The organism is Streptomyces sp. NPDC004667 (genome assembly GCF_040609475.1).
GTDB lineage: Bacteria > Actinomycetota > Actinomycetes > Streptomycetales > Streptomycetaceae > Streptomyces.
Genome location: NZ_JBEXKC010000017.1, coordinates 1,503 through 116,315, shown reverse-complemented (window position 1 = coordinate 116,315; position 114,813 = coordinate 1,503). Strand labels below are relative to the sequence as shown.

Annotated in this window: 96 protein-coding genes and 1 pseudogene; 38 read left to right on the top strand and 59 right to left on the bottom strand. The window is 74.2% G+C overall.

What is annotated here, in order from left to right:
• Positions 1-56 precede the first annotated feature (56 nt).
• The gene (locus ABZW32_RS12845) at positions 57-761 is read left to right on the top strand and encodes a TetR/AcrR family transcriptional regulator (RefSeq protein ID WP_356214752.1); all 705 of its coding nucleotides are present in this window, start codon (positions 57-59) and stop codon (positions 759-761) included.
• 69 nt (positions 762-830) lie between these two features.
• On the opposite strand, the gene ABZW32_RS12840 is transcribed toward ABZW32_RS12845, so the two are convergent.
• The 8 genes from ABZW32_RS12840 to ABZW32_RS12805 all read right to left on the bottom strand — a co-directional run bounded on the left by ABZW32_RS12840 (position 831) and on the right by ABZW32_RS12805 (position 13,211).
• A complete protein-coding gene (locus ABZW32_RS12840) occupies positions 831-1,910 on the bottom strand; it encodes a Zn-dependent alcohol dehydrogenase (protein WP_356214751.1) in 1,080 nt (359 codons plus the stop codon).
• A 53-nt stretch (positions 1,911-1,963) separates the two neighbouring features.
• Positions 1,964-3,376, bottom strand: a complete 1,413-nt coding sequence (locus ABZW32_RS12835) for an aldehyde dehydrogenase family protein (protein WP_356214749.1) — start codon at positions 3,374-3,376, stop codon at positions 1,964-1,966.
• 98 nt (positions 3,377-3,474) lie between these two features.
• Positions 3,475-4,968, bottom strand: coding sequence for a citrate:proton symporter (locus ABZW32_RS12830; RefSeq protein WP_356214747.1), 1,494 nt, complete (start codon positions 4,966-4,968; stop codon positions 3,475-3,477).
• Positions 4,969-5,041: 73 nt separating this feature from the next.
• Complete coding sequence (locus tag ABZW32_RS12825) at positions 5,042-7,360, bottom strand: molybdopterin oxidoreductase family protein (protein ID WP_356214745.1); 2,319 nt, start codon at positions 7,358-7,360, stop codon at positions 5,042-5,044.
• Positions 7,361-7,506: 146 nt separating this feature from the next.
• On the bottom strand, positions 7,507-8,127 hold the full coding sequence (locus tag ABZW32_RS12820) for a TetR/AcrR family transcriptional regulator (protein WP_356214794.1): 621 nt from the start codon (positions 8,125-8,127) through the stop codon (positions 7,507-7,509).
• A gap of 46 nt (positions 8,128-8,173) precedes the next feature.
• Positions 8,174-9,478: a hypothetical protein gene (locus tag ABZW32_RS12815; RefSeq protein WP_356214743.1), complete on the bottom strand. Its 1,305-nt coding sequence runs from the start codon at positions 9,476-9,478 to the stop codon at positions 8,174-8,176.
• A gap of 125 nt (positions 9,479-9,603) precedes the next feature.
• A complete protein-coding gene (locus ABZW32_RS12810; RefSeq protein WP_356214792.1) occupies positions 9,604-10,416 on the bottom strand; it encodes a hypothetical protein in 813 nt (270 codons plus the stop codon).
• Between the two features lie 722 nt (positions 10,417-11,138).
• Positions 11,139-13,211, bottom strand: coding sequence for a right-handed parallel beta-helix repeat-containing protein (locus ABZW32_RS12805; RefSeq protein ID WP_356214741.1), 2,073 nt, complete (start codon positions 13,209-13,211; stop codon positions 11,139-11,141).
• Between the two features lie 219 nt (positions 13,212-13,430).
• Between ABZW32_RS12805 and hmgA the strand changes: the two genes are divergently transcribed.
• The gene (hmgA, locus tag ABZW32_RS12800) at positions 13,431-14,783 is read left to right on the top strand and encodes a homogentisate 1,2-dioxygenase (protein WP_356214739.1); all 1,353 of its coding nucleotides are present in this window, start codon (positions 13,431-13,433) and stop codon (positions 14,781-14,783) included.
• Positions 14,784-14,865: 82 nt separating this feature from the next.
• Positions 14,866-15,615, top strand: coding sequence for a GntR family transcriptional regulator (locus ABZW32_RS12795; RefSeq protein WP_356214790.1), 750 nt, complete (start codon positions 14,866-14,868; stop codon positions 15,613-15,615).
• Between the two features lie 43 nt (positions 15,616-15,658).
• Here the strand turns inward: ABZW32_RS12795 and ABZW32_RS12790 are convergent, their stop codons facing one another.
• Positions 15,659-15,829 carry a hypothetical protein gene (locus ABZW32_RS12790; RefSeq protein ID WP_356214737.1) on the bottom strand — a complete coding sequence of 57 codons (171 nt, stop codon included), beginning with the start codon at positions 15,827-15,829 and terminating at the stop codon, positions 15,659-15,661.
• A gap of 140 nt (positions 15,830-15,969) precedes the next feature.
• On the opposite strand from ABZW32_RS12790, the gene ABZW32_RS12785 reads away from it, so the two are divergent.
• Positions 15,970-17,091: a type ISP restriction/modification enzyme gene (locus ABZW32_RS12785; protein WP_356214788.1), complete on the top strand. Its 1,122-nt coding sequence runs from the start codon at positions 15,970-15,972 to the stop codon at positions 17,089-17,091.
• A gap of 67 nt (positions 17,092-17,158) precedes the next feature.
• Here ABZW32_RS12785 and ABZW32_RS12780 read toward each other — a convergent pair whose 3' ends face one another.
• Positions 17,159-17,890, bottom strand: coding sequence for a TetR/AcrR family transcriptional regulator (locus ABZW32_RS12780; RefSeq protein WP_356214735.1), 732 nt, complete (start codon positions 17,888-17,890; stop codon positions 17,159-17,161).
• Positions 17,891-17,963: 73 nt separating this feature from the next.
• Here ABZW32_RS12780 and ABZW32_RS12775 point away from each other — a divergent pair, with 73 nt between their 5' ends.
• The 3 genes from ABZW32_RS12775 to ABZW32_RS12765 all read left to right on the top strand — a co-directional run bounded on the left by ABZW32_RS12775 (position 17,964) and on the right by ABZW32_RS12765 (position 21,256).
• Positions 17,964-18,932 (top strand): ATP-binding cassette domain-containing protein, encoded by a 969-nt coding sequence (locus ABZW32_RS12775; RefSeq protein WP_356214733.1) that lies wholly within the window; start codon positions 17,964-17,966, stop codon positions 18,930-18,932.
• The gene (locus ABZW32_RS12770) at positions 18,929-19,717 is read left to right on the top strand and encodes an ABC transporter permease (protein WP_356214732.1); all 789 of its coding nucleotides are present in this window, start codon (positions 18,929-18,931) and stop codon (positions 19,715-19,717) included. The genes ABZW32_RS12775 and ABZW32_RS12770 overlap by 4 nt, the downstream gene beginning before the upstream one ends.
• Positions 19,718-20,020: 303 nt before the next feature.
• Entirely contained in the window at positions 20,021-21,256 is a 1,236-nt protein-coding gene (locus ABZW32_RS12765; RefSeq protein WP_356214730.1) for a CaiB/BaiF CoA-transferase family protein, read from the top strand.
• Between the two features lie 88 nt (positions 21,257-21,344).
• Here ABZW32_RS12765 and ABZW32_RS12760 read toward each other — a convergent pair whose 3' ends face one another.
• Positions 21,345-21,614, bottom strand: coding sequence for a hypothetical protein (locus ABZW32_RS12760; protein WP_356214728.1), 270 nt, complete (start codon positions 21,612-21,614; stop codon positions 21,345-21,347).
• A gap of 270 nt (positions 21,615-21,884) precedes the next feature.
• Here ABZW32_RS12760 and ABZW32_RS12755 point away from each other — a divergent pair, with 270 nt between their 5' ends.
• Positions 21,885-23,588, top strand: a complete 1,704-nt coding sequence (locus ABZW32_RS12755) for a serine/threonine-protein kinase (RefSeq protein WP_356214726.1) — start codon at positions 21,885-21,887, stop codon at positions 23,586-23,588.
• Between the two features lie 44 nt (positions 23,589-23,632).
• Here the strand turns inward: ABZW32_RS12755 and ABZW32_RS12750 are convergent, their stop codons facing one another.
• Positions 23,633-24,433, bottom strand: coding sequence for an SGNH/GDSL hydrolase family protein (locus tag ABZW32_RS12750; RefSeq protein ID WP_356214786.1), 801 nt, complete (start codon positions 24,431-24,433; stop codon positions 23,633-23,635).
• 221 nt (positions 24,434-24,654) lie between these two features.
• Here ABZW32_RS12750 and ABZW32_RS12745 point away from each other — a divergent pair, with 221 nt between their 5' ends.
• On the top strand, positions 24,655-25,752 hold the full coding sequence (locus ABZW32_RS12745; protein WP_356214724.1) for a DUF5925 domain-containing protein: 1,098 nt from the start codon (positions 24,655-24,657) through the stop codon (positions 25,750-25,752).
• A 354-nt stretch (positions 25,753-26,106) separates the two neighbouring features.
• Here the strand turns inward: ABZW32_RS12745 and ABZW32_RS12740 are convergent, their stop codons facing one another.
• Positions 26,107-26,493 carry a GntR family transcriptional regulator gene (locus ABZW32_RS12740; protein WP_356214722.1) on the bottom strand — a complete coding sequence of 129 codons (387 nt, stop codon included), beginning with the start codon at positions 26,491-26,493 and terminating at the stop codon, positions 26,107-26,109.
• Positions 26,494-26,565: 72 nt separating this feature from the next.
• On the opposite strand from ABZW32_RS12740, the gene ABZW32_RS12735 reads away from it, so the two are divergent.
• From ABZW32_RS12735 to ABZW32_RS12725, 3 genes are all read left to right on the top strand, one after another.
• The gene (locus ABZW32_RS12735) at positions 26,566-27,510 is read left to right on the top strand and encodes a GNAT family N-acetyltransferase (RefSeq protein WP_356214720.1); all 945 of its coding nucleotides are present in this window, start codon (positions 26,566-26,568) and stop codon (positions 27,508-27,510) included.
• Entirely contained in the window at positions 27,507-27,989 is a 483-nt protein-coding gene (locus tag ABZW32_RS12730) for a DUF402 domain-containing protein (protein WP_356214719.1), read from the top strand. The genes ABZW32_RS12735 and ABZW32_RS12730 overlap by 4 nt, the downstream gene beginning before the upstream one ends.
• A 273-nt stretch (positions 27,990-28,262) precedes the next feature.
• Entirely contained in the window at positions 28,263-29,333 is a 1,071-nt protein-coding gene (locus ABZW32_RS12725) for a lytic polysaccharide monooxygenase (RefSeq protein WP_356214717.1), read from the top strand.
• Between the two features lie 29 nt (positions 29,334-29,362).
• On the opposite strand, the gene ABZW32_RS12720 is transcribed toward ABZW32_RS12725, so the two are convergent.
• Positions 29,363-30,223, bottom strand: a complete 861-nt coding sequence (locus tag ABZW32_RS12720) for an alpha/beta fold hydrolase (RefSeq protein WP_356214715.1) — start codon at positions 30,221-30,223, stop codon at positions 29,363-29,365.
• A 205-nt stretch (positions 30,224-30,428) separates the two neighbouring features.
• On the opposite strand from ABZW32_RS12720, the gene ABZW32_RS12715 reads away from it, so the two are divergent.
• On the top strand, positions 30,429-31,550 hold the full coding sequence (locus ABZW32_RS12715) for an acyl-CoA dehydrogenase family protein (RefSeq protein ID WP_356214713.1): 1,122 nt from the start codon (positions 30,429-30,431) through the stop codon (positions 31,548-31,550).
• A 102-nt stretch (positions 31,551-31,652) separates the two neighbouring features.
• On the opposite strand, the gene ABZW32_RS12710 is transcribed toward ABZW32_RS12715, so the two are convergent.
• Together ABZW32_RS12710 and ABZW32_RS12705 are read right to left on the bottom strand one after the other, a co-directional pair.
• Positions 31,653-32,681, bottom strand: a complete 1,029-nt coding sequence (locus ABZW32_RS12710) for a hypothetical protein (protein WP_356214711.1) — start codon at positions 32,679-32,681, stop codon at positions 31,653-31,655.
• A complete protein-coding gene (locus ABZW32_RS12705; protein ID WP_356214709.1) occupies positions 32,678-36,352 on the bottom strand; it encodes a DNA polymerase III subunit alpha in 3,675 nt (1,224 codons plus the stop codon). Before ABZW32_RS12705 ends, ABZW32_RS12710 begins: the two co-directional genes overlap by 4 nt.
• 144 nt (positions 36,353-36,496) lie before the next feature.
• On the opposite strand from ABZW32_RS12705, the gene ABZW32_RS12700 reads away from it, so the two are divergent.
• Positions 36,497-37,645 (top strand): DUF3533 domain-containing protein, encoded by a 1,149-nt coding sequence (locus ABZW32_RS12700; protein WP_356214707.1) that lies wholly within the window; start codon positions 36,497-36,499, stop codon positions 37,643-37,645.
• 134 nt (positions 37,646-37,779) lie between these two features.
• Here the strand turns inward: ABZW32_RS12700 and ABZW32_RS12695 are convergent, their stop codons facing one another.
• From ABZW32_RS12695 to ABZW32_RS12685, 3 genes are all read right to left on the bottom strand, one after another.
• Positions 37,780-38,196: a hypothetical protein gene (locus ABZW32_RS12695; protein ID WP_356214705.1), complete on the bottom strand. Its 417-nt coding sequence runs from the start codon at positions 38,194-38,196 to the stop codon at positions 37,780-37,782.
• A 65-nt stretch (positions 38,197-38,261) separates the two neighbouring features.
• Entirely contained in the window at positions 38,262-39,917 is a 1,656-nt protein-coding gene (locus ABZW32_RS12690; protein ID WP_356214703.1) for an amidohydrolase, read from the bottom strand.
• Between the two features lie 82 nt (positions 39,918-39,999).
• Complete coding sequence (locus ABZW32_RS12685) at positions 40,000-41,415, bottom strand: cytosine permease (RefSeq protein ID WP_356214701.1); 1,416 nt, start codon at positions 41,413-41,415, stop codon at positions 40,000-40,002.
• Positions 41,416-41,566: 151 nt separating this feature from the next.
• Between ABZW32_RS12685 and ABZW32_RS12680 the strand changes: the two genes are divergently transcribed.
• The 3 genes from ABZW32_RS12680 to ABZW32_RS12670 all read left to right on the top strand — a co-directional run bounded on the left by ABZW32_RS12680 (position 41,567) and on the right by ABZW32_RS12670 (position 43,901).
• Positions 41,567-42,187, top strand: a complete 621-nt coding sequence (locus ABZW32_RS12680; protein ID WP_356214699.1) for a TetR/AcrR family transcriptional regulator — start codon at positions 41,567-41,569, stop codon at positions 42,185-42,187.
• 116 nt (positions 42,188-42,303) lie between these two features.
• A complete protein-coding gene (locus ABZW32_RS12675) occupies positions 42,304-43,206 on the top strand; it encodes an alpha/beta hydrolase (protein WP_356214697.1) in 903 nt (300 codons plus the stop codon).
• 86 nt (positions 43,207-43,292) lie between these two features.
• Entirely contained in the window at positions 43,293-43,901 is a 609-nt protein-coding gene (locus tag ABZW32_RS12670; protein ID WP_356214695.1) for a GNAT family N-acetyltransferase, read from the top strand.
• A gap of 14 nt (positions 43,902-43,915) precedes the next feature.
• Here ABZW32_RS12670 and ABZW32_RS12665 read toward each other — a convergent pair whose 3' ends face one another.
• A complete protein-coding gene (locus ABZW32_RS12665; protein WP_356214784.1) occupies positions 43,916-46,492 on the bottom strand; it encodes an NACHT domain-containing protein in 2,577 nt (858 codons plus the stop codon).
• 380 nt (positions 46,493-46,872) lie between these two features.
• On the opposite strand from ABZW32_RS12665, the gene ABZW32_RS12660 reads away from it, so the two are divergent.
• A complete protein-coding gene (locus tag ABZW32_RS12660; protein ID WP_356214693.1) occupies positions 46,873-47,229 on the top strand; it encodes a hypothetical protein in 357 nt (118 codons plus the stop codon).
• Between the two features lie 144 nt (positions 47,230-47,373).
• Here ABZW32_RS12660 and ABZW32_RS12655 read toward each other — a convergent pair whose 3' ends face one another.
• Both ABZW32_RS12655 and ABZW32_RS12650 read right to left on the bottom strand, forming a co-directional pair.
• Positions 47,374-48,273 carry an aminoglycoside phosphotransferase family protein gene (locus ABZW32_RS12655; RefSeq protein WP_356214691.1) on the bottom strand — a complete coding sequence of 300 codons (900 nt, stop codon included), beginning with the start codon at positions 48,271-48,273 and terminating at the stop codon, positions 47,374-47,376.
• 103 nt (positions 48,274-48,376) lie between these two features.
• On the bottom strand, positions 48,377-48,940 hold the full coding sequence (locus tag ABZW32_RS12650; protein ID WP_356214689.1) for an NADPH-dependent FMN reductase: 564 nt from the start codon (positions 48,938-48,940) through the stop codon (positions 48,377-48,379).
• Between the two features lie 159 nt (positions 48,941-49,099).
• Between ABZW32_RS12650 and fxsA the strand changes: the two genes are divergently transcribed.
• From fxsA to ABZW32_RS12620, 6 genes are all read left to right on the top strand, one after another.
• Positions 49,100-49,372 (top strand): FxSxx-COOH cyclophane-containing RiPP peptide, encoded by a 273-nt coding sequence (fxsA, locus tag ABZW32_RS12645; protein ID WP_356214687.1) that lies wholly within the window; start codon positions 49,100-49,102, stop codon positions 49,370-49,372.
• Between the two features lie 29 nt (positions 49,373-49,401).
• Positions 49,402-51,654, top strand: coding sequence for a radical SAM/SPASM protein FxsB, inactivated metallohydrolase extension form (gene fxsB / locus ABZW32_RS12640; protein ID WP_356214685.1), 2,253 nt, complete (start codon positions 49,402-49,404; stop codon positions 51,652-51,654).
• Between the two features lie 191 nt (positions 51,655-51,845).
• Entirely contained in the window at positions 51,846-52,622 is a 777-nt protein-coding gene (locus tag ABZW32_RS12635; RefSeq protein ID WP_356214782.1) for an AAC(3) family N-acetyltransferase, read from the top strand.
• Between the two features lie 43 nt (positions 52,623-52,665).
• On the top strand, positions 52,666-54,132 hold the full coding sequence (locus ABZW32_RS12630) for a TIR-like protein FxsC (protein WP_356214780.1): 1,467 nt from the start codon (positions 52,666-52,668) through the stop codon (positions 54,130-54,132).
• Positions 54,116-58,102, top strand: coding sequence for an FxSxx-COOH system tetratricopeptide repeat protein (gene fxsT, locus ABZW32_RS12625; RefSeq protein WP_356214683.1), 3,987 nt, complete (start codon positions 54,116-54,118; stop codon positions 58,100-58,102). Before ABZW32_RS12630 ends, fxsT begins: the two co-directional genes overlap by 17 nt.
• Before the next feature lie 85 nt (positions 58,103-58,187).
• Complete coding sequence (locus tag ABZW32_RS12620) at positions 58,188-59,084, top strand: DUF4231 domain-containing protein (protein WP_356214778.1); 897 nt, start codon at positions 58,188-58,190, stop codon at positions 59,082-59,084.
• A 19-nt stretch (positions 59,085-59,103) separates the two neighbouring features.
• Here ABZW32_RS12620 and ABZW32_RS12615 read toward each other — a convergent pair whose 3' ends face one another.
• From ABZW32_RS12615 to ABZW32_RS12600, 4 genes are all read right to left on the bottom strand, one after another.
• The gene (locus ABZW32_RS12615; protein WP_356214681.1) at positions 59,104-59,583 is read right to left on the bottom strand and encodes a hypothetical protein; all 480 of its coding nucleotides are present in this window, start codon (positions 59,581-59,583) and stop codon (positions 59,104-59,106) included.
• A gap of 140 nt (positions 59,584-59,723) precedes the next feature.
• The gene (locus tag ABZW32_RS12610) at positions 59,724-60,593 is read right to left on the bottom strand and encodes a S1 family peptidase (RefSeq protein ID WP_356214680.1); all 870 of its coding nucleotides are present in this window, start codon (positions 60,591-60,593) and stop codon (positions 59,724-59,726) included.
• Positions 60,594-60,770: 177 nt separating this feature from the next.
• Positions 60,771-61,580, bottom strand: coding sequence for a DUF1684 domain-containing protein (locus ABZW32_RS12605; RefSeq protein ID WP_356214678.1), 810 nt, complete (start codon positions 61,578-61,580; stop codon positions 60,771-60,773).
• A gap of 92 nt (positions 61,581-61,672) precedes the next feature.
• Positions 61,673-63,019 carry a DUF5685 family protein gene (locus tag ABZW32_RS12600; RefSeq protein WP_356214676.1) on the bottom strand — a complete coding sequence of 449 codons (1,347 nt, stop codon included), beginning with the start codon at positions 63,017-63,019 and terminating at the stop codon, positions 61,673-61,675.
• Between the two features lie 286 nt (positions 63,020-63,305).
• Between ABZW32_RS12600 and sepF the strand changes: the two genes are divergently transcribed.
• Entirely contained in the window at positions 63,306-63,764 is a 459-nt protein-coding gene (gene sepF / locus ABZW32_RS12595; protein ID WP_280918095.1) for a cell division protein SepF, read from the top strand.
• Between the two features lie 36 nt (positions 63,765-63,800).
• Here sepF and ABZW32_RS12590 read toward each other — a convergent pair whose 3' ends face one another.
• Positions 63,801-64,985, bottom strand: coding sequence for an acyl-CoA dehydrogenase family protein (locus tag ABZW32_RS12590; RefSeq protein WP_356214673.1), 1,185 nt, complete (start codon positions 64,983-64,985; stop codon positions 63,801-63,803).
• A 119-nt stretch (positions 64,986-65,104) separates the two neighbouring features.
• On the bottom strand, positions 65,105-66,814 hold the full coding sequence (locus tag ABZW32_RS12585; protein ID WP_356214671.1) for an MFS transporter: 1,710 nt from the start codon (positions 66,812-66,814) through the stop codon (positions 65,105-65,107).
• Positions 66,815-67,100: 286 nt separating this feature from the next.
• Between ABZW32_RS12585 and ABZW32_RS12580 the strand changes: the two genes are divergently transcribed.
• The gene (locus ABZW32_RS12580; protein WP_356214669.1) at positions 67,101-68,240 is read left to right on the top strand and encodes a glycosyltransferase family 39 protein; all 1,140 of its coding nucleotides are present in this window, start codon (positions 67,101-67,103) and stop codon (positions 68,238-68,240) included.
• Between the two features lie 240 nt (positions 68,241-68,480).
• Entirely contained in the window at positions 68,481-69,527 is a 1,047-nt protein-coding gene (locus ABZW32_RS12575) for a phosphatase PAP2 family protein (RefSeq protein ID WP_356214667.1), read from the top strand.
• A gap of 287 nt (positions 69,528-69,814) precedes the next feature.
• Here ABZW32_RS12575 and ABZW32_RS12570 read toward each other — a convergent pair whose 3' ends face one another.
• Positions 69,815-70,786, bottom strand: coding sequence for a YafY family protein (locus tag ABZW32_RS12570; protein WP_356214665.1), 972 nt, complete (start codon positions 70,784-70,786; stop codon positions 69,815-69,817).
• A 365-nt stretch (positions 70,787-71,151) separates the two neighbouring features.
• Positions 71,152-71,715: pseudogene (locus ABZW32_RS12565) on the bottom strand (transglycosylase family protein); the annotation flags it as partial.
• A 293-nt stretch (positions 71,716-72,008) separates the two neighbouring features.
• Here ABZW32_RS12565 and ABZW32_RS12560 point away from each other — a divergent pair.
• The gene (locus ABZW32_RS12560) at positions 72,009-72,824 is read left to right on the top strand and encodes a hypothetical protein (protein ID WP_356214663.1); all 816 of its coding nucleotides are present in this window, start codon (positions 72,009-72,011) and stop codon (positions 72,822-72,824) included.
• A gap of 215 nt (positions 72,825-73,039) precedes the next feature.
• The gene (locus tag ABZW32_RS12555; protein ID WP_356214661.1) at positions 73,040-73,438 is read left to right on the top strand and encodes a hypothetical protein; all 399 of its coding nucleotides are present in this window, start codon (positions 73,040-73,042) and stop codon (positions 73,436-73,438) included.
• A 16-nt stretch (positions 73,439-73,454) separates the two neighbouring features.
• On the opposite strand, the gene der is transcribed toward ABZW32_RS12555, so the two are convergent.
• From der to ABZW32_RS12530, 5 genes are all read right to left on the bottom strand, one after another.
• Positions 73,455-74,918, bottom strand: a complete 1,464-nt coding sequence (gene der, locus ABZW32_RS12550; protein ID WP_356214659.1) for a ribosome biogenesis GTPase Der — start codon at positions 74,916-74,918, stop codon at positions 73,455-73,457.
• Between the two features lie 75 nt (positions 74,919-74,993).
• Positions 74,994-75,581 carry a lysophospholipid acyltransferase family protein gene (locus tag ABZW32_RS12545; RefSeq protein ID WP_356214776.1) on the bottom strand — a complete coding sequence of 196 codons (588 nt, stop codon included), beginning with the start codon at positions 75,579-75,581 and terminating at the stop codon, positions 74,994-74,996.
• 56 nt (positions 75,582-75,637) lie between these two features.
• Positions 75,638-76,366: a (d)CMP kinase gene (gene cmk / locus ABZW32_RS12540; RefSeq protein WP_356214657.1), complete on the bottom strand. Its 729-nt coding sequence runs from the start codon at positions 76,364-76,366 to the stop codon at positions 75,638-75,640.
• Positions 76,367-76,532: 166 nt separating this feature from the next.
• Entirely contained in the window at positions 76,533-77,621 is a 1,089-nt protein-coding gene (locus tag ABZW32_RS12535; protein WP_266838283.1) for a prephenate dehydrogenase, read from the bottom strand.
• Between the two features lie 116 nt (positions 77,622-77,737).
• Complete coding sequence (locus tag ABZW32_RS12530) at positions 77,738-78,184, bottom strand: YidB family protein (RefSeq protein WP_356214655.1); 447 nt, start codon at positions 78,182-78,184, stop codon at positions 77,738-77,740.
• Between the two features lie 140 nt (positions 78,185-78,324).
• Between ABZW32_RS12530 and ABZW32_RS12525 the strand changes: the two genes are divergently transcribed.
• The 3 genes from ABZW32_RS12525 (at position 78,325) to ABZW32_RS12515 (ending at position 79,970) form a co-directional block, all read left to right on the top strand.
• On the top strand, positions 78,325-78,666 hold the full coding sequence (locus ABZW32_RS12525; RefSeq protein WP_356214653.1) for a DUF952 domain-containing protein: 342 nt from the start codon (positions 78,325-78,327) through the stop codon (positions 78,664-78,666).
• A gap of 91 nt (positions 78,667-78,757) precedes the next feature.
• Positions 78,758-79,249, top strand: coding sequence for a Rieske (2Fe-2S) protein (locus tag ABZW32_RS12520; protein ID WP_356214651.1), 492 nt, complete (start codon positions 78,758-78,760; stop codon positions 79,247-79,249).
• A gap of 28 nt (positions 79,250-79,277) precedes the next feature.
• A complete protein-coding gene (locus tag ABZW32_RS12515) occupies positions 79,278-79,970 on the top strand; it encodes a nucleotidyltransferase domain-containing protein (RefSeq protein WP_356214649.1) in 693 nt (230 codons plus the stop codon).
• Between the two features lie 18 nt (positions 79,971-79,988).
• Here ABZW32_RS12515 and ABZW32_RS12510 read toward each other — a convergent pair whose 3' ends face one another.
• From ABZW32_RS12510 to ABZW32_RS12445, 14 genes are all read right to left on the bottom strand, one after another.
• Complete coding sequence (locus ABZW32_RS12510; RefSeq protein ID WP_356214647.1) at positions 79,989-80,840, bottom strand: LysR family transcriptional regulator; 852 nt, start codon at positions 80,838-80,840, stop codon at positions 79,989-79,991.
• Positions 80,841-80,958: 118 nt separating this feature from the next.
• Positions 80,959-81,999, bottom strand: a complete 1,041-nt coding sequence (locus ABZW32_RS12505) for an ADP-ribosylglycohydrolase family protein (protein ID WP_356214645.1) — start codon at positions 81,997-81,999, stop codon at positions 80,959-80,961.
• A complete protein-coding gene (locus ABZW32_RS12500) occupies positions 81,996-82,826 on the bottom strand; it encodes an NUDIX domain-containing protein (protein ID WP_356214643.1) in 831 nt (276 codons plus the stop codon). The genes ABZW32_RS12505 and ABZW32_RS12500 overlap by 4 nt, the downstream gene beginning before the upstream one ends.
• On the bottom strand, positions 82,823-83,911 hold the full coding sequence (locus ABZW32_RS12495; protein ID WP_356214641.1) for an AAA family ATPase: 1,089 nt from the start codon (positions 83,909-83,911) through the stop codon (positions 82,823-82,825). Before ABZW32_RS12495 ends, ABZW32_RS12500 begins: the two co-directional genes overlap by 4 nt.
• On the bottom strand, positions 83,908-84,516 hold the full coding sequence (gene pnuC / locus ABZW32_RS12490; protein ID WP_356214639.1) for a nicotinamide riboside transporter PnuC: 609 nt from the start codon (positions 84,514-84,516) through the stop codon (positions 83,908-83,910). Before pnuC ends, ABZW32_RS12495 begins: the two co-directional genes overlap by 4 nt.
• A 134-nt stretch (positions 84,517-84,650) precedes the next feature.
• A complete protein-coding gene (locus tag ABZW32_RS12485; protein ID WP_356214637.1) occupies positions 84,651-85,955 on the bottom strand; it encodes a pseudouridine synthase in 1,305 nt (434 codons plus the stop codon).
• Positions 85,955-86,575 (bottom strand): SMC-Scp complex subunit ScpB, encoded by a 621-nt coding sequence (scpB, locus tag ABZW32_RS12480; protein WP_266838292.1) that lies wholly within the window; start codon positions 86,573-86,575, stop codon positions 85,955-85,957. The genes ABZW32_RS12485 and scpB overlap by 1 nt, the downstream gene beginning before the upstream one ends.
• Entirely contained in the window at positions 86,572-87,603 is a 1,032-nt protein-coding gene (locus ABZW32_RS12475; protein ID WP_356214635.1) for a segregation/condensation protein A, read from the bottom strand. Before ABZW32_RS12475 ends, scpB begins: the two co-directional genes overlap by 4 nt.
• 715 nt (positions 87,604-88,318) lie before the next feature.
• Positions 88,319-88,831, bottom strand: a complete 513-nt coding sequence (locus ABZW32_RS12470; RefSeq protein WP_356214633.1) for a hypothetical protein — start codon at positions 88,829-88,831, stop codon at positions 88,319-88,321.
• Positions 88,816-89,934: a ParA family protein gene (locus tag ABZW32_RS12465; protein WP_266838295.1), complete on the bottom strand. Its 1,119-nt coding sequence runs from the start codon at positions 89,932-89,934 to the stop codon at positions 88,816-88,818. Before ABZW32_RS12465 ends, ABZW32_RS12470 begins: the two co-directional genes overlap by 16 nt.
• Before the next feature lie 368 nt (positions 89,935-90,302).
• Entirely contained in the window at positions 90,303-91,418 is a 1,116-nt protein-coding gene (gene ald / locus ABZW32_RS12460; protein WP_356214631.1) for an alanine dehydrogenase, read from the bottom strand.
• 152 nt (positions 91,419-91,570) lie between these two features.
• Positions 91,571-93,535 (bottom strand): tetratricopeptide repeat protein, encoded by a 1,965-nt coding sequence (locus ABZW32_RS12455; protein WP_356214629.1) that lies wholly within the window; start codon positions 93,533-93,535, stop codon positions 91,571-91,573.
• Between the two features lie 207 nt (positions 93,536-93,742).
• Positions 93,743-94,381: an NUDIX hydrolase gene (locus ABZW32_RS12450; protein ID WP_356214627.1), complete on the bottom strand. Its 639-nt coding sequence runs from the start codon at positions 94,379-94,381 to the stop codon at positions 93,743-93,745.
• 85 nt (positions 94,382-94,466) lie between these two features.
• Positions 94,467-96,116: a CTP synthase gene (locus ABZW32_RS12445; RefSeq protein ID WP_356214625.1), complete on the bottom strand. Its 1,650-nt coding sequence runs from the start codon at positions 96,114-96,116 to the stop codon at positions 94,467-94,469.
• Between the two features lie 462 nt (positions 96,117-96,578).
• On the opposite strand from ABZW32_RS12445, the gene ABZW32_RS12440 reads away from it, so the two are divergent.
• From ABZW32_RS12440 to ABZW32_RS12430, 3 genes are all read left to right on the top strand, one after another.
• Positions 96,579-98,408 carry a glycoside hydrolase family 15 protein gene (locus tag ABZW32_RS12440; protein ID WP_356214623.1) on the top strand — a complete coding sequence of 610 codons (1,830 nt, stop codon included), beginning with the start codon at positions 96,579-96,581 and terminating at the stop codon, positions 98,406-98,408.
• A gap of 69 nt (positions 98,409-98,477) precedes the next feature.
• The gene (locus ABZW32_RS12435) at positions 98,478-99,860 is read left to right on the top strand and encodes an FAD-binding oxidoreductase (RefSeq protein ID WP_356214621.1); all 1,383 of its coding nucleotides are present in this window, start codon (positions 98,478-98,480) and stop codon (positions 99,858-99,860) included.
• 21 nt (positions 99,861-99,881) lie between these two features.
• Positions 99,882-101,504: a PucR family transcriptional regulator gene (locus ABZW32_RS12430; RefSeq protein ID WP_356214619.1), complete on the top strand. Its 1,623-nt coding sequence runs from the start codon at positions 99,882-99,884 to the stop codon at positions 101,502-101,504.
• 520 nt (positions 101,505-102,024) lie between these two features.
• Here the strand turns inward: ABZW32_RS12430 and ABZW32_RS12425 are convergent.
• From ABZW32_RS12425 to ABZW32_RS12405, 5 genes are all read right to left on the bottom strand, one after another.
• Positions 102,025-103,167, bottom strand: a complete 1,143-nt coding sequence (locus tag ABZW32_RS12425) for a glycosyltransferase family 4 protein (RefSeq protein ID WP_356214617.1) — start codon at positions 103,165-103,167, stop codon at positions 102,025-102,027.
• Between the two features lie 237 nt (positions 103,168-103,404).
• Entirely contained in the window at positions 103,405-105,132 is a 1,728-nt protein-coding gene (recN, locus tag ABZW32_RS12420; protein WP_356214774.1) for a DNA repair protein RecN, read from the bottom strand.
• Positions 105,133-105,225: 93 nt separating this feature from the next.
• Positions 105,226-106,125 carry an NAD kinase gene (locus ABZW32_RS12415; RefSeq protein WP_356214615.1) on the bottom strand — a complete coding sequence of 300 codons (900 nt, stop codon included), beginning with the start codon at positions 106,123-106,125 and terminating at the stop codon, positions 105,226-105,228.
• Positions 106,126-106,190: 65 nt separating this feature from the next.
• Complete coding sequence (locus ABZW32_RS12410) at positions 106,191-107,006, bottom strand: TlyA family RNA methyltransferase (RefSeq protein ID WP_356214613.1); 816 nt, start codon at positions 107,004-107,006, stop codon at positions 106,191-106,193.
• A 7-nt stretch (positions 107,007-107,013) separates the two neighbouring features.
• Positions 107,014-107,289 (bottom strand): hypothetical protein, encoded by a 276-nt coding sequence (locus ABZW32_RS12405; RefSeq protein ID WP_356214611.1) that lies wholly within the window; start codon positions 107,287-107,289, stop codon positions 107,014-107,016.
• Positions 107,290-107,354: 65 nt separating this feature from the next.
• On the opposite strand from ABZW32_RS12405, the gene ABZW32_RS12400 reads away from it, so the two are divergent.
• Positions 107,355-107,702: an SCP2 sterol-binding domain-containing protein gene (locus ABZW32_RS12400; protein ID WP_356214609.1), complete on the top strand. Its 348-nt coding sequence runs from the start codon at positions 107,355-107,357 to the stop codon at positions 107,700-107,702.
• A 31-nt stretch (positions 107,703-107,733) separates the two neighbouring features.
• Here ABZW32_RS12400 and ABZW32_RS12395 read toward each other — a convergent pair whose 3' ends face one another.
• The 4 genes from ABZW32_RS12395 to ABZW32_RS12380 all read right to left on the bottom strand — a co-directional run bounded on the left by ABZW32_RS12395 (position 107,734) and on the right by ABZW32_RS12380 (position 111,944).
• Positions 107,734-108,651 (bottom strand): ABC transporter ATP-binding protein, encoded by a 918-nt coding sequence (locus ABZW32_RS12395; RefSeq protein ID WP_356214772.1) that lies wholly within the window; start codon positions 108,649-108,651, stop codon positions 107,734-107,736.
• Positions 108,612-109,640 carry an iron chelate uptake ABC transporter family permease subunit gene (locus tag ABZW32_RS12390; protein ID WP_356214770.1) on the bottom strand — a complete coding sequence of 343 codons (1,029 nt, stop codon included), beginning with the start codon at positions 109,638-109,640 and terminating at the stop codon, positions 108,612-108,614. The genes ABZW32_RS12395 and ABZW32_RS12390 overlap by 40 nt, the downstream gene beginning before the upstream one ends.
• A 59-nt stretch (positions 109,641-109,699) precedes the next feature.
• Complete coding sequence (locus ABZW32_RS12385) at positions 109,700-110,746, bottom strand: iron chelate uptake ABC transporter family permease subunit (protein ID WP_356214607.1); 1,047 nt, start codon at positions 110,744-110,746, stop codon at positions 109,700-109,702.
• Positions 110,747-110,885: 139 nt separating this feature from the next.
• Positions 110,886-111,944, bottom strand: a complete 1,059-nt coding sequence (locus ABZW32_RS12380; RefSeq protein ID WP_356214605.1) for an HAD hydrolase-like protein — start codon at positions 111,942-111,944, stop codon at positions 110,886-110,888.
• Between the two features lie 137 nt (positions 111,945-112,081).
• On the opposite strand from ABZW32_RS12380, the gene ABZW32_RS12375 reads away from it, so the two are divergent.
• On the top strand, positions 112,082-113,356 hold the full coding sequence (locus ABZW32_RS12375) for a DUF1015 domain-containing protein (protein ID WP_356214603.1): 1,275 nt from the start codon (positions 112,082-112,084) through the stop codon (positions 113,354-113,356).
• A 70-nt stretch (positions 113,357-113,426) separates the two neighbouring features.
• Here the strand turns inward: ABZW32_RS12375 and ABZW32_RS12370 are convergent, their stop codons facing one another.
• Entirely contained in the window at positions 113,427-114,272 is an 846-nt protein-coding gene (locus ABZW32_RS12370) for a hypothetical protein (RefSeq protein ID WP_356214601.1), read from the bottom strand.
• A 15-nt stretch (positions 114,273-114,287) separates the two neighbouring features.
• On the opposite strand from ABZW32_RS12370, the gene ABZW32_RS12365 reads away from it, so the two are divergent.
• Positions 114,288-114,813, top strand: a 526-nt coding sequence (locus tag ABZW32_RS12365) for a hypothetical protein (RefSeq protein ID WP_356214599.1), incomplete at its 3' end; no start/stop codon positions are given.

The following is a 114,813-nucleotide window of genomic DNA, read 5'->3' as shown; positions in this document are numbered from 1 at the left end:
CGGGGCCTTTAACTAGCACCGGTAGTTTATGGCGGGCAGGGCCTACTATGTGGCGCATGGCCAGACCGCGCAAGCCCCTCCTGAGCAGAGACCTCATCGTCGAGGCGGCCGGTGCGCTGGTGGACGCGGAGGGGCTGGAGGCGGTGTCGACGCGGCGGCTGGCCGCGGCGCTGGGGGTCAGCGGGCCGTCGCTCTACAACCACTTCCGGACCAAGGACGCAATCCTGGAGGCGGTGGCGGACGCGGTGAGCGCCCGGGTCGACCTGTCGATGTTCGACGCGGTCGGCCGCGACGACGAGAACGGCGACCGTGACGGCAACGGTGACCGTGACGGTGGGGCGCGCCCGGACTGGCGCGGGGCCCTGCACGCCTGGGCGCACTCGTACCGGGACGCCCTGGCGGACCATCCGAACATCGTGCCGGTACTGGCACGGGGGCCGGGCCGGCGCCCGGCCGGGCTGCGACTGGCGGACGCGGTGTTCGGGGCGATGACCGAGGCGGGGTGGCCACCGGCCCACGCGACGCGGATCGGCGCCCTGATGCGCTACTTCATCCTGGGCTCGGCGGTGGCCTCCTTCGCCCGGGGGTTCGTGGACGACGAGGCGGCGTACGACCCGGTGGACTACCCGCACCTGGGGCAGGCCCACCTGCTTGCGCAGCGCAGGCGCGAGGTGGACGAGGGCGCGTTCGAGACGGGCCTGACGGCTCTGCTGGACGGCCTGTCCCTCCAGTACGAGGCCCTGCGGGAGCCACGGGCCTGACCGACCCGGCCGACCCCGCCGACCGCACGGGGGGGGTGCGGCCGGTCGGTCGGACCGGGCCCGGCCGGATCAGAAGACGACCAGGGAGCGACCCCCCTTGCCCGCGAGCATCGCGTCGAAGGCGGCGGGGATGCCGTCGAGGGTGATCCGGTCGGTGACCAGGGCGCCGAGGTCGAGGCGGCCGGCCCGCACGTGGTCGGCGATCACCGGGAGGTCCCGGGCCGGATCGCTGTTGCCGTAGACGCAGCCGCTGAGGGTGCGGGCGTAGTGGAAGATCTCCAGTGCGTGGAAGGTGACCTGCTGCTCCTTGCCTCCGATGCCGACGACCGTGGTGCGCCCGCCCCGGCGGGTGGAGTCCCAGGCTCCGCGGATGGTCTCCGCGCGGCCCACGCACTCGATGGCCACGTCCGCGCCCTGACCGGCGGTGAGCGCGCGGATCTGCTTGGCGGTGGTCTCGGAGGCGAGCACGAAGTCGGTGGCCCCGGCGGCACGGGCCAGTTCCTCCTTCGCCGGGGAGACGTCCACGGCCACGACGGCCCCCGCCCCGGCGATCCGGGCCGCCTGGAGGGCGGCCAGGCCGACCCCGCCGACCCCGAACACGGCCACCGACTCGCCGGGACGGACCTGGGCGCTGTGGTGGACGGCCCCGTACCCGGTGAGGACGGCACAGCCGAGCAGGGCGGCTTCGGGCAGCGGGATCCCGGCGGGCGCGGGCAGCACGCAGTTCGCCGCGACGACGGTCTCCTCGGCGAAGGCCGCGACGTTGAGCCCGGGGTGCAGCTCGGTGCCCTCGGCGTCGTGGGCGTAGACCGCGCCGACCCCGGTCAGGGCCTTGACGCAGAGCCAGACCTCGCCGATCCGGCAGTGGTGGCACTCCCCGCAGGACGGGGCCCAGTTGAGCACCACACCGTCGCCGGGTGCGACGTGGGTGACGCCCTCGCCCACCGAGACGACCGTCCCCGCGCCCTCGTGGCCGAGGACGGCGGGGACGGGCACCCGCATGGTGCCGTTGGTGAGGGAGAGGTCGGAGTGACAGACCCCGGCTGCGGCGAGCCGCACCCGGACCTGCCCGGGGCCGGGTTCGGGCAGCACGATGTCCCGGATCTCCAGCGGGGCTCCGACGGCGGGCAGGATGGCGGCGCGGACCATGGTCTTCGTCTCCGTGTCTTCGGGGGCTGCGCGGTGTCTTCGGGGCTGCGCGGTCAGAACTGCAGGGACTTGGTCTGGAGGTACTCCCCCAGGCCGTGCGGGCCGAGCTCGCGGCCCACGCCCGACTGCTTGTAGCCGCCGAAGGGCGCGCGCACGTTGAAGCGGCCGCCGTTGATGTCCACCTGGCCGGTGTCCATGCGGCGAGCGAAGGCCACGGCCGTATCCGCGTCCGCGGCCCAGACTGCGCCGCCGAGGCCGTAGACGGTGCCGTTGGCGATGCGCAGGGCGTCCTCCTCGTCCTCGTAGGGGAGGATCGCCAGGACGGGACCGAAGATCTCCTCCTGGGCGATGGTCATCTCGGGGGTAACGTCCGCGAACACGGTCGGGGCGACGAAGTACCCGTGCTCGTGCGGTGCTTCGGAACCGCCCGCGACGAGGCGCGCGCCCTCCTCGACGCCCTTGTCGATGTACGCGCGCACGCGGGCGCGCTGCTTGGCATTGATCACCGGGCCGAGGCGGGTGCCCGGGTCGCGGGGGTCGCCGGTGGGGTACTTGGCGACGGCGGCGGCCGCGAGGGACACGGCCTCCTCGTACTGTTCCCGCTGGACGAGCATGCGGGTGAGGGCGTTGCAGCTCTGACCGGAGTTGCTCATGACATCGGCGACGCCCGCGGCGACGGCCTTGGGCAGATCGGCGCCGGGCAGGATGACGTTCGCCGACTTGCCGCCGAGTTCGAGGGCGACGCGCTTGACGGCGGCGCCGGCGATGGCACCGATCTTCTTGCCGACGGCGGTCGAGCCGGTGAAGGAGACGAGGTCGACCCCTTCGTGCTCGGCCAGCGCCTGTCCGGCGACCGGGCCGGTACCGGTCACCAGGTTGAAGACTCCGGCCGGGATGCCCGCCTCGTGCACGGCTTCGGCGAAGAGCTGTGCGGTCAGCGGGGTGTCCTCGGCCGGCTTGAGGACGAGGGTGCAGCCGGCGGCGAGAGCGGGTGCCACCTTGGCAACGACCTGGTGCAGGGGATAGTTCCAGGGCGTGATGGCCCCGACCACGCCGACCGGCTCCAGCAGCACGGTGGAGTTCCCGATCCGCTCCTCGAAGGCGTACTCGGCCGCCAGCTCGGCGTAGGAGGAGGCCACCGCGATCGGCGCCCCGACGTGGACGCTCTCCGAGAAGCCGGAGGTGGCGCCGAGTTCGGCGGTGATGGTCTCGGCGATCTCGCCCTTGCGGGCCGCCAGGACGTCGCGCAGCGCACCGATCAGGGCGGCCCGCTCGGCCGGAGCCGTGGCCGCCCAGCCGGGGAGGGCCGCGCGGGCCGCGCGTACGGCCGCGTCCACGTCCTCGGCGCCCCCGGCCGGGACGCTGGCGATGACCTGCTCGTCGGCCGGGTTGACGACCTCGATCCGGTCGGCCGCGGCGGCGGGCCGCCACTCCCCGCCGATGTACATCCCGTCGTGGGCCTTCATGGCATTCCTCCCGAGCACGCACGAGCGCGTAGAGCTGACGTCGTCGACACCCTACAAACTAGCGCCGGTAGTTTTCGGGGCACCAGGGGCCGCCCGGCTCAGATGATGCCGAAAAGCATCCCTGCCGCCAGCACCACGAGGGAGGTGAGGGCCGCCCATTTCACGGTGAAGCGGGTGTGGTCGCCGAACTCGACCCTCGCCATGCCGACCAGGACGTAGACGGCCGGAACCAGCGGGCTCGACATGTGCAGGGCCTGGCCGACCAGGGAGGCGCGGGCGATCTCCAGCGAGGAGACCCCGTGGGCGGCGCCGGCCTCGGCGAGGACCGGCAGGACACCGAAGTAGAAGCCGTCGTTGGACATGAAGTAGGTCAGCGGCAGGCTGAGCAGCCCCGTGACCAGGGCCATGTGCGGGCCCATGCCCTCGGGGACGGCACCGACGAGCCAGTCGGCCATGTGCTTGACCATGCCCGTTCCGCCGAGGACGCCCGTGAAGACGGCGGCGGCGAAGACCATGCCGGCGACGTTCAGGACGTTGTCGGCGTGGGCGGCGATGCGGGCCTTCTGGTCCGGCATGTGGGGGAAGTTCACGGTGAGCGCGAGGGCGGCGCCGAGCAGGAACAGCACCGGGATCGGCAGCAGCTCCATGATCATCGCGGTGAGCAGGGCGACGGTGAGGCCCGCGTTGAACCAGTAGAGGCGCGGGCGCAGCGTCGGACGGTCGGGGTCGAGCCCCTGGAAGCCGTCGTCCTCGGGCGCGGCGCCGGAGGCGGCGCCCGCACCGGCACCCGTACCGGCGGCGGAACCGGGGGCGGAGGCGGAACCCGTACCGGCGGCGGTACCCGAGGCGGAACCGGAGCTGCCGCCCCCGGGCGCCTTCGCGTCCGGCCGCGCGCCCGTGTCCGCCCTGCCGCCCGAGCCGACCGCGACCAGGGACTCCTCCTCCGTCTCGGCCTCCGCCTCCCCGGGCATCACCAGGGAGCCGACGCGGCGGCGCTCGCGCAGGCCCAGGACGTAGGCCAGGACGAAGACGCACAGGAGCCCGACCGCGAGCGCGGGGATCATCGGGACGAAGATGTCGGCCGCGTCCAGCTTGAGGGCGGTGGCGGCGCGGGCGGTGGGGCCGCCCCAGGGGAGGGTGTTCATCACGCCGTTGGCGGTCGCGGCGACGCCCGTCATGACCACCAGGCTCAGACCGAGCCGCTTGTAGAGCGGATACATGGCCGAAACGGTGATCATGAAGGTGGTCGAACCGTCCCCGTCGAGGGAGACGATCGCGGCCAGCACGGCCGTGCCGACCACGACCCGCATCGGATCGGCCTTGCAGAAGCGCAGGATGCCCCGGACGATCGGGTCGAAGAGGCCGACGTCGATCATCACGCCGAAGTAGACGATGGCGAACATCAGCATGGCGGCGGTCGGGGCGAGCTTGCCGACGCCGTCGATGACGTAGTCCCCCAGGTGCGCGCCCTTTCCGGCGAACACGCAGAAGAGCGCGGGAATGAGGACGAGCGCCGCGATGGGCGACATTTTCTTCAGCATGATCAGGACCAGGAAGGTCGCGATCATGGCGAAGCCGAGGAAGGTCAGCATGCAGGGAACCTAGGTGCCGCCTCCTTGTGCCAACAAGACGTCGCCGCGTGAGCAATACGAGCAAAACCCCAGCTCAGGGCAGGGGTGCGAGTTCGACGGGGAAGCCGTTCAGCACCGCCGTCCCGGAGAGCGGGTCGAGCCGGGTGCCGTCGAGGAGCTGGTTGACGTTCACTCCCGGTTCGGCGGCGGCGACCGCGAGGCGGGTGCCGTCCCGGTCGTGGCCCCAGCCGTGCGGCAGGCTGACCACGCCGGCGCGGACGGCGTCGGTGACCTCCACCGGGACCTCCAGGCTGCCGCCGTCGGCCGTGACCCGGGCCCGCCCCCCGTCGGCCAGTCCGATCCGCTCCGCATCCCGCGGGTGGACCTGGAGGGTGCAGCGGTTGGAACCTCCGGTGAGGGCCGGGACGTTGTGCAACCAGCTGTTGTTGGACCGCAGGTGGCGGCGGCCCACGAGCACCAGGGCGGCGGGGCGGCCGGTGAGCGCCGCGCGCAGTCGGGGGAGCTCGGCCGCGATCGGGTCCGGGAGCAGCTCGATCCTGCCGCTGCGGGTCCTGAGCAGGCCCGGGAGCCGGGGGCGCAGCGGCCCGAGGTCGATGCCGTGCGGGTGGGCGAGCAGCCGCTCCAGACTCAGCCCGCCCTGCGGCCGGTCCGGCCGCCCGTCCACGGATCCGTACGCAGACCGGTCCGGCAACCCGTCCGGTTGCCCCTCCGGCAACCCGTCCGGCAGTCCCGCGGCGCCGAACAGGTCTCCGTACGGGCCGAGTCGCAGCATCAGGTCGAGCCGCCGTTCGGGGCCGTTCCCGCCCGTGAGGAGCCCCGCGAGGCGGGCGGGGTCCGCACCGTGGAGGGGGGAGCGCCGGTCCGCGGTCTCCCGGGCGAGGGCGCTCTGGATCGCCGTCTCGTCGACGTCGGACGGTTCGGTGGCGCCGTACGTGCCGGAGACGGCCAGGACGAGGCGCGCGTGGATCTCGCACTCGTCGAGCCGTCCGGCTTCGAGGGGCACGGCGGGCCGGGTGTAGCGGACCTGGTTGCGGATGGCGAAGCCGTTGAAGGCGAAGTCGTGGTGTGCGCTCTGGGACGGGGGCGGCGGAGGCAGCACGACGTGGGCGTGGCGGGAGGTCTCGTTGAGGTACGGGTCGACGCTGACCATGAAGTCCAGGCCGGCCAGGGCCGCGTCGAGCCGGCGGCCGTCGGGGGCGGACAGCACCGGGTTGGCGGCGATGGCGATCAGGGCGCGGATCCGCCCCGGCCCCGGGGTCTCGATCTCCTCGGCGAGGGCGGCGATGGGCAGTTCGCTCTTGGCTTCGGGATGGCCGGAGACCCGGCTGTGCCAGCGGCCGAGCGCGAACCCGCGGCCGGGTCCGGCCGCCCGGGGACGCGGGCCGGTCGCCGGGAGCGGGAAGAGGGCTCCGCCCGGACGGTCGAGGTTGCCGGTGAGGATGTTCAGTACGTCGACCAGCCAGCTGGCGAGCGTCCCGTACTCGACGGTGCAGCTGCCTATCCGCCCGTAGACGGCGGCGGTGGGCGCGGCCGCGAGATCACGGGCCAGGGTACGGATCTCGGCGGCCTTGAGGTCGCAGGCGGGGGCCACGGCCTCAGGAGTGAAACTCCCGAGGGCGGCGGCGAGTTCCCGGAGCCCCTCGGTATGCCGCGCCAACGCCCCGGGAGCGGACAGCCCTTCGGCGAGCAGGGTGTGCGCGAGGGCGGCGAGCAGCAGGGCGTCGCTGCCGGGGCGGGGCGCGAGGTGCCGGTCGGCGAGCCGGGCGGTGCGCGTCCTGCGCGGGTCGACGACCACGAGGGTGCCGCCGCGCGCCCGCAGCGCCTTGAGCCGGCCGGGGAAGTCGGGGGCGGTGCACAGGGAGCCGTTGGACTCGACCGGGTTGGCACCGAGCAGGAGCAGGAAGTCGGTGCGGTCGAGGTCGGGCACGGGGATGGCGAAGGGGTCGCCGAACAGCAGTCCGCTGGAGACGTGTTTGGGCATCTGGTCGAGGGTGCTGGCGGTGAAGAGGTTGCGGGTGCCCAGGGCGCCCACGAGCAGCGGCGGGTAGAGGGCGCCGGCCATGGTGTGGACGTTCGGGTTGCCGAGGACGACGCCCACGGACTGCGCACCGTGTTCCCGGACCAGGGCGGGGACGGCCACGGCGATGGCGTCGTAGGCCTCCTCCCAGGTCGCCCGGCGCAGGCGGCCGTCGCGGCGGACGAGAGGGGTGCGCAGCCGGTCCGGGTCGGCGTCGAGCGCTCCGAAGGCGGCGCCCTTGGGGCAGATGAAGCCGCGGCTGAAGACGTCGTCGCGGTCACCCCGGGCACCGGTGACGGTGGTCCCCTCGATGGTCAGGGTGAGGCCGCAGGTGGCTTCACAGAGGGGGCAGATGCGCGGGGCGGTGCGGGGCATGGGCCCTCCAGGGGGCGGCAGGCCGCAGCACGGGCGCGGACCGTCGGCGGTCCGTCCCGGCGGCGCGGGCACACGGGCGCACCGAGCATACCGACCGGTAGGCACGTCGGGGAGGGGCTTGCGGCGACCGGTCGGCTCCGGGCCGCTCAGTCCAGGACCCGTGCCAGGTAGGCGTGCATCATCGCCCGCGTCTCGGCGACGATCGCCGGGTCCCCCGCCGGGTCGGACCGGAAGGCCAGCTGGACGAGCGCGTCGGTCGCCTCGACGGCGACCAGGACCGCGCGCTCCAGCCCGGCGTCGGGGACGAGCCGGAGATGCGCGCACAGCAGCCGGGTCAGGCGTGTGGCGACGAGGTGGTTCGGGTCCGCGGCGGGCCCCTCCGCGGGCGGCGCGGGCACGCCGAAGTCGACGAGGGCGAAGCCCGGGACGCTGCGCTTCATGGCCAGGTACTCGTCGAGGACGGCGTCCACGACGGGCCGCCAGTCCGTGACCGGCAGGACGGCGAGGCGCTTTTGGATGCCGTCGGCGTACCGGTCCAGGTTGCGGTGGGCGAGGGCGACGGCCATGGCCCGCTTGTTCCCGAAGAACCGGTAGACGGATCCGATGGGCACACCGGCGCGCAGGGCGACGGCACGGGTGCTGAGGTTCTCGTAGCCGGTCTCGTCGAGCAGCTCGGCGCAGGCGTCGAGGATCCGGGCGAGACGGTCGGCACTGCGCTGCTGGACCGGTGTCCGGCGCAGGGGGTGGGCGGGAGGCACGGGGTCCATCATGCCGCTCCTGGCGTGTGGTTCGGGTGAACGCGACGGCCGGCCCTCAGTTCAGCAGGAGGGTGAGCCCGCCGAGTGTGTACGTGACCATCAGCGCGAGCAGCGGGAGTTGGCCGGCCACGGCCCTGGCGGGCGGGAAGAGGCGTACGGAGCGGTCGTGGGCGGCGATCACTCCGAGTACGTGACCGCCCACCACGGCGATCACCTGGAGGGCGGCCAGACCTCCGGGACCCAAGGGGGGACTGGGCTCTGCGGCATTGTCAGTGCCCAGTGCCATGATTACTGTGCGTGGTCCTTCGGTGACGAGGAGGGAGAAGTAATGGGCGATGAGATAGCCGAGGGCGATCGGTACGAGTGAGTGCGCGAAGGCGGTCAGCGGGCGGGGGTGCGGGCCGCTGACGAGGCGGGTGGCGCCGGCGCACAGGCAGTAGAGGGTGGCGACGAGGGCGATGGAAGCGAGCAGTCCGAGGGTGGCCGCGGGGGTGCGGCCGAGGGGGGAGGTCTGAACGGCGTTGATCCAGGCGGGGTTGTCGGAGTAGCCGTCGTAGGCGGTGGACCCGAGCAGGACGCAGACGGTGGCGACGAGTCCGGGCCGCTCGGGCGTCGCGTCGAGTCCGTGGAGGGGGTTGCGCAGGGCCAGGCGGCCGTCGCCGCGGCGGCCGAGCGGTGAGAGCCGGGCCAGGAGGTCGGAGTAGGCCTCGAAGGCGTCGGCGTCGGCGAACCACCGCTCGCCGAAGCGGGCGGCGAGCAGCAGGTGGAGGGCGGCGTAGCCGGCAATGGCACAGAGGAGGGTGGTGGTGGATGCGGGATCGGGGGCGACGAGCTCCAGCCAGGTGAAGCCGAACAGGCCTGCGGCGGCGGGCCATTGACCGAGCCGGGCGGGCAGGGGGCGGCCCTCGCCGGGCGGGCGGTGGCGGGTCCGGCGGAGGAGCCGGTGCAGGGTGCGCAGCGGGTTGAGCAGGCGCCAGACGGGGCCGAGGAGGAGGGAGGCGGGGACGAGTCCGACCCAGAGCAGGACGTAGACGGCGCCGGGAGCGGGGTTGCGGGCGGGGTCGTCGGGACCGAGGAGGAGGTGGAGGAGTACGGCGAGGGCTGCGGCGAGGCCGAGTCCGCGCAGGGTGGTGCGGGTGGCCGGCGCGTCGGCCACCCGCTGGAACCCGGCGGGCAGGGCCAGGCCGGAGCGGTCGCCGCGGAAGCGGGAGACCGACCAGAGGAGACCGAGTGCGAGGAAGGAGACGAAGAGCGCGGTGAAGGCTCCGGCGAAGGCGTAGAAGGGAGAGATGGGCAGGTCGTGCTGGGAGCCGATCCCGTGCGCGAGCGGGACCTGTGGGTCGGCCGGGTGAAGGACCACGCTCCGGCCGGGCCCCGGCCCGAACGCCGCCACCGCTCCCGGCTCCGCCCCCGGTCCGGGCCGGACGCCGGACCACGCCCCGGGCGCTGACGCCGGGCCCGGGGCCGCCGCCCCGAGGCCGGGGGTCATCGGACCAGGAGCTGGGTCAGGACCAGCCCGGACTCGTGGGTCTCCACCTCGAAGAGGCCGGTGCGGTCGGCCGTCAGGACCAGGGTCGCCTCCTGGCCCGCGGGCAGGGCGAGTTCCTTGTCGTAGCCGTGGACGTGGAGGGTGTCGGCGCGGTCGCTGGTGACCCGCAGGGCGACGCGTTCGCCGCGCTTGACCTCGGTGCGGCCGGTGGCGGGGACCACCTTGCCGTCGCGGACGGCGAGGGTGACGGTCCGGTCGGCCCGTGGAGCCCCGGAGGGCGCCGCCGAGCCGGTCGGGGTGGACGGGGTGGACGCGGAGTGGCTGTGGGACGCCTCGCCCGGGGGGCCCGCGGTCAGTGGCACGGACGCCTCGACCGGTTTGCCGGCGACGGCCCAGGCCGTGTGGTCGTCGGCGTAGAGGCGGACGGTCAGGGTGTGCGCGCCCTCGGGCACCTGCGCCGCGGGCAGGTGGAACCAGGGACCGTACGCGCGGGCCAGCGTGTGGCCGTCGAGTTCGAGGTGGGCGTGGCCGGCGCCCGGGAGGGCGGCGCCACCGGTGCTGTCGGGGGTGAAGCGGAAGTCGGTGACGGCCAGTTGGAGGTTCCAGCCGTCCTCGGAGTCGGGGCGGGCGGTGAGCTCGACCTCCGGCGCGCCCCGGGCCGGGACCTCGCGCAGGCGGTGGCCGCCGCCGTCCTGGGTGTCGAGCAGGGTGCCCGTGCTGCCGGAGGCCTGCTCGTGGGTGGTGCCGGGTTTGTGGTGAGTGGTGGCCCTGCCCCCGCAGCCGGTCGCCGCGCCGCCCGCGAGGAGCAGGAGGAGGGCGACGAGCGCGGCCGTGCGGGTGCGGTGTCGGGGCGGCCGGCCCGTGCGGGCGGGTGGTCGGCATGCGTCGCACCGGATGCGGTCCTGTGCGGGGACGGTCACTTCGGGCCTCCGATGGAGGTTCGGGCCGACCGGCCCCCGCCCCCCCCTCCGCGGACCCGCCCCCGCACCGCCACGCTCCGCGGCGGGCCGGGCGTCGGCGGTGGGCCGGGCGTCGGCAGTGGGCCGGGCGTCGGCAGTGGGCTCGACGGGTCGTCAGTAGCGGGCGTCGGGGGCGCGGGGCGTCGGGGCGGGCGTCGGCGGGCGGTACGGAGCGGGCGTCGGCCGAGGGCCGGGGCGGGATGAGGTGGGTCCCCCTCCGGGCTGGGCTCCGGATCGGGGGTGGGGGTGGGGGTGAGGGGTGGAGGTCGGAGCCCGGGTCAGAGGGTGGAGGTCGAGGCCCAGGCCCGGCCAGGGGGTGGAGGTCGAGGCCCAGGCCAGAGGGTGAAGGCCGGAGCCCGGTTCAGAGGTGGGCGTCGGGGCCCGGGTCAGGGGGATAAGGTCCGAGCCCGGTCAGGAGTGGAAGTCGAAGCCCCGGTCGGGGGGGTGAAAGTCGGAGCCCGGTCAGGGGGTGGAGGTCGAGGCCCGGCCAGGGCGTGGAGGTCGGGGCCCGGCTCGGGGTGCGAGTCGAGGCCCGGCCAGGGGGTGGAGGTCGGGGCCCGGGTCGGGGTCGGTCAGGGGGTCAGGGATGGGGTGGGGGTGGGGGTGGGGGGGTGGGGGGTCGAGGGGGTGGGCGGGGTGGGGCGGGCTGCGGCGATGGCTGCCCACAGGACCCACACCAGCGCCGCCAGCGCCCTTATCCAGGCGGGGCTCAGGGGGATCCAGGGGATCATCAGCACGGCTTTGTCGAAGGCGTCCAGCAGGGTCAGCGCTCCCAGGAGCAGGGTCAGTCGGGCCAGCCAGGGGCGCCCGGGGCGCAGGGCCAGGCCGGCGCCGGTCCACCAGAGGCCGAGCAGCAGGAGGGCGAGGGCCGGGACGGAGGTGTCCTGGAGGGGCATCGTGGAGCCGGCCACGTCCAGGGCCAGCCCGGCAGCCCCGAGCAGGGAGGACACCGTGCCCAGCCGGGAGCGTCGCAGCCGGCGCCACCACAGCACCCCGCCGACCAGCAGCAGGACGGCCGCCACCGCCAGCGCGATCTGCGTCTCCACCCGCTCCGGGCCGCGGGCCCCGTACCAGTCGCAGCCGGCCGGGAGCCTGCGGGCCTGGACGTTGTAATCCGCGCAGACCAGCAGCTGGGTGAGCTTCACCGGTTCGCCCACCAGTCGCGCGGAGGCGCCGCTGACCTCGCCGCGCGTCTTGCCGCACTGCGGCAGGGTGCCCGGGGTGGAGCCGTCGGGGCCGTCCTGCCAGCAGTTGCCGCGGCCCTGGCCGTCCCACCACACGTCGGTGCCGTTGGGCCGGGAGGCCCCTGACCTGTCCTTGCCGAGGATGTTGCCGGCGTACCGGTTGTGGTGGGAGGTGTCGGTCTGCTTCGACCACTTCCCCTCGCCGCGGATGAAGGCCGGCACCGCGCTGAGGAAGAAGCCGGCCCGCCGGTGGCCATACACCCAGTTGTTCTCGTAGAGGTTCCAGTTGCCTCCGGCCGTGATGATGCCAGTGCCCGGCGGCATCGAGATCTGGGGGCAGACCACCCCCTGCTCGTAGCCGCGCTCGACGGGCGGCTTCGCGCAGGTGCCGTCGGCCACGTGGTGGTAGTAGTCGGCGTTGTTGTCGTGGATGAGGTTGCGTTCGAAGCGGGCGTGGTTCTGCGGGAGGCCGGGGTGTCCGGGGAAGGCGCTGTCCATCGAGGCGCCGCCCATGTTCTGGTCGAACTCGTTGTCGTGGACCCACACCGAGTCCCCGGCGGTACCGGAGTAGCCGACCATGTTGTGGTGGCTGCGGCAGCCGGTGATCTCGATCGAGTACCGGGGCACGTCGTAGCCGCGCCCGTCGTTGATGTCGGAGGCGCTGCCGGGGTAGATGCCGGAGTCTCCGTTGCCGTAGGACTCGCAGTTCTTGTACAGGCCGTGGTCGCTGGCGAAGGTCAGGAAGCCGTACTCGTCGTTCCAGCGGGTCAGTACGTCGTCGATGACGAAGCCGTCGCCGGCCAGGACGTACAGCGAGTTGAAGGTGGTGCGCTGGGCGGTGAAATTGCGGAAGTAGACGCCGTCGGACTTGTCGGCGCGGATCGCGTTCAGCTTCTGGTACTTGGCGTCGATGACGACGTCCGTGCGTGCGGCGCCGGTGCCTTCGATCTGGAGGCTCTTCTTGCCGAGGATCGCGACGAGGTTCTGGTTGTGCGGGCAGCCCGCCTGCTGTTCGTAGGACAGGATCTGGTAGCCCAGGGCGGAGTTCGGGGCCTTGAGGGCGGCGCACTCGCCCGTCGGCTTGGGGAGCGAGGGCTCCTCTTCGTAGAGGCCGGGCAGGACCGCGATGTTCATGCCGGGGCGGTCGACGGCGTCGACCGCCGCCTGGAGGTGGCGGTAGCCGGACTTCTCGCAGCGTTCGTAGAGGTCGAGGTTGCGGCGGCGCAGGTCGTCGGGGAATCCGGCGATGCGGCGCTCGAAGGCGGGCCGGTCGGTCTTGCAGACGATCAGGTCGGGCTCGGCCGCACGGTACGCGGGGACGGATCCGGTGCCGTCGGGCAGGGCGACGGGGCGCTCTTCGTGCGCGAGGGCGGCGGGCGCGGCGACGAAGAGGGACAGGAGGGCGAGCAGGGCGGCGAGGAGTGCCGCCGGCACTGCGGGGAACCTGCGGGTCCACGACATGCGCGTGAGAGTAGAGCAATGTTCATCTTTTCGGATCCCCTCCCGCACGGATCCGTCCGCACGAGTCCGTCCGCACCGCCCTCCGCACCGCCGTCCGCACCGCCGTCCGGAGGGAGGTCCGGGCGGGAATCGGCCACCCGCCCCTGGGTGGCGTTGACGAGCGGCGCGCGGAATCCTACTGTCTGGCATAGGATTCCTTCGACGGAGCGGGAGCAGCCCATGAGTGAGCAGGCCAGGAAGACGGCGGAGGCGCTGGAGTACCTCACCGGCTTCGGAAACGAGCACAGCTCGGAGGCCGTGCCGGGCGCACTCCCCCACGGCCGCAACTCGCCCCAGCGCGCCCCGCTCGGCCTCTACGCCGAGCAGCTCAGCGGCAGCGCCTTCACCGAGCCGCGCCGCCACAACCGCCGCTCCTGGCTCTACCGGATCCGCCCTTCGGCCGCGCACCCCGCCTTCACCCGGGTCGGCAACGGAGCGCTGCGCACGGCGCCCTTCACCGAGGCCGTCCCGGACCCCAACCGGCTGCGCTGGAACCCGCTGCCCGACCCGGCCCCGGGCACGGACTTCCTGGCCGGCCTGTGGACCCTGGGCGGCAACGGCGACGCCACCCAGCGCACCGGCATGGCCATCCACCTCTACGCCGCCAACGCCGACATGACGGACCGGGTGTTCAGCGACTCCGACGGTGAGCTGCTGATCGTCCCGGAGCGCGGTGGCCTGCTGCTGCGCACCGAGCTCGGCCTGCTCTCGGTCGGCCCCGGCGAGGTGGCCCTGATCCCGCGCGGCGTCCGTTTCCGCGTCGAGCTCCTCGACTTCGACGGCAACGGCAACGGCGGCAGCGAGGGCGGCGGCGCGCCCGCCCGCGGCTACGTCTGCGAGAACTACGGGCAGCCCTTCGACCTCCCCGACCTGGGCCCGATCGGCGCCAACGGCCTCGCCGCCGCCCGCGACTTCCGGGCGCCGGTCGCCGCGTACGAGGACGTCGAGCGCCCCACCGAGGTGGTCAACAAGTTCTGCGGGAACCTCTGGTCCGCGACCTACGACCACTCCCCGCTCGACGTCGTGGCCTGGCACGGCACGCACGTCCCGTACGTCTACGACCTGCGCCGCTTCAACGTCATCGGGTCGATCAGCTACGACCACCCCGACCCGTCGATCTTCACCGTGCTGACCTCGCCCTCCGACACCCCGGGCCTGGCGGGCGTGGACTTCGTGGTCTTCGCCCCGCGCTGGCTGGTCGGCGAGGACACCTTCCGCCCGCCGTACTTCCACCGCAACGTGATGAGCGAGTACATGGGCCTGATCGAGGGCGCCTACGACGCCAAGGCCGAGGGCTTCGTGCCCGGCGGCGGTTCGCTGCACAACATGATGTCGGCGCACGGCCCCGACCGCGAGACCTTCGACCGGGCCAGCGCCGCCGAGCTGAAGCCGCAGAAGATCGACGACGGTCTGGCCTTCATGTTCGAGACCCGCTGGCCGATCACCGCCACCCCCCAGGCGGCCGGAGCGGAGCACCTCCAGCGCGGATACGACGACGTCTGGGAGGGTCTCCAGCGCCACTTCCGCGCCTAACATGCGCATGCGTGCGCGCACGACCCCGTGCGCGCACGCCCGCCGCCTGCACTCCAGTCTGCCGCCGTTCGGAGAACCACCCGTGATCGCCTTCGCCCCCGACTCCCTCGTCCTGAACCGGAAACTGCCCCTCTGGTACCAGGTGTCCCAGTCCCTGCGCGCCTCGATACTGGGCCGCACCCCGGACGCCTCCTTGCGCCTGCCGACCGAGGAACAGCTGGCCGAGCACTACGGCGTGAGCGTCCTGACGATGCGCCAGGCGCTCAAGGAGCTGGAGGGCGAAGGCCTGATCAGCCGGCACCGGCGGCGCGGCACCTTCATCGAGCCGGGTGCGCGGCGCAGCGCCCCGGTGCGGCTGCTGGGGTCGGTCGACGCGATCGTGGCCCAGCAGTCGGGCGAGCGGACGACGGTCCTGGGGCGGGAGCGGACGCCGGTGGCCGGTGAGCTGCTGGAGCACTTCCCCGACACCGCCGAGGTGGTCACGTACCGCAGGCTCCGCCACGACGGGGAGAGCGGCGAGCCCACGAACTGGGCGGAGAACGCGGTCCGCCCGGAGTTCGCGGACGCCGTGGACCTGGACGACCTGGTGCGGTGGCCGATGACGAAGGTGCTGCGCGACGTGGTCGGGGTGCGGATCAGCCGGATCACCGACACCGTCGAGGCGCGCCTGGCGGACCCGGTCACGGCCGAGCTGCTCCAGGTCCCGCTGCTGAGCCCGATCCTGCACTACACGGGCGTGACGTACGACGAGGACGGGCGGGTGGCCGACGTGGCGCGGATCCGCTACCGGGGCGACCGGTTCTCCTTCACGGTGACGGTCGACGCACCCTGAAGGGCGCCGTGCTCCCAAGGCCCCGAGGGCGGGCGGGCGGGTCCTAGCGGTCCTCGCCCTTCTCCTCCCCGAGGCGTTCCCCTTCGGCCTGGGAGGGGGTGGTGCGCATCGTCTGGGGGTGCTGCCTCTGCTTGCGCTGCTGCTCGTCCATGTCCTCGTCGAGCCGCTCGCCCTCCGCCTGGGACGGCGTCGAATACTCGTCGTACTGACTCATGGCCGACTCCTAGGTCGGTACGGATGGTACGTATGCGTACATAAGGAGCGTAACGCTTCGGCCTGGACACGGCCCGGCCCCCGCGCCCCGTCGCTACCATCTGCCGGGTGAGCGAAGACGCACCGCTGCTGGACGATCTGATGCCCTGGTCCGTGGGCGGGCTGCGCCTGGGGCGGGACTGGGTGGCCGCGCCCGAGCCGGCCACGCTGCGCACCCGCTGGGCGGCCCTGACGCGCGCCGAAGGGCCGGAGCGGGAGCTGCTGTTCCGCCCGAGCCGGACCCGTACGCCCTCGGCCGGAGCGGCGGCGCTGCCGGGGCAGCGCTCCGCGACGGCCCGGTTCTCCGAGGCCCCCGGCCCGTTCCCCGATCCCGTACGGGTGCTCCGCGCGCCCTTCGACGAGCAGTGGCTGCTGCCCGACCAGCGGCTCATCGACTCGGCGCGCCCCGAGCTGTGGCGGGTCCTCGACGCGCAGCAGCTGTTCGTGGTGGAGACGCCGGAGCCGCTGGTCACCGCCCACCTGCCGGCGGGCCGGCTCGGCCGGATCCGGCCGCTGCACCGGCGTCCCGGCGGGGCCGAGCCGAATCTCGCGCCGGGCCTGCTGCCGCTGCTGGGGGCGCGCCACGGCGGCTGGGTCACCCCGGAGGACGTGCTGTGCTGGATCCTCGCCGCGGGCCGCCCCGGGCCGCGCGGGTACGAGGTCCCGCTCGCGGCGGACCCGGAGCGGTGGCGGGCCGGGCTGGAGCTGGGTCAGCGGCTGCTCACCGTACAGCTGCGCGGGGTGCGGGGCGGGGAGCCGCCCCGGCTGCCGGGCGGGCGGCGGCCGTACGTCCGCTCGGCGGTGACGGCCTGGCCGCAGGAGCTCGCGTACGACCCGGAGAGCGAGACGCTGACCCTCGGGGACGGTGCGGTCTCCCCGGTGCCGGCGGGCGCGTGGGAGTACGAGGCGCAGGGCGTGCGGGTGCTGGAGTCCTGGTTCGCCGCGCGCGGTGCGCACCGGGATCCGCGGGCGCGGGGGCTGGAGGCGTTCGGCCCCGCCGAGTGGCCGCAGTCCTGGACCTCGGAGTTGTCGGCCCTGGTGACGACCCTGGCGCTGCTGGCCGATCTGGCCCCGCTGCGGGCGGCGTTCACTCCCGGACCGCTGCTGGCTGCCGGGGAGCTGACGGCCGCCGGGGTGCTGCCGCCGCCGCGCTGGTCCCGGCGGCCCGCCTCGGTGCTGGACCACCAGGAGGAGGGTCCGGGCGGCCAGTTCGCCCTGCTGTAGCCCTGCGCGCCGCGACGCTCGCACCGGTCCGGGCCGCGCGAGCGCCGGGGCCGCGCGGTCGGCCGCGTCAGGCAGCGGGGTCCCAGGCGCCCAGCAGGCGGGACACCGAACGGTCGAAGACCGTCGCCATGTCGAGCGCCGGCGGGGATACCGGGCCGCCGGCCATGAGGGCCTCTGCGAGCCGCGGGTACTCCCCCGACGCCAGCCGGGAGCCGAGCCAGGCCGTCCGTACGCCCTGTTCGGCGGCCTCGCTCCAGGGCAGCGAGCGGGCCCGTTCGGCCAGGGCCAGCTCGCTGCCCACGAACGCCGCCACCGTGCCGTTCACCGCGGCGATCAGCTCCAGCTTCTCGCCGCCCGAAGCCTCCAGCGGCGCCAGGCAGTCCAGGCTGTGCTCCAGGTACCGCAGGGCGTGCGGGCCGAATCCGTAGACGGGGCTCAGCAGTCGCGGCAGCCACGGGTGGCGGTGCATCAGGGCCCGGGTCTGGCGGGCCAGCGCGAGCAGGTCGGCGCGCCAGTCGCCGGTCGGCGGGGTCAGTTCGTACTCCCCGCCGACGGTGTCGACCATCAGCTCGTGGAGGTCCTCCTTGCGGGGGACGTAGTTGTACAGGGACATGGTCCCGGCACCGATGCCCGCCGCCACGCGCCGCATGGAGACGGCCTCGATCCCCTCCTCGTCGGCGATCCGCACCGCCTCGGCGGCGATGGAGTCCCGGCTGTGCGCGGGGCGCGGTCCGCGCCCCGCGCGCACGGGGCGGGTCCAGATCACTTCGGGTTCAGCGGGTCGCCCGCCGGCTGTCATCGGTCACATCACCTCGTCGTCTCGCCCCCATCTTAGTTACGTACACCGTACGTAGTGCGGTACGGTGCCACGCATGACAACTACGTACGCTGTACTTAGTGAGGGTCTGGAGAAGCACTACGGTGAGGTGCGCGCGCTGCGCGGGCTCGATCTGGCCGTACCGGAAGGCACCGTCTGCGGATTGCTGGGCCCCAACGGCGCGGGCAAGACCACCGCCGTCCGGATCCTCACCACCCTCACGGCGCCCACCGGGGGCTGCGCCCTGGTCGCCGGCCACGACGTCACCCGCGACCCCGGTGCCGTCCGCCGCGCCATCGGGGTCACCGGGCAGTACGCCTCCGTCGACGGGGACCTCACCGGCCGCGAGAACCTCCGGCTCTTCGCCCGACTCGCCGGGCTGCGCGGCCGGGCCGGGCGGGAGCGCGCCGACGCGCTGCTGGAACGGTTCGGGCTCGGCGAGGCCGCCGACCGGATGGCCTCGACCTGGTCCGGCGGCACGAGGCGGCGCCTGGACCTCGCCGCCGGACTGATCACCCGCCCCCGGGTGCTGTTCCTGGACGAGCCCACCACCGGCCTGGACCCGGCGGCCCGCGAGCACATCTGGGCGGCCGTGCGCGCGCTCGCCGACGAGGGCACCACCGTCCTGCTCACCACCCAGTACCTGGAGGAGGCCGACCGGCTCGCGGACGACATCCTGGTCGTCGACCGCGGCCGGGCCGTCGCCACCGGCACCCCGACCGCCCTCAAGGCCCGCATCGGCTCCTACGCCGAGGTCACCGTCGCGCGGGCGGACGCCCTCACGGCCGCGGCCGGGGTCCTCGACCGCCTCACGGGCGGACGGCCCGCCCTGGACGAACAGCGGCTCACCGTCGGGGCGACCGTCCTGGACCCCGGCATCACCCTCCCGCAGGTGATCCGCGCGCTCGACGGCGCCGGCGTCCCGGTGACGGACGCGAGCCTGCGCCCGCCCACCCTCGACGAGGTGTTCCTGCGCCTCACCCGGGTTCCGCTCCCCGCCCACGCGAAGGAGAACGCGGCATGACCACCCTGCTGTCCGACGGCGGCGCCGTCCTGACCCGCCAGCTCCAGAAGGCCCGGCACGCCCCGGCTCTGCTCGTGCTGACCCAGACGATGCCGCTGATGATGCTGCTCTTCTTCGGCTACGTCTTCGGCAGCGCGCTCGCGATGCCGGGCTCCGAGTACCGCGAGTTCCTGGTGCCCGGACTGCTCGCCGCGACGGCCGCCAACGGCCTGATGACCGGCATGTTCACGGCCGCGCAGGACGCGCACCGCGGAGTGATGGACCGCTTCCGGACCCTGCCGATGAGCCGGAGCGCCGTCCCGCTGGGGCAGACGGCCGCCGACCTGCTGACCACGGCGGTGTCGCTGGTGCCGGTGATGCTGGTGGGACTGGCGATGGGCTGGCGGGCCGAGAACGGACTGCCCGGCGCCCTCGGGGCGTTCGGCGTACTGCTGCTGTTCCGCTTCGCCACCGCGTGGGTGGGGACGTACCTCGGGCTGCTGAGCCGGAGCGAGGAGGCGGCGGGTCAACTCGGCAGCGCCACCTTCGTCCTGCCGATGCTGTCGAGCGCCTACCTGCCGACGACCGGCCTGACCGGCTGGCTGCGGACGGTCGCGGAGTGGAACCCGATCAGCGCCGTGGCCACCGCCGTACGGGCGCTGTGCGGCAACACGGGCGGCGGGGCGGCCCCTGGCGCGTCCTGGCCGGCGGCCCATCCGGTGGCCGGGGCGGTGCTGTGGTCCCTGCTCCTGCTGGCGCTCTTCGTACCGCTGGCCACGCGCAGGTTCGCCCGCGGCCGGGACTGAACCCCTCGGCCGACGGCCGGACTGCGGCCGCACGGCGGCGGCCGGACTGCGGCTGCACGGCGGCGACCGGACTGCGGCTGCACGGCGGCGACCGGCCTACGGCCGCACTGCGGCGACCGAACGACGGCCGCACTGCGGCGACCGAACGACGGCCGCACGGCGGCGACCGAACGACGGCCGCACGGCGGCGACCGAACGACGACGCCGGCCGGCGGCCGAACGGCAGGTCCGCGCCGCCGCGGGACAGCCGCCGGGGCCGCACGGGGTGACAGACCCGGGCCTCCCGGTATAGGCATCGGTGTCATGGACACCGACCCGGCCCCCGCCACCGCCCCCCGCGGCGCCGCCCCCCAGCCCCTCCCGCTCGCCGGTATCACGGTCGTCGCCGTCGAACAGGCCGTCTCCGCGCCCTTCGCCACCCGTCAGCTCGCCGACCTCGGCGCCCGGGTCATCAAGGTGGAACGCCCCGACGGCGGCGACTTCGCGCGGGCGTACGACACCGCCGCCCACGGCCTGGCCTCGCACTTCGTCTGGGCCAACCGCGGCAAGGAGTCCCTCGCCCTCGACCTGAAGGACCCGCGCGGGCTGGAGGTGCTGCACGAACTGCTGTCCGGCGCCGACGTCTTCGTCCAGAACCTCGCGCAGGGAGCCGCCGCCCGCCTCGGGATCGACGCCGCGGCCCTGTGCGCCCGCTACCCCCGGCTGGTCGCCGTGGACGTCTCCGGCTACGGGCCCGGGGGCCCCTACGCCCACAAGCGCGCCTACGACATGCTCGTGCAGTGCGAGGCCGGCCTGGTCTCGGTCACCGGCACGCCCGAGGTCCCCGTGAAGGCGGGGATCCCGGCGGCCGACATCGCCGCCGCCATGTACGCCTTCTCCGGGGTGCTCGCCGCCCTCCTGCGCCGCGGGACGACCGGCCGCGGCGGCCCCGTCGAGGTGTCGATGCTGGACGCGCTCGCCGAATGGATGGGACACCCGCTGCACCACACGATGCACGGCGGGGAGCAGCCCGTGCGGACGGGGCTGGCGCACGCCGTGATCGCCCCCTACGACGCCTACCCGACGGCCGACGGGGACCGCGTGCTGCTGTCGGTGCAGAACGACCGGGAGTGGGGGCGCCTGGCGCGGCAGGTGCTGGGGCGGCCCGACCTGGCGGAGGATCCGGCGTACGCGACGAACGCGGCCCGCACCCGGGGCCGGGAGAAGACGGACGCGGTGGTGGCCGAGGCGCTCGGCCGGCTCGGCGCAGACGAGGCCGTGCGGTTGCTGGAGGCGGCCGGGATCGCCTGCGCGCGGCTCAACTCGGTGGCACAGCTGGCCGCGCACCCGCAGCTCGCGGCACGCGACCGCTGGCGGCAGGTGGATTCACCGGCGGGCCCGCTCCGCGCGCTGCTGCCGCCGATCGGGCTGCCGGGTGGCGCCGAACCGCGGATGGGAGCGGTGCCCGCGCTCGGCGAGCACACCGACGCCCTGCTGCGCGCCCTGGGGATGACGGGCGCGCAGATCACGGCACTGCGCCGGGACGGTGTGATCGCCTGAGGCCGGGGGAACGCCGGGAGGATCCCGGTGGACACCCGGGAGGGGCCGGGGGTGCGGCCGGGCCGGACCGGCCGCGCCGCGGGGACGTCTACGAGCGGCGGCTGCCGAAGAGCGTGCGACGCAGCCTGCGCAGCGGGGCGAACAGCGCGACGCGCGCGCTCCGGCTCCGCTGGACGTGCGTGTGGTCGCGAGAGGTGAGCTCGCGCATCAGCAGGGTCGCCTCGGCCGCCTCGTGGTGCGGGACGGCGGGGCCGCCCAGCACGGCGAGATGGCGGTCGAGGCGCGAGCTGACCGCGCTGCTACCGCAGGTGATGGCAGGCACGCGGGGCGGCCTGCTGCGCATTGCTATCTGTTCCATGTCTCTCCCCACCCGTACGAGGGCACCCGGCCCGGGCAGGGTAACCCTATCGCCCCGGCGTCACACTCGGGTATCCCGGTGGTGTGAATTACCCCTGTAGTTACGGGTAGTTGACGATTACTCACCGGAGTCGACCGTCACTCTCCGCAGCATCCGGCCGACTTGGGGAGCCCCTCGGAGGGATGAAAGGAGAGTGTCGTCACGACGGGGGCCGACCGACGCGCACTGCGCTAACTTGGAGTGATCACCCGGTGACGCTTGGGGGTTCGCGTGAGTGGGAACGAAGGCGGGGACGCCGCGCGTGTCGTCGCCGGACGCTACCGGCTGCTCGGCCCCCTGGGCCGCGGCGGCATGGGCATCGTCTGGCGGGCCCGGGACGAGGTGCTGGGCCGCGAGGTCGCCGTCAAGGAGGTAAGGGCGCCCGCCGGGCTGGACGCCGCCGAGGTGGCGCGCATGTACCGGCGCCTGGAGCGGGAGGCGTGGGCGGCGGCCCGCGTCTCGCACCGCGGGGTCGTCACCGTCTACGACGTGGCGAGCGAGGACGGCCGGCCCTGGATCGTGATGGAGCTGGTGCGCGGGCTCTCGCTGGCGGAGGTGCTGGAGGGCGAGGGCCCGCTGACCCCGCAGCGGGCGGCCCACCTCGGCGAGCAGGTACTGGCCGCGCTGCGCTCCGCGCACGAGGCGGGGGTGCTGCACCGGGACGTGAAGCCCGCCAACGCGCTGATCGCCAACGACGGGCGGGTGGTGCTGAGCGACTTCGGGATCGCGAGCCTGGAGGGCTCCTCCGCGATCACGATGACCGGCGAGATGGTCGGCTCCCCCGAATTCCTGGCCCCGGAGCGGGCGTTGGGCCAGGAGCCGGGTCCGGAGTCGGACCTGTGGTCGCTCGGGGTGATGCTGTACGCGGCCGTGGAGGGCGTCTCCCCGTTCCGCCGGGACACCCCGCTGTCGACGCTCCACGCCGTGGTGGACCGGGAGCTTCCGCCGCCGCGCCGGGCCGGGGCGCTGGAGCCCGTGCTGGAGGGGCTGCTGCGCAAGGACCCGCGGGAGCGGCTCGCCGCCGCGGAGGCCGCCCGGATGCTGCGGATCATCGGCGCGGGCGGGACCGTCCGGGCCTCCGGCGGGCCGGTGTCGGGGCCGGACGCCCCGACGGCCGTCACGCCCGGGACGGGCGGCCCGTACGGAACGGGCGGCCCGCACGCGGGCGGCGGCCCGTACGCGGAGACCCCGGCGGTGGGACCGGCGTCCGCCGCCGCGCCGTCGTCGTCCCCGCCGCCCCGGCCGGGGCGGGCCGGGGTGGTGCTGACCTTCGGGATCGCGGCGCTGCTGCTGGTACTGGCCCTGCTGGTGTGGCTCCTGCTACGGGACACCGGCTCCGGGACGGACGGGGCCGGCGGGGCCGGGTCCTCGGGCTCCGCGGCGGCCTCCGGGTCCGCTCCGGCGACCGCCTCCGGCTCGGCTTCCGCGTCGGCGTCGGCCTCCTCCTCGGCGTCGGCCGGCACCGGGCCCCCGCAGAGCGTCACGCTCTACGTCCACACCGTGCGCCCCGCCTACGCCGGGACCTGCCCGCCGCCCGGGACGCTCGCGCCCGCCTTCACCGGGACGCTGGAGGTGGCGCGCACCCCCGCCGTGGTGGAGTACCGCTGGATCACGCGCGGGGGACCGGCTCCCGCGTCGGACTGGCAGAGCATCGTGTACGAGGCGGACGGGCCCCGGACCCGCCAGTTGGACCACACCGAGTCCGGGCACCGGGCGGGGGCCACCCTCGCCGACGCGGTCCGGTTGGAGGTGCGGCAGCCCGCCCTGACGGCCTCGCCGTGGCTGGAGTTCTCCGTGACGTGCGCGAAGGAGACCCCGACGGGCGGGGCCTCCTCCCCCGCCGCCTCCGCGACGCCGGGCGGCACGCCCCCGCCGGAGCCGACCCCGACGCCGACGCCGAGTCCGACGCCGAGCGGGCAGGCCGGTCCGGGGTAGCGGAGACGGCGCGGGGTGGCGCCCCGCCGGTCAGGCCTTGCCGGTCAGGCCTTGCCGGTGAAGACGGGCAGGTAGCCGCCGGACTGCCCGGCGGCGGTGGGGTGGTAGGACTCCGTGATGTTGAGCCAGTTGACGCTGTGCAGCCACGCGTCGCCGGAGCAGATCTCGTGGCCCGTGAAGGATCCGGCGACCGAGGCGAAGGTGAATCCGTGGTCGGCGGCGCGCTTGGCGATGGCCGCGTTGAGGTAGTCGGACGCTCCGTTGATGGCGGTGCGTTCGCCTTCGGTGAGGCCGGCGACGCAGTTCCCGTTCAGCTTGTAGAAGCGGGGGTAGCCGAGGACGACCACCCTGGCGCCCGGGGCCCGGCCGTGGATGGCGTCGTAGACCTGGTCGAGCCGTCCGGGGAGGGTTGAGTCCACGTACGCCTTGGCCTCGTTGACGCGGCTGACGCAGGTGGATTCGGACTGGAGCACACAGGTCGTCATGACGTCCGAGAAACCGGCGTCGTTGCCGCCGATGGTGATGCTGACCAGGTCGGTGCCGGAGTTGAGCGGAGCGAGCTGCCCGGAGAGGACGTCGTCCGTACGGGCGCCCGAGCAGGCGACGAAGGAGAAGGTCTGGGGGGAGTGGGCGGCGGCCCACAGGGCCGGGTAGGCGCGGCTGGTGCGCTTGCAGTTGCCACTGGCGCCGTCGTAGTTGCCGGCGCCGACGCCGGAGGAGTACGAGTCGCCGAGGGCCACGTAGCCGAAGTCGGCCTGGGCGGCGGCCTGGCCGGTTCCGAGCAGGGTGGCGCCGGCGGCGAGGAGCAGGGAGGAGGCGAGGGCGGCGAGGCGCGGCAGTCTGATGCTCATGGGGATGGCTCCTTGTGGGGGTACTCCGTGGGGGGGTTACTCCTGAGTCCGTGGTACAAGCAGCCGTGACCTTGTGGAAGTGTCCATGCCAAGAATGTTTCGGGGCGGCTTGGCGCCGGAATCTTCACGCCCGTTGCGTTTGAAGAGGGAACGCCGCCACCCGATCCGGCGAAACACGGGTGCGTGCGGGCACATCGTGCCGGATCATGGGCGCCATGCCAGCAGACCCGCAGGACGCGCTGCCGATTCGCCTGAACGTGGACGACAGTGATTCACCGTCGGATGTCGTCGACGCCCTGTTCCTCGGCCGGTTCGCCTCCGGCGAGCAGCCGTACGCGCAGAGCGTGACGATCGACCGGGTGAAGCCGGAGGCGACGCTGCTGCCGCCGCGGGCCACCGTGCTCCGGTCGGCGCGCGACACCGACCGCAGCGCCACGCTCGCCGAGGGCGAGGGGTGGACCGTGCTCGTCTCCCGCTGGAGCAGGGGCGCCGACGTGACGGTGACCGCGGTCAGCGACGAACTCGCCGCCGGGGTCCTCGGGCAGGCCACCGATGGGGCTCAGGACGAGCCCGAACCGCAGCCCGACAACGTCACGATGGGGTTCTGGTACGTCTCCCCGCGCCGCGGCCCGTACCGCACGACCCGGCAGATCTCCGCGGGCACCTGGGACGAAATCCGGCCCAACTACACCGCCCCGGTGGCGACGGCGATGGACCGGCTGATGAAGCTCACCCCGGACGACATCGCGGGCCGGCTGCTGCTCCTGCACGGACCGCCGGGCACCGGGAAGACCTCGGCGCTGCGGACGCTGGCGCGGTCGTGGCGGGACTGGTGCCAGGTGGACTGCGTCCTGGACCCGGAACGGCTGTTCAACGACGTGGGCTACCTGATGGACATCGCGATCGGGGAGGACGAGGGCTCCGCCAAGGGGCGGTGGCGGCTGCTGCTGCTGGAGGACTGCGACGAGCTGATCCGCGGGGAGGCCCGGCACACGGCGGGTCAGGCCCTGTCGCGGCTGCTGAACCTGACGGACGGTCTGCTGGGCCAGGGCCGCAACGTGCTGGTCGGCGTCACCACCAACGAGGACCTGGAGCGGCTCCACCCCGCGGTCGTCCGCCCGGGGCGCTGCCTGGCCCGCATCGAGGTCGGGCGGCTGACGCGGGGGGAGGCGGTGGACTGGCTCGGTACGGAGGAGGGCGTCTCCCGCGAGGGCGCGACCCTGGCCGAACTCTTCGCCCTGCGCCGCGGCACGGGCCCGGCGGCGGTGGTCCCGGCACAGCCGCAGACGCCGGAGGCGGGCCTGTACCTCTAGCCTCCGGCGGTCACGGGGGGGGTGGCTCGGGGCACGCCCCGAACCCCGGCCCACCGGCGAACCCCCGGCGACCGGCCGGGGCGATGCCGGTCGGGCCGGCTCCGGAGGCACACGGCCTCCGGACACCGGACACCGGACCGCGTCGACGGACAGTCGGGGCGATGCCGGTCGAACCGGCCCCGGACCACGCCCCCGTGCGGCAGGCGGTCGGGGCGATGCCGAACGTCTGGGCTCCGCCCGGCGAACCGGCCCCGGACGGCGGGCCGGACCAACGCCCCCGGGCCGACGCCGGGCCAACCGGACCGCGTAGCGCCACGGGCGCCGGGGCGGGTGAACCGTCGGGGCGGCGGTCGGTCAGGGGGTCGCGTAGCGGGCGCGGAGGGCGGATGTGGCGGCTTCGACGGCTTCCGCCTCCGTCAGGCCGAGGCGGTGCGCCCGCTCCGCGTACGCCTGCGCGGCCGCGGCCGCCTCCCGGGAGGAACCCTCGGCGGCGGCGACGAACGTCCCGTTGCGGCCCCGCGTCTCGATCACCCCGTCGGCCTCCAGCGCCCGGTACGCCTTGGCCACCGTGTTGGCGGCCAGCCCCAGTTCCTCCGCCAGGCCGCGCACCGTCGGCAGCTTGTACCCCGCCGGGAGCTTGCCCGACCGGGCCCGGTCGGCGATCTGCGCGCGCAGCTGTTCGTACGGGGCGGCCGCGCCGGCCGAGCCGTCGATCCTGATCCTGAGGTTGGTCGAGGTCACGCCGCCGATTGTCCCCCATCCCCCGGGTAATTCGCAGGCGCGGGCCGCGGGCCCACCCGTAACGTCGGCCGCATGACCGTCCTGATCCGCGACCTGCGCCCCGCCGACCCCACGGACGCGGAGGCCGTCGTACGCGTGCGCCGGGCCGCCCTGCCGTTCATGGTGACCACCCCCGCCGGTGTGGCCCACGAGCTGGCCGGCGCGCCCGCCGCGAAGCGCTACCGGCTGCTCCTCGCCGAGACCCCCGACGGCCGTGCCATCGGCACCGCGCAGGTCGGGCTCGCGCACGACAGCCCCGAGCCCGGCCAGTCGTTCGTCAACGTCCTCGTCGACCCTGCGCACCGGGGTCTCGGCGCCGGGACCGCCCTGGTGCGCGCCGCCGAGGAGCACCTCGCGGCCGCGGGCGCGCGGGCCTCGTACAGCTGGGTGCTGGACGGGCCGGCGCACCGGGCCTTCGCCGAGCGGCACGGCTACCGGCCCGGCCGTTCCGCGCACTTCCTGCGCCTGGACCTGACGGCCGCCGCCCTGCCGCCGCTCCCCGCCGCCCTCCCGGCCGGGGTGGAACTGCGCCCCGGCTCGGCCTTCGCCGCCGATCCGCGCCCGCTGTTCGAGGCCGACGCCGAGGCGAGCGCCGACGAGCCGGGTGACGTACCGGCGGAGCTGGACGACTACGAGGAATGGCTGGCCGACGTCTGGCACGACCCGACCCTGGACCACGGACTGACCACGGTCGTCCTCGTCGACGGCCGGGTGGCCGCCTTCTCGGCCGCCCGGACCGACGGCGCCACCCGCTACTCCTCGGCGATGACCGGCACGCTGCGCGCCCACCGGGGCCGCGGGCTGGCCAAGCTCGCCAAGACGGACTCCCTCCACCGGGCCCGCGCGGCCGGGTACACGGAGGCGTTCACCGGCAACGACACCGGCAACGGGCCGATGCTCGCGATCAACGAGTGGTTCGGGTACGAGATCTGCGCGACCGAGACGCGCCACACGAGGAAGCTGGGAGCGGCACGATGACCACGCGATGGATCGTCACCCTCACCAAGGCCGGCCGCACCAAGATCAGCTATCCGGCGGCGCAGGTGTCCGACGACGGCGACCGGATCTCCGTGCGCGCGCCCTGGGCGGCTGCCGGGGTCAAGGACTTCGGCTTCGTGCGCTTCGAGCCGGGCGACGTGTTCGTGGAGCACTTCTGGCGCACGCGCTGGTACGCGGTCAAGGAGGTGTGGAGCGGCGCGGGCGTCCTCAAGGGCTGGTACTGCGACGTGACCCGCCCGGCGGTGGTCCGCGGGGGCGAGATCGTCGTCGACGACCTGGACCTGGACCTGTGGGTGTCGGCGGACCGCGCGTCCGTCCTGCGGCTGGACGAGGACGAGTTCGCGGCGAGCGGCCTCGTCGCGAGCGACCCGGAGGCCGCTGCCCAGGCCGTCCGCGCCCTCGACGCCCTCGACGACCAGGCCCGCTCGGTCCCGGGACTGGCCGCCCTGCTCGTCTGACGGCCCGTCCGGCGGGGTGGGCGTCGGGGGCGACGGGGCGGGCGTCGCCGTCGCGCGGGTCCGGGGGCCCTTCCTGTGGGCCCGCTTAGGCCGTCCTTAAGCGGACCCTAAGGATCACCGCGGGGGCCCGGATCCGGGGCCCGGGGCGGTGGGCGCGGGCTAGCTTGGCCGGGCCAGGGAGGGTCGGTGGCGGCGGGAGCCCGGTTCGGGACCGCGCCGCACCGACCGGTTCCGCTGGCGCGCCCCTGCCTTGTGCCCGAAGGAGATCCACCCATGCCCGCGTCCCGCCGCCGTACCGCCCTCCGTTTCGCCGCCGCCGGTCTCGCCCCGCTCGCGGTGGCCGCGTACGCCGCCGGGCCCGCCGCCGCCCACGGTTCGATGACGGACCCGGTGAGCCGGGTGGCGGCCTGCTACGCGGAGGGGCCGGAGTCCCCGAAGTCGGCCGCGTGCAAGGCCGCCGTGGCGGCGAGCGGGACGCAGGCGTTCTACGACTGGAACGCGGTGAACATCGCCAACGCGGCCGGCCAGAGCAGGAAGCTGATCCCCGACGGGCAGCTGTGCTCCGCGGGCAACTCCAAGTACAAGGGGCTGGACCTGCCCCGCGCGGACTGGCCCGCCAGCCCGATGACGGCCGGGGCGCACACCTTCCGGTACAAGGGGACCGCCCCGCACAAGGGCTCCTTCGAGCTCTACGTGACGAAGGACGGCTACGACCCGACGAAGCCGCTGAAGTGGTCCGACCTGGAGCCCGCCCCGTTCGCGAAGGTCACGGACCCGGGCATGCAGAACGGCGACTACGTCTTCGGCGGGACGGTCCCGAAGAAGACGGGCCGTCACCTGATCTACAGCATCTGGCAGCGCTCGGACAGCCCCGAGGCCTTCTACACCTGCTCGGACGTGGTCTTCGGCAAGGACACCGGGGCGGGTGGTGCCGGTACGGGGACCGCCCCCGGCGGCGGGCCGAGCACGCGGCCCTCGACCGGGTCCGGTGCCAAGCCCTCCGCCGCGCCCGCCGCTCCGGCGGCCGACGGGGACTCCGCGCCGCCGGCCAAGGCGCCGACGGACCAGCAGATCTCCGACGGCGCGGGCAAGTCCTCCGTGGAGCACAACGGCCACGGTGACAACGACCCGAAGACGAACGGCGCGGCGGGCGCCGTGCCGATCTCCGTCCCGGCCGCCTCGCCGTCCGCGGCCGGCTCCACGGGGGGTGACCTCGCGCAGACGGGCGGCAACAGCGCCACCCCGGCGATCGCGATCGCCGGGGCAGGCGCCCTGGCCGCCGGTGCGGCCGTGATGTTCGCGGTGTCCCGCCGCCGGGCGGCGGCGGGCCGTCACGGCCGCTGACCTGACGGGCCGCCCGGACCGCCTGTGCGTCAGTCGAAGACCGACGCGCAGGTGGTCCGTTCGGCGTGTGCGGGGTCGAGGGCGTTGAGCGCCTCGTGCCAGGCGATGCGGTCGGTGAGGCCGATGGTCACGTGCTCGGAGATGTCCAGCGGGCACAGGTCCTGGAGCAGGACGTTGCGTACGTTCGCCCCGTCGAGGAACTGGGTCCGGTAGGGGGTGACCACCTCGTCGTAGCGGGTGGCGATCACCGTGTACTTCACGCCGGGGACGGTGTCGCCGCCCGCGTTCAGCTTGTTCTGGAAGGCGGAACCGGCGATCTGGTCGGCCAGCCCGGGGGTGGCGGTGCTGATCAGGTCCTCGGCGCCGGGGAAGTACGGGAGGAGCTTGGTGAGTCCGGACAGGGTGGTGCCGTGGTTGTCGGGGGCCAGCCCGACGAGCGCGTTGACCTTGGCGCCGCCGCCCAGGAACTTCAGGTAGTAGCGGGGCATCATGCCGCCCTGGGAGTGGCCGACGAGGTCGGCCTTGGGGGCGCCGGTGGAGGCCAGCACCCGGTCGACGAAGGTGTCGAGCTGGGCGGCGGACTTGTCGATGGGGCCGAGCCCGTTGAAGAAGGGCACGCCCGGGAGCTGTCCGTAGTCGAGGGAGTAGACGCAGTACCCGCGGTGGACCAGGTACGGCGCGAAGCCGAGCCAGTTGTCCACGGAGTTCCCGAAGGTGCCGTGGACGAGGACGACGGGGCGCGGGTGCGCGGCGGACGGCTTGCAGGACCAGTCGTTCCAGCCGCTGCTGGGGCCGGACGCGGCCTGGGCGGCGCCGGTCGGGGCGACGAGGGCCGCGGCGGCGAGGGTGAGGACGGCGAGCGGGCGGAGCAGGCGTCTCCAGGGCAGCATCGGGTGATCTCCTTGCGGGTCAAGGGGAATGCGTGGGGGTTCGTCCCGTGATCCGGATCACAAGGGGGCTGCTGCCAGCTAAATTACGGGCGAGTAGCAAGACAGGGAAGTTACGCGTCGGTAAAAACTGGTGTGTCGAGGCCGTCTCCAGCGCCGCTCCGGAACAATGGACGCCCCCGGACCCGGACTTGAGGTGATCGCGGCCATGCAGAGCGCTCCCGGCGCGGGTACCGCCCTGGCCGCCCCGCCGGCACTGGCGGCCGATCCGCTGGTCGCGGCCGTCACGGAAACCGCCGTACGGGTCCTGCGCCCCGAAGCGGAGCACACCGCCGTGGCCGGGGTGGCGCGCACGCACCTGGACGCGCTCGCCGCGTGCGGTGCGTACGGGCTGCTCGCCTACGAACCGGACCCGGCGGGCGGGCTCACGGCCCGTCAGGTGGTCCGGGAGGTCCACGAGGTGCTGGCGGCCGTCGATCCGTCGACGTGGTTCGTGTGGACGCAGCACGTGCCGACGGTGAGGGCGCTGCTGGCGGCGGACGGCCCGGACGGGGACGCCGTGCGCGCGCGGTGGCTGCCCGCGCTGCTGGGCGGTGAGCGGCGGGCCACGGCCGGCTACGCCTTCCTGCGCCATCCGCGCCCGCCGGTCACGGCGGAGCGGGTGCCGGGCGGATGGCGGCTCGGGGGGCGGATGCCGTGGATGACGGGCTGGGGCCTGGCCGACGTGGTCTACGTGGGCGCGGTCACCCCGTCCGACGAGGCGCTGTTCGCGCTGGTGGACTGCGCCGACGGCCCGGACGGCGGGCTGAGCGCCGTCGGCGGGGAGGCCCCGCTGTGGGCGATGGGCGGTACGCACACGGCCTCGGTCGAGCTGCGCGACGTCCACGTGCCCGACGCGCGGGTGGTCGGGCGGATGCCGCGGGCCGACTGGATCCGGGCCTACGACCTGGAGAACGCCGACGCCCAGCCGGCCGTCTTCGGCCAGCTGCGGGCGACCGCCGACTTCCTGCTCGGGTCTCCCCCGTTCGAGGAACTCGGCCTGCGGCTCGCGCGCAGGACGGCCCGGCTGCGCACGGAGGCCTACGCCCTGCGGGACGGGCTCGCGCCGGGGGAAGGGACGGCCGGGCGGCTCGCCCTGCGGGCCGCCTCCCTGGACCTGGCCGTGCGGGCGGCCGCGGCGTGCGTGGCCGTGGCCGGCGGCCGGGCGGTCCGGTTCGGGCACACCGCGGGACGGCTCTCCCGCGAGGCCCAGTTCCACCTGATCCAGGCCCAGACCACCCCGCTGCGCACGGAAACGACCCACCGCCTCCTCCCCGACCTGGACGACTGACCCTCCCGGCACCCGCCGCCGGGGGCTGCGCAGGAGCGACCGGCCGCCCACCCCTGGGGCTCCGCCCCAGACCCCGCGCCTCAAACGCCGGCGGGGCTGGATTCAGTCGCAGCTCGCACCAAGGCGAACCGAGCCCCCGAAAAAAGTGGCGGCGGGGCGGACCGTGCCCGGGCCGAAGCGGGCGTTGGCGCGGTCGACGGCGGCTTCGGCCGTGAGGCGGGATTCGCGGGCGGGGTCCAGGGAGAGCTGGCGGGTGGTGCCCGCGGCCGCGGTGAGGTCCTCGGCGCGGAGCACCATGCCGGTGAGCCGGGCCCGTTGCAGGCCGGCCGCGTCCATCAGCCGGTACGCGAGGGTGCGCAGGTCCTCGTCGTGGGCGGAGGGTTCGGGCAGTCGGCGGGACTTCTCCCAGCGGGTGCCGCCCGCGAACTGGAGGGTCAGGGAAAGGGAACGGGCGGCCTGGCGGCGTCCGCGCAGGGCGGCGCCGAGGCGGACGACGAGGGCGAGGAGGGCGGCGCGGGCGTGCGGGCCGTCCAGTTCCTGGCGGGTGAAGCCGGTGCGGACGGCGGCCGAGGGAGGCAGGTCGCGCGGGGTGACCGGGCGCGGGTCGATGCCGCGGGCACGGTCGGCGACGAGCCGTCCGGACCGTTTGCCGAGGATCCGTTCGAGGACTCCGGACGGGACCCGGGTGAGCGCCCCGACGGTGTGCAGCCCGTAGCCGCGCAGGGCTTCGGCCTGGCGGGAGCCGAGTCCGTACAGCGCGTCCACGGGGAGCGGGGCGAGGAAGCCGGCCACCGCCGCCGGGTCGTCGGGGACGGTCAGGGTGCCGCCGGGTTCCGGGATCCGCGCGGAGGCCATGGCGGCGACGGCCCAGGTGCCCGCGACGCCGATCCGGACGTCGGTGCCGAGCCGGGCCACGGCGCGCAGCCGGACGACCTCGGCGATGCGGGCGGGGTCGGCGCCGAAGTACCGCTGGGCTCCCCGTACCTGGACGAGGGCGGCCCGGGGCGGCAGGGCCTGGACGACCGGGGAGAACTCGCGCAGCAGGTCGAGGACCTCGCGGTAGCCCTCGGGGGTCAGGGTGGGGGCGCAGCGCACGTGCAGGACGCCCGCTCCGGTGCGGGGGCGGTTCATCCCGCGCTCCCGGGGCTGGAGTGCCACAGTTTGCGGCCGGTGGCGGCGCGGTCCCCGGGCGGCTGGAGGTCGGCCCACGGGTTCATCTCGTAGCCGGTCGGGAGGTGGATGCGGCGGCCGTTGTCGGGGGTGGCCGCGGGCAGGGGGGCGGCCAGGCGGGCCGTGACGGCTCCGAGGCCTTCGCGGGCGCGCAGTGCGGCCAGTTCGGCGAGGTCCCAGGCGGCGGCTCCGACGACGCTCAGGCTCTGCGGTCCGCGCCGCTGGACGACGCCCCGGACCAGGAGCAGGAAGGAGTGGAAGACGGTGTGGGCGCAGGCTTCCTGGCTGTCGTCGAAGAAGGCGAGGTCGACGAGGCCGGTGCCGTCGTCGAGGGTGGTGAAGACGACCCGTTTCCCGGAGCGGATCGGCGGGGTCTGGGTGGCGGCCTTGGCGCCGGCGACCAGGACGGTCCGGCCGTGCGCGGTGTCCCGCAGGCGGCGGGCGGGGACGACGCCCAGTTCGGCGAGGAAGGCCTGGTGGTCGCCCATGAGGTGGCGGGAGGCGTCCATGCCGAGGACGCCGAGTTCGGCGCTGAGCCGTTCGGCTTCGGTGAGGTCGGGCAGTCCGACGGGGGCGGTGGAGCGGCCTCCGCCCAGCGGCAGTTGGGTGGAGCCGCGGGCTCCGGCGGCGCGCTGGGCGCCGTGGAGTTCCGCCAGGTGCAGCAGCAGGTCGCGGCGGTTGGCGCCGAAGGCGTCCAGCGCGCCGACCTGGGCGAGGCGTTCGGCGACGGGGCGGCCGGGGTGTGCCCGGTCCCAGAAGTCGCGCAGCGAGGCGTAGGGCCGGCCGGCCTCGATGCGCAGGGCTTCGGCCTCGCTGATGCCGTGGACGTCGGAGAGGGCGAGCCGCAGGCCCCACCGCTCCGGGTCATCGGACACCAGTTCGATGCGGTGGGTGGTCGCCGAGTGGTTCACGTCCAGCGGCAGCACCGGTACGCCCCGGCGCCGGGCGTCGGCCAGCAGCAGCCGTTTGGGGTACATCCCGGGGTCGTGGGTGAGGAGTCCGGCGTAGAAGGCCGCCGGGTGGTGGGCCTTGAGCCAGGCCGACTGGTACGTGGGCACGGCGAAGGCCACGGCGTGCGCCTTGCAGAAGCCGTAGCTGCCGAAGGCCTCGACGATCTCCCAGGTCCGGGCGATCACCTCCGCCGCGTAGCCCCGGGCGGCCGCGGTCACCGCGAACCAGGCCTTGATCCGGCCCTGGGAGTCCGGGTCGGAGAGCCCGCGCCGGACCCGGTCGGCCTCGTCCCGTCCGCAGCCGGTCATGACGTGCACGATCTCGATGATCTGCTCGTGGAAGACGACGACCCCGTAGGTCTCGCGCAGCGCGTCGGCGAGGTCGGGGTGCGGGAAGCGGACCGGGGCCCGCCCGTGCCGGGCCTCGATGAAGGGGCGCACCATGTCGGCGGCCACCGGGCCCGGGCGGAAGAGGGAGATGTCGACGACCAGGTCGTGGAAGTCCGTCGGCTGGAGCCGGCCCACCAGGTCGCGCTGGCCCGGGGACTCGATCTGGAAGCAGCCCAGCGTCTCGGCGGAGCGGATCAGTTCGTACGTCGGCCCGTCGCCCGGCGGCACCTGCGCCGGGTCGTCCAGGTCGAGTTCGCGTCCCGTGGTCCGCCGCAGCTCCGCGACGGCGTGGGCCATCGCGGACTGCATCCGCACGCCCAGGACGTCGAGTTTGAGCAGTCCGAGGTCCTCCACGTCCTCCTTGTCGAACTGGGACATGGGGAAGCCCTCTCCGCTGGTGGGGACCACCGGGGTGCGGGCGAGCAGGGTGGCGTCGGAGAGCAGGACCCCGCACGGGTGCATGGCGGTGCCGCGCGGGAGGGCGTCCAGGGCCTCGACGAGGTCCCACAGCCGCTCGTACGCCCCACCGCCCGTCCCGTCCCGTACGTCGCGCAGTTCGGGCAGCTCCTCCAGGGCGGCGCGGGCGTCGCGGGCGCGGATGTGCGGGAAGGCCTTGGCGAGGCGGTCGACGGTGGCCGGGTCCATGGACAGGGCGGCGCCGACGTCGCGGACGGCGTGGCGGACCCGGTAGGTCTCGGGCATGGCGACGGTGGCGACGCGTTCGGCGCCGAAGCGGGCGATGATCCGGCGGTACACCTCCAGCCGGCGGGCGGACTCCACGTCGATGTCGATGTCGGGCAGGACGCGGCGGCGCCTGGACAGGAAGCGTTCCATCAGCAGTCCGTGCGCGACGGGGTCGGCGTGCGCGATGCCGAGGAGGTGGTTGACGAGGGAGCCGGCGCCGGAGCCGCGGGCGGCCACCCGGATGCCCATCTCCCGTACGTCGTCGACGACCCGGGCGACCGTCAGGAAGTAGGAGGCGTAGCCGTGGTGGGCGATGACGTCGAGTTCCTCGTGCATCCGCGCCCAGTAGGCGGGGTCGCCGGCGTGGCCGCGCAGCACCAGGCCCGCCGACGCCCGGGAGGTGAGCACCCGCTGGGCGGTGCGGTGGGCGGCGCCGACGAGGCGGGCCTCGGGGAAGTGCACGGAGCCGATGCCGAGGTCGTCCTCGGGGTCGACGGAGCAGGCCTCGGCGGTCTCCCGGGTCCGCGCGAGCAGCCGGCGGGCGTCGGCGGGGCGCAGGCCGGCGGCCTCGGCGATCCGGTCGGCGGCCTCGGCCATGCGGCCGGGGTCCTTGAGCCAGCGCTCGCCGCCGTCGAGGGGGCCCCGGGGGTCGACGGGGACCAGGCGGCGGGCGGCGTCGAGGACGTCGGCGACGGGGCCCTGGCCCGGGTCGGCGTAGCGGACGGCGTTGGTGAGCACGGCCGGGACGCCCTGCTCGGCGGCGAAGCCGACGGTACGGGCGGCCAGCCGCAGCGAGCCGGGGCCGGTGCCGGCGCGGCCGTGGTGGACGGCCTCCAGGCGCAGGGCTTCCCCGTAGACCTCCCGCCAGGGCGCGAGCAGCCGGGCCGCCCGGTCGGGGCGCCCGGCGGCGAGCGCCCGGCCGACCTCGGAACCGGGCCCGAGGAGTACGAAGACCCCGTCGCCGGACAGCGCCTCCCAGGGCACCACCGGCTGCCGCCCGCCGCCGGGTGCGAAGCCGGTGCCGGCGGGTGCGAAGCCGGTGCGGCCGGGGCCGGAGCCCGTACCGCCGGAGCCGAAGCCCGTGCCCCCGGAGCCGAAGCCCGTACCGCCGGGGCCGGAGCCCGTGCCGCCGGGACCCGTGCCGCCGGGCGCGGAGCCCGTGCCGTCCGGGCCGGGCCCCGCAGGCCGCCCGGCCGGGTCCGCGGCGTGGGCGGCGGTGACCATCCGGCACAGCTGCGCCCATCCGGCGGCGCCGTCGCGGGCCAGGAAGAGCGCTCGCGGGGCGGACTCGTCGACGAAGGCGCCGCCCTTGACCGGGACCCGCCTGCGGTACGAGGCCTCACCGGCCCCGCCCGCGGGAGCCCCGGCCCGGGATCCGGTGGGCGGCTCCGCGGGGGACACGGCCAGGTCCACCCCGAACAGGGGCCGGATCCCGGCCTTCGCGGCGGCCTTCGCGAACCGGACCGCGCCCGCGAGGGTGTCGCGGTCGGTCAGGGCGAGGGCGTCCATGCCCCGCTCGACGGCGCGCTCCGCCAGCCGCTCCGGGTGCGAAGCCCCGTACCGCGTGGAGAACCCCGAAACGGTGTGCAGATGCGTAAAACCAGGCACCCGCGGCCTCCTGCTTCGCTCGAATCAACACCTCCCCCGGCTCCACCATAGAGCAATTCGAATATCCGTGCGAAACAGTTGTTCGATCATCCATTCGGTCCTCCCCTGCTGCGCCCGGCCCCCGCCGCGCCGAGCGTGAGGGACATGACCCAGCCCACCGAGAGTCCCGCCGCCGAGCCGCCCGGCGGCTTCCTCGCCGAGGTCAAGGACGCCGTGACCGTCCGGGCCGCCCTGCTGGTCCTGGGCGTACTGGCCCTCCAGCTGGCCTTCGTCACCTCGTACATCGGGGCCTTCCACCACCCCGAGCCCCATGAGATCCCGATCGCGGTGGCCGCCCCCGTCGAGCGGGTCGCCCAGCAGTCGGCGCAGCGGCTCGCCGCCCTCCCCGGCAAACCCCTCGACCCGCGCGCGGTCGGGAGCGAGGCCGCCGCCGTCACCCAGGTCGAGAACCGGGAGGTCGACGGCGCGCTGGTCATCGACCCGGCGGGCACCACCGACCGGCTGATCGTCGCGAGCGGCGCCGGGGCCTCGCTCTCCCAGGCCCTGGAGCAGGTCGTCGGCGCGGTCGAGAAGGCCCAGGGGCGCGGCGTCCGGGTCGTCGACGTGGCCCCCGCCTACCGGGGCGACGCCCGCGGGCTCAGTTCCTTCTACCTGGTCATCGGCTGGTGCGTGGGCGGCTACCTGTGCGCCGCGATCCTCGCGATCAGCGCCGGGGCCCGTCCCGCCAACGTCCACCGCGCCGTCATCCGGCTCGGTGCGCTCCTGCTGTACTCCCTCGTCGCGGGGCTGCTCGGCGCGGTCATCGCCGGCCCGGTGCTGGACGCGCTGCCCGGCTCGCTCATGGGCCTGTGGGGCCTGGGCACCCTGGTCGTCTTCGCGGTCGGCGCGATCACCCTGGCCTTCCAGGGGCTGGCGGGCGTGATCGGCATCGGCCTGGCCATCCTGCTGGTCGTGGTGCTCGGCAACCCGAGCGCCGGGGGCGCCTACCCGTACCCGCTGCTGCCGCCGTTCTGGAGCGCGATCGGCCCGGCCCTGCCGCCGGGCGCCGGCACGTACGCCGCCCGCTCCATCACCTACTTCCACGGCAACGGCGCCCGCGGGCCGATGCTCGTGCTGGCCGCCTGGGCCGTGGCCGGCGCCGCGATCACCCTGGCCTGCGCGGTCACGCGCCGGGGCAGACCGGGGGCGGCGGTGGGCAGCGGCCTGCCCGACGACGACCCGTCCGTACCCGGCTCCGCCGGCGGACCCGGACCCGGAACCGGCCCCCGACCCGCAGCCGAACCCGGACGGTGAAAACCCCCGGGACGGCGGTGTTCACCCACGCCCCCGCCCACCGGCCGGAAGCCCCCGCGTCCGGGCCCGACCTCGACCCCGATCCCGGCCCCGCCCCCGGACGGACCTCTCCGGCGGGCGGCCGTCCGTCCGGTTCACCGGCCCGCCGGGTCCGGTCCCTCCAGCAGCCGGGCCGCCCGGGCGACCTCGGCCTCGTACACCTGGAAGTCGACGCGCCGCCCGTCCGGGGCCCGGTACTCCAGCACGCGCATGCCCGGCCGCAGGCCTTCCCGGACGGCCACCCGGCCGCCCACGGGCACCGCGACCGCTCCGCGCAGCGGGGCCTTGAACTCCGCGCCCGCGCCGTCGGCGCCGACGCCGAGCTTCCCGTAGCCGAAGAACCGCCGCCGCGTCCCCTGCCGCCAACGCGCCCGGCAGGGAACGGCCACGGCGGCGCCGCCCGAGGCGGACGCCGTACGTGCGGCCGCCCCGCGGGAGACCGTCCTGCGGGCCGGGGTTCCGGCCGTCAGGGCGATGAGCGCCAGCACCACGAACTCGACGAGCGTGTCCACGTACCCCCCGTTCCCGGGGCGGAGCCGCCCCGGAGGGGCAGCGTAGGCACACCCGCCGCCGGAACTCAGCCCGCCCGGTGGACGATTTCGCCCGCCACCACCACGGTTTCGGCCACCGTGCCCGGGATCCGGTCCGCCGGGATCCGCAGGATGTCGCGGGAGAGCACCACGAAGTCCGCCGCCTTGCCGACGGTGAGGGAACCGCGTTCCTCCTCCAGGAAGTTGGCGTGGGCGGAGCCCATCGTGTAGCCGTACACCGCCGTCTCCACGTCCACCGTCTCCGCCGGCTGCCACGCAGGGCCGCCGCCGGACAGCGGGCGGCGGGTGACCGCCGTGTAGATGCCGACCATCGGGTCCATCTCGGCGACGTTCCAGTCGCTGGAGAAGGCCAGCACCGCCCCGGCCTCGTGCAGGCTCCGCATCGGCCAGGCCTTGTGCCAGCGCTCCTCCCCCACGTTCTCGGCCCAGTCCTGACCGGGTCCCGCGATCTCGGGCGCGCAGTGCCGCGGCTGCATGCAGGCGACCACGCCCAGCTCGGCGAAGCGCGGCACGTCCTCGGGGTCCAGGCACTCCACGTGCACCACCTGGTGGCGGGCGTCGCGCGGGCCGTTGACGGCGCGGGCGTGCGCGACGGCGTCCAGGACGGTGCGGATGCCCCGGTCGCCGGTGGCGTGGACGAAGCACTGGAAGCCCCGCGCGTCCAGCTTCGCCAGCAGCTCCGCGAACTCCTCGGCCGGGTAGAAGGTCTCGCCCCGGTGGTGGCCGCAGCCCGCGTACGGTTCCAGCAGCGCGGCCGTACGGGGTTCCACCACGTCGTCGATGTACAGCTTGAGCGGGCCCACCCGCAGCCGGTCCCCGGCGAACCGCCGGGCGGCCCCGGCGAACGCGTCCAGGTCGGCGTCACCGGTGCCGCGCGGGTGGAACAGGGCGGCGACGATCCGCGAGCGCAGCCGGCCCTCGGCGCGGGCGCGTTCGTACAGTTCGAGGTCGTCGAGGGAGTTCTGCGGTTCGACGACGGTGGTGATACCGAAGCCGATGGCGTCGTCGAGGCTCCTGGCGAGGCGTCCGTACTGCCGGTCGGGCGAGGCCCACGGAACGCCGAGCTCGCGCAGCGCCCGGTGGCCGTCCCGGGACAGGCCCTTGACGGCGAAGTCCTTGACGAAGCCGGTGGGCTCCCCGGTCTCCGGGTCCACGGCGGCCGTGCCGAAGGGCAGGTCCGTGCGGTCCCGGGAGACGCCCAGCCGGTGCAGGGCGGCGGTGTTCAGCCAGGCCGTGTGGACGTCGTACGAGAGCACGATCGCCGGGACGTCCCCGGTGACCGGGTCCAGGTCGGCGGCGGTGGGCATCCGGCCGTCCGGGATCGCGGAGTAGTCGAAGGCCTCGGCCTCGATCCACCCGGCATCGGGGTGCTCCGCCCGCCAGGCCCGTATCCGCTCCCGGATGCCCTCCAGGGTGCGCACCCCGGCGAGCTGGACGCAGTCGGCGTCGGAGCCGAGCCGGACGTGGTTGTGGGCGTCGACGAACCCGGGCAGGACCAGCCGGCCGCCCGCGTCGATCCGCTCGGTGTCCGGACCGGCCCAGGCCTCCGCCCCGGCGTCGGGACCGACCCAGACGATCACCCCGTCGCGGACGGCGAGGGCCTCGGCCTCGGGCAGGTCCGGGTCCACGGTGTGGATCCGGGCTCCGGTCAGCAGCAGGTCGGCGGGGAGGGGACGGGACATGGGTGCTCCAGGGTGCGTGGACGTACGGGTGCGTGGACGTACGGGTGCGTGGACGTACGGGGGGACGTACGGGGGGGGGAGGTCAGGCCGCGGGGGCGTGCGCCGGGAGGCTGCGGCGGGCGAGGGCCCAGTAGACGAGTCCGGAGACCACCGAGCCGAACAGCGTCAGGTCGGCTCCGCCGAGCGGGGCCACGAGCGGTCCCGTCCACAGCTCGGAGTCGCAGGTCAGGGCGGCGAAGACCAGACCGGCGAGGAGGGCGGTCATCCCGGCGGGGTGGTAGCCGGAGCGGTACCAGTAGGCGCCCCGGCACCCGGCGTGCAGTGCGTCGGCGTCGTAGTGGCAGCGGCGCATCAGCATGTCGGCGAGGAAGACCCCGCCCCAGGGGGCGAACACGATGATCAGGAGGGAGAGGAAGGAGAGCAGCGAGGTGGTGAAGTCGGCGAGGAAGAGCGCGGCGAGCGAGCCGGCGGCGGTGACGGCGCCGCTGATGCCGAGGGCGCGGGCGCGGCTCCACGGGATGCCGAGGACCTGGAGGTTCAGGCCGGAGGAGTAGAGGGTGATGATCGAGTTGGTGACGGAGCCACCGAGGACCAGGAACAGGAACAGCGGCCGGAACCAGCCGGGCAGCAGGCCCTCGGCTCCGGCGACGGCGTCGGTCATGTCGGTCTGGGTCGCGGCGGCCACCCCGGCGACGCCGAGGGCCACGGAGGAGACGATGCCGCCGAGGGCCCCGGTCCAGGTGATCGACTTCAGCGAGGTGGTGCGGGGCAGGTAGCGGGTGTAGTCGGCGGGCATCGGCAGGTACGAGAACGGCCCGGCGAGCATCACCACGAAGGCCAGGCTCCAGCCGGAGAGTCCGGGCGCGGCGGCCGGGGCGGCGGAGGTGTCGGCGCCCGGCAGGACGAAGACGAGCAGCGCGCCGAAACCGGCGGCCAGCACGTACGCCGCCCAGCGCTCGGCGAACTGCACGGTGGCGTGGCCCCACAGGGTGACGGCGAAGGTGAGCACGAGGGTGACGGCGAGCGCGAGGGCGCGGGCCGCCTTCCCGTCGGCGAGGCCGCTCTGGGCGAGGAGCAGCTCCAGCGCCAGGGTGCCGACGACGGTGTTGACGATGGTGTATCCGATGCTCACCACCCAGTTCAGGACGCCGGCGGGGAAGTTGCCGCGGGTCCCGAAGGCGGCGCGGGAGATGACGAGGGTGGCGGTGCCGGTGCGGATGCCGCTGAGTCCGGCGGCGCTGATCGCGAAGAAGGACAGGGCGCTGAGCACGACCACGGCGGTGGCCTGCCAGAAGGAGAGCCCGAAGGCGACGGCGAGGGCGCCGTTGATCACGTAGGTGAAGGTGAGGTTGGAGCCGAACCAGAGCCAGAAGAGGTCCTTGGCGCCGCCGTGGCGCTCCGCGTCGGGAATGGGGTCGATGCCGTGCGTCTCGACGCGGAACACCTCGTCGACGTCGGCTCTCTCCTGTGTCTCCTGCTGTGTCTCCTGCTGTGCCACGACGGACCCCTGACTCTGGCTGACGCCGGCCATGAACCTTGAATGACGTTCTAGGTTCTTGAATGGCATTCAAGATGCGGTGCGGCATACGGCCACGTCAAGACCCTGTCCGGGATAAGGTCTGGCCCAGGAAGATCGGGAAGGGGGACCGGTGGCGGGAGCGGCACGGCGGCGCGACGGGCGGATCGCCCAGGAGCGGATGCTCGAAGAGGCCATGGCGGCGATCGCCGAGGACGGCCTCGCCACGCTCACGATGTCCGCGCTGGCGGAGCGGCTCGGCACCAGCGGCGGCCACATCCTGTACTACTTCGGCAGCAAGGACCGGCTCCTGCTGGAGGCCCTGCGCTGGAGCGAGGAGCAGCTCGCCGGGGAGCGCCGGGCGCTGCTGGGCCGGCGGCTGACCGCCCCCCGCAAGCTGGACCTCTTCCTGGAGCTGTACCTCCCCGAGGGGCCGCGCGACCCGCGCTGGACGCTCTGGATCGAGCTGTGGGCCCGCACCGCCTCCAACGAACCGCTGAAGGCCGCCCAGGAGGAGATCGACGAGGGCTGGCAGCAGGACCTGGAGGCGCTCCTCACCAAGGGGGTGGACCAGGGCCGGTTCGCACCCCTGGACGTGTCCGCCCGCGCCTCGGAGCTGCTGGCCCTGCTGGACGGGCTGAGCACCCGGGTCGTCCTCGGCCAGCGCGGCGCGGACCGCGCCCGGGCCCTGGAGCGGGCCCGGTCGGCGACGGCCCTGCTGGTCCCGGGCCCGCCGAGGGCACCGCAGGCCTGAGCGCGGCCGGGAGGCACGGCGCGGACCCTGTCTTTTCGCACTGCGGCCTACCGCGTTCCCCGACCGAAGAGCACAATCACCCTGACTGCTCGCGTCGGACGTGAGGGAGGGAACGCGTGCGCAAAGAAGTGCGCACCGCGGACGGACGCACCCTGGTGGCCGAACGCTGGGGCGATCCTGACGGCAAGCCCGTCCTCCTGCTCCACGGCATGCCCGGCAGCCGTCTGGGCCCGGCGCCCCGGGGCATGGTGCTCTACCAGCGGCGGATGCAGCTCATCGCCTACGACCGGCCCGGCTACGGAGCCTCCGACCGCCACCCCGGCCGCACCGTAGCCGACGTGGCCCACGACGTGGCCGCCGTCGCCGACTCCTTCGGCCTGGACACCTTCGCCGTGGCCGGCCGGTCCGGGGGCGGCCCCGGCGCCCTGGCCTGCGCCGCTCTGCTGCCCGACCGGGTGACCCGGACCGCCGCCCTGGTCCCCCTCGCCCCACGGGACGCGGAGGACCTGGACTGGTTCGCCGGGATGGCCGCCTCGAACGTACGGGAGTACACCACCGCCACCGACGACCCCGAGGAGCTCGCCGCCCGGCTGATCCCCCGCGCCGCCGGGATCCGCCGGGACCCGGGGCGGCTCCTGGAGGAGCTGCGCCGGGAGCTGACCCTCAACGACCGCCTGATCGTCTCCGATTCGGGCCTGCGGTCGATGCTGCTGCGCAACTACCGCGAGGGGGTCCGGACCTCGGCCTGGGGCTGGATCGACGACATCCTGGCCTTCAGCCGCCCCTGGGGCTTCGACCCCGCCGACATCCGCTCCCCCGTCCTGATCTGGCACGGGGAGCTGGACGTGTTCTCCCCGGTCGGCCACTCCCGCTGGCTGGGCCGCCGCATCCCCGGCGCCACCACCACCATCGACCCGGTCGCCGCCCACTTCGCGGCCTTCCGCGCCCTGCCCGACGTCCTCAACTGGCTGCTGCGCGAACTCCCGGCCCCGGCCGTGGGCGAGGAGCAGCCCGCCTAGGCCCTGCCGGCGCCGCGTCCGACCCGGTGCGCGGGGAGCGGGACCCCGGCTCCGGGTTCAAGATCATCGGGTGCAGAATGACCCGTATGTCGATAACGAACACGCCCGAAACGGCCGCGATCGAAGACGCTCCCCTCGTCAGCCGCATCCTGACCCGCGCCTTCGACGACGACCCGATGATGCGCTGGTTCTTCCCCGACGACGCCTCCCGCGAGGAGTCCCTGGGACGGTACTTCACCACCCTCTTCACCCGGCAGTACGTCCACCACGGCGTGTGCGAGCGCACCGGATCGGCCGCCTCCTTCTGGGTGGCCCCGGAGGCGGGGGACAAGGCCGTTCCCGACGCCGGGACCATCGAGGAGCTGCGCGCCATCCTCGGCGACCGGGCGGGCCTGTTCGGGGAGGCCGTCGGTGCGGCCGCCGCGCACACGCCGCAGGAGGCGCACTGGTACCTCGCCCTCATCGGCGCCGACCCGGCCGCCCAGGGCCAGGGCCACGGCGCGGCCCTGCTGCGCTCGGGGCTGGCCAAGGCCGACGCGGCGGGCCTGCCCGCCTACCTGGAGTCCTCCAAGCCGTCCAACCTCCCCCTCTACGAGCACTTCGGCTTCCGGGTGCGCGCGGAGGTGCCGCTGCCGGGCGGCGGGCCCGTGCTGTGGGGCATGTGGCGCGAGCCGCGCCGGCCGGCCGACGCCTAGAGTGCCGTGACCCGTTACGTCCGGCCCCGTGCGGCGGGCACCGCCGGGCCGGGCGTGACGCGGGGCAGCAGCCGCTCCACCTGCGTGTCCAGGTGGAGTTGCAGCAGGCGGTGCGGGAAGAAGAAGCCGCTGTCCGTCCGGAAGAGCAGCACCCGCTCCTCCGCGGTGTGCAGGAACCGCCGGTACCGGTAGGGGGTGTGCCCCCGGTACGCCAGGATCGCCCGGATCGTCCAGTGCCGCAGGACCGCCAGGCCCCCGAACCGGAAACCCCGCACCACGGCGAACAGGAGCCCCAGCAGGGCGGCCACGAAGCCGGCCCGCCGCAGATCGTGGCCGGGCACCGCCAGGCCGATCAGCACGATCAGGCCGAGCGCCCCCACGGCCAGCCCGGCGAACCCGTGGACCAGGGAGAAGCGCACCGTGCGGCGGACCCCCTCGTTGGGGCGCGGCCGGCGGTCCTGGAGCGAGGGCTCGAACTGGTTGCCGACGATGTAGACCAGGCCCAGCAGCGCGGCCGCGGCCGGGCCGATCCACGAGGGCTCCGGGCAGAGCAGGTGGACGACGTAGCCGAGGAGGAACTCGATGGCGATCCACATGAACAGGGACAACGCACCGCGCACGATGTGGAACTTGGCCTTCGAATAGATCATCCGCTCGCTTCGCCGCCAGGTCCACCGCATCTGCTCCACCGGATCGAACACATCGGTGAAGGAGGCCTCCATCTGGGTCGCGGCGACCCACATGTAGGCGAGGGCCACCACCACGGCTCCCGGTGCCAACAGGTCGACGTGCGCCACGTAGACCAGCCAGTACACCATCAGGACCATCAGCGGCCCGGTGGCCGCGACGGGACCCACGAGGGCCCCGCGCCGTCGGCCGCCGTCGTCCTCGCCGCCGTCCTCGCCGGCCTCCATGGCCCGCTTCTCCGACTTGTACGCCGTCACGGCGCAGGTGACCGCCATGGTGGCGGCGAGGGCCGCCGCGCCGGAGACGCTGGTGTGCACCACCCCGGCGCGCACCGCCGCCGCCACCCACAGGACGGGCAGCCCGAGCGCGCAGACCGACATGGCCAGGTTCGGGACGATCCGCGGGAGCATCTGCTCCGTGCGCGACAGCCAGCCGAGGTCGAGGCGGTCCAGGTAGAGCACGTGCTCACCGCGCTCGGTCAGGGTCCGGGCCAGCCAGGTCAGCCAGGTCAGGGTCCGCTCGGGGGCCCCGTCCGGCCGCGGGCGCTCGCGCCGCAGGCACTCCCCCACGTAGGCGTCGAAGATCCGGCCGCGCCGTTCGGCGAGGCTGCCGGGCCGGCGCAGGTCGGTCGCGGGCCTGTTGCGGTACGTGACGCGGATGAAGCCGAGCATCATGGGCGACTGGAGCAGCGGCCAGAGGTCCGCGTCCTCCTCCAGCGCGGCGTGCACGTCCGCGAGGGCCTCCCGGTCGGCGGCGAGGAAGTCCTGGACGTCCTGCCGGCCCGGGGGCTGGATCTCGACGTAGTGCCGGGAACGGAGGGCGAAGGCGAGACGGCGCAGGTCGGCCTCGTCCGTCCGGCAGCCGACGGCCATCCCCGGACAGGCGCGGCGCAGGCGCCGCAGTTCCGCGACGCACTTGGACCGGTCCCCCTCCGGCACCTCGTCCAGGCCGTCCAGCACCGGGAGCAGCCGGTGCTCGCTCAGCCAGGTGCGCACCAGCAGGCGGGAGACGTCGCCGTACTGACGGACGATCGCCTCGGCCAGCCACTCCTCCAGCGGTTCGCCCCGGTAGGTGTCCAGGCGCAGGTAGACCGGGACCCGCAGGGGCTCGCCGTCGGCGCCGCCGTCCAGTTCCTCGACGGCCAGGCGGTGTGCGAGCCGGGCGAGCTGGGTGGTCTTGCCCATGCCCGGCTTGCCGAGCACGACCAGGTCGTCGGTCTCCTCGTAGAGCGCGCGGATGCTCGTCACGCGGGTCGCCACCGGTACGGGTTCGCTCCTGCGGGCCCTCCTGTCCCGGCGGCCCCGCCCGGCGTACTCCTCCCGGCGCGTGGTCAGGACCGCGAACCGCGGCTGGAGGTAGTGGTGGGCCTCGGCCCGCGCGAGTTCGTCGGCCGTCCTGTCCCTGACCTGCTTGACCAGCTTGCGGCGCAGACGTCCCGCCTGCCGGTCCCGGCGGGTCCGCGCCGGCCAGGTGAACGCCATGACCACCCACGCGACGGCGTTCCGCAGCAGCCTGCGGACGGGGTAGCGGCGGATGTCCGGGGCGGGACCCGCAGCGGACGGCGGGGCGTCCGCTGCGGGCTCCTGGGACCCGTCCGCGTCGGCGTCCTCGACCCCGGGCAGCGGCGGAAGGGGCTCTTCCTCCCCTACGGCCGACCCGGCGCCCGCCTCCACGGCCGACTCCCGCTCTGCGACGGCCCGGTGCCACCGCGGCTCCCACTCGGCGGGGTCCCCGCCGAGCGCCGTCACCATGGACAGGAAGGGGGACAGCGAGGGGGGTCTCTTGCCCGAGAAGGACTCCGAGACGTACGACCGGCTGCAGTGGGCGGCTTCGGCCAGTGCGGTGACGGTGGGGCGTTCGGCCGGGTCCAGTCCTTCGTAGAGCTCGTCGTGGACCCGGCGCATGAGCGTCACCCAGGGCCGTATCTCCGGTGGGGCCGCCGCCGGATCGGGGCGCTGGGGCCCCCGTGGCCGAAAGCCGGCAGATGCTGCCATCAGCTCTCCTCGTTCACGAGCCGTTCATTGGCGTTCACTCGTTCACAGGTGCCGGACGTCGCTGGTCAGCGGGGGTGCGGCGGGCATAGAACGGTGGTCGGCGGGACGCGTCGGCCAGGGCCTGCGCGGCCGGTTCCGAGGCGCCAAGTCCGCCCCGGAGCACTCATATTGGCCATCGGAGCGTCTCCTGTACGGCCAACCGTCAGGTCCGCAGGATTTCTTGACGGATCCGTCGGCCCCTGCGCGTCCCCCGCCACGATCCGTCGTCCGTTCGTTCGAGGAGCACGCACATGACCGTCACACGCCTTCTCGCCCCGCTCGGCGGCCTGTTGGCGGCCGGCCCGTTGGCACTGGACGGGGCCCCCTGGTGGGCGGCCGCGACGACGGCGTTCGCGGGCCTGCTGGTCCTGCGGGCCGAGGCCCTCGTCAACGCCCGCAACGAGGCCCGCCGGGGGTTCCACGAACACCGGCTCCTGGGCGAGGTGTCCCGCCGGCAGGCGCTGGCGTACCTGCGGGAGGTCAGGCGGGACCGCTCCGACCCGGCCGCCGACCGGCCCGCACCGCCGTCCGCCGCGGGCCCGGGCCCGGCCGACGGCACGGGCGCCGCTACGGGTACGGGTACGGGTACGGGCGCCGGTGCGGCCTAGCCGGGCCCGGACGGACCCGTCCGGGCGAGGCCGGGGCGAGAGCGGCGCGGGCGGGGGCGGGGCGGATGGGGCCGGCACGGGGGCGGATACGGGGCGGGGCCGGTACGGCCGGCCGGGGTCGGTGCCGGCCCCGGCCGGCTCGGGTCAGGCCCCGGTGAGCACCGCGCGGATCGTGTGGCGGGCGCTGCGGGCCATCGCCGGGTTCGTCCGGCGGTGGTACGGCAGGGAGATCAGGGCCTGCGAGAGGGCCCGGCCGCGGCCCCGGATCCAGGTCGCGTCGTCCACGCCGAGCGCCGCACGGAAGACCTCCCGGGCGCCGGCGGGCAGCAGGTTCCACGCGGGGAACAGGTCGCAGGCCGGATCGCCGACGCCGGTGCACCCGAAATCGATCACCGAGGCCAGCCGGCCGTCCCGGACCAGCAGGTTCCCCGGCATCAGGTCGGCGTGCAGCCACACCGGTGGCCCGTACCGGGCGGGGGCCCGCAGCGCCTCCTCCCACACGGCGGTCGCGGCGTCGCAGTCGACGCCCTCCTCCGGGATCCCGCGCAGTTCCTCGATCGCCGCCCGGGTCCCGGTGTCGAGGGAGGCGACCGGTCCGCCCCGGTACGCCCGCGGTCCGCCCGGCAGGGTGACCCCGCGCATCGCCCCCACGAAGGCGGCGAGGTCCGCGGCCAGGGGTCCGGGCTCGGTCAGCGCCCCCTCGCGGGGGTTCTCGCCCGGCATCCACCGGTACACCGACCAGGGCCACGGGTACCCCTCGCCGGGTTCCCCGGCCCCGAGCACCTCGGGGACGGCCACGGGCAGCCGGGGGGCGAGGCGGGGCAGCCACTCCCGCTCCAGCGGCACGTCCTCGGCCCCGCCCCGCGCCAGGGGGAGCCGTACGACCAGGGAACCGCCGAGCCGGTACACGGCGTTGACGGTGCCGCCGGAGGGGAAGCGGGTGACCTCCAGCTCCGCCCAGTGGGGGAACTGCCCCGCGATCAGGCGGCGTACGAGGTCCTCGTCGTGGTGCGCCGGGCCGGTGCCCGTCCGTCCTGTGCTCATGTGCCCCATCCGACCGCCGACGCGTACGGGGGTCAAACGTTTTCGCGGCCCCCGAGGCCCCCGCGGCCGCCGGGGACCGCCCGGCCCCGCCCCCGAACTCCCCTCAGGCGTCGCCCGTTTCCCGTGCGGCCGCGGCCAACAGGGCGAGCACCCCGGCGAGGCGTTCCCGGGCGGCCGGGTCCGTCAGGAGGCCGTCCGCGGCGGGCTCCCCACCGCCGACGGGGACGCGGACACAGGCCTCGTCCACGACGGCGGCCCCCGTGTAGCCGAGCACCGTCCGGAGCGTGGCCGCCGCCCCCTCGCCGCGGCCGGGGGCGGCCGCGTTCACCCAGGCGACGGGCTTGTCGCAGATCTCGGTGCCGCCGACCGTCCAGTCCAGCACGTTCTTGAAGGAGCCGGGCAGGGTGCCCGCGTACTCCGGGGCGCAGATCAGCAGCGCCGCCGCCCCGGCGATCGCGGCGCGCAGTGCGGCCACCGGGGCGGGCAGCGGGTCGCGGTCGTCGTCGGGGTTGAAGTGCGGGAGCCCGCCGAGGCCTTCGTAGAGGACCGCCTCCATCGGCTCGGGGGCCAGCGCGGCCACCTCGCGGGCGGTGCGCAGCACGCGGTCGTTGGAGGACCCGGCGCGCAGGCTTCCGGACAGCAGCAGGATCACGGGGGCTGTGGGCATCCGCCCAACCTACCGACCTGCGGTGACGCGCGTCCCGGGCACCCCCGGCGGTCCCCGCGCGCCCCCGCCCGGAAATTGGATCTTGCATTGCGGCGAACGGCCGAAAGCGCCCTCTTGAGAATTGCGCCACGCTTTCTATAGAACGCTTGACCAGGCGTCATGTCTCGGTTGCCAATAGGGTGTGGGCGAGTAAAGTCCACGCTTGACAGCAGTAACGCACTGGTGTCATTTCCCCCCATTTCAGATGGCCTCCCCGAGGACGGTGTCGTGAACACTTCCGCAACCCCCCCGACCAGCACGGACAAGGACCGCCGGGTCCCGCTCACGCGGATCGACGCGCGCAGCGCTTCCGCCGCCGCGGCGGTCGGCCGGGTCCTCCCCTCGGAATCCGGTCGTCACGTTCAGGCACCGATCTTCAACTCTGCGCTCTGACGGAGAGGTACGCGCTCTAGACTGGTGGAATGACCGGCCTGATCGCATTCCGCGAGATCGTCCTCAAGGTTCACAGCAGATGCGATCTTGCTTGTGATCATTGCTATGTCTACGAACACGCAGATCAGAGCTGGCGAGCCCGGCCGAAGGTGATCTCCCCCGGGGTCGTTTCCCAGACCGCGTCGCGGCTCGCCGAACATGCCCGTGACCATGAACTCCCCTCCGTCACGGTGATCCTCCACGGAGGGGAACCCCTGTTGGCGGGTCCCGGCCGACTACGGCTCGTGTGCGAGGAGTTCACCCGTGCGCTCGCCGGTACGGCCGCCCTCGATCTGCGGATCCACACCAACGGCCTCCAGCTGAGCCCCCGGTACCTGGACCTCTTCGCCGAGTACGGCGTCCGGGTGGGCATCTCCCTCGACGGGGACCGTGCGGCCAACGACCGCCACCGCCGCTTCGCGGACGGGCGCACGAGCCACCCCCTGGTGCTGGCCGCGGTCGATCTGCTCCGCTCCGCGCCCTACCGCCACCTCTACCAGGGCCTCCTGTGCACCGTGGACGTGGCCAACGACCCCTGCGCCGTCCTGGACGCCCTGGTCGAACTGGAGCCGCCCCGGATCGACTTCCTGCTCCCGCACGCCACCTGGCAGACCCCGCCGGTCCGGCCCGACGGCGCGCCCGACGCGTACGCGCGCTGGCTGCTGCGGGTCTTCGACCGCTGGGACCGGCTGGACCGGCCGGTGCCCGTACGGCTCTTCGAGTCCCTGCTGTCCACCCTGCGCGGCGGGCCCAGCCTGACGGAGTCCCTGGGGCTGGCCCCGACCGACCTCGTGGTCGTCGAGACCGACGGGACCCTGGAGCAGGTCGACTCCCTCAAGACCGCCTTCGAGGGGGCCGCCGCCACCGGCTTCAACGTCTTCGACCACCCCTTCGACCTGGTCGCGGCCCATCCCGGGGTACGGGCCCGGCAACTGGGCCTGGCGGGCGTCAGCGGTACGTGCCGGCGCTGCCCCGTCGTACGTTCGTGCGGCGGCGGGCTCTACACCCACCGCTACGCGGAGCCGGGCGGCTTCGACAACCCCTCCGTGTACTGCTCCGACCTGCGCGAGCTGGTGGACGGCGTGGAGGGCCGCACCGCCGCCCGGGAGAGCGCCCCGGAGCTGACCGACGCGGGCGCGCTCGCCCGGTCGCAGGAGGAGCTGACCCGGGTCCTGCTGGCCCGGCTGCACGCCGACCTCGCACCGGACCCCGACCGGGCGCGGGCCTGGGAGCTGCTGGCCGCGGTGGAGGCGGCCGGGGGGGCGGGCGCGGACGCGCTGGACGCCGTACTGGACCACCCGTTCACCCGGACCTGGGTACTGGAGGCCCTGGAGGCCCTCCGGGAGGGGCGGGCGGACGGGCCCGGCGCGGCCCGCCGGCTGGCCGCGCTGGCCGCCGCGGCGGTGCTGCGGGGCGGGCTGGAGCTGCCGGCGGAGGTGGCCTACCGGGACGGGGAGGTGTACCTGCCGACGCTGGGCCTGCTGCGGCTCGGGGAGCCCGGCACGGACGGGCGGGCCTCGCTGCACCACACCGGCGAGGGGTACGCCGTACGGGACGGGCGCACCGAGCACCGCTTCGGCCCGGAGGCGGGGGACGCGCGCTGGCTGCCCGTACGGTCCTGGTCGCCCGGGCCGGGGGCGGCCCCGGTGGCCCTGGAGGACCTGGACCCGTACCGCAACTGCTTCGCCCGCCCGCCCCGGCTGCGGCTCGGGGCCGGCGAGGCGCGGGAGTGGGGCGGCCGGCTCGACGCGGCCTGGGCGCTGCTGCACCGCACCGTCCCCGTGTTCGCCCGCGCGGCGGCCGTGGGGCTGAGCACGCTGACCCCGCTGGCGGGCGGCCCGCGGGCCGTCGGCTGGGGCGAGGCCGGGCGGCACGGGCCGGGCGCGCTCGGGGTGCCGTACGGCGCCGGGGTGCGGGAGACCGCGCTGGCCCTGCTGACCGGGCGGCGGCGGGCCCGGCTGCGGGCGCTGACGGAGGTGGCCGACCTGTACGCGCTGGACGGGGCCTGGCAGCACCCGTCGCCGTGGCGCACCCGGCCGGTCCCCGTCTCGCGGCTGCTGGCCGACGTGCACGAGCGGGTGGCGGTGGAGGCGTACCGGCGGGCCACCACCACGCACGAGCCCGACGGGGCGGACCGGATCCACCGCGCCCTGGACCGGCTGTCGGGGGCAGCCGAGCTGACGGTCACCGGCAAGCGGCTCGTGGAGGAGCTGCGCTGGGAGCTGAAGGCGGCGAACGCGTGACGCCCCCCGGCGGCCCCGGCCCGCCCCACCCCGACGCCCCGCCCGGCACGCCCGGCCCGCCCGGACCGCCCGGACCACTCGGCGCCCCCGGCGCAACCGAACCGCCCGGCGTACCCGAACCGCCCGGCGCGCCCCGCCCGCTGCCGCCCGAGCGGTCGTTACCGGCGGCCCCGCCCGGCGGGGCCCTCGCGCTGGCCGTGCAGCTCCGCCTCCTCGGAGTGCGCCCCCGTCAGCGGCTGCTGGTGCACGCCGCCCTGCGCGGGACCGGTCTGCGCGCCGAGGTCCTGCGCGACGCCCTGCTGGGGGTGCTCGGCCCCGGCGGCACCCTGGTGGTCCCGGCCTTCACCGCCTCGAACTCCCTCACCTCCACCACCCACCTGGCCCGGATCGCGGGTCTGGGCGAGCGGGAGGTGAAGGAGTTCCGCTCCCGCATGCCCGCCTTCGATCCGCGGCGCACGCCCGGCGAGGGCATGGGCGTCCTGTCCGAAACGGTCCGCACCACCCCGGGGGCCGCCCGCAGCGCCCATCCGCAGACCTCTTTCGCGGCGCTCGGGGCCGACGCTCACCGGCTCTGTGCGCAACACCGGCTGGAATGCCATCTGGGCGAGGACTCCCCCCTGGGAAAGCTGTGCTGGGAGGGAGGACAGGTACTCATGATCAATGTGGGATTTTCGTCCTGCACCGCATTCCATCTCGCGGAGTATCGAATTCCGAAGCCCCCCTTGCGCATGTACGACTGTGTGGTGAAGGTGAACCTGCCGGGGGGTCCGCACGGGGGAGGACAAGAGGGGGCGTGGACCTCGTACGAGGACGTCAGACTGGACGACGGCGATTTCACGGAGATCGGCGGGGCATTCCCCGATTCCCGGCTGCGCCGCGGCCGGGTGGGAGGGGCATCCGCCGTCCTCTTCTCGATTCCGGACGCCGTCGATCACGCCCTGGACTGGATGACCGAAAACAGACGCTGATTGACTGAACGATGAGGGGATGTGGCGAAGCAGCTCCGGAATGATGTTTCTTCGCTCGCATCTTCGGGACGGGGGTCGTGTGCCCGCATCAGTGCAGCCCTACTTTTTTCTCAGTTATGCCCATACGCCGAGGTTCGGGCCGGGAGGACCCGATCCCGACATGTGGGTGGAGCGCCTGTTCCGTGATCTCTGCAACCACATCATGGCGCTGACCGACCTGCCCGCGGGATCCGAGGCCGGCTTCATGGACCGGGAGATACGCAGCGGCGAGGGCTGGTCGGAGCGGCTCGGGGCGGCACTCGCCACCTGCCGGGTCTTCGTCCCCCTGTTCTCGCCGCGGTACTTCGCCAGTGAGATGTGCGGGAAGGAGTGGTTCGCCTTCGCGCAGCGCGCCATCCAGCACGGCGCGCTCAGCAACCAGCGGGCCGAGGCCATCGTGCCCGCCCTGTGGGTCCCCGTGCCCCCCTCGCAACTCCCGGGCCCGGCCGAGCGGTTGCAGTTCAACCACAACACCTTCGGCGAACGCTACGTCACCGACGGGCTGTACGGGCTGATCAAACTCCGCGGGTACGCCGAGCAGTACGAGCAGGCCGTCTACGAGCTGGCCCGGCGGATCGTGCGGGTCGCCGAGACCGTCCGCCTCGACCCCGTCCGCCCGCTCGACTACCGGCTGGTGCCCAGCGCCTTCGGCCCCGCCGGGGGGCGGGGCGCCGCCGGACCGGGCGGCGGCCCCGCCCGCACCCTGCACGTGACCGTCGCCGCCGCCTCCCGGCACGACCTGCCCGCGGGACGCAGTCCCGAGTACTACGGGGAGAGCGCCCTGGAGTGGAACCCGTACCACCCGGTGTCGCAGATGCCCATCGCGTACGTGGCCGAGGACCTCGTCAAGAACCTCAACTACCGGACCACGATGTCCTCCTTCGACGACGAGGCCGGGCACTTCGACAGCAAGCAGCCGCCCACCCGGCCGGAGATCCTGATCGTCGACCGCTGGGCGGTGGAGGACGAGCACCGGCGCCAGCGGCTGGCCGCCTTCGACCAGGAGCACCGCCCGTGGATCAACGTGGTCGTGCCGTGGAACCGGTACGACCACCAGAGCCGCGCGAAGGAGGCCGAGCTGGCACGGCGGCTGGAGGAGACCCTGCCCGTCAAGATGGGCCAGGGCCGGGCAGCCTGCCGGGCCGCCGCCAACGGCGTGGCCAACATGGAGACCCTCGGACAGATCCTGCCGCAGGTCGTCGAGGCGGCCGCCCAGCAGTTCCTCAGACACGCCCAGGTGTACCTGCCGGCCGGAAACACCCACACCGAACGCCCGAGGCTGCTGGGGCCGATGGGGATGGGCGCACCGCCCGTACCGCCTCCGGCGCCCTTCCCGCCCACCGCGCAACGCGGGCCCGGCGGGCACGCCGGCTCCGACGGGTCCGACGGGTCCGACGGGTCGGACGGGTCCGACGCACACAACGACAGCACCGACACCGACCGGGGGGACGCGGATGACAGCCAGTCGTGACAGCCGAGGCGGACGCATCGTCACCTTCTATTCCTACAAGGGCGGAACCGGCCGCACGATGGCGCTGGCCAACACCGCCTGGATCCTCGCCGCCAACGGCAAGCGGGTCCTCGCCGTGGACTGGGACCTGGAGGCCCCGGGCCTGCACCGCTTCTTCCACCCCTTCCTCGACCCCTCCACCCTCGGGGCCACCACCGGGGTCATCGACCTGATCAGCGAGTACGCCTGGGCGGCCACCAGCCCCGTGCAGCGCGCCGACGACTGGCACAAGGACTACGCCCGGATCCAGCCGCACGCCGTCTCCCTCACCCCCGAGAACCTGGGCTGGGAGTTCCCCGACGGCGGCACGCTGGACTTCGTCTCGGCGGGCCGGCAGAACCGCGAGTACTCGGCGACCGTGTCCACCTTCGACTGGGACAACTTCTACGACCGGCTCGGCGGCGGCCTCTTCTTCGACGCCCTGCGGGCCGACATGAAGAAGAACTACGACTACGTCCTGATCGACAGCCGCACCGGACTGTCCGACATCGCCGACATCTGCACCGTCCACCTGCCCGACGTCCTGGTCGACTGCTTCACCCTCTCCGACCAGTCCATCGACGGCGCCGCCTCCGTCGCCCGGCAGATCGACGAGCGGTTCAACGACCGCGGCATCAAGATCTACCCGGTCCCGATGCGGATCGACGAGGGCGAGAAGGAGAAGGCCGACGCGGGCCGCGCCCTGGCCCGGATCAAGTTCGACCGCTTCCCGAACGGCCTGGTCGGCGACGAACTCACCTCCTACTGGGGCGCGGTGGAGATCCCCTACCGTCCCTACTACGCCTACGAGGAGACCCTGGCCACCTTCGGCGACGAGGCCGGGCTCACCAACTCCCTGCTCTCCGCCTTCGAACGGCTCACCACGGTGGTCACCGGGGGCGAGGTCACCTCCATGCCGGCCATCGGCGAGGAGGTCCGGCTGCGGATCCGGGACGCCTTCACCCGCCGCCGCCCGGCCCTGCCCGCCGACCTGTTCCTCTCCTACGTCGCCGAGAACCGGATGTGGGCCGACTGGATCGAGTCGGTCCTGACGCGGGCCGGCTTCCGGGTCGTCCCCCGGGACGTCTCCGCCGAGCAGGTGCCCGCCGCGGCCGCCGCGGGCGCGCCCGGCGACACCCTGGGCGCGGGCATCGGCGTCGACACCGCGGCCCGGACCGTGGTGCTGCTCTCCAGCGCCTACCTGAAGTCGGCGCGGGCCGTGGACGTGTGGAACCGGGCCGCCGCCGAGGACCCGACCGGGGGCCGCCGCCAGCTGGTGCCGCTGCGGGTGGGCGACGTACGCCTGGCCACGCCGTACATCGACCGCAATCCGGTGGACCTCTTCCGCCTCGACGAGGTGCACGCGACCACCGCCCTGCTGCGGGCCGTGGAACGCCCCATGGCGCTGCCGGACAGCGTCGCGAGCGCCTCCCAGCCCGGCCCCCGCTTCCCGGGGACGGTCCCGAAGATCTGGAACGCGCCGCCCCGCAACCCCGGCTTCACCGGACGCAGCATCGTCCTGGAGCGGATGCGCGACCAGCTCGGCGGCGGCATGGCCGTGGTGCTGCCGCAGCCGCAGACCCTGTACGGGCTCGGCGGCGTCGGCAAGACGCAGGTGGCGCTGGAGTACGTGCACCGGTTCATGGCCGACTACGACCTGGTCTGGTGGATCTCCTCCGAGCAGACCGACGACGTGGTGGCGGCCCTCGCGGAGCTGGCCGTACGGCTGGGCGCGCAGACCGGCGAGGACATGTCGGCTGCCTCCCAGGAGGCGATCGACCTGCTGCGGCGCGGGGTGCCGTCCTCGCGGTGGCTGCTGGTCTTCGACAACGCCGACGATCCCGAGACGCTCAAGCGGTTCTTCCCGCCGGGCGGCCCCGGGCACGTGCTGGTCACCTCGCGCAACCAGTCCTGGTCGCAGTACGGGGACGCGCTGCCGGTGGACGTGTTCCTGCGCGAGGAGTCCATCGAGCACCTCCAGCGCCGGGCACCGGGGCTGACCAAGGACGACGCCGAGCAGGTGGCCGTCGCGGTGGGCGACCTGCCCCTGGCCGTCGAGCAGGCGGGCGCGTGGATCGCGGAGACGGCGACGCCGGTGTCCGCGTACCTGGAGCAGTTGGCCCAGCAGGCCGCGCGGGTGCTGGGCCTGAACCAGCCGCCCGGGTACCCGGAGCCGGTGGCGGCCACCTGGAACGTGTCGATCGAGCGGCTGCAGTCCCGCTCGCCCGCCGCCGTGCGGCTGCTCCAGCTGTGCGCCTTCTTCGCGCCGGAGCCGATCTCGGCGAACCTCCTGTACAGCAAGGAGATGATCGACGCGCTCAAGCCGTACGACTCCTCGCTCCAGGAGAAGCTGGTGCTGGGGCGGGTGATCCGGGAGATCGGCCGGTTCGCGATGGCCAAGGTCGACCAGGTCAGCAACAGCATCCAGGTGCACCGCCTGGTGCAGGCGGTGATCCGGGCGCAGCTGTCGGAGGAGGAGCAGCGCGAGGCCCGGCACGCGGTGCACCGGATCCTTGCGGGTGCGCGGCCCGATGACGACGAGCCGATAGACAACCCGGCGACCTGGCCGCGGTTCAACACGATCTGGCCGCACCTGAGCCCGTCCGAGGCGCGGTTCTGCAAGGAGCCGGAGACCCGGCGGCTGCTGATCGACCGGGTGCGCTACCTGTGGAAGCGCGGTGACTTCAAGGCGGCGTACGCGCTGGGCGAGGAACTGCGCGAGTCGTGGAGGGAGATGCTCGGCAGCGACGACCTCCAGTACCTGTACCTGCGTTTCCACCTCTCCAACATCCTGCGGTCGCAGGGCCGGTTCGTGGAGGCGAAGGAGCTGGACGAGGTCACGCTGGATCGGCAGCGCAGCGCGCTGGGTCCCTCGCACCCGCACACGTACATGACCACGAGCGGTCTGGCGATGGACCTGGGCGCGCTGGGCCGGTACGGGGAGGCGATGGAGCTGGCGACGGCGGCGCACGAGGGCTTCGGGCAGATCTTCCACGAGGCCCACCCGCGCACCCTGGCCGCCGCGAACAACCTGGCGCTGAACCTGCGGATGGTGGGGCAGTACGCGCGGGCCAGGGAGATCGACCAGGAGGTCTTCGACCGGCGCACCGAGGTGCTGGGCCCGGACCACCCGTACACCCTGTCCTCGGCGCAGAACCTGGCCCGGGACCTGCGCGAGGTGGGCCGCTACGACGATTCGGTGCAGCTGCTGAGCCGGACGTACGACATCTACAAGCGGACGCTGGGGCGGGCGTTCCCCGGCACGCTGTCGGCGGCGAAGAACCTGGCGGTGTCGCTGCGGCGGGCGGGCGAGCTGGAGGACGCGCTGCGGCTGACGACGGCCACGCGCAACCGCTACCGGGCCAAGTACACCTCGGTCAATCCGGACCTGCTGGCGTGTGAGCTGAACCTGGCCTCGGACCTGTTCGCGACGGGCGACCCGGGCGCGGCGCGGGACCTGGCGCAGGAGGTGGTGGACGAGTACATGAAGGTGCCGGGCGAGAAGCACCCGTACACCCTGGCGGCGCTCAACAACCTGGCGGTCTTCCACTGGGGCACCGGCGCGGCGGAGACGGCGGAGCCGCTGCTGCGCCAGACGATCCGCAGCATGCGCGAGGTGCTGGGCGACAACCACCCGCACACGGTGTTCGCGCACCTGAACCTGGCGAACGCGCGGGCCGACCTGGGTGATCCGGAGGGTGCGCTGGAGCTGGAGCGGATCGCGGTGATGCGGCTGCGCGAGGCCCTGGGGGCACACCACCCGGAGACCCTGGCGAGCGCGTCGAACATGGCGGTCAGTCTGGACATGATGGGCCGCAAGGAGGAGGCGGCCCGGGTGCGGGCGGAGGCGGTGGCGGAGCTGACGCGCCTCCTCGGGGAGGACCACGGTCTGACCCGGTACGCCCGGGACGAGCGGCGGGTCCACCGGGACCTGGAGCCGCTCGCGGTGTGATCCGACGGAGGGCGGCGGGGGCCCCGCGGACGCGGGGTCCCGGCCGCCCGCCAGCCGACATCAGGGGGGCGCTGTGACCGACAGCATGACCTTTCGCAACGAGGACCTGCCGGCCCTCTTCCACCACACCGACCAGGCGGCGGTCTCCCGGCAGCGGGAGTCCACCCAGGCGACCCGCGCGCAACTGCTGCTGCTGGTCGCGGCCGCCGGGGCCGCCGCCCTGCCGTCCGGGCCCGCCGTGGGCTCGCTGCACGTGTTCGGGGCGATCAGCGCGCTGGCGTACGCGGGGGTGCTGGCCGTGGGCGTACGGGCGACCCGGCGGCGGGCCCGTCCGCAGTGGCAGCTCAACCGCAGCGCGGCGGAGTTCATCAAGTCCCTGGCGTGGCGCTACGCCGTGCACGGGGCGCCCTTCGGCAGCGAGGTGGCCGGGGCGGAGGGGCTGTACCGGGCGCGGCTGGAGAAGGGGCTGGACGAGCTCCGCAAGATGGGCTGGGAGGATCCGCGGACGGCCGGCCTGGTGCCGGAGGGCGGGGAGGTCACCGGGGCGATGAACCGGCTGCGCGGGCTGGAGTACGCGGTGCGCCGGGAGACGTACGTGCGGGACCGGCTGATCGAGCAGCGCAACTGGTACCGGCGCAAGACGGAGGGATCGCGGCGGGCTACGGCGCTGTGGTCGTGGACGATCGTGCTGCTGACCTGTCTGGCCCTGCTGTTCGCGCTGGTCGGGGCGTTCGGTACGGGCTCGGGTCCGGTGCCGGCGGGGCTGCTGAGCGCGGCCGCGGCGGCGGCGATCGCCTGGAACGAGGTGCGGCGCCACCATCCGCTGATCGAGGCGCACACGCTGATCGAGCAGGACCTGGCGGCGATGATGGTCGTGATGCAGACGACGATCACGGAGGCGCAGTGGCCGTCCTCGGTGTACGAGACGGAGCGGTACGTCTCTCCGCAGCACACGGACTGGCTGGCCCGGCACAGCAGTTGAGGGGCGGGCGGGGCGTGGCTCAGTCCCGGGTCACGCCGGCGCGCCAGATGACGGTGACGGGTTTTCCGAGGGCCCGGGCGTAGGAGACGATCTCGGCGGTGCCGCCGTGCCCGCGTGCGGGGAGGCCGTCCCAGACGGCGACGAGCCGGTCGCAGGAGTCGGCGATGTAGGCGCCCGCCGCGTAGTAGGCCTCGTCGGTGGAGCGGGCGAAGGCCATGCGGACCTCCTGGGTGGCGCGGTGCTTGAGCCGGCGGTAGCCGGCGAGGGCGTCCGGGTCCTCGAAGGTGTCCTCGTAGTCCCCGCTGGGGATCACGACGGTGAGGTCGGCTCCGCATTCGAGGGCGATGTCGGCGAAGAGCTGGTCGGCGCCGTCGGCGAGGCTGGAGAGGGCCTCCAACGGGCCCTGGTGGCCGCCGAGCACGGTGCGCAGGGCCTCGCGGACGTGGCCCAGCAGCTCGTCGGGGATCGACCGGTGTCCGGTCACGCCGATGCGCTTCATGAGGGAACCTGCATGCGGAGACCTGCCTCCCCGTGGACCGGATTCCTGGACATCCTCCCAGAAGGAGGGAGGACGTCCAGGGGGCCGACCGGGGCGCGTGGGCCGGCCGCACCGCGTGGACCGGGGGGGGATCCCGCGGGTCAGTAGACGCTGACGCCGTAGGCGTTCAGCGCTTCGACGACGGGCTGGAAGAAGGTGGTTCCGCCCGAGGTGCAGTTGCCGCTGCCGCCGGAGGTGAGGCCGACCGCCCGGCTGCCGGAGTAGAGCGGGCCGCCGCTGTCGCCGGGTTCGGCGCAGACGTTGGTCCTGATCATTCCGTAGACGATGTCGCCGCCTCCGTAGTTGACGGTGGCGTTGAGGCCGGTCACGGTGCCGCCGTGGACGCCGGTGGTGGAGCCGCGGCGGGTGACGGACATGCCGTTGGTGGCGTCGACGGCGCTGGTGATGTCCTGGCTGCCGACGGTGCCGGGCGGGACCGGGGAGTTGCTGGCGTACTTGATGAGGCCGTAGTCATTGGTGGGGAAGCTGGAGCCGACGGTGGATCCGATGGTGGTGGTGTGGGAGGAACTGGTCCACCAGGTGCCGGCGCCCTCGGTGCAGTGTCCGGCGGTGAGGACGTAGTAGTCGGCGCCGCTGCGCACGTTGAAGCCGAGCGAACAGCGCCAGCTGTTGGTGTAGATGGCGTCGCCGCCGGAGATCAGCTTGCGCAGCTTGCCCGGGGTGCGCTCGATGCGCAGGGCACCGGCGTCGGGTCCGGCCTCGTGGCGGATTCTGGCCAGGTCGGCTTCGGTGACCGTGGAATCGGCGGTGACCACGAGGGTTCCGGTGGCGGGGTCGGTGTGCCAGGCGGTGCCCGCGACGTCGGCGCGCAGGACCGAGGCCCCGGCGGCGGCGAGGCGGGCGGAGCTGAAGCCTTCGTCGGCGGGGTGCGCGCCGGCGACGGCGGGCGTGGCGAGTCCGGCGACGGCGGCCAGGCCGGCGGCGACGGCGAGCAGGCGGATGCGGCTCATCTTCTTGTTCCTCACTTCACGTCCTCCCGGAAGGGGGTCGGGGGCCCGGCAGAGGTGGGGGGCGCCGGAGCCCGTGAGCGGCGGTGGGGGGCGGGGGCGGACGTACGGGTGGCCCCGCACGCTTTCGCCGTGCCCCTGACAAGTCCGCCGGATGACGCTGACGGGAGTGTCCTGTCGTCAGTCACCGGCGGCAAGGGCTCCTTTCAGCCTCCGCTCCCCCGCGGCGACCTCGAAGGGCAGCGTGTTCCCGGGTGGCGGGAAGGGGCAGACGAAGTGGTCGGCGAAGGCGCAGGGCGGGAGCAGGGCCCGGTTGAGGTCCACGGTGACGGCGCCGTCCGGGCCCGGGATCCCGGGCCGCAGGAAGCGGAAGCGGTAGCTGGAGCGGCCCGAGGTGGCATCGGCGAAGACGGCCCACAGGCTGCCGTCCCCCTCGTCGACCGCGACCTGGAGGGCGTGCTCCCGCCCCGCGTGGTCGAAGAGCAGCTCGCCCCCGAGGCCGAGCTCGCGGGAGCGCCCGTCGACGTTCTCCACCTGGACGGCACGCCGCTCGGGGTACGGGCGGAAGCGGCCCGGCAGCGCGTACGCCGGGTCGTACGCGGTGGCCTCGACGCCCCGGAAGGCGCGGCGGGCCGGGGAGTCGGGGTCGAAGACGCGGACCGCCCACTCCCCCTCGCGCAGGATCACCGCGAACCGGCGCCGCCCGGAGGCGAGCCGGGCCCGCGCGGGCGGCCCCTCGTCGGCGTCGAGGGCGGCCTCCCCGGCGAAGGGGCGGCCGTCGAGTTCGAGGCCGTCCTCGGGGGCGGCGCTCAGCGCGACCCCGGAGGCGGTGGCGCGCCACTGCCCCGGAACGGCCGGAATTCGACCTTCCGGGTAGTCGCCGAGCCAGTGGGTACCGGTCAGCGCGAGGGGTCCGTAAGGGGCGGAGACGGTGGCCACGCGATGCTCGTGCCACTCCCGCCAGGCGTTGGTGTCCCGTTCGTCATCCATGCCGGACTACCCTTCCACGCGGGCCCGCGCGGGAATCCCCCGGTACCCCGTCCGGTCCTGTGGGCCGTACGCGCGCGGACCCTGACGGTGGCTCAGCTACAGCCGCAGTCGCACCCGTCGCAGCCGCAGCCGTCGCAGCAGCCGCCGTCCTCGCAGCAGCTGCAGCAGTCGCAGCAGCCACTGCACCCGTCGCACCCGCTGCAGTCCGGGCACGCGTCGCACCAGGCGTCCCGCTTGCGCCGGGACCAGGGGCCGTCGTGCTCGGTGCAGCACAGCTGGCAGGTGCAGAAGAGCCCGATGGACACGGCGCAGCCGGCCAGCAGCCCGCGGCGCGGCTTCTGCGGGGGCGGCGGCGGACCGCCGAAGCCGCCGCCACCGCCGCCGCCCCAGCCGGGGCCGCCGGGGCCCATCGGCGGGGCTCCGGGGCCACCGGGGGCGTAGGGGTTGGCATTGCCGTTCCCGTACGGGCCGGCGCCGGGGCCGCCGTACGGGGCCCCGTACGCCTGTCCGGCGTCCGGTCCGTAGCCCTGCGGCGGGGCGCCGTGGCCCTGCCCGACGGAGTCGGTGGCGGTGTGGGCGCAGCTGCCGGTGCCGAAGGCCCGGTCCACCGAGGTGCGCAGCTCGTGCACCAGCAGCCGGTGGGCCAGCCCCGCGTCGGCGAACTCCGTCTCGCGCAGCGCCAGCCGGATCCCGTGCAGGGCGTCGTCGCACAGGCGGCGGGCCTCGGCGAGGGTGGTTCCGGTGGCGGTGAGCGGGTTCCAGGCGCCCGAGGCGGCGTCGGCGGCCTGGTCCTCGACGGCGTCCAGCAGGTGCGCGAGCCGGCCGAAGTACCGGCCCGCCTCGGCCAGGGGTGCGGCGTTGCCCGGCCGCCCCGCCAGGACCGCGGTATGCGCGAAGGCGGCGGCGGTGGCGGTCTCCGTGGGCTCGGTGACCACGAGGACGGAGGTGCCCGGCCCGGCCAGGGTCTCGATGCCGCCCTGCCGGTCCACGGCGTCGACGAGCACGGCGGTGTCGAAGCCGAGCGAGGCCCCGGTGCGGGCGCCCGCCCGGTCCCAGCCGCGGGCCACCGTGCGCGCCGCGGCGGCTATCGGAGCCCGCGCCAACAGCCCGTCCCGGTCGGCCACGTGGTCCCGTACCTTCGCGGAGGCCAGCACGAGGGAGACGGCGGCGGCCAGTCGCGCGCCCTCGCCGTTGGCCACGGGGGCGGTGCGCATGCCGCGCAGCGGGCAGGGGCCGGCGGTGCGCCGGGCGCCGGGCAGCGGTCCGGACTGAGCCTCCGTCAGAACGGAGACCAGCAGGCCGTCGTAGTTCGTGACGATCCTGGCGAACTGCCCGTGGTCACCGCGAAGTGCCAGGCAGAGACCGCACAGATGAGCCATCCACTCCGATTTGAACCGCTCACCGAGCCGGTGTGTGCAAGGTCTGACAATGCCGAACAAATTCGGTTCCCCCGTGTGTCATACGCGTGTTTCGGGGGCATCGTATCGAGCCTGGTCGTTCACTCGTCCGTCCCAGTGGCTCACCCGGCCGGCGGCAGTGGTCGTATTTTCACTCAGTCAGCAGCGGTAGCCACCGGGAACCTTGACCGTGCAACGGATGTTCTGCACCAGTCGCGTCACGAAACCCCTGCGCGGCGGCTATCCACTTGGCGCGTTGTCAGCATCATGGACGACCATAGGGGCAGCGGGGAAGAAGACAGACTGGCCACGGTGAAAGGAGGCGTCCATGGGTTCGGTACGCAAGGCGAGTGCCTGGTTGGGTCTCGTGGAGGACAGCGACGACGAGCGGTACTACGACGACGACTACGCGGAGGCGGTGGAGCGCCAGCAGGGTTCCGTTTCGGGACCCGGCGACCAGTGGGTCACCGACCCGCGCGTGAAGGTGGCCTCGGACTCCGCGGTCGAGCAGGGCCGGCGGATCGCGACCGTGACCCCCGACGGCTTCCGGGACGCGCGCGGCATCGGCGAGCTGTTCCGCGAGGGCGTCCCGGTGATCGTGAACCTCTCCTCGATGGACCCGGGCGACGCCAAGCGCGTGGTCGACTTCGCGGCCGGTCTGACCTTCGGCCTGCGCGGCTCGATCGAGCGGGTGGCGACCAGGGTCTTCCTCCTGACCCCGGCCGACACCCAGATCGTCAGCGGTGAGGCGGGCGGGCGCACCCGCGACTTCTTCAACCAGAGCTGAGGCCGGGGGCGCCACCCGGCGCCGGCTGGGGGACCCTCACCGGAAGGCATCGAGCCCGGTGAGCGCCTTGCCCAGGACCAGCTGGTGCATCTCGACGGTGCCCTCGTAGGTGAGGACCGATTCGAGGTTGGTGGCGTGTCGCATGACGGGGTACTCCAGGGAGATCCCGTTGGCCCCGAGGATCGTCCGCGCGGTACGGCAGATGTCGATGGCCTCGCGGACGTTGTTGAGCTTGCCGAAGCTGATCTGCTCCGGCCGCAGGGTGCCCGCGTCCATCCGCCGGCCCAGGTGGTGGGCGAGCAGGATGCCCTTGTGGAGTTCGAGCGCCATGTCGGCGAGTTTGGCCTGGGTGAGCTGGAAGCCGCCGATCGGCCTGCCGAACTGCTCCCGCGTCCTCGCGTAGTCGAGCGCCGTCTCGAAGGCGGAGCGCGCCGCGCCCATGGAGCCCCAGACGATCCCGTACCGCGCGTGGCTGAGGCAGCCCAGCGGTCCCTTGAGCCCGGTGACGCCCGGCAGCACCGCGTCCGCCGGCAGCCGTACGTCGTCCATCACCAGCTCGCTCGTCACCGAGGCGCGCAGCGACCACTTGTGCTTGATCTCCGGCGCCGAGAAGCCCGCCGCGTCGGTGGGGACGGCGAAGCCGCGGATCCCCTCGTCCGTCTGCGCCCAGACCACGGCGACGGAGGCCACCGAGCCGTTGGTGATCCACATCTTGCGCCCGTTGAGCACCCAGTCGCCGCCGTCGCGCTTGGCGTACGTGCGCATCGCGGCAGGGTCGGAGCCCACGTCGGGCTCGGTCAGGCCGAAGCAGCCGATCAGCTCGCCCGCCGCCATGCCCGGCAGCCAGCGCTCCTTCTGCTCCTCGGAGCCGTACTTCCAGATCGCGTACATGGCCAGCGAGCCCTGTACGGAGACCAGCGAGCGGATCCCCGAGTCGGCGGCCTCCAGCTCCAGGCAGGCCAGTCCGTACTGGACGGCGCTCGCGCCCGCGCAGCCGTAGCCGGTCAGGGACATGCCCAGGGCGCCGATGGAGCCGAGTTCGCGGGCCAGCTCGCGGATGCCGGGGAGCTCCCCGTCCTCGTACCACTGGGCGATGTGCGGCAGGACCCGGTCGGCGGCCCAGGTGCGGACCGTGTCGCGGACGGCGAGGTCCTCGGGGCTGAGCAGCTCGTCCAGCCCGAGCGGGTCGGTGGGGACGAAGGGGGTCTTCGACGCGGACAAGAGGGGCCTCCCGGCAGGCACGTGGGGCGAAACCTAGCGGTGCAAGTTTGTCGTCGCTCCCGCCCCTGGTCCACCCCCGGATTTCCGCCGCGCCGCGGCCGGGCCGGGCCGGCTCGGGGTCAGGCCGAGCGGCCGGGCCGCCCGCCGACGGCGCTGTCGTGTTCCGGCCCGCCGGGCCCGGGGATCCGCGCGGCGCCGTCGCCCTGCGCGGGGAGGCGTACGGCCCCCGCGGGCAGGGCGTCGGCGGCCGGGTCGCCGCACTCGGCCGGCTCGGCGCCGTCCATGGTGCGGGGCAGTTTCAGCGCCATCACGGCGCCCGCGAGCAGCAGGCCCGCGCTGACCAGGAGCGTGACGTGCAGCCCGTGCACGAAGGCCTGCCGGGCGGCGGCGTGCAGGGAGTCCCCGGCCGCGCCGCCGAGGTGGGCGGCGACCTGGTAGGCCTCGCCGAGCGAGTGCGCGGCGTCGCGCGCCGCTTCGGCCGGGACGCCGGGGAGGCCGGTCAGGCCGGGCGCGTAGGCGGCGTTCATCACGCTGCCGAGCAGGGCGATGCCCATGCCCGCGCCGAGCTGGTACGAGGTCTCGCCTATGGAGGCCGCGCCGCCGGCGGAGTCCGCCGGGGCCTCGCTGAGCATGGACTCGTAGGCCGCGAACAGGGTCGTCTGCAGGCCGAAGCCGAGCAGGACGAACCCGACGGTGAGCAGCACGGGCCGGTCCTGCTGGCCCATCAGCGTCAGCAGCAGCACGGCGGCGGCGGTCAGGACGAAGCCGAGCGAGACCATCCTGCGCGGGCCGACCCGCTGGAGGGTGTACGAACCGGTGGCGCCGGCGGCCATGGCGGCGAAGGTGAGCGGCAGCAGCCGCAGGCCGGTCTCCAGCGGGCTCAGGCGCAGTACCAGCTGGAGGTACTGGACGGCGATCAGCTCCAGACCGACCAGTGCCAGCATGGCGAGCACGATGCAGCCGACGGAGGTGGAGAACGCGGCGCGGGAGAACATCCGGATGTCGATCAGCGGGTGCTCGCGGCGCCTCTGGCGGCGTACGAAGAGGATCAGCAGGGCCGCGCCGAGCGCCAGGGGCACCAGTGCCCCGGGGTCCAGGAGGTGCCGTTCGGCGCCGAGCCGCTTGACCCCGAGGACCACGCCGAGGACCCCGCCCGCGGCCATGAGCGCGCCCAGCACGTCCCAGGGGCCGTCCGCCGAGCCCCGGGATTCGGGCAGCAGCCAGCGGCCGAGCGGCAGGATCAGGGCCATCAGCGGGATGTTGATGAGGAAGACGGAACCCCACCAGTAGTGCTGGACGAGGAAGCCGCCGAGGACGGGGCCGCTGGCCGCGCCGATCGCGGCGACGGCGGTCCAGATGCCGATGGCGAGCGCCCGTTCGCGCCGGTCGGGGAAGACCTGACGCAGGATCGACAGGGTGGCGGGCATGATCATCGCTCCGCCGATGCCGAGCAGGGCCCGCGCGGCGATCAGGACCTGGGCGTCGTCGGCGAGGGCGGCGATGGCGGAGGCCACGCCGAAGAGGCCGTAGCCGAGGAGCAGGATCCGGCGGCGGCCGACCCGGTCTCCGAGGGTGCCGAAGAGGATCAGCAGCGAGGCGCAGACCAGCGGGTAGGCGTCGACGATCCACAGGAGTTCCACGGCGCCGGGGCGCAGGTCCTCGGTGACGGAGGGGACGGCCACGTGCAGGATCGTCGCGTCGAGCGCGACGAGCACGAGGCTGACGCACAGGACGGCCAGGACGACCCAGCGGTTGGCGCCGCCGGAGGCGGCGCGGACCCGCTGCCGGAGGGAAGGGTTCCCGTCGCCGGTCGTGTGCGTCCCCGACATGCGTGTACCTCCCAGGTGATCCCTCGCACTCGGCGGACCAGCGTCGCTGTGGCGCCGCGCGTGGTGCGCTGGGCGGCGTCCAACGGGGTCCGGCATCGACTCGCGAGTGAAGGGTCAGCGTACGCGAGTTCGCGTGTCCGACACGTGGTCAAGCTCTCATCGCGACGACGGCCCCGGTGTGGTGTGCGCCACTCGCCCCGCTGTGTCCTCACTCCCCCGTACACGCCCGGCCACGGCACGTGGTTCTCGTTCGGGGCCCGCGGCCGGGGCGTCGATACTCGTCTGCGTGAGAACCGACCCCACCCACGAGGTGCCCGTGAAGGAACCCGGACCCCGCCGGGCCGCGCCCGCGCTCGCCGCCTTCGCGGCGGTCCGGCTGCTCGGCCTGGGCGTGCTCGGCGTGTGGGGCGCGGTGGCGGGCAGCAGCCCGCACACGCTGCTGTCGGCCCGCTGGGACTCGCTCTGGTACGCCCGCGTCGCGGGCGGCGGGTACGGGTACGAGGTGGTCCTGCCGAACGGGGCCGTCCATTCCAGCCTGGCCTTCTTCCCGTTGCTGCCGTGGCTGGAGCGGCTGCTGGCGGCGCCCACCGGGCTCTCGTACGGTTCCGCGGGCCTGGTGGTCTCGGCGGTGGCGGGGCTCGCCGCCGCGTGGGGGATCTTCGCCGTCGCGGACCTGCTGTACGGGCGCCGCGCCGGGGTGCTGGCGGCGGCGCTGTGGGCGGCGCTGCCGGTCGGGATCGTGCAGTCCATGGCGTACAGCGAGTCGCTGTTCACCGCCCTGGCGGCCTGGGCCCTGTACGCGGTCCTGCGCGGGCGCTGGATCACGGCGGGCCTGCTCGCGGCGGGCGCGGGGCTGACCCGGCCGGTCGGGGCGGCCGTGGTCGCGGCGGTGTGGGTGGCCGCGGCCCTGGCGTGGCGGCGCGGGGAGCGTTCGTGGCGGACGGCGGCCGGGGTCTCGCTGGCTCCGCTGGGCGCGGCCGCGTACGTGCTGTGGGTGGGGCGGCGGACCGGCGGCGGGCTGCTGGGGTACCTGGACGTACAGGCGGGCTGGGGCAACGGCTTCGACGGGGGCTGGGCCTTCGCCCGCTTCGTCGGGGCACGTCTGGCGTCCTCCGCCTTCGCGGCCGGGCTCGGGCTGATCGCCGGGGTGCTGCTGGTGCTGTGGCTGTACCGGCTGTGCGTGCGGCAGCGGCAGCCCGCCGCGCTGCTCGTGTACGCCGGGGTCGTGGTGGCCCTCGCCCTGTGCGCCTCCGGGTACTTCGGGTCCAAGCCGCGGCTGCTGCTGCCGGCGTTCCCGCTGCTGCTGCCCGTGGCGGTGGCGCTGGCCCGGTGGCGGACCGGCAGGGCGGTGGCGGTGCTGGGGACGGCGGCCCTGGCGTCGGCCGTGTACGGGGCGTTCTGGCTGAACGGTTCGGGTCCTCCGTGATCACGGAATGGATCATTCCAATCCATGATTGCGTAAAGGAATTGAATGAACGCAATAAATCCGAGGCCCGTATGCGGATAATTACCGGGGCAGCAGTCCCGGAGTTGAATCGGCGGAGTTACAACAAGCGCCGGAATAGCGGCAATTAAGTTCTGCGTGAGACGCACTCCACATCACATGGTCATCACAAAGCCCGCGATTCGACCGGGCCGCCCGTCGTCGCGCGGTAACGTCGATTGAGTGCGTACCGACCAAATGCTGACCCGTCTGGAGCCGGTGTTCGCCCGGCTGGACCGGGAACCAGAGCGACCGGCTCATCTGCAAACACCGCGGATGAGCCGGCACCGCGTCGTGCTCCTCGCCGCCCTGCTCGCGTGCTACCTCGCGATCGTCGTGGCGGTGCTGACGACGTCCTGGCTCGTCCGGCTGGACTGGCAGATCATGTTCTTCCGGCCCTACGAGCAGTGGCCGCAGCTGCACGCCTTCCTCGACTACCTCGTCGTACTCGGCCAGCGCGGACCCACCGCCGTCATGGTCGCGGCCTGGCTCGGGTGGCGCTCCTGGCGCCAGCACACCCTGCGCCCGCTGATCACCCTCGGCGTCGCGCTGCTGCTGCTCAACATCACCGTCGGCTCCGTGAAGCTCGGCCTCGGCCGGCTCGGTCCGCACTACGCCACCCAGATCGGCTCCGCCGAGCTCTTCGCGGGCGGCGATATATTTCCTTCCGGCCACACCGCCAACGCCGTCGTGACCTGGGGGATCCTGGCCTATCTGGCCTCCACCACCGTCACCCGGCGGGTGCTGTCCGTGTTCTCCGCCGTCGTCTCGCTGAGCGTCGGGGCCACGACCGTCTACCTCGGCACCCACTGGGTGAGCGACGTCCTGCTGGGCTGGCTCGCGGGTCTGCTGATCATGCTGGCGCTGCCCTGGTTCGAGCCGCTCATCGCCCGCACCGAGGCCTACGTCTTCGAGCTGCGCGAGCTGTGGCGCCGCCGCCTGGAGGAAGGCAGGCTCTCCGAGCCGGTCGCCGCCGCGCTCACCCCGCTGCTCTCCGCGGGCGGCAAGTGGCAGCCCAAGCGCTCCGACGAGGACGCGGCCGCCCCGGTCCCCGCGCCCGGCGGCGCGGCAGCCGGACACTCCCCGGCACTGCGCCCCGCCGGCCACCCGGTCGCCCGCCAGCACGTCATCCGCTCCGAGCGGACCCCGCTCACCCCGGCCGGCAGCCGCCGCCCGGCGCACACGGAACGGGCCCCCGCCCGGGGGGCCTCGGCCCGCCCGGCCGGCTGATCCGCAGCGCCGCGGGGACGGTACGCACACCCCCACCCCGCACCACCACGACGGCGGGCCGGTTCACCGAACCGGCCCGCCGTCGCCGTTGATATGCACGGCGCGTCAGCCGGACGCCCAGAGGTTCCTCCGTACCGGGTCACACTTGTGTCACGGGTTGTCGACAGCCTGCGGCCCGTCCGGCATTCCCCGCGTCCCCCGTCCGGAGCAGCCCCGGAACGCGTTCGCATTTCCGCCGGAGAACCGTCCAATTCCGTCCGGGCATTTGCGCTCCCCCGGCTCCGCTCTCACTCCGCCCCGGGCTCCAGAGCACGGCCGAGAAGGTCGCGCGCACTGCGGATCCGTTCGGTCAGCTCGGGCGGCTCCACCACCTCGAACTCGCACCCGAGCAGCATGAGGTGAATGACCAGGACGTCCAGGCTCACCGCCCCGGTGCGCAGCAGGCAGCCCTGCCCGTCGAGCGGCTCCAGCGCCCCGTCGGAGGGCCCGATGATCCGCGCAGCCTCCTCGGCCGGCATCCGCAGCCGCACCACGGCCCGGGCCGCGTAGGCACCCTGCGCCACGCCCCGCGAGACGTACGCGGCGAGGTCCTCGGCGGGCGGCGGACGTGGGACGAAGCGCGGGCCGTGCGGGGGGCGGGGCTCGATCCGGTCCGCGCGGAAGGTGCGCCAGTCCTCGCGGTCGCGGTCCCAGGCGACGAGGTACCAGCGCCGCTCGCTGCACACCAGCCGGTGGGGCTCCACGGTGCGGCGGCTGACGTCGCCCGCGTGGTCGCGGTAGGCGAAGCGCAGCCGCTCGGAGTCCCGGCACACCGCCGCCAGTTCCGTCAGCACCGCCGGGTCGACGGTGTCCCGCGCGGGCCCGCGCAGCATGGGCACGGTGAACTCGTTCAGCGCCGACACCCGTCCGCGCAGCCGGGCCGGCAGCACCTGCTCCAGCTTGGCCAGGGCCCGTACGGAGGCCTCCCCGATCCCCTCGACGCCGTTCCCGGCGGCCGTCCGCAGCCCGACGGCCACCGCGACGGCCTCGTCGTCGTCCAGCAGCAGCGGCGGCAGCTCGGCCCCCGCCCCGAGCTGGTACCCGCCGCCGGTGCCCGGACTGGCGTTCACGGGGTAGCCGAGCCCCCGCAGCCGGTCGACGTCCCGCCGTACGGTGCGCGGCGTGACCCCGAGCCGTTCGGCGAGATCGGGGCCGGTCCATTCGCGGTGGGCCTGCAGCAGGGACAACAGGCGCAGCAGCCGTGCGGAGGTATCGAGCATGCCCGCAGTCTCCCCCGTCACGGCCACCGGGTGTGCGGCGCCGGCGGGGTCCGGGGGAGGGCGGGCCGGGGGAAGGCCCCGCGCGGCCGCCCGCACCGCCCCGCCCGGCCTCAGCTCCCCGGCGCGGCCGGACCCCGGGAAGGCACCCCGCGGCCCGGCGCCGTGGCCGGCGAGGGACGCGTCGGCGCCGCGGCCGGCCCGGCACCGGCCGGTGCGGGCCCCGGCGGGGGCGGCGGTGCGGCCGGGGTCGGGGCCGTCGGGGTCGGGCCGGCCGGTGCCGGGCCCGCCGGGGTCGGGGTCGGCGGGCCTGCCGGGGTCGGCGGGCTCGTCGGGGTCGGCCGGTCCGTCGGGGTCGGGTCCGTCGGGAGGGTCAGGAAGAGGCCCGCCGACAGACGCTCCGGCCGGTCCCCGATCACCCCCCGGTTCGCCTCGTAGAGGGCCCGCCACCCGCCCCGCACCCGCCTCTTGCACGCGATCCCCTCCAGCGTCTCCCCGCCCCGCACCACGTGCGCCCGCCCCGCCAGCCCGTACCGCTTCGAGCACACCGGCCACGCCCCCCACCCCTGGGCGCCGAGCAGTTCCTCGGCCACCAGGATCTGCTGCTCCCGGCTCGCCAGGTCCGCCCGCGCCGCGTGGGCGAGGCCCCCGTACTCCTCCCACGTCGGCTGCCAGAACTGCAGCCCCCCGTAGAAGCCGTTCCCGCTGTTCACCGCCCACCGCCCGCCGCTCTCGCAGTCGGCGACGCAGTCCCACGGCCACTGCCCGCCCGGCCCGCAGTCCCCCGGCCCGTGCCCGGCGGCGACGCCCGGCGGACCGGGCGCCGGGGGCGGCGGCACGACGGCACCGGCGGAGGCCGGCACGGGTACGAGAACCAGCACGGCCACGGCGGCGGCAGCCGACACGGCACGCCGGAGGCGGAGTTCGGGCATCGGGTCACGCTACGCAGCCCCCTGCCCGCGCCCGGCCCGCCACGCGGCGCTCCCCCGCGCCCCACCCGGACGGCCGACCGCCGCCCCCTCCCGGAAACGGCCAGCGGCGACCATCAACTGGGCACAAACAAGCAACACTTGACACCAAATGGAAGCACCGCTCGCCGGGTTCACTCCTTCGGGTGGCCGGTTCGATTCCGTTCCCTCAAACGGCGTGACCCCGGCGACCGCTGCTCCGTTGAGCCCGGCGAGCCGGGAACCCCCCGGCCTCCGCACGAATGAGGAGCCACCCCGTGCCGCGCATGCTCGACGTCAGTCTTGAGGTACGTGCCGAGATCGGTGACGAAGAAGCCGACAGGCTGCTCACCGGCGACGACGCCCCGCGCAGTTACGACTGCACCTCCTGCCGCACCCCCGGCGACCCCGAGACCGACCCCACGAGCACGGTGCTGTTCGTCGGCGAGGAGACCGCGGTGCTGGCCTTCGCCCACGCCGGCTGCATCCCCTCCCAGGTGGTCACGGTCTCCGAGGAGCAGCTCCAGGGCGCCGTCCGCAGCATCACCGGCGACAGCCCCGCCCCGGAGGCCGCCGGCTCCGGCCCCGACGCCCCGCAGGCCGTCCCCGGCGGCCAGGCCGTCCTCGGGATCACCAGCGGCCTGGTCCTGATCCGCGGCGAGCTGCACCCGGCCCTGGTCGTCGAGCCGACCGCGCCGATCGCCCGTCCCGGCACCACCGGCCCCGGCGACGACTTCCTGCCGCTCCTCATCGAGCAGGGCTTCATCCCCGTCACGGACACCAACGAGGTCCCCTCCGTGCTCCCGGGCTGGTCCGTGCTCCTGGCCGGCGGCCAGCTGCACGCCGTGCTCCAGCCCGGCGCCGAGGGCGGCCCGCAGGTGGCGTGGTGGCAGGCGCACCAGGCCCTGAGCGTCACCGACGGCTGGCGGGCCGCCGTCAACAAGACCCAGCGCGTGCTCATCTACGCCGCCCCGGTCGGCTCCATCGGCCAGCAGCCCCGCGAGGACCTGCTCCGCGACGCCCTGGACAAGGCCGCGAGCAACGGCAAGCTGGTCGCCGCCGCGATGCCGCTCGCCGGAGCTCCGGGCGCCTGACCCGCCCTTCCCTCCCCGTCCCGGTACCACCGCCCACCCCGTCCGCCGGGGCCGGGCGGTATGCGCCGGGGGTGCGCGGTCCGTCCCGCGCACCCCCGGCGATCTGCGTTTTCCGTCCCGTCACCCCGCATCCGCAGGGCCCCGGGTTCGTTGGCTGTTACGTGCATTCATACGACCCCTCCCGCGCCCCGTCCTATCCGAGCAGCGTCCCCCCGATGCGCCCCGCACGGGACCGGGACGTCCCCCCGGCCGCTTCGCACACCCCGATCTACGACACGCTCTACTCGGAGTACCTGCGCGCCTTCCGGGCGCTGCCGGGTGACCGCAGCGGCGAGGAGCACCTCGGCTTCACGGCGTTCTCGTACGGCTCCTCGTACCCCATGGTCCCGTACGGCGGCTCCTACACCGGCAGCCCGTACGGGAGCGGCTGGAACGGTTCCGCATGGCAGCAGAGCGAGCCCTGGCAGCCCTCGTACCCGCCCGTACCGGCCCCGCAGCCCTCCTACGCCCACGCCGCCGCCTCCGGGTCCGGATACGCCGGCGGGCGGCAGCACCAGACCGGGATGCAGCACATCCCGGCGGCCCTGCCGCCCGCTCCTCGCCGGGGTTACTGACCCCGGCGGCGACCCGCTACTTCTTCTTCTTGTACTGGGCGCCGCGCTTCTCGCGCACCCGCACCGAGATGTGGATCGGGGTGCCCTCGAAGCCGAACTCCTCGCGCAGACGGCGCTCGATGAAGCGCCGGTAGCCGTGCTCCAGGAAGCCGGAGGCGAAGAGGACGAACCGCGGCGGCTTGCTGCCCGCCTGGGTACCGAACAGGATGCGGGGCTGCTTTCCGCCGCGGATCGGGTGCGGGTGCGCCGCGACGACCTCGCCGAGGAAGGCGTTCAGCCGGCCGGTGGGGACGCGCGTCTCCCAGCCCGCGAGGGCGGTCTCGATCGCGGGGACCAGCTTCTCCATGTGGCGGCCGGTCAGCGCGGAGACGTTGACCCGGGGCGCCCAGGAGACCTGCTGCATCTCGGTCTCGATCTCGCGTTCGAGGTAGTAGCGGCGCTCCTCGTCGAGCTCGTCCCACTTGTTGTACGCGATCACGATCGCGCGGCCCGCCTCGACGGCCATGGTGATGATGCGCTGGTCCTGGACGCTGATCTGCTCGGTCGTGTCGATCAGGATGACCGCGACCTCCGCCTTCTCGACGGCGGCGGCCGTGCGCAGGGAGGCGTAGTAGTCGGCGCCCTGCTGCAGGTGCACCTTCTTGCGGATGCCCGCGGTGTCCACGAACTTCCAGGTGACGCCGCCGAGCTCGATCAGCTCGTCGACCGGGTCGCGGGTGGTGCCGGCGAGCTCGTTGACGACGACGCGGTCCTCGCGGGCGACCTTGTTCAGGAGCGAGGACTTGCCGACGTTCGGGCGGCCGATCAGGGCGATGCGGCGGGGGCCGCCGAGGGCGGCGCCGCCGAAGGTCTGCTCGGGGGCCTCCGGCAGGGCCTCCAGGACGGCGTCGAGCATGTCGCCCGTACCGCGGCCGTGGAGGGAGGAGACCGGGTGCGGCTGGCCGAGGCCCAGCGACCACAGGGAGGCCGCGTCGGCCTCGCCGCTCTGGCCGTCGACCTTGTTGGCGCAGAGCACGACGGGCTTGCCGGCCCGGCGCAGCAGCCTGACGACGGCCTCGTCGGTGTCGGTGGCGCCGACCTTGGCGTCGACGACGAAGACGACCGCGTCGGCGGCCTCGATGGCGTACTCGGCCTGGGCGGCGACGGAGGCGTCGATGCCGAGGACGTCCTGCTCCCAGCCGCCGGTGTCGACGACCTTGAAGCGGCGCCCGGCCCACTCGGCCTCGTAGGTCACGCGGTCGCGGGTGACGCCCGGCTTGTCCTCCACGACGGCCTCGCGGCGGCCGATGATGCGGTTCACCAGGGTCGACTTGCCCACGTTCGGGCGGCCCACGACGGCGAGGACGGGCAGCGGGCCGTGTCCGGCCGCCTCGATCGCGCCTTCGACATCCTCGATGTCGAAGCCTTCCTCCGCGGCGAGCTCCATGAACTCCGCGTACTCGGCGTCGCCAAGTGCTCCGTGGTCGTGCTGGTCGTTCATGAAGTCCGTTCCTCGTCGTTCGTGGTGATCGGTGGCATCCGCGCAGCGCGGGTCCACTACTAGGTCAAGTCTCGCTCAGCGGCCGGTGAGGCGCTTGGCGTCGGCCAGGTGGGCGGTCAGCCGTCCCTGGATGCGTTCGGTGGCCTGGTCCAGCGCGGTGCGCGTACGCCGGCCGGTGCCGTCCCCGGCGTCGAAGGCGGAGCCGAAGACGACGTCCACCCGGCTCTTCAGCGGCGGCAGGCCCTTGACGAGCCGCCCCCGGGCCTCGGTGCTGCCGAGGACCGCGACGGGCACGATCGGGGCGCCGCTGCGGACCGCGAAGTACGCGAGCCCGGCGCGCAGGGAGGCGAAGTCGCCCTCGCCGCGGGTGCCCTCGGGGAAGATCCCCAGGGCGCCGCCCCGCTCCAGCACCCCGAGCGCGTGGGTGATGGCGGTGCGGTCCGTGCCGGTCCGGTCCACCTTCACCTGCCCGATCCCCTGCAGGAAGGGGCCGAGGGGGCCGACGTAGGCCTCCTTCTTGATCAGGAAGTGCAGGGGCCGGGGCGCGGTGCCCATGACCATGGGGCCGTCTATGTTGTGGGCGTGGTTCACGGCCAGGATGACGGGGCCGGAGGCGGGCACCTTCCAGGCGCCCAGTACGCGCGGCTTCCACAGCCCGTACATGAGCCCGATGCCGATGCGCCTGCCGACCGCCGCACCCTTGAGGGAGGGCGTACCGCTCACCTGGCCCGCCGCTCTGTGCCGCCGCTCGCGCTCCGACGCTCTTCGACCAGGGTCACGACGCACTCGATGACCTGGTCGAGGGTGAGCTCGGTGGTGTCCACCTCCACGGCGTCGCCGGCCTTGGCCAGCGGGGAGGTCTTGCGGCCGGAGTCGGCCGCGTCGCGCTTGATCAGGGCTTCCTTGGTGGCCGCGAGGTCCGTGGCCTCCTTGCCGCGCAGCTCACCGCTGCGGCGGGCCGCGCGGGCCTCGGCGGAGGCCGTCAGGAAGATCTTGAGGTCGGCGTCGGGCAGGACGGTGGTGCCGATGTCACGGCCCTCGACCACGATGCCCTCGGCCTCCCGGGCCGCCTCGGCGGCGATGGAGCGCTGGAGCTCGGTGATCAGGGTGCGCACCTCGGGGACGGCGCTGACGGCGCTGACCTTGGAGGTGACCTCCTGGGTGCGGATCGGGCCGGAGGCGTCCAGGCCGTCGACGGTGATGGTGGGCGCGGCCGGATCCGTACCGGACACGAGGGCGGGCTTGCCCGCCGCGACGGCGATGGCCTGCGGGTCGTCGGTGTCGACGCCGTTGGCGATCATCCACCAGGTGATGGCCCGGTACTGGGCGCCGGTGTCCAGGTAGCGCAGCCCGAGCTTGGCGGCCACGGCCTTGGAGGTGCTGGACTTGCCCGTGCCGGAGGGACCGTCGATGGCGACGATCACGGCGGACTGAGCGGCGGTTTCCACGGTGCGGGCACCTTCCTGGTTGCGCGTACGTGTCCGGGCGCGCCAAGAGCGCCCCTCCCCCAGGTTACCGGCCCCCGGCGCCCCCTGACTCCGCCGCGTCCCCGCCCCGTGCGGGGGCGGGGTGCCGGGGCCGGGACCGGCGGCGGGTGCCGGGGGCGCGGTCCGGCTACTGCTGGCGCAGGGCCCAGCCCCGCTCGCGCAGCTCGGCGGTCAGGCCGGCGACGGCGCGGGGCTCGACCATGAGCTGGACCAGACCGGCCTGCTGGCCGGTGGCGTGCTCGATCCGCACGTCCTCGATGTTGACCCCGGCCCGGCCGGCGTCGGCGAAGATCCGCGCCAGCTCGCCGGGCTGGTCGCTGATGAACACCCCGACCGTCTCGTAGGCCGTGGGGGCGGCACCGTGCTTGCCCGGGACCCGGACCCGGCCGGCGTTCCCGCGCCGCAGGACGTCCTCGATGCCCTCGGCCCCGCCCCGGCGCTTGGCCTCGTCGGCCGACTGGAGTCCGCGCAGCGCCTCGACGGTCTCCTCCAGGTCGGCGGCGATCCCGGCCAGGACGTCGGCCACCGGCCCCGGGTTCGCCGAGAGGATCTCCACCCACATGCGGGGGTCGGAGGCCGCGATCCGCGTCACGTCGCGGATGCCCTGTCCGCACAGCCGCACGGCGGTCTCGTCCGCCTCCTCCAGGCGCGCGGCGACCATGCTCGACACGAGCTGCGGGGTGTGGGAGACCAGGGCGACCGCCCGGTCGTGCGCGTCGGCGTCCATCACGACGGGGACGGCCCGGCACAGCGCGACCAGTTCCAGTGCCAGGTTCAGCACCTCGTGGTCGGTGTCGCGGGTGGGCGTGAGCACCCAGGGGCGCCCCTCGAAGAGGTCGGCGGTGGCGGCCAGCGGCCCGGAGCGTTCCTTGCCGGCCATGGGGTGGGTGCCGATGTACGCGGAGGTGTCGGCGCCGAGGGCGGCCAGCTCCCGGCGGGGCCCGCCCTTGACGCTGGCCACGTCCACGTAGGCGCGGGCGAGCCCGCGTCCGATCGCGTCGGCCAGGGCCGCGGCGACGTGGGCCGGGGGGACGGCGACGATCGCGAGGTCGACCTGCCCCTCGGGGGCGTCGTCGCTGCCGGCGCCGAGGGCGGCCGCGGTACGGGCCTGCGCCGGGTCGTGGTCGACCAGGTGGACGGCGATGCCGCGGGCGGTCAGGGCGAGCGCCGCGGAGGTGCCGATCAGTCCGGTTCCGATGACGACGGCGGTTCTCACGGGGCGCTCCAGGGTGATCGCGTGACGGCGGGTCCTGACTCAGGGTAGCCACCCGGTGCGCGCCGGGGGCCCGGCGGCCTGCCCGTGGGACGGCCGCCGGGTCCCGGCGGGGCCCGCTACAGGTTCTGGGCCCTGATGATGTCCTCCAGCGAACCGGACGGGAGCGACCCGCCGGGGCTCAGCTGGTCGACGGCCTGCGGGAGGGACCGCGCGATCTGGTCGGCGGCCTGTTCGGGGCTGACGCCGGCCTGTTCGGCGGCCTTCCGCAGGGCGTCGTCCGGCAGGGCCTCGGCGATCTGCGGGCCGCTGACCGGCTGGTTGTCGCCGGTGCCGAGCCAGGACTGCGCCTGGTCGGCGAGCCCGGATTTGGTGAGCATGTCCATGAGCCCGCCGAGGGGATTGTTCCCGCCGCCGCCACCGGCCTGGCCGCCGCCGAGGGCCCCGAGCAGCGCGCCGAGGATGTCGCCCGCGCCGCCCCCCTGGCCGCCTTGACCGCCTTGGCCGCCTTGGCCGCCGCCACCGAGGAGCCCGCCGAGCAGGGAGCCGAGGTCATTACCCGCCATCGTCGTCACGCCTTTCGCAGAGGGGCCGGGCCGCACGCAGGCGTCGGGCCCGGCTTCGAGACACGGACAATGTCGCCCGTATCAGGGCATGTCGCCACCTGGCACACCCCTTCGGCGCCCTCTGCGGTAGAACCACCGGCATGATCTTCCACATCGTCCCGCTCGCCGACTGGAGCGCAGCGCCCGAGCTCCCGTACGCCCCGCCCTCCCTGGCCTCGGAGGGGTTCGTGCACTGTTCGGCGGACCGCCCGACCGTCCTGGCCATCGTGGAGGCCCACTACCGGAACACGCCCGGCACCCTGCTCGCCGTGGAGCTCGACGAGGCCGCCCTGACCGCCGAGGTCCGCCGGGAGTCCGGTTCCGACGGCCGCTACCCCCACGTGTACGGGCCGTTGAACCGGGACGCCGTGGTACGCGTGTGGGAGGTGGTACGCGTCCCGGACGGCCCTGCGGACCTTCGCCCCCGGCAGTCGGCGGGGTGAAGCGGAACCGGAGGGTGTGGCGGGCTTCTCCCGGAGCCCGGCACGCGCCAGGATGCTGCTCGCCATCCCGGCCCCCCATCGAGGAGTCCCCATGACCGACACCCATCCGATGAGCGACACCGCGTCCGCCGCCCGCCGCACGGTACTGGCGGCCGGCGCGGCCGCCCTCGCCGGCGGCACGCTCGCCGCCTGCGGCGGCGGTGGCGGCGGCGCGGAGAAGCCCGCCCAGGACTCCGGCAGCGCGCCGAACGCCGCGCAGTCCCCCGGCGAGGCCTCCGGCTCCGCCGCGGGCAAGGTCCTGATGAAGTCCTCCTCGGAGATCCCGGTCGGCGGTGGCGTCGTGCTCAAGGAGCAGAAGCTGGTGGTGACCCAGCCGACGGCCGGGTCCTTCCGCTGCTTCTCCGCGGTGTGCACGCACCAGGGCTGCCTCGTGAACAAGCCCGAGAACGGCCTGATGCACTGCCCGTGCCACGGCAGCGAGTTCCAGGCCTCGGACGGTGCGGTGGTCAAGGGCCCGGCCACCCTGCCGCTCCCGGAGAAGAAGATCACCGTGGCGTCCGACGGCGTAATCTCGCTCGCCTAGCGCGGACCGGGGCGCCTAACCTCCCTGGATGGACGACCTCACCCTGGTACGGGACCACACGATCTACGCCTGCGTGATGGGCTCCCGTGCCTTCGGGTTGGCGACGGAGGCGAGCGACACCGACAGGCGCGGTGTCTTCCTCGCCCCCACCCCGCTGTTCTGGCGGTTCGAGAAGCCGCCGACGCACGTGGAGGGGCCCCGGGAAGAGGAGTTCTCCTGGGAGCTGGAACGCTTCTGCGAACTGGCCCTGCGCGCCAACCCGAACATCCTGGAGTGCCTGCACTCCCCCCTGGTCGAACGGCTCACCCCGGCCGGCGAGGAACTCCTCTCCCTGCGCGGGGCCTTCCTCTCCCGCCGGGCCCACACCAGCTTCGGCCGCTACGCCGCCTCCCAGCACGGCAGGCTCCTCGCGGACGTCCGTACGCACGGCGCCCCGCGCTGGAAGCACGCCATGCACCTGCTGCGCCTGCTGATCTCCTGCCGCGACCTGCTGCGCACCGGCCGCCTGACGATCGGGGCGGGCCCGGACCGCGAGGGCCTCCTCGCGGTCAAGCGCGGCGAGCGGACCTGGGAGGAGGTCGACGCCTGGATGGCCCGCCTCGTGCAGGAGACCGACACGGCCCTCACCACGACCGCGCTCCCCGCGGAACCGGACCTCCCCCGCGTGGCGGACTACCTCCACCGCACCCGCCGCGCCTCGGCCGCCCGGTACTCCGGCTGAGGCCCGCCCCCGCAGCGATCACGACAGGGCCTGGAGGCGTGTCGCGGTGCGGACGAGGTCGGCGACGGCTCGGGACCTGCTGTGCGGTGGCCAGGCGATGACGGTCGTGACGGCCGGTGCGTCCGGCACCGGCACCGTCGCGTGGTCGTCGCGCAGGTGGGCCCGGAGGGACTCGGGCACGAGCGCGCAGGCCCGTCCGAGCGCGATCAGCTGGAACAGCTGGGTGTGGTCGCGCACCTGCGGGCCGGGGCCGTCCGGATAGCCCCCGTCCCGTCGGGGCCAGCGCGGCAGGGGCAGGTCCGTCAGGGTGGTGACCTCGGCCATCGACATACGGGGCCGGCCGGCCGAGGGGTGCCCCGCGGGCAGGACCACGACCTGCTGTTCGGTGTGCAGGTCCTCGGTGTCGAGTCCGGCCGTCGTGTCGAAGGGCCGGTGGAGCAGGGCGACGTCGGCACGCCCGTCGCGCAGCAGCCGTTCCTGCTCGCCGGGCCCGCACAGCATCACCTCGACGGCGACCGCGCCGGGCTCGGCGGCGTAGGCGTCCAGCAGCTTCGACACCAGTTCGCTGGAGGCACCGGCTTTGGTGGCCAGCACCACACCGGGCCGTTCCGCGGCCGCGCGGCGGGTGCGGCGCTCGGCGGCTTCGACCGCGTCGAGTGCGGCCCGGGCCTCCCGCAGCAGCACCGACCCGGCCTCGGTCAGGGCGACGGCGCGAGCCGTGCGGTGCAGCAGGACCACTCCGAGCCGCCGTTCGAGCTGCTGGATCGCCCGGGACAGCGGGGGTTGCGCCATGGCGAGCCGCTGCGCCGCCCGCCCGAAGTGCAGCTCCTCCGCGACGGCGACGAAGTACCGCAACTCCCGCGTCTCCACCGCCTCATCGTATCCGCGCCCACCACGGCCGATGTCCGTGCGGTACCGCCGCCCGGGCACCGCCCGGTCACCCCGCCGACGACTCCCGGCACCGGACCGCGAACGCGTCGAGCACGGGTCACGCGTCCCAGAGGGTGCCGAAGGACAGGAGTTCGGCGCGGTACTCGATGCGGCCCTCCCAGTCCCGGGGCCAGACGTCCGCGCCGAGGTGGGCGCCCGCGAAGGCGCCGGCCAGGCAGGCGATCGAGTCGGAGTCGCCCGCCGTGCAGGCGGCCCGGCGCAGCGCGAGGAGGGGTTCGTCGGGGAAGAGGAGGAAGCAGTGCAGGGCGGTGGCCAGGGCCTCCTCGGCGATCCAGCCCTCGCCGGTGGCCAGGCAGGGGTCCGTTTCCGGGGAGGGGGTGCGCAGGGCCGCCGCGAGGCGGTCCAGGACGGCCAGGCAGTCGTCCCAGCCGCGGGCCATGAAGGACTCCGGCGAGGCGTCGCAGGCGGTGCGCATCCAGAGGTCGCCGAGCCAGCGCTCGTGGTAGCGGGTGCGGTTCTCCAGGGCGTACGAGCGCAGCCGTCCGACCAGGCCGGTCACCTCGGTGCCCCGCGCGAGGAGGTACACGGCCCGCGCGGTCAGGTCGGAGGCGGCGAGGGCGGTGGGGTGGCCGTGGGTGAGGGCGGACTGGAGCTGCGCGGCGCCCGCGCGTTCCTCCTCCGTCCAGCCGGGGACCAGCCCGACCGGCACCACGCGCATGTTCGCGCCGCAGCCCTTGGAGCCGGTCTGGCTGGCGTCGCGCCAGTCCCGCCCGGGGTGGTCGAGGAGGCTGCAGGCCACCATGCAGGTGCGGCCGGGGGCCCGGTTGTTCTCCGGGGAGTGGTACCAGTCGACGAACTCCTCGCGGACCGGCCGGGCGAGCCTCAGCGGACCGACCGGGCCGCGTTCGGCGGCGGTGCGCATGCCCCGTGCCAGCGCCAGGGTCATCTGGGTGTCGTCGGTGACGAGGGCGGGGCGGGGCAGGGCCATCTCCCGCCACGGCCCGGTCTTGGCCAGGATGGACGGCACGTCGTTGAACTCGGTCGGGAAGCCGAGGGCGTCGCCGAGGGCGAGGCCGATCAGGGCTCCGGTGGCGGGGCGCTTGCCCGCTATGGGGCGCGGCGGCGTCGGGCTGGTCATCGGGCGGGGCCTTCCGTGGGGCGGAGCAGGGGCGGGTGGAGGGCGGTCGCCGGTCCCGCCCGGTACAGGGCGGCGGGTTTGCCGCGGCCTCCGGTCAGGCGGGCGGCTCCGGGGACGGCCTCGACGAAGCCGGGCGTGGCGAGGACCTTGCGGCGGAAGTTGGGGCGGTCCAGGGCGGTGCCCCAGACGGTCTCGTACACGGCCCGGAGCTCCCCGAGGGTGAACTCGGGCGGGCAGAAGGCGGTGGCCAGGCAGGTGTACTCCAGCTTGGAGCCCACCCGCTCCCGCGCGTCCGCCAGGATCCGCGCGTGGTCGAAGGCCGGCTCCGTCACCTCCCCGACGGGGACCCAGCTCGCCCGGTCGGCGTCCCCGCCGCCCTCCGCGGCCGGTTCCGGCATGTCGGGGACCAGCGCGGTGAAGGCCACCGAGACGACCCGCATGCGGGGGTCCCGGTCGGGTTCGCTGTAGGTGCGCAGCTGTTCCAGGTGGAGGGAGGCGACCAGGGAGGGGGCCAGGCCCGTCTCCTCGGCGAGTTCGCGGCGGGCCGCGGTCTCGGCGGACTCGCGCGGCAGGACGAAGCCGCCGGGCAGGGCCCAGGCGCCCGCGTACGGTTCCTGCCCGCGCCGGATCAGCAGGACGTGCAGGACACCGCCGCGCACGGTGAGGACGGCGAGGTCGACGGTCACCGCGAACGGCTCGAAGGCGTACGGGTCGTAGGGCGCGGGCCCGTCCGGCCCCGGCTTGCCGGTGTCACCCGCGGCCGCCGGACCCGGATCACCGGCACCGCCGCTCCCGCGGCCCGCCGCGCCCGCCCCGCCCGCGCTCATCGCCGCTCCGGGAGGGGGGCCGCGAACTGCCAGCCTTCCTCCAGCAGGGCGTCGACCGCCGCCACGGCCGTCTCCAGCCGGGTGCGCCGGTCCCCGCTCACGACCAGGAAACGCCTTCCGGTGCGCGCGAGTTCCCGGCGGAACCGGCCGGTCATCCACGGTCTCAGTTGCGGTCCGTCCCGAAGCCCGTCGTCCTCGAAGGGCACTCCGGCGTCGTCCGTCAGCAGGTACAGGTCGCGCCGGGTCAGCTCGGCGATCTTCTCGACCTCCCGGCTGCGCCCGCCCGTGTACCGCTCGTGCCAGATGCCGGTCGCGAAGGAGTCGGTGTCGCAGAACAGCACCGGCGAGCCCAGCCGGGCCGCCCGTTCCTCCGCCGCGTCCTGGCGGCGGGCGATCACCGGGAACTCCTCCGAGGCGAAGGCCACGTCGGTCCAGGAGGCGGCCGGGTCCGCCGCGCGGGCGGCGGCGAGCTTCTCCTCGCTGTACTCGCGCCCGTACTCGGCGACCCAGCCGGTCTTCGCCCACACCCCGCCGCGCCGCCGGTAGTGCGCGGCCAGTTCGCGGGAGAGGGTGGTGGTCCCGGTGGACTCGGCGCCGAGGACCACGACCCTGCGGGTCAGGGCGGCCCGTACGGCCGGTCCCAGGAACTCCCAGCATCCGGCCGGGTCCGCGCGCACGGCCGTCCCCGACACCGGGAACAGGGTGCGCGCCGGGTCCACGCAGACCTCCTCGGCGCCGAACCGCCGCGCGAGCTCGGTCCCGTAGGCCTCGGAGGTGAAGACGGCGTCCACGCGCCGGCCCACCGCGCCGCGGAAGATCGCCATGTGCGCCTCCCAGACGGCCGGGTCGTGCAGGTCCACGGGGACGTCGTCCACTGCGCCGACCACCTCGGCGCCGGGGTGCGCCTCGCGCATCCAGGCCACCCGGTCGGCGAGCGGCACCGACTCCACGGAGGCGGCGCACACCAGCACGGTGAGCCGCTCGCACTGGTCCTGGGCGGTGCGCACCAGGTGGTGGTGTCCGGCGTGGGGCGGGTAGAACTTGCCCAGCACCAGCCCGTGCCGGTAGCGCTTGCCGCCGCTCACGCCGCCGCCCCCACTGCCGTACGGGCGCCGGTCGCCGGGAGGGTGCGCCGCCAGCCGACCAGGCCGGCCACGCACAGGGCGAGGAAGCCGACGTACAGGACCGAGGTCAGGTACAGGCCCTTGTAGGCGTAGAGCGGGATGTAGACGAGGTCGGCGGCGATCCACAGCCACCAGGACTCCAGGAGCTTGCGGCACTGCCCGTAGGTGGCCATGAGCGAGAGCCCGGTGGTGAGGGCGTCGGCGAAGGGGACGGTGGAGTCGCTGACCCCGCCCAGCAGCAGGGTCAGCCCGGCGACCCCCACCGCCCCCGCCGCGAGCAGCCAGGCCCATTCGGCGGCCGTGGTGCGGCGCACCGGCAGGGCTCCGGCGGTTCCTGGTCCACCCCCGTGGGTCCAGGACCACCAGCCGTACGCGGCGAGGGCGATGAAGACGACCTGCAGCCCGGCGTCGGCGTAGAGGCCGGACTGCGCGAAGAGCACGATGAAGAAGACGTTGTTGGCGATGCCGACCGGCCAGTTGGCGATGTGCTGCCGGGCCACGAGGACGACGCACACGGCTCCGGTGACGAAGCCGAGCACCTCGGTCCAGCTGGTACTCCACCCCATGGCTGTTGCCCCACTTCCTTTAATAGTCACTCTGACTATAAACAGGATCGGGGGTCCCGGACAAGACGGAAGCCCGCGGCGCCTGGGGCGCCACGGGCTTCCGGTGTACTGCGGGGGTCCTACGGACGGGGGTCCTACAGACCGACCTCGCGCATCAGCATGCCGACCTCGGTGTTGGTCAGGCGGCGCAGCCAGCCGGACTTCTGGTCGCCGAGCTCGATCGGGCCGAAGGCGGTCCGGACGAGCTTGTCGACCGGGAAGCCGGCCTCGGCCAGCATGCGGCGGACGATGTGCTTGCGGCCCTCGTGGAGGGTCACCTCGACCAGGTAGTTCTTGCCGACCTGGTCGACGACGCGGAAGTTGTCGGCCCGCGCGTAGCCGTCCTCCAGCTCGATGCCGTCCTTGAGCCGCTTGCCGATGTCGCGCGGCAGGGAGCCGGTGATCGCGGCGACGTAGGTCTTCTGCACGCCGTACTTCGGGTGCGTGAGGCGGTGGGCCAGCTCACCGTGGTTGGTGAGCAGGATGATGCCCTCGGTCTCGGTGTCGAGGCGGCCGACGTGGAAGAGCCGGGTCTCGCGGTTGGTGACGTAGTCGCCCAGGCACTGGCGGCCGTCCGGGTCCTCCATGGTGGAGACGACGCCGGCCGGCTTGTTCAGCGCGAAGAACAGGTACGACTGGGTGGCGACCGTCAGGCCGTCCACCTTGATCTCGTCCTTCGGCTGGACGCGCTTGCCCTGCTCCAGCACGATCTCGCCGTTGACCTCGACGCGGGCCTGCTCGATGAGCTCCTCGCACGCGCGGCGCGAGCCCATGCCTGCCCGGGCGAGCACCTTCTGCAGGCGCTCGCCCTCCTCCTCGGCACCCGGGAAGGTCTTCGGGGTCTTGATCACGGGCTTGTCGGCGTACCGGTCGCGCACGCGCTCCTCGATCCGCGCGTCCAGCTCGCGGGGACGGGACTGGCCGCTGCGGCTGCCGGGACCGCTGCGCGGGCCGCCGGCGCCGCCGATGCCGGGGGTCTTGGAGGTCCTGGGGCCGCCCTTGGCACCGCCGCGCGCCGCCGCGCCGCGGGCGCCGCCGCCACCGGCGCGGGGGCCGCTGCGGCCGCTGCGCTCGCCCTCGGGGCCGACGTCGTAGCGGCGCTCCTCGGGGCGGGGGTTGCGGGGGCGCTGGGGCGCCTGGTCGCGGTCGCGGTCGTAGCCGCCACCCTGGGACCCGCCGGAGGAGGAGCCGCCGCGGTAGCCGCCACCGCCGGAGGACGAGCCACCGCGGTAGCCACCCCCACCGGAGGAGGAGCCGCCGCGGGAGTTGCCGCCGGAGGAGGAGCCGCCGCGGTAGCCACCGCCGCCGGAGGAGGAGCCGCCGCGGGAGTTACCGCGTCCGCCACCACCGCCGCCGGTGTTCCTGTTGCCGCCGCCGTTGCCGTTGCCGCTGCTTCGCATCAAAGTTCCGTCGTCTTGTCGTCTTCATCGGTATCCGGTGCGTCCGGATCGAACGACGGAACACCCTCTTGCGTCTCTGCTTCGATCGCGTCCGCCTCGGGGAGGAAGGGCGCGAGCTCCGGGAGCTCGTCCAGGCCGCGCAGGCCCATCCGCTCCAGAAAGTAGTTCGTCGTCCTGTACAGGATCGCACCTGTTTCGGGTTCCGTGCCCGCCTCGGCCACCAGACCCCGCTGCAGGAGGGTCCTCATGACCCCGTCGCAGTTGACCCCGCGGACCGCCGAGACCCGCGAGCGGCTGACCGGCTGGCGGTACGCGACGACCGCCAGGGTCTCCAGGGCCGCCTGGGTGAGACGGGCCTGCTGGCCGTCCAGCACGAAGGCCTCGACGGCGGCGGCGTAGGCGGGCCGGGTGTAGAAGCGCCAGCCCCCGGCGACCTCGCGCAGCTCGAACCCGCGCCGCTGGGCCGTGTACTCGTCGGCCAGTGCCGCGAGGGCCGAGGCGACCTCGCGCGGGGCGCGTTCCAGCACCTTGGCCAGGTGCGCCACCGTCGCGGGCTCGTCGACCACCATCAGTACGGCCTCCAGGGCCCCCCTCAGGTCCAGCTCCTGCGTCGTCGTCATTCGCGTACCTCCACGACCTGGTCGAACTCGTCGGTCACCCTCGGCATCCCGTCGCCGTCCCCGCCGCTCCACCGGACCGTGAGCGTGAGCAGGGCGTCCTCCTGGTCGAGGACCACGGCCTTCTCCCGGTAGAGCTCCAGGAGGGCCAGGAAGCGGGCGACGACCGTCAGGGTGTCCGGGGCGTCCTCGGTCAGCTCCTGGAAAGTGGCCTCGCCGCGCGCCTTGAGCAGGCGGACGACGAGCCCCGCCTGTTCCCGCACGCTGACGAGGGGGGCGTGGATGTGGTCGACGTAGACCTCCGGCTTCGCCTTCGGCCGCATGGCGCGCACCGCGAGGCGGGCGAAGCCCTCGGCCCCGATGGCGATGACCACGTCGGGCAGCAGCTCGGCGTGGTGCGGCTCCAGCCCCACGGTGCGGGGGTAGCGCCTGCCCTCGTCCTCGGCGCGGGTCTCGAAGATCGCGGCGATCTGCTTGTACGCCCGGTACTGGAGCAGCCGGGCGAAGAGCAGGTCCCGCGCCTCCAGCAGGGCGAGGTCGGCCTCGTCCTCCACCTCGGCGGCGGGCAGCAGGCGGGCGGCCTTGAGGTCGAGCAGGGTGGCCGCGACCACGAGGAACTCGGTCGTCTGGTCGAGGTCGCCTTCGGGGCCCATGGCGCGCAGGTGCGCCATGAACTCGTCGGTGACCTTCGACAGCGCGACCTCGGTGACGTCCAGCTTGTGCCGGGAGATCAGCTGGAGCAGCAGGTCGAAGGGGCCCTCGAAGTTCGCGAGCCGCAGCGTGAACCGCCCGTCGCCGCCCGCGGTGGCGGCCTTGGCGGCGTCCGGCACGTCCCGCCCGGGCCCCTCCGGGAGCGTGGCGGGCCCGTCAGCGGCCCCCGGGGCCCTTCCGGCCCCCGGGTCGCCCCCGGTCCACCCGGGGCCCTCAGCGGGCGTCTCGGCGGTTTCCGCCGGCGCCGGCTCCTCGGCCGCTCCTGGGCCGCGCCCCAGGCTCCGGCGGGCGGGGCGGGCGGCGGGGTGGTTGGGGGGCATCGCGGTCCAGGGTGGTACGGAGGACGGCCGGACGGCCACGAGCAGCCTAGGCCCTGTCCGGGCGGATCCACGGTTAGGCCGGGTCCGAGCGGACGGATCCCGGGTCACGCCGGGCACGGGCGGGTGTACAGGTCACGCCCGTCGGGGCGGATGTACGGGTCACGCCCGTCCGGGGCGGATGTACGGGTCACGCCCGTCCGGGGCGGATGTACGGGTCACGCCCGTCCGGGGCGGATGTGCGGGTCACGCCCGTCAGAGCGGATGTACGGGACACGCCGTCCGGGGCGGATGTACGGGAAACGCCCGTCAGAGCGGATGTACGGGACACGCCGTCCGGGGCGGATGTACGGGACACGCCCGTCCGGGGCGGATGTACGGGACACGCCCGTCCGGGGCGGATCTACGGGACACGCCCGTCCGGGGCGGATCTACGGGACACGCCCGTCCGGGGCGGATCTACGGGACACGCCCGTCGGGGGCGGATCTGCGGGCGCGCCCGCGCCCCGGAGGTTCGCGGAGGTGCCTGTCCCGAGGGGGGCCGCCGGAGTGCGGGGTGGATCGCCGACCGCCCCGGAGGGCGTCCGGCCCCGGGCCGGCCGACGGGACGGGACACCGTCGGGGCGGAGCGGCCGGACGGCCGCTGTCAGCCGGGCCACCCGGAATCCCGGGTCGGGAACACCGGGCGGCCGGGCGGTACCGGCAGCGCCGCGGGCGGTCAGCGGCCGCGCAGGCGGCGGACCAGGATGCTCGCGTCGCCGCGGGACTCCAGGTCCGCGAGGACCACCGCCACCGCCTCGCGCACGATGCGCCCCCGGTCGACGGCGAGCCCGTGCTCCCCGCGCAGCACCAGCCGGGCGTGCTCCAGGTCCATGAGCTCCTCGGCGGAGACGTAGACCGTGATCTTCTCGTCGTGCCGTTCGCGCCCGCTGGGCCGCCGGTTCGCCCCCCGGCCCTGCCCCTTGCCGGGCCGGGGCGAGGACGCCCCGGCCGCGGTGGCAGAACCTTCCTGCGGCCTGCGCTGCGCGCCCACCGCCGGATCGCCGGCCTCCCGGCCGCCGCGTCCGTCGCCCGTCGTCCTCGTCGTGCCGTCCGCCGGTGCCGCGTGCTCCGTCCCTCCGGCCGCGGACGCCTCCTCGGCGCCCCGCCGCGGCGAGGACGACTGGAGGGCCATCCCCCCGGTCGTACGGAACAGTTCGTCCGCTCCGGGCAGACTCACTCGGCGGGACACCGGGCGAGCACCTCCCTGGCCAGCTGGCGGTAGGCGGCGGCGCCGACGGAGTTGGAGGCGTACGTGGTGATCGGCTCACCGGCGACCGTGGTCTCCGGGAAGCGCACCGTGCGGCCGATGACCGTGTGGTAGACGTGGTCGTCGAAGGCCTCGACGACGCGCGCGAGCACCTCGCGGCTGTGCACCGTACGGGAGTCGTACATCGTGGCGAGGATGCCGTCGAGCTCCAGCTCCGGGTTGAGCCGCTCCTGCACCTTCTCGATCGTCTCGGTCAGCAGCGCGACACCGCGGAGGGCGAAGAACTCGCATTCCAGCGGCACGATGACCTTGTGAGCCGCCGTCAGGGCGTTCACGGTCAGCAGGCCGAGCGAGGGCTGACAGTCGATCACGATGTAGTCGTAGTCGGCCATCAGGGGCTTGAGCGCCCGCTGGAGCGTCGACTCGCGCGCGACCTCGCTGACCAACTGGACTTCGGCGGCGGACAGGTCGATGTTGCTCGGCAGCAGGTCCATGTTGGGGACCGCCGTCTTGAGCAGCACCTCGTCGGCCGACATGCCCCGCTCCATGAGCAGGTTGTAGACCGTCAGGTCGAGTTCCATCGGGTTCACGCCGAGACCCACGGACAGCGCGCCCTGCGGGTCGAAGTCGACGAGCAGCACGCGGCGCCCGTACTCGGCGAGCGCGGCACCCAGGTTGATGGTCGACGTGGTCTTTCCCACGCCGCCCTTCTGGTTGCACATCGCGATGATCTTCGCGGGACCGTGATCGGTCAGCGGACCCGGGATCGGGAAGTACGGCAGCGGGCGTCCGGTCGGGCCGATCCGCTCACGGCGCTGGCGGGCAGCGTCGGGGGCGAGGGTGGCCGCGTACTCGGGGTCCGGTTCGTACTCCGCGTCGGGGTCGTAGAAGTGCCCTTCGGGCACGTTGTCGTAGTCGGCGAAACCAGTGGGCTTTGCGCCGCTCAGGTCGCCGGCCCTGGAGTTCACGTCTAGGCCGTCCATGCTCTTTTGGGGCGTCGTCATGTGCTGGTGGTTTGCGAAGGTGCGGACTGCGACGGAGCCGACAGCTTCGAGCCCGGCAGGACCCTGGCCCCGCTCGGGCACGGTTGCTCGACCACCCCCAGGAGCAAATGTCGACTCATTCACAAGTCGTCTTACCTCCTCGGACGTGACCAGGACACTTATCGATAGGTCAGCGTTGCACCATGCCGACGGTTGGCGACTCTATGGCGTGTCACCGCCCAGCGGCAACACAATCCACCGGACCCGGCACGATGTGTCGGCAACCGAACACCACTCTGTCAAGGGCGTGCGAGCTGTCGCTGCGAAGTTTCGCGGGTGTGCGAAAGGGTTAAAGGGTTACGTTCGAGGCGAGTTGAGCCGGGTCTCCGGGGGCCCCGCAAACGCCTCCGGCCGGACCTTGCGAGCAAGGTCCGGCCGGAGACGTGAGATTGACGTCAGTCGTTGACGATTCAGCCGAGCAGCGTGCTCAGCTCAAGGGTCTGCAGGCCGTGGGCCTCGGCGACCGGACCGTAAACGACCTGGCCGTCATGGGTGTTGAGGCCCAGCGCGAGCGCCGGGTCACGACGCAGCGCCTCGACCCAGCCGAGGTTCGCGAGCTGCACGATGTAGGGCAGGGTCGCGTTCGTCAGCGCGTAGGTGGAGGTGTTCGGGACCGCGCCCGGCATGTTGGCGACGCAGTAGAAGACCGAGTTGTGGACCTGGAAGGTCGGCTCGGCGTGGGTGGTCGCGCGGGAGTCCTCGAAGCAGCCGCCCTGGTCGATCGCAATGTCGACAAGGACACTTCCGGGCTTCATCTTGGCGACGAGCTCGTTGGTGACCAGCTTCGGGGCCTTCGCACCCGGGATCAGCACCGCGCCGATGACGAGGTCGGCCTCGACGACGGCCTTCTCCAGCTCGTAGGCGTTGGAGACGATCGTCTTGATCTTCGTGCCGAAGATCTTGTCGGCCTCGCGGAGCTTGTTGATGTCGCGGTCCAGCAGGGTCACGTGGAAGCCCATGCCGATGGCGATCTGCGCGGCGTTCCAGCCGGAGACGCCGCCGCCGATGACCACGCACTCGCCGGCGTGGGTGCCGGGGACGCCGCCGGGGAGGACGCCGCGGCCGCCGGCCGAGCGCATCAGGTGGTAGGCGCCGACCTGCGGGGCCAGGCGGCCCGCGACCTCGGACATCGGGGCGAGCAGCGGGAGGGCGCGGTTCGCCGTCTCGACCGTCTCGTACGCGATGGCGGTGGTGCCGGACTCCAGCAGGGCGTCCGTGCACTCGCGGGAGGCCGCGAGGTGCAGGTAGGTGAAGAGCGTCTGGTCCTTGCGGAGGCGGTGGTACTCCTCCGCGATGGGCTCCTTGACCTTCAGCAGCAGGTCAGCGGTCGCCCAGACCTCGTCGGCGGTACCGAGGATCTCGGCGCCGGCCGAGACGTACTCGGCGTCCGTGATCGAGGAACCCACACCGGCGTTCTGCTCGATGAAGACCTGGTGGCCGTTGCGGACCAGCTCATGCACGCCGGCGGGCGTGATGGCGACCCGGAACTCGTTGTTCTTGACCTCGCGGGGGATGCCGACCTTCATCGTCGATCACGGTCCTTGGCTCAGGGGATTTTACGGGTCACTTCCATACATACCCGCCCACAAGAACGCGCAACGGGATGCACCACGGGAAGCCGCGGTGAACCCAGTCTAATGAAGGATGAGTCGCTGTCTAGCCTTGCAAACCAATAATCTCAGTCGGAAGCACTACGGATTTCGCAGGCTGCGGGGTCATCTCCCAGCAATCTGTCGGCCGCGGACCGGTGCAGCCTCGCGGCCGCCGGGTCGCCCAGCCGGTCCAGCGTGTCGGCCAGCCGTACCTGGAGCGCGGCCTGAAGTCGCAGGTCCCCGGCCCGGCGCGCGAGCTCGATCGCGTCGCGGCAGGTGTGCAGCGATTCCGAGGGCCGTCCGGCGTACTCCTGGACCCGCGCCATCTCGCTCAACGCCTTTGCCTGGCCCGGGACATCGGCCAGCCTGCGGTACCCCGCGGCGGCCGCCCGCCAGCTGCGCAGCGCCTCCCCGTAGCGGCCGGCGTAGGTGTGCACGTTGCCGAGCCGCCCGTACAGCCTGGCCTCGTCCGCGCGCTCCCCGCGCGCGAGGGCGTGGGACAGGGCCCGGCCGAACCAGTCGGAGGCCCGCGGCCAGTCCGCCAGCTCCATGTACGCGCCGCCTACGGATTCCATCGCGCGGCCCGTCGCGTACGGGTCGGCCGCGGCCTTTCCCGCGTCCAGCGCGGACCGGTACCGCTCCAGGGCCTCCTCGGTGCGCCCGGTCTCCGCGTCCAGATCGGCCAGGTTCAGCAGCGCGGCGGCCCGCTCCCGGTGCAGGCCGCGCCGCTCGGCCACGTCCAGGACCAGCCGGTGCAGGCCGTAGAGCTCGGGGGCGGCGGCCCCCGTACCGCGGTGCTCGGCCAGCGCCCGCACCAGCGCGGCGACCAGCCTGCGGGCCAGCGTGTCCAGTCCGCCGTCGGCCACCGCCAGGTGGGCGGCGGCGGTCAGCGCGGGCAGCCGGGTGTCCAGCCAGGTGGCCGCGGAGCGCCGGTCGGGGAAGCGCAGGGCGCGCGGCAGCCCGTCGGGGCGCTCGTGCAGCAGGTCCTCGTCCTCCTCGGCGGTGGCCCGGCAGGAGGTCAGCAGCCGTACGGTCCGCTCCAGCATCCGGGCCCGGGCCAGCTGCACCTCGGCGGGGCGCTCCTTGGCCTCCAGCAGGGCCTGGATCAGCGGTGCGAGGCAGCCGGGCAGCAGGAACAGGCCGTCGGGTGCGTGCCGTACGAGGCCCAGCCCGGCGAAGTCCTCCAGGGTGGACTGCGCCGCGGCCACCGAGCAGCCGGCGAGGGCCGAGGCGGTGTGCGAGTCGAGGATCCCGGCCGGCGCGAGCGGCAGCAGCCGCAGGGTGCGCTGGGCGGGCTGCGGAAGGGACTCGTAGACCAGCCGGAAGGAACGGGCCAGCGGGCCGGCGGCGCCGGCGGGCATGTCGTGGAGCTGCTTGGCCACGTCGGCGACGGCGGCCTTGGGGTGCGCGGCGAGCCAGCCCCCGGCGAGGGCCAGCGCGGCGGGCTGCCCGCCGCACTCCTCGGCGAGGCCCTCGGCGGCGCGCGGGTCGACGGTGATGCGGGTGTCCCCGATGAGCCGGGAGAGCAGTTCGACCGCGGAGGGGGTCTCCAGGCCGCCCAGGGTGCAGGGGCGGACGTCCGGGATCCCCGTGAGCGGCCCTTCGGCGGTGACGACCACCAGGCACTCGGGGGTGTCCGGGAGCAGGGCGTCGACCTGGTGCGGGTCGGCGGCGTCGTCGACGAGCAGGATCACCCGCCGCCCGGCGAGCGCCGCCCGCAGGACCGCGCTCAGATCGTCCTCGCAGGCCCCGGGCGGGGTGGCGTGTCCGAGCCCCTCCAGCAGGGTCCGCACCGCCCGCTCGGTGGCGACGGTCTCCCCGCCGGGGGTGGTGAGCCGCACCCGGAGCAGACCGTCGGGGTACTGGGGGGCGACCTCGCGCACGAACGCCTCGGCGAGGGCCGTCCTCCCGGACCCGGGCCGCCCCGCGACGAGCAGCACCCGCGCGCGGGGCGCCTTGGCCTTGCGGCCCGAGAGGGTGTCGAGCCCGGTCCGTGCGATGTCCTCGCGCAGCTCCTTGAGCTCACGCCGCCGCCCGACGAAATCCGCCACGGATCCGCTCCTCTCCCTGCCTTCGGGTTGCGAGCGTAGTTCACGCAGAGCGACGACCCGTGGGGAGCGCGGCTGACAGATCGCCCGATCGGATCAGCGGATGGGCCTATTTTCCGACCTGCCCCTTTGTGGCGGCCGGATCCCGGCGCGGGTCGGCCCGTACGGGGGCGGGACGGCGGCCGCGCGGTCGGCGCGGGGAGGCGCCGGCTACGCCGTATAAGGGCGGGCCGGCCACGGGGACAGGGCCGGGCGCAGGGCGTCCAGGCCGCCCTCGCCGGCCAGGGCGGCGGAGGCCGCGAGGACCCCCGTCACCAGTCCCGGATTGCCGAGCTCGCCCGCCAGGATCCCCCGGACCAGGTCCGCGAGCGGCACCCAGGCGACCTCCATGTCGGCCTCCTCCGAGGAGGACTCCTCGTACCGCTCCCCCTCCGCCTCCGCGACCCCCCGGGCCACGAAGATCCGGATCGCCTCGTCGGAGCCGCCGGGCGAGGCGAAGAAGTCGGTCAGCACCCGCCAGTCCTCCGCCTTGACGTGCGCCTCCTCGTACAGCTCCCGCTGCGCCGCGTGCAGCGGGTTCTCGCCGGGGACGTCCAGCAGGCCCGCGGGCAGTTCCCACAGGCGGTGGCGCACCGGGTGGCGGTACTGGCGGATGACCAGCGCCCGGCCCTCCTCGTCCAGCGCCAGCACGCACACCGAGCCGGGGTGCACCTGGTAGTCGCGGCGCGCGACCGATCCGTCGGGCATGCGGACCTCGTCGGAGTCCACCGCCGTCTTGGCCCCCTGGAACGGCCGCCGGGTGGACAGTGTCTCCCAGGTCTCCGACGTGTCCTTGATGGCGATGCCCATGCCGAATGTCCTCCCACGACGCGCGAAAGCCGGGGTACGGATCTCCGTACCCCGGCCGTCTACGTTATGCGCTCGGGCGCTCGGGTCACTTGCCCGACTGCTGGCGCTCCACGGCGGCCTTGACCAGGCCCGCGAAGAGCGGGTGCGGCCGGGTCGGGCGGGAGCGGAGCTCCGGGTGGGCCTGGGTGGCCACCAGGTAGGGGTGGACCTCGCGCGGGTACTCGACGTACTCGACGAGCTTGTTGTCCGGGGAGGTGCCGGAGAAGACCAGGCCGGCCTTCTTCTCCAGCTCGCCGCGGTAGGCGTTGTTGACCTCGTAGCGGTGGCGGTGGCGCTCGTCGACGTACGCGTCGCCGTAGACCTCGCGCACAATGGAGCCCTCGGCCAGCTTGGCCGTGTACATGCCCAGACGCATGGTGCCGCCCAGGTCGCCCGCGCCCTCGACGAAGGCCAGCTGCTCCTCCATGGTCGAGATGACCGGGTGCGGGGTGGAGGCGTCGAACTCGGTGGAGTTAGCCTCCTCGATGCCCGCCAGGTTGCGCGCGGCCTCGATGACCACGCACTGCAGGCCCAGGCACAGGCCGAGCAGCGGGATCCTGTTCTCGCGGGCGTAGGTGATCGCGCCGACCTTGCCGTTGACACCGCGGTCGCCGAAGCCGCCGGGGACGCAGATCGCGTCCACGTCGCCGAGGACCGCCGCCGCGCCGGCCGGGGTCTTGCAGTCGTCGGAGGCGACCCACTTGATCTGGACGCGGGCCCGGTTGGCGAAACCGCCGGCGCGCAGCGCCTCGGTCACCGACAGGTAGGCGTCGGGCAGGTCGATGTACTTGCCGACGAGCGCGACCTTGACCTCGTGGTCGGGGTTGTGGACCCGGTCCAGCAGGTCCTCCCACACCGTCCAGTTGACGTCGCGGAACGGCAGGTCGAGCTTGCGCACGACGTACGCGTCCAGGCCCTCGGTGTGCAGCACCTTGGGGATGTCGTAGATCGACTTGGCGTCGATCGCGGCGACCACGGCCGCCTCGTCGACGTCGCACATCAGCGAGATCTTGCGCTTGATCGAGATCGGGACCTCGCGGTCGGCGCGCAGCACGATGGCGTCGGGCTGGATGCCGATGTTGCGCAGGGCCGCGACCGAGTGCTGGGTGGGCTTGGTCTTCAGCTCGCCGGACGGGCCGATGTAGGGCAGCAGCGAGATGTGCACGACGAAGACGTTGTCGCGGCCGACCTCGTGGCGGACCTGGCGGACGGTCTCCAGGAACGGCAGCGACTCGATGTCGCCGACGGTTCCGCCGACCTCGGTGATGACCACGTCGACGTCCGCGGTCGCCATGCGGCGGATGCGGTGCTTGATCTCGTTGGTGATGTGCGGGATGACCTGCACGGTGTCACCGAGGTACTCGCCGCGCCGCTCCTTGGCGATGACCTGCGAGTAGACCTGGCCGGTGGTGACGTTGGCCGAACCGTCGAGGTCGACGTCGAGGAAGCGCTCGTAGTGGCCGATGTCCAGGTCGGTCTCGGCGCCGTCGTTGGTGACGAACACCTCGCCGTGCTGGAACGGGTTCATCGTGCCGGGGTCGACGTTCAGGTACGGGTCGAGCTTCTGCATCGTGACCCGCAGGCCGCGCGCCTTCAGCAGCGCACCCAGGCTGGAGGCCGTCAGCCCCTTGCCGAGGGACGAAGCGACACCCCCGGTGACGAAGATGTGCTTGGTCGTCATGGATTTGGGCGGCATCGCCAAGAGGGGGCTCCCGTGGTCGCGAGGTGAGGTGCGTCCGACGCCGTTCCGCGGAGATCCCGGGAGGGTCTCAGGGGGCGCCGAAGCTGCGGTTTCGGGGCTCCTGATTCGCACAGGCAGACCACCGGTCCACGGGGTACCAGCCTATCAGCGCCTCGACGGGTCTGCCTCCGGGCGCGCGGCGCGAGCACCGCCCACGGTGCCCCCATTACCGCCTCACGACCGCCCTGACCTGCGCATTACCCCAGCTCACCCGTTCAGCCGAGTCACATTGTCCCAAGACTTCAGGAGATCACTAGGGTGCCGTCATACCCTGCTCGGATACCGCTGCACATCGCCGCCGAGCAGCCCGGCAAACGGCGTAACCGCGCCACTTCCGGCAATCTAGGGCTCAACGCGGGGATCCCTGCGCACAGGAGACCGCGCAACAGCGCATTGCAAGCGCCCTACGGGGCGGACGTGGCCGTTCGACTGGAGAGCAACGTGTCCGGGCGCATCGAGGATTACGCACTGATCGGGGACATGCAGACCGCGGCGCTGGTCTGCCGGGACGGGGCGGTGGACTGGCTGTGCCTGCCACGCTTCGACTCCCATGCCGTCTTCGCGAGCCTTCTGGGCACCGAGGAACACGGGTTCTGGCGCATCGGCCCGGCCTTCGCGCCGGGCACGGAGCCCCCGCGGGCCCACCGCCGCCGCTACCGGGGTGACTCGCTGGTGCTGGAGTCGGAGTGGGACACCCCCCGGGGGACCGTCCGCGTCATCGACTTCATGCCGCCCCGCGAGGACCACGCGCCGCAGCTGATCCGCATCGTGGAGGGGGTCAGCGGACGCGTCCCGATGCGTTCGGCCCTGCGGATGCGCTTCAGCTACGGCCGGGTCGTGCCCTGGGTGCACAAGGTCGACGGGCGCACCGTGGCCGTCGCCGGACCCGATTCCGTGTGGCTGGACTCCGGTACGGAGACGTACGGCAAGAACCTGACGACGTACTCCGACTTCACCGTCGGCCCCGGCGACCGGGTGGCCTTCGCCATCAGCTGGCAGCCCTCCCACAAGGGGGCCCCGGAGACGCCCGACGCCGAGGCGGCCCTGGAGGCCACCAGCGACTTCTGGCGGGAGTGGGTCTACCACTGCACGTACCACGGCCCCTACCGGGAGGCCGTGATCCGCTCCCTGATCACCCTCAAGGCGCTGACGTACGCCCCCACGGGCGGGATCGTCGCCGCGCCGACCACCTCCCTCCCGGAGGAGATCGGCGGCAGCCGCAACTGGGACTACCGCTACACCTGGCTGCGCGACGCGGCGATCACCCTGTCCTCGCTGCTGCGCACCGGCTACCGCGGGGAGGCCTCGGCCTGGCGGGACTGGCTGCTGCGCGCGGTGGCCGGCGACCCGGAGAACCTGCAGATCATGTACGGGATCGCGGGCGAGCGGGAGCTGGGCGAGACCGAGCTGGACTGGCTGCCCGGGTACGAGAACTCGGCCCCCGTACGCGTCGGCAACGGCGCCGCGCACCAGCTGCAGCTGGACGTGTACGGCGAGGTCACCGAGGCCCTGCACCTGGGCCACATGACCGGCCTGGCCCGCAACGACTACGCCTCGGTCCTCCAGCTGAAGCTGATCCGCTACCTGGAGGTCCACTGGAACGAGCCGGACGAGGGCATCTGGGAGGTGCGCGGCCCGCGCCGCCACTTCGTGCACTCGAAGGTGATGGCGTGGGTGGCGGTGGACCGCACGATCAAGCTGATCGAGAGCGGGGACGCGGACGGACCGCTGGAGCGCTGGCGCGATCTGCGCGACGAGATCCACGCTGACGTCTGCGAGAAGGGCTACGACCCGGAACGCAACACCTTCACCCAGTCCTACGGCTCGCGGGAGCTGGACGCCTCGCTGCTGCTGATCCCGCAGATGGGCTTCCTGCCGCCGGACGACAAGCGGGTCATCGGCACGATCGAGGCGATCCAGCGCGAGCTCTCCACCCCGGACGGCTTCATCCTGCGCTACCCGACCGCCGGTGAGGAGGCCGGTGTCGACGGCCTGGAGGGGGACGAGGGCGCCTTCCTCGCCTGCTCGTTCTGGATGGCGGACGACCTGGCGATGATCGGCCGGGTCGACGAGGCCCGCCGCCTGTTCGAGAAGCTGCTGGCCCTGCGCAACGACCTGGGACTGCTCGCCGAGGAGTGGGACCCCAAGCTCCAGCGCCAGGTCGGGAACTTCCCGCAGGCCTTCAGCCACGTCCCGCTGATCGACACGGCCCTGCGGCTGACGGCGAGCGGGGCCTACGGGGGCTGACGCGCGGCCCCGGACGTGCCCGCCTAGTCTGGAAGGGTCCAACGCCCCTCTCGGGAAGGGGGGGTGGCCATGGCACCCCTCTCGAAGGCGGGCACGGCTCTTGCCGCGCTCCGCGAGGACCTGGCCGGCGCGGTCTTCACCCCGGACGACGGCGGGTACGACGAGGTCCGCAGGGTGTTCAACGGCATGATCGACCGGCGTCCGGCCGTCATCGCCCAGTGCGAGGACGAGGCGGACGTGGTCACGGCGGTCCGCTTCGCCCGCGAGCTGGACCTGCCGGTCGCGGTCCGCGGCGGCGGCCACAGCGTGGCCGGCATGGCCCTGGGCGACGGGGCGCTGGTCGTGGACCTGCGCCGGATGCACGAGGTGACGGTGCATCCGGCGGCGAAGGCCGTCCGGGTCGGCGGCGGCGCCACCATGAGCCATCTGGACCGGGCCTGCCAGCCGTACGACCTCGCCACCACCGGCGGCCGGGCCTCCACCACCGGCGTCGGCGGGTTCGTGCTCGGCGGGGGCTCGGGCTGGCTGGACCGGGCGTTCGGGCTGGCGGTGGACAACCTCGTCGGGGCGGACGTGGTCACCGCCGACGGCACGTGCGTGACGGCGACCGCCGCCGACCACCCGGAGCTGTTCTGGGCGCTGCACGGCGGCGGCGGCAACTTCGGGGTGGTCACCTCGCTGACCCTGCGGCTGCACGAGCTGCCCGCGATGTCGATCGCGATGCTGCTGTACGCGCCCGAACGGGGCGCCGAGGTCACGGGCCTGTACCGGGAGCTCATCGCGTCCGGGCCGCGCGAGGCGAGCGGCGGCGTGATCTTCCTGACCGCCCCTCCCGAACCGTTCGTCCCGCCCCACCTGGTCGGCAGCCTGCTGTGCGCGGTCCTGCTGACGTACGCCGGCCCGGAGGAGGCCATGCGCCGGCTCGCCGCGCCCCTGCTGGCGGTGCCGCACGAGGCCGAGGTCGTCACGGCCATCCCGTACGCCGACCTCCAGTGCATGCTCGACGACCCTCCGGGCCTGCGGAACTACTGGTCCGCCGAGTACCTGACGGGCCTGCCCGACGAGGCGGTGGACGTCTTCTGCTCCCGGGCGGGTTCCATGCCGGTCCCCACCGGCACCCAGCACATCCTGTTCCCGCTGGGCGGGGCCATCGCCGAGGCGCCGGACGGGTTCCCGGTGCCGTACCGGGACTCGCCGTGGGCGGTGCACCCGTTCGCCATCTGGGAGGACCCGGCCGACGACGAGCGGTGCAGGCGGTGGGTGAAGGACGTACGGGCCGACGTACGGCCCTGGAGCAGCGGGGCGGTCTACCTCAACTTCCTCGGCGACGAGGGCGAGGAGCGGGTGGCCGCCGGGCTCGGCGAGGAGAACCTGCGGCGCCTCGGCGCGGTGAAGCGGCACTACGACCCCGACAACGTCTTCCGCTTCAACCACAACATCAGGCCCGCGTGACCCTTTGGTAGCGTCCGCGATATGGACAACCAGGGCGGGATCACGGTTCAGCGGGCACTGGAGCTGCCGGGACTGCGCGGCGGTCTTCCGGAGGTGGTGGCCTGCGCCGACCGGCTGGGCCGGACCGTCCGCTGGGTGCACGCCGGGGAGGTCCCCAACATCGCCTCGCTGCTCAAGGGCGGGGAGCTGCTGCTGACCACCGGCCTGGGGCTGGGCACCCGGCCCGCCGAACAGCGCGCCTTCGTACGCCGTCTCGCGGACCGGGGCATCGCCGCGCTGGTGGTGGAACTCGGCCCGCGGTTCACGCGGCTGCCGGCCACCATCGTGGAGACCGCGAAGGCCGCGGGACTCCCGCTGGTGCAGCTGCACCGCGAGGTCCCCTTCGTGGCCGTCACCGAAGAGGTCCACACCGAGATCGTCAACGGGCACTACGCGCTGCTCCAGCGGGCCGAGGAGGTCCACCGGCGCTGCACCGAGGCCCTGCTGGGGGGCGGCGGGATCCCGCAGGTGCTGCGCGTCCTGGCAGATTTCACCGCGAACCCCGTCTTCCTGGAGACCGCGGACGGCCAGCTGCTGTACGCGGCCGGGCCGGGGGCCGGGGACGCCGCCGCCGACCCCCTCCAGGTGTGGGAGGGCCTGCGCGGCCAGCGCGCGGCCGAACCCTCGGCGACCGCGGTCGTGGTCGACGTGCCCGGCGGCGGCCCCGGCACGGGGTCGGTGCGGGCCCGGGTCGTCCTGGCCGGGGTGTCGGCGCCGCTGCTGCCGGTCCACCGGATGGCGGCGGAGCGCACGGCCGGGGTCCTGGCGGTCGTCCTCATGCAGGCCCGGCAGGAGGAGGAGCTGGCCGCACGCGGCCGGGGCGACTTCCTGACGGACCTGGCGGAGGGCCGCATCTCGGCGGAGGACGCCCCGGCGCAGGCCCGGGTCCTGGGCTTCCGGCCCGGCACGGGGCCGCTGCTGCCGATCGTGATGCGGCTGTCCTCGGACCTCGGGGCCTCGGGGAACTGGGCCGTGCTGGCCCGGGCGGTGCTGGAGGAGCTCTCGTCGGTCGGGGTCCCGGTGCTGCTGGGCGTCCGCCCGGTGGAGGGGCGGGTCCCGCTGCTGGTCTCGCTGCGCGCCGAGTCGGAACGCGCGGCGGTCGCCGACCGGGTCGCGGCCGCGCTGCGGGCCGGGGTGGAACGGGCCGGCCTCGACCGGGCCGGGGCCCCGCCGGCGGTGGTCGTCGGTGTCTCGGGCAGCTGGGCGGCGGCCTCGGCCGGGCTGCGGCACGCCGCCGAGACGGCCACGGCCGCGCACGGGCTGCCGGCCCGCCCCTGGTACGACGCCCGGCGCCTCGACATCGACCTGCTGCTGTGGCGGCTGCGCGAGCACCCCGACCTGGCGGCGTTCGTGGACCGGGCGATCGGCGCGCTGCGGGTCCACGACGCGAACTCGCGGCCGCCCCTGCTGCCCACCCTGGAGACCTACCTGGCCCACGCGGGCCGCAAGGCGGAGACGGCCCGGGAGCTCCACCTGAACCGCCAGACCCTGTACAACCGCCTGGCCCGCATCTCGGAGCTGCTGGGCACCGATCTCGACGACCCGGAGACGGTCCTCTCCCTGAGCCTGGCCCTCCGGGCACGGCGGCACGCGACGCCTTCCTGAGGGGGCGGGGGGCGGGGGCGTGGTGCGGGCCCGCCATCTCCCCCTCGACTGGTCCCGGCCGGGCGGCGTCTGCCCACCCGCCTCCCCGGGTGCGGGGCGGTGGGTGGGGGGCGGGTCCCGGCGGGGCGGGCTCAGGGAGGGTTTGGGGGTTTCCCGTCAGTCCCATCGTCCTTCCGCGTCGGGCCGGCCCGTCAAGGGCGCTCCTTCGTCGCGTCGCTACGCGATGGCCTTCGGCCACCCTTGACAGACCGGCCCGCCCCGGAAAGACAAGGACTGGCGGGAAACCCCCAAAAGAACGGCACGGTCCAGAGCCCGAGGAGCGGCTCCCTCAGCGATCCGGCGGGCTGTCGGGGGGAAAGGCGGCGGGAGCGGCCTCCGGGCCGACGTCGTACCGAGTCGGGGGCCGCCGTTCGCGGCAGATCGCTACGCGCTTCGCTCGGATCGGCGTCAGGAGGTCGTCCGGGGCCGGTACCCGCTCCGAAGGGCGGAGAGGGCGCCTTGCGGAGCACCCATGGGTGGGTCAGGGGCGGTGGCGTTCCATCAGTTCGTCGTAGACCGAGAGGACCTGGGCCACCGTGTCGTCCTCCGAGGGCCAGGTCGCGGCCTGGGCGCGGCCGGCGATGGCGAGGGCCGCGCGGCGGTCCGGGTCGTGGAGGAGGCCGGCCACCGCGCCGGCCAGGGCGCCAGGGTCCCCGTACGGGACGAGGACCGCCGCGTCGCCCACCAGTTCCGGGACCCCGCCGACCTCCGTGGCCACCAGGGCCACCCCGGCCCGCAGCGCCTCCTGGGCCAGTAGCGAGCGGCCCTCCCAGCGGCTCGGCAGCACCGCCACGTCGGCCGCGGCCAGCAGCCGGTCCGCGTCCCGGCGCCGGCCCAGCAGCCGTACGGGGAGGCCCTCCGCCTCGATCCGCCGGGCGAGTTCGGCCCGCAGCGGCCCCTCCCCCGCGATCACCAGCAGCGGGAGCGGATCCAGCACCCGCCAGGCGCGGGCCGCGTCGAGCAGCAGGGAGTAGCCGCGGCGTGCCACGAGACTGCCCACGGCGATCACCAAGGGCCGCTCCACGGCGCCCAGTTCCGCCCGCGTCTTGCCGGCCTCCGCGGCCGGTTCCCCGCCGGGGGCGGGGGAGACGGGCGCCGGGACGGGTACGGCCGGGGCCGCCAGCCGGGCGTCGCGGGCCCCGCGCCGCCGCGCCAGGTCGACCTGGTCGGTGGAGGCGCCCAGCACCACGGCGGCGGCCCGTGCCACGCGCCGCTCCAGCAGCCGGCTCAGCCGCCCGAGCGCGCCCGCGGGCTCCGGGGCGCCCCCGTGCCAGGTCACCACGAGCGGTACCCGCCGCCCGCCGCCGCTCAGCGCCAGCGCGGCCCGCATCCCGGCCCGCAGGCCGTGCGCGTGCACCACGTCGGCCCCGGCGCAGGCGGCCCGCAGGGCGCTCACCGCGTCCGGGGTGAACTGCGCGCCCGCGCCGGTGAAGTCGTACTCGCCTTCGGCCGCGACGGGGGCGCACACGGTCACCCGCACGCCCCGGGCGGCGAGCCCGGTCGCGAGGGACCGCACGTGCGCGCAGCTGCCCGCACCGGCGGCGCCGAGGACCTGGACGGTACGCAGCGGGGGCCGCCCGTACGGCTGTGCGGGGACCGGAAGGGAGACCGGGGAGCTGCTCACGGGCCGAAGCTCCAGGGTGAGGGGTCAGAGACGTCGCCCAGGATGCCAGTCCGCACGCGCGTTCCGGGACCATACGGGTGCGGATCCCGTGCGGGATACCGTCGTGCGCCCCCCAGCCTCACCCACACGGGCTAGTTTCGCGTCATCCCGATGCCCTTTCGGACGCCGACGGGGGCCCGGAACGCCCTGCGTTCCCGGCCCCCGTCGGCATCCGTCCCCGTGCGGGCGCGCGCTCGCTCAGGCGTCCGCGCGCGCCGCCTCCAGGAGTTCCTCCGCATGGGCCCGGGCCGTCTGCGAGTCCTCCTGGCCGGCGAGCATCCGCGACAGTTCGCGGATGCGGTCCTCGCCCTCCAGGACGGTCACGCCGGAGCGGGTCACCGATCCGTCGACGGTCTTCTCCACGAGCAGCTGGCGGTCCGCGAAGGCCGCCACCTGCGGGAGGTGGGTGACGACGACGACCTGGGCGGACCTGGCCAGCTTCGCCAGCCGTCGCCCGACCTCGACGGCCGCCTTGCCGCCGACGCCCGCGTCGACCTCGTCGAAGAGGTACGTGGGCACCGGGTCGGAGCCGGCGAAGACGACCTCCACCGCCAGCATGACCCGCGACAGCTCACCGCCCGAGGCGCCCTTGGCGATCGGCCGCGGCTGGGCGCCGGGGTGCGGCGCCAGCAGCAGTTCGACCTCGTCCGCGCCCGAGGGCCCGTAGGCGACCGGGCGCCCGCCGACCTCGACGCCGTCGGCGTCCTCGGTCTGGCGGATGTCGAAGGTCACCCGCGCGTGCGGCATGGCGAGGGAGGCGAGCTCGGCGGTCACGTCGGCGGCGAACCGCGCGGCGGCCTCCGTCCGGGCGTCCGTCAGGGCCTGGGCCAGGGCGGAGAGTTCGCCGCGCAGCCCGTCGCGTTCGGCGGTGAGCTCGCCGATCCGCTCGTCGTCGCCGTCCAGTTCCAGCAGCCGCTTCGATCCCCGCTCGGCCCACTCCAGTACGGCTCCCAGTCCGCCGTCGGCGTCCCCGTACTTGCGCACCAGCTGGGTCAGCGCCGCCCGCCGCTCCTCCACGGCGGCGAGCCGCAGCGGGTCGGCGTCGAGGTCGCCGGCGTACCCGGCGAGTTCCCCGGCCACGTCGGCCAGCAGGATCCCGAGCTCCGCGATCCGGTCCGCGAGACCGCCGAGCACCGGGTCGTGGGAGCGTACGGATTCCAGGGCGCGGTGGGCACCGGCGACGAGGGTGTTGGCGTCGACGCCCTCCGGGTCCTCCACGTCCCCGGCGAGCGCCCCGTGCGCCGCCTGCGCGGCGGAGGCCAGCGATTCGGCGTGCCCGAGCCGCTCCGCCTCCGCGGCCAGCTCGGCGTCCTCGCCGGGCAGGGGTTCCAGGGCGGCGATCTCGTCGAGGCCGAACCGCAGCAGGTCCGCCTCCTGGGCGCGTTCCCGGGCCCGGGTGGTGATCTCGTCCAGCTCGACGGCGACGGCCCGCAGCCGCCGGTAGGCGCCCGCGTACTTCTCCAGGGGGACGGCGACCGCGTCCCCGGCGTACCGGTCGAGGGCCTGCCGCTGCCGGGCGGGCCTCAGCAGCCCCTGCTGGTCGGTCTGTCCGTGGACGGCGACGAGGTCGTCGGCGAGCTCGCCGAGCAGGCCCACGGGGACGGAGCGGCCGCCGACGTGGGCGCGCGAACGCCCCTCGGCGGACACCGTCCGGCTGATCAGCAGGGCGCCCTCGTCGAGCTCGGCGCCCGCCTCCTGCGCGCGCAGCGCGGCGGGCGCGTCGGGGCGCAGCACGACGCGCCCCTCCACGACCGCCGCCTTGGCCCCGATCCGCACCAGGGCCGGGTCGGCGCGGCCGCCGAGCAGCAGCCCGAGGCTGGTGACGACCATCGTCTTGCCCGCGCCGGTCTCGCCGGTCACCGCGGTGAAACCGGGCGACAGCTCGACCACCGCGTCGTCGATGACCCCGAGCGACCGTATCCGCATCTCCTCAAGCACGGGACGACGATACCGAGGTTTCCCGGGTGCCATGTGACGTCACCCGCCCGGAGTTCTCCGAACGCATGTGCTATTACATGGTCAGCTGGTCTCGTGCGGGGCGCCCCGCCAGCCCGACACCGGCAACGCGAACTTCGCGACCAGCCGGTCCGTGAACGACGCGTGGTGCAGCCGGGCGAGCCGCACCGGCACCGTGCCCCGGCGCACCTCGACCCGCGCCCCCGACGGCAGCTCCAGCGTCCGGCGCCCGTCGCACCACAGGGCCCCGTGCGGGGTGCCGTTCTGCACCTCCACCGCCAGCACCGAGGTGGGCGAGGTCACCAGCGGCTTCGCGAACAGGGCGTGCGCGCTGATCGGCACCATCAGCAGCGCCTCCACCTCCGGCCAGACCACCGGCCCGCCCGCCGAGAAGGCGTACGCCGTCGAGCCCGTCGGCGTCGCGCAGACGATCCCGTCACAGCCGAAGCCGGTCACCGGACGCCCGTCGATCTCCAGGACCACCTCCAGCATCCGCTCCGCGGAGACCTTCTGGACGGCGGCCTCGTTCAGCGCCCAGTCCCGGTGGACCACGTCACCGTTGGTCCGCACGAGGACGTCGAGGGTCATGCGCTCCTCGACCTCGTACGACTTCGACACCACCCGGTCCACGACCTTGTCCAGGTCGTCCCGCTCGGCCTCGGCGAGGAAGCCCACCCGGCCCAGGTTGACGCCCAGCATCGGCACTCCCGAACCGCGCGCGAACTCCGCCCCGCGCAGCAGGGTCCCGTCCCCGCCCAGCACGATCAGCAGCTCGCACCCGTCGAACACCTTCGGCGTGCACTCGGCGACGAGCTCCACCTCGGGCGGCAGCGGCAGGTCCCGCGCCTCCTGCTCCAGCACCCTGACCCGCAGGCCCGAGCGCAGCAGACCGAGCACGACCAGCTCCGCGCTGCGGATGGCCGCCGGCCGCCCGGTGTGCGCGAGCAGGAAGACGGTCCGCACCTCCCCCTCCCGGTCTCCCGGGCCCCCCGAAACTGCCGAACCTGCTGAACCTGCTGACGCGTCTGTCACTGCGGCCCCTCCGCCACTGCACGATCGACATCCCCCGGGTCGAGCGCGGGTGCCCCCGCCCGGAGCCACAGAAAGTACTCGACGTTGCCCGACGGCCCCGGCAGCGGGCTCGCCGTCACCCCGAGCACGCCCAGTCCCAGCTTCCAGGCCTGCGCAGCGACCTCCCGCACGGCCTCCGCCCGCAACTCGGGACTGCGCACCACGCCGCCGCTGCCCAGGCGCTCCTTGCCGACCTCGAACTGCGGCTTGACCATCAGCACCAGGTCCGCGCCGGGCGCGGTGCAGCGCACCAGCGCCGGCAGCACCAGCCCGATGGAGATGAAGGACAGATCGCCGACGACCAGGTCGACGGGGATCCCGTCGATCAGCTCGACGGTCAGCTCGCGGACGTTCGTACGGTCCTTGACGGTGACCCGCTCATCGCTCTGCAGCGACCAGGCGAGCTGCCCGTAGCCGACGTCCACGGCGACGACGTGGGCCACGCCCGCGCGCAGCAGCACGTCGGTGAAGCCCCCGGTCGAGGCCCCCGCGTCCAGCGCCCGCCGGCCCTCGACCTCCAGCCCCAGCGGACGGAACGCGGTGAGGGCGCCGGCCAGCTTGTGGCCGCCCCGGGAGACGTAGTCGGGGTCGCTGTCGTCCTTGAGGACGACGAGGGCCGCGCTGGTCTCGACCTGCGTGGCCGGTTTGGTCGCGGTGGCGCCGCCGACGGTGACCCGTCCCGCGGCGATCAGCTGGGCCGCGTGCTCCCGCGAGCGGGCCATGCTGCGGCGTACCAGTTCGGCGTCCAGGCGGCGGCGTGCCACTCCTGCCACGTTCGGTTCAGCTCCTGTTTTCGTAAGGTCCGGGGACGGGCGGTGCGTCCAGCGCGGTCAGCGCCTCGCGCAGTCCCCCGTGGACATCCTCGTACACCGCGGCGTGCTCGTCCGCAGGCAGGTGGTCGGCGTCGGCCAGCCGCTCCAGGTGCGCGTCGACCCCGGCGTGGCCGGTGGGGGTGCGCACGAGGCCCAGCGGAGCGGGGCCCGCGGGATCCCCGGCGGGCTCCGCCCCGGGCTCCTCGGGGACGTCCGGAAGGCCCCCGGACACGTCGTCGGTCATGCCCCGACGCTACCCCGAAGCGCGGGTCCGGCCACGCAGGGCTCTGCGGTACGGTCGTGATCACCATGGCTACGATCCAGGAGTGCCGCGACGCACTCGACCGACTGTCCGACAACCTGGCGCGGGCCGATGACGGCGTGCGCGGCGCGGCCGCCTTCGACCGCTCCCTGAGCTGTCACATCACCGACCTCGACCAGACCTTTTCCGGACGCCTCGACAACGGCCGGATCCGGGTGGACGCGGTCGCCCCGGGGCCGCCGCGCGCCAAGGCCGAGATCCGGCTCGCGATGGCCGGTGACGACCTGCTCGCGCTGGTCGCCGGCGAGCTGAAGTTCGCCAAGGCCTGGGCCTCGGGCCGGGTCCGCCTGGAGGCCGGCTTCCGGGACCTGCTGCGGCTCAAGAGCATGCTCTGAGGCGCAGGGCCGGGCCGGCCCTGCGGTGGACTCAGACGCCCGCCCCGGCGCGGGCCTGACGGGCGGCGGGGACCACCAGCGGCGTCCCGGTCTCCGGGTCGTCGATGATCTGGCAGCGCACCCCGAAGACCTCCTCCACCAGCTCGGCGGTGACCACCTCCGCGGGCGGGCCCTCGGCGACGACGACGCCGCCGCGCAGGGCGATCAGGTGGGTGGCGTAGCGGGCCGCGTGGTTGAGGTCGTGCAGCACCGCCACCAGGGTCCGGCCCTGGTTCTCGTGGAGCTCCGCGCACAGGTCGAGCACGTCGAGCTGGTGCTGGATGTCCAGGTAGGTCGTCGGCTCGTCCAGGAGCAGCAGCGGGGTCTGCTGGGCCAGTGCCATCGCGATCCACACCCGCTGGCGCTGCCCGCCCGACAGCTCGTCCACGGCCCGGTCGGCCAGTTCGGCGACCCCGGTCGAGGCCATCGACTCCGCGACGATCCGCTCGTCCTGCTCCGACCACTGGCGCAGCAGCCCCTGGTGCGGGTACCGGCCGCGCGAGACCAGGTCGGCGACGGTGATCCCGTCGGGCGCGATCGAGGACTGCGGGAGCAGCCCCAGCGTCCTGGCCACCTTCTTCGCCGGCATCGAGGAGATGGCCTGGCCGTCCAGCAGCACCCGCCCGGCGGACGGCTTCAGCATCCGCGACAGGGCCCGCAGCAGCGTGGACTTGCCGCAGGCGTTGGGGCCGACGATCACGGTGAAGGAGTGGTCGGGGATCTCCACCGACAGGTTCTCGGCGATGACCCGCTGGTCGTAGCCGAGGGTGACGTTCTCCGCGGTCAGCCGCTGCACTTGGGTACTCCTCGTGTGGCCCGGCGCCTTGCCGGGCTCGTTGCCGGGCGCGGGGAGCCTGGCGCCCCGCGCGCTCATATGCGTCCCGCCTTGCGCTCGGTGACGAGCAGCCAGAGCAGGTAGACGCCGCCGACCAGGCCGGTCACCACGCCCACCGGCAGCTGGTCGGCGCCGAAGGCCCGCTGCGAGGCCAGGTCGGAGGCCAGCAGCAGGACGGCGCCCATCAGCGCGCCGGTGAGCAGGTTCGGGCCGGGCGAGCGCGTCAGCCGCCGGGCCAGCTGGGGCGCGGCCAGGGCGACGAAGCTGATCGGGCCGGCCGCGGCGGCCGCCGCCGTGGTCAGCAGGACCGCCGCGAGCATCAGCAGCATCCGGGTCCGCTCCACCGGCACGCCCAGCGCGTACGCGGAGTCGTCGCCCATCTCGATCATCCGCAGGGCCCGGTTCTGCCCGAGGACCAGCGGGAACAGCAGCGCGCAGGTCGCCAGCAGCGGCCAGACCTGCGACCAGTCGCGGCCGGCCAGCGAACCGGTCAGCCAGACCATCGCCCGGGTGGCCTCGACGAGCTGCGCCTTGGCGATCAGGTACTGGATGACGGCGACGAGGACGGCGGAGGAGCCGATGCCGACGAGCACCAGCCGGTAGCCGTGGACCCCCTGCTTGTACGCGAGCAGGTAGACGGCGGCGCCCGCGAGCACCCCGCCCGCCACCGCGCCGGCCGCGACCTCGGCCGCACCGCCCTTGAACAGGATGATGACGACCAGTGCGCCGACCGCCGAGCCGTACCCGAAGCCGAGCAGGTCGGGAGAGCCGAGCGGATTGCGCGAGACGGACTGGAAGACCGCCCCGGCCATCCCGAGGGCCGCGCCGACCAGCACCGCGACCAGGACCCGCGGCAGCCGCAGGTCGTTGACGATGAAGTCGTCGGCGGGGCTGCCGTTGCCCAGCAGCGTCCGTACGACGTCCGCCGGGGCGATCTCGAAGTCGCCGGTGCCGATGAGCACGACCGCCAGGGCCAGCGCCACGGCGGCCAGCACCGCCCCGGTCACCAGGGCGCGGGCCTCGACGCGCAGCGAGAGGCCGCCGGGTCCGCGCAGCGCGCGCAGCCGGACGCCCTTCGCGGGCGCCTGCGTGGTCGTGTTCGCCGGGGCGAGGGGGGTCGCGGTCACAGCTGGGCCATCCTCTTGCGCCGAACCAGGTAGATGAAGACGGGACCGCCGATGAGCGCGGTGACGATGCCGACCTGGAGCTCGCCGGGCCGGGTGACGACCCGTCCGACCACGTCGGCGCCCAGCAGCAGCACGGGCGACAGCACCGCCGAGTACGCGAGCACCCAGCGCATGTCGGGCCCGGTGACCAGGCGCACCAGGTGCGGGATCATCAGCCCGACGAAGACGATCGGCCCGCACGCGGCGGTCGCGGCCCCGCACAGCAGGGTGATGGCGACCATGGCCGCGACGCGGGTCCGGGTCAGGTGGGCGCCGAGCGCCCGCGCGGTGTCGTCGCCCAGGGCCATCGCGTTGAGCGGCCGGCCGAGCGCGAGCGCGAGCACGGCCCCGGCCAGCAGGAAGGGCGCCACCTGCGTGACGGTGTCCATCGTGGCGGAGGCGAGCGAACCCACCGTCCAGAAGCGCAGCTTGTCCAGGGCCTTGCTGTCCATCAGCTGGACCGCGTTGATGTATCCGACGAGCGCCGCGCTGGCCGCCGTACCCGCGAGCGCGAGCCGCACCGGCGTCGCGCTGCGGCTGCCGCCGAGCACGTAGACGAGGACCGAGACGAGCGCGGCGCCGAGGAAGGCCCACCACACGAACTCGTCCAGGGAGTCGGCCCCGAGGAAGCTGATCGCCGAGACGACCGCCGCCGCGGCGCCCGCGTTGACTCCGAGGATGCCGGGCTCGGCCAGCGGATTGCGGGTCAGCGCCTGCATCACCGCGCCGGACAGGCCGAGGGCCAGCCCGACCATCACGCCCAGGAGGGTGCGCGGGATCCGCAGGTCCCGTACGACCACGTCCTCGGTGGTCCCCGTGAAGTGGAAGAGGCCGTGCCAGACCTGTTCCAGGGGCATCGCCCTGGCGCCGACGGCGATGCTCGCCACCACCACCAGGGCCAGTACGACGAGGGCGGCCAGCAGACCGGCGGCACGGGCGCCGTGGCGCGGACGGGCGGCCACTGCCGGCGCCGTGCTCTGTTCGGGGGGACTCTCAACCAACACGGAGGTTAGGTTAGCCTACCCTCTGACCGCGATGATCCCACCGCACGGTCGAACACTCCCGGCACCGCCCGCCACCCCCGCCCGGCCCACCCCGGGCCCGGCCTGCCGGGGTTCCCCAGGCGCCGCGGCCCTGCGGCCGCTACGCCCCCTCAAGCCCCTGGAACCCCTGGAGCCCCAGCAGGTCGAGGGCCTTCCCCGCGTCCAGCAGGCAGGAGCCCTCCCCCGCCCGCGTCCACGCCGCCGCGCACAGCGCCCGCAGCCCGTCCAGGGGATCCCCCTCACCCCGCAGGTCCAGTACGTCCTCCAGCGCGACCGCCGTCCACCCGCCGCAGCGGAAGCCCTCCCCGGCCGGCTCCACCTCCGGCTGCCCGGTCAGCAGCCCGCGCAGGTCCCGGTCCACGTACGTCGGCCGGTGCTTCGGCACTGCCCGCAGCAGCTGGGCCGCGTCCGTCACCCCGGTCAGGACCAGCAGCGAGTCCACCTCCCCGTTGAAGGCACCCTCGATGTCGGTGTCCAGCCGGTCCCCGACGACCAGCGGCCGCTCCGCCCCGGTCCGCAGCACCGTCTCCCGGTGCATCGGGGGCAGCGGCTTCCCCGCCACCTGCGGCTCCGCCCCCGTGGCGATCCGTACGACCTCCACGGCGGCCCCGTTGCCCGGCGCGATCCCCCGCGCCCCCGGGATCGTCAGGTCGGTGTTCGAAGCGAACCACGGCACGCCGCGGTTGACCGCGTACGCCGCCTCCGCGAACCGCCCCCACGCCAGGTCCGGCCCCCCGTACCCCTGCACGACGGCGGCCAGCCCCTCCTCCTCGGCCGAGTCCACCGGCACCAGCCCCCGCTCGCGCAGCGCGACCCGCAGCCCCTCGCCGCCGATCACCAGCACCTTCGACCCCGGCTCCACCTGCTCCGCGATCAGCCGGGCCACCGCCTGCGCGGAGGTGATCACCTCGGCCGGATCCGTCGGGATGCCGAGCTCGCCCAGGTGCCCGGCGACGGCGTCCGGGGTGCGCAGCGCGTTGTTGGTGACGTACGCGAGGTGCATCCCCGCGGCCCGGGCCGCGGCGAGGGACTCCACGGCGTGCGCGACGGCCAGACCGCCCGCGTACACCACCCCGTCCAGGTCCAGCAGAGCCGTGTCGTAGGCCTGGTGGAGACCGCGCCGACTTCCGGCGGGGGTGGTCCTGCTCTGCGGGGTCATCTGGCCGCTCCTCATTCGCTGATTCCGCGCCCCGCGTACTTCCAGGGCTTCTTTGGATCGATCTTGTCCGATTTTGCGCCGGTCCAGGCCACTCACCCGATCATCCCGCATCGCGAGACGGGTCTTACCATGCACCAATGACCACACCTGGCAACGCGGAGCACGGGCTGCGACTGATCCCCTTCCACGGACTGCGCTACGTCCCGCAGCGCGTCGGCAGCCTCGCCGCCGTGACCTCCCCGCCGTACGACGTGGTCGTGCGCCCCGACGGAGTCGACTACCTCGAATCCGCCGATCCGCACAACATCGTGCGGCTGATCCTGCCGCAGGCCGAGACCCCGGCCGCACGCAACGAACAGGCCGCCCGCACCCTCCGGGACTGGCTCTCCGAGGGCATCCTCAGCACCGACCCGCGGCCGGCGCTCTACGTCTACGAGCAGCGCAAGGCAGGGGTCCTCCAGCGCGGCATCATCGGCGCCCTCGCCCTGTCCGACGCCGGGGCCGGCATCGTCCTGCCCCACGAGGACGTCATGCCGGACGTGGTCACCGACCGGGCGGGCCTGATGCGCGCCACGTCGGCCAACCTCGAACCCCTCCTCCTGACGTACCTGGGCGACGGCCCCGGCACGGGAGCGGCCGCGGTCATCGAAGCCACCGCCGCCCGCCGGCCCCCGCTGCTGTCGACCGTCACCGAGGACGGCTTCTGCCACAGCCTGTGGGCCATCACCGACCCCGCCGAACTGGCCGCCGTCACCACCGACCTCGGCCACCGCCAGGCCCTGATCGCCGACGGCCACCACCGCTGGGCCACGTACCTGCGCCTCCAGCAGGAGCACGGCTCGCCCACCCCGTGGGACTTCGGCCTGGTCCTGCTCGTGGACACCGCCCGCTACCCGCTCCAGGTCCGCGCCATCCACCGGATGCTGCGCCGCCTGCCGCTGTCGCGCGCGCTGGCCGCCCTCGACGGCTCCTTCCGGGTCCGCCCGGTCGACGGCCCGCTCCCGCTGGCCCTGGAGGCCCTCGCTGACGCCTCGGAACGCGGCAACGCCTTCCTGCTCACCGGCGACGGCACCTTCCACCTGGTCACCGACCCGGACCCGGCCCTCATCGAGCGCACCGTCCGCCACGACCGGCCCGAGGCCTGGCGCCGGCTGGACGCGACCGTGCTGCACGCGACCCTGCTCGACGCCCTGTGGCAGATCCCGGACACCCCCGACCAGATCACGTACATCCACGACGCCCCCGCCACCGTCGCCATGGCCGAACGCCACGGCGGCACGGCCGTCCTGCTGCACCCCGTACGGGAGGCGGTGGTCCGGGACCTGGCCCGCCAGGGCGTCACGATGCCCCGGAAGTCGACCTCCTTCGGCCCGAAGCCGGCCACCGGCCTGGTCCTGCGCAGCGTGGACTGACCCGGAGCGCACCTCTCCGGACATGCGAAAGGGCGGCACCCCCGAGGGGGTGCCGCCCTTTCGTCACGGCTTACGCCTTGTCGCGCTCGTCGTCCTCGACGACCACGATCTCGTCGGTCGCGTCGACGTCGGCCTCGTCGAGGGGCTCGTACTCCTCGTCGTCCTCGTCGTAGTACTCGGCCTGGTCGGCGGCCCGCTCGGCGGCGGCCACCTCGGCCTCGTCCTCGTCCTCGTCGTCCTCGTCGAGGTCGAGGTCGTCAGCGAGGTCCGCTTCCTCCTCCTCGACGGCGGCGTCGACGAACTCGACCCCGTCGATCTCGGCCAGGCGGTCCGAGGCGTCGGTCGCCCCGTCCTTGTCGGCCTCCAGGGTCTTCGCGAACCACTCGCGGGCCTCGTCCTCACGGCCGGCGGCCAGCAGGGCGTCGGCGTACGCGTACCGCAGGCGCGCCGTCCAGGGCTGGACGGTGTTGGAGGCCAGCTCCGGGCTCTGCAGGGTCACGATGGCGGCGTCGAGCTCGCCCATGTCCCGGCGGGCACCGGCGGCGACCAGGCGCATCTCGACCTGGCCGGCCTTGTCCAGCTTCTGCACCTCGGGCTCGCCGGCCATGGCCAGGGCGCGCTCCGGACGGCCGAGGCCGCGCTCGCAGTCGGCCATGACGGGCCACAGCTCGACGGAGCCGGTCATCCGCTTGGAGGCGCGGAACTCCGCGAGGGCCTCGCTGTACTTCTGCGTGGCGTACGCGGCGAAGCCGGCGGCCTCACGGACGGCGGCGACGCGGGAGGCCAGGCGGAGGGCGATCCGGGCGTACGCGTACGCCTGCTCGGGGTCCTCGTCGATGAGCCGGGCCACCATGACCAGGTTGCGCGAGACCTCCTCGGCCAGGCCCTTGGGCAGGCTCAGGAGCTCCTGACGCACGTCGGCGTCGATCTCGTGCCCGGTGACGTCCTCGTCGATCGGAAGCCGCTTGACCGGGTCGCGGTCGGCGCGGAAGTCGCGGTCGCCACCACGGTCATCGCGACCACGGTAGCCACCACGGTCATCGCGGCCACCACGGAACCCACCACGGTCGCCACCGCGGTCGCCGCCACGGTCGTCACGGCGGGGGTACGACGGGCGGTCCCCACCACGGTCGTCACGACGGGGGTACGAGGGACGGTCACCGCCACGGTCGTCACGACCGCCGCGGAACCCACCACGGTCATCGTCACGACGCGGGTAGGACGGACGCCCACCACGGTCGTCCTCACGACGGGGGTACGACGGGCGGTCCCCACCACGGTCGTCGCGACGGGGGTACGAGGGACGGTCACCGCCACGGTCGTCACGACCGCCGCGGAACCCACCACGGTCATCGTCACGGCGGGGGTACGACGGGCGGTCCCCACCACGGTCGTCGCGACGGGGGTACGAGGGACGGTCACCGCCACGGTCGTCACGACCGCCGCGGAACCCACCA

Coding starts and splice junctions, on each gene's coding strand:
- ABZW32_RS12845 (WP_356214752.1), top strand. CDS start 57: ATGGCCAGACCGCGCAAGCCCCTCCTGAGCAGAGACCTCATCGTCGAG.
- ABZW32_RS12840 (WP_356214751.1), bottom strand. CDS start 1,910: ATGGTCCGCGCCGCCATCCTGCCCGCCGTCGGAGCCCCGCTGGAGATC.
- ABZW32_RS12835 (WP_356214749.1), bottom strand. CDS start 3,376: ATGAAGGCCCACGACGGGATGTACATCGGCGGGGAGTGGCGGCCCGCC.
- ABZW32_RS12830 (WP_356214747.1), bottom strand. CDS start 4,968: ATGCTGACCTTCCTCGGCTTCGCCATGATCGCGACCTTCCTGGTCCTG.
- ABZW32_RS12825 (WP_356214745.1), bottom strand. CDS start 7,360: ATGCCCCGCACCGCCCCGCGCATCTGCCCCCTCTGTGAAGCCACCTGC.
- ABZW32_RS12820 (WP_356214794.1), bottom strand. CDS start 8,127: ATGGACCCCGTGCCTCCCGCCCACCCCCTGCGCCGGACACCGGTCCAG.
- ABZW32_RS12805 (WP_356214741.1), bottom strand. CDS start 13,211: ATGTCGTGGACCCGCAGGTTCCCCGCAGTGCCGGCGGCACTCCTCGCC.
- hmgA (WP_356214739.1), top strand. CDS start 13,431: ATGAGTGAGCAGGCCAGGAAGACGGCGGAGGCGCTGGAGTACCTCACC.
- ABZW32_RS12790 (WP_356214737.1), bottom strand. CDS start 15,829: ATGAGTCAGTACGACGAGTATTCGACGCCGTCCCAGGCGGAGGGCGAG.
- ABZW32_RS12785 (WP_356214788.1), top strand. CDS start 15,970: ATGCCCTGGTCCGTGGGCGGGCTGCGCCTGGGGCGGGACTGGGTGGCC.
- ABZW32_RS12780 (WP_356214735.1), bottom strand. CDS start 17,890: ATGACAGCCGGCGGGCGACCCGCTGAACCCGAAGTGATCTGGACCCGC.
- ABZW32_RS12775 (WP_356214733.1), top strand. CDS start 17,964: ATGACAACTACGTACGCTGTACTTAGTGAGGGTCTGGAGAAGCACTAC.
- ABZW32_RS12770 (WP_356214732.1), top strand. CDS start 18,929: ATGACCACCCTGCTGTCCGACGGCGGCGCCGTCCTGACCCGCCAGCTC.
- ABZW32_RS12765 (WP_356214730.1), top strand. CDS start 20,021: ATGGACACCGACCCGGCCCCCGCCACCGCCCCCCGCGGCGCCGCCCCC.
- ABZW32_RS12760 (WP_356214728.1), bottom strand. CDS start 21,614: ATGGAACAGATAGCAATGCGCAGCAGGCCGCCCCGCGTGCCTGCCATC.
- ABZW32_RS12745 (WP_356214724.1), top strand. CDS start 24,655: ATGCCAGCAGACCCGCAGGACGCGCTGCCGATTCGCCTGAACGTGGAC.
- ABZW32_RS12735 (WP_356214720.1), top strand. CDS start 26,566: ATGACCGTCCTGATCCGCGACCTGCGCCCCGCCGACCCCACGGACGCG.
- ABZW32_RS12730 (WP_356214719.1), top strand. CDS start 27,507: ATGACCACGCGATGGATCGTCACCCTCACCAAGGCCGGCCGCACCAAG.
- ABZW32_RS12725 (WP_356214717.1), top strand. CDS start 28,263: ATGCCCGCGTCCCGCCGCCGTACCGCCCTCCGTTTCGCCGCCGCCGGT.
- ABZW32_RS12720 (WP_356214715.1), bottom strand. CDS start 30,223: ATGCTGCCCTGGAGACGCCTGCTCCGCCCGCTCGCCGTCCTCACCCTC.
- ABZW32_RS12715 (WP_356214713.1), top strand. CDS start 30,429: ATGCAGAGCGCTCCCGGCGCGGGTACCGCCCTGGCCGCCCCGCCGGCA.
- ABZW32_RS12710 (WP_356214711.1), bottom strand. CDS start 32,681: ATGAACCGCCCCCGCACCGGAGCGGGCGTCCTGCACGTGCGCTGCGCC.
- ABZW32_RS12700 (WP_356214707.1), top strand. CDS start 36,497: ATGACCCAGCCCACCGAGAGTCCCGCCGCCGAGCCGCCCGGCGGCTTC.
- ABZW32_RS12690 (WP_356214703.1), bottom strand. CDS start 39,917: ATGTCCCGTCCCCTCCCCGCCGACCTGCTGCTGACCGGAGCCCGGATC.
- ABZW32_RS12670 (WP_356214695.1), top strand. CDS start 43,293: ATGTCGATAACGAACACGCCCGAAACGGCCGCGATCGAAGACGCTCCC.
- ABZW32_RS12665 (WP_356214784.1), bottom strand. CDS start 46,492: ATGCGCCGGGTCCACGACGAGCTCTACGAAGGACTGGACCCGGCCGAA.
- ABZW32_RS12660 (WP_356214693.1), top strand. CDS start 46,873: ATGACCGTCACACGCCTTCTCGCCCCGCTCGGCGGCCTGTTGGCGGCC.
- ABZW32_RS12655 (WP_356214691.1), bottom strand. CDS start 48,273: ATGAGCACAGGACGGACGGGCACCGGCCCGGCGCACCACGACGAGGAC.
- ABZW32_RS12650 (WP_356214689.1), bottom strand. CDS start 48,940: ATGCCCACAGCCCCCGTGATCCTGCTGCTGTCCGGAAGCCTGCGCGCC.
- fxsA (WP_356214687.1), top strand. CDS start 49,100: ATGTCTCGGTTGCCAATAGGGTGTGGGCGAGTAAAGTCCACGCTTGAC.
- fxsB (WP_356214685.1), top strand. CDS start 49,402: ATGACCGGCCTGATCGCATTCCGCGAGATCGTCCTCAAGGTTCACAGC.
- ABZW32_RS12630 (WP_356214780.1), top strand. CDS start 52,666: ATGTTTCTTCGCTCGCATCTTCGGGACGGGGGTCGTGTGCCCGCATCA.
- fxsT (WP_356214683.1), top strand. CDS start 54,116: ATGACAGCCAGTCGTGACAGCCGAGGCGGACGCATCGTCACCTTCTAT.
- ABZW32_RS12620 (WP_356214778.1), top strand. CDS start 58,188: ATGACCTTTCGCAACGAGGACCTGCCGGCCCTCTTCCACCACACCGAC.
- ABZW32_RS12615 (WP_356214681.1), bottom strand. CDS start 59,583: ATGAAGCGCATCGGCGTGACCGGACACCGGTCGATCCCCGACGAGCTG.
- ABZW32_RS12610 (WP_356214680.1), bottom strand. CDS start 60,593: ATGAGCCGCATCCGCCTGCTCGCCGTCGCCGCCGGCCTGGCCGCCGTC.
- ABZW32_RS12605 (WP_356214678.1), bottom strand. CDS start 61,580: ATGGATGACGAACGGGACACCAACGCCTGGCGGGAGTGGCACGAGCAT.
- sepF (WP_280918095.1), top strand. CDS start 63,306: ATGGGTTCGGTACGCAAGGCGAGTGCCTGGTTGGGTCTCGTGGAGGAC.
- ABZW32_RS12585 (WP_356214671.1), bottom strand. CDS start 66,814: ATGTCGGGGACGCACACGACCGGCGACGGGAACCCTTCCCTCCGGCAG.
- ABZW32_RS12570 (WP_356214665.1), bottom strand. CDS start 70,786: ATGCTCGATACCTCCGCACGGCTGCTGCGCCTGTTGTCCCTGCTGCAG.
- ABZW32_RS12555 (WP_356214661.1), top strand. CDS start 73,040: ATGCGCCCCGCACGGGACCGGGACGTCCCCCCGGCCGCTTCGCACACC.
- der (WP_356214659.1), bottom strand. CDS start 74,918: ATGAACGACCAGCACGACCACGGAGCACTTGGCGACGCCGAGTACGCG.
- ABZW32_RS12545 (WP_356214776.1), bottom strand. CDS start 75,581: ATGTACGGGCTGTGGAAGCCGCGCGTACTGGGCGCCTGGAAGGTGCCC.
- ABZW32_RS12530 (WP_356214655.1), bottom strand. CDS start 78,184: ATGGCGGGTAATGACCTCGGCTCCCTGCTCGGCGGGCTCCTCGGTGGC.
- ABZW32_RS12525 (WP_356214653.1), top strand. CDS start 78,325: ATGATCTTCCACATCGTCCCGCTCGCCGACTGGAGCGCAGCGCCCGAG.
- ABZW32_RS12520 (WP_356214651.1), top strand. CDS start 78,758: ATGACCGACACCCATCCGATGAGCGACACCGCGTCCGCCGCCCGCCGC.
- ABZW32_RS12515 (WP_356214649.1), top strand. CDS start 79,278: ATGGACGACCTCACCCTGGTACGGGACCACACGATCTACGCCTGCGTG.
- ABZW32_RS12505 (WP_356214645.1), bottom strand. CDS start 81,999: ATGACCAGCCCGACGCCGCCGCGCCCCATAGCGGGCAAGCGCCCCGCC.
- ABZW32_RS12500 (WP_356214643.1), bottom strand. CDS start 82,826: ATGAGCGCGGGCGGGGCGGGCGCGGCGGGCCGCGGGAGCGGCGGTGCC.
- pnuC (WP_356214639.1), bottom strand. CDS start 84,516: ATGGGGTGGAGTACCAGCTGGACCGAGGTGCTCGGCTTCGTCACCGGA.
- ABZW32_RS12485 (WP_356214637.1), bottom strand. CDS start 85,955: ATGCGAAGCAGCGGCAACGGCAACGGCGGCGGCAACAGGAACACCGGC.
- scpB (WP_266838292.1), bottom strand. CDS start 86,575: ATGACGACGACGCAGGAGCTGGACCTGAGGGGGGCCCTGGAGGCCGTA.
- ABZW32_RS12475 (WP_356214635.1), bottom strand. CDS start 87,603: ATGCCCCCCAACCACCCCGCCGCCCGCCCCGCCCGCCGGAGCCTGGGG.
- ald (WP_356214631.1), bottom strand. CDS start 91,418: ATGAAGGTCGGCATCCCCCGCGAGGTCAAGAACAACGAGTTCCGGGTC.
- ABZW32_RS12450 (WP_356214627.1), bottom strand. CDS start 94,381: ATGGGCATCGCCATCAAGGACACGTCGGAGACCTGGGAGACACTGTCC.
- ABZW32_RS12445 (WP_356214625.1), bottom strand. CDS start 96,116: ATGCCGCCCAAATCCATGACGACCAAGCACATCTTCGTCACCGGGGGT.
- ABZW32_RS12435 (WP_356214621.1), top strand. CDS start 98,478: ATGGCACCCCTCTCGAAGGCGGGCACGGCTCTTGCCGCGCTCCGCGAG.
- ABZW32_RS12430 (WP_356214619.1), top strand. CDS start 99,882: ATGGACAACCAGGGCGGGATCACGGTTCAGCGGGCACTGGAGCTGCCG.
- recN (WP_356214774.1), bottom strand. CDS start 105,132: ATGCGGATACGGTCGCTCGGGGTCATCGACGACGCGGTGGTCGAGCTG.
- ABZW32_RS12405 (WP_356214611.1), bottom strand. CDS start 107,289: ATGACCGACGACGTGTCCGGGGGCCTTCCGGACGTCCCCGAGGAGCCC.
- ABZW32_RS12400 (WP_356214609.1), top strand. CDS start 107,355: ATGGCTACGATCCAGGAGTGCCGCGACGCACTCGACCGACTGTCCGAC.
- ABZW32_RS12380 (WP_356214605.1), bottom strand. CDS start 111,944: ATGACCCCGCAGAGCAGGACCACCCCCGCCGGAAGTCGGCGCGGTCTC.
- ABZW32_RS12375 (WP_356214603.1), top strand. CDS start 112,082: ATGACCACACCTGGCAACGCGGAGCACGGGCTGCGACTGATCCCCTTC.